This window comes from Mesorhizobium sp. BAC0120 (assembly GCF_033542235.1).
In the GTDB taxonomy this organism is placed as follows: domain Bacteria; phylum Pseudomonadota; class Alphaproteobacteria; order Rhizobiales; family Rhizobiaceae; genus JAWRCU01.
Window position 1 is genome coordinate 230,687 of record NZ_JAWRCU010000006.1, and the last position, 115,343, is coordinate 346,029.

General features: G+C 62.1%; 97 protein-coding genes and 9 pseudogenes (2 of these 106 running past the window's edge). 56 read left to right on the top strand and 50 right to left on the bottom strand.

From position 1 onward, the window contains the following. Positions 1-325, top strand: the end of a protein-coding gene (locus SAZ10_RS16370; protein WP_318610525.1) for an Ldh family oxidoreductase. It extends 779 nt beyond the left edge of the window; the window shows 325 of its 1,104 coding nt (coding positions 780-1,104); its start codon lies beyond the left edge, outside the window; the stop codon is at positions 323-325. Between the two features lie 145 nt (positions 326-470). On the opposite strand, the gene SAZ10_RS16375 is transcribed toward SAZ10_RS16370, so the two are convergent. The 5 genes from SAZ10_RS16375 to SAZ10_RS16395 all read right to left on the bottom strand — a co-directional run bounded on the left by SAZ10_RS16375 (position 471) and on the right by SAZ10_RS16395 (position 4,374). Next, positions 471-1,364, bottom strand: a complete 894-nt coding sequence (locus tag SAZ10_RS16375) for a helix-turn-helix transcriptional regulator (protein ID WP_318610385.1) — start codon at positions 1,362-1,364, stop codon at positions 471-473. 375 nt (positions 1,365-1,739) lie between these two features. Continuing rightward, complete coding sequence (locus SAZ10_RS16380; RefSeq protein WP_318610533.1) at positions 1,740-2,009, bottom strand: hypothetical protein; 270 nt, start codon at positions 2,007-2,009, stop codon at positions 1,740-1,742. Next, a complete protein-coding gene (locus tag SAZ10_RS16385) occupies positions 1,975-2,367 on the bottom strand; it encodes a LysR family transcriptional regulator (RefSeq protein ID WP_318610386.1) in 393 nt (130 codons plus the stop codon). Before SAZ10_RS16385 ends, SAZ10_RS16380 begins: the two co-directional genes overlap by 35 nt. A gap of 42 nt (positions 2,368-2,409) precedes the next feature. Continuing rightward, the gene (locus SAZ10_RS16390) at positions 2,410-3,012 is read right to left on the bottom strand and encodes an NAD(P)H-dependent oxidoreductase (protein ID WP_318610387.1); all 603 of its coding nucleotides are present in this window, start codon (positions 3,010-3,012) and stop codon (positions 2,410-2,412) included. A 15-nt stretch (positions 3,013-3,027) separates the two neighbouring features. Further along, positions 3,028-4,374, bottom strand: coding sequence for an MFS transporter (locus tag SAZ10_RS16395; protein WP_318610388.1), 1,347 nt, complete (start codon positions 4,372-4,374; stop codon positions 3,028-3,030). On the opposite strand from SAZ10_RS16395, the gene SAZ10_RS16400 reads away from it, so the two are divergent. The 6 genes and pseudogenes from SAZ10_RS16400 to SAZ10_RS16425 form a co-directional block, all read left to right on the top strand. Next, complete coding sequence (locus SAZ10_RS16400; protein ID WP_318610389.1) at positions 4,354-5,265, top strand: LysR substrate-binding domain-containing protein; 912 nt, start codon at positions 4,354-4,356, stop codon at positions 5,263-5,265. The genes SAZ10_RS16395 and SAZ10_RS16400 overlap by 21 nt on opposite strands. A gap of 70 nt (positions 5,266-5,335) precedes the next feature. Continuing rightward, positions 5,336-5,722: a hypothetical protein gene (locus SAZ10_RS16405; RefSeq protein WP_318610390.1), complete on the top strand. Its 387-nt coding sequence runs from the start codon at positions 5,336-5,338 to the stop codon at positions 5,720-5,722. Between the two features lie 16 nt (positions 5,723-5,738). Then, a complete protein-coding gene (locus SAZ10_RS16410; protein WP_318610391.1) occupies positions 5,739-6,197 on the top strand; it encodes a cupin domain-containing protein in 459 nt (152 codons plus the stop codon). A 669-nt stretch (positions 6,198-6,866) separates the two neighbouring features. Continuing rightward, a pseudogene (locus tag SAZ10_RS16415) lies at positions 6,867-6,965 on the top strand (1-acyl-sn-glycerol-3-phosphate acyltransferase); the annotation flags it as partial. Between the two features lie 116 nt (positions 6,966-7,081). After that, positions 7,082-7,138, top strand: a pseudogene (locus SAZ10_RS16420) (hypothetical protein); the annotation flags it as partial. 267 nt (positions 7,139-7,405) lie between these two features. Then, positions 7,406-7,543: pseudogene (locus SAZ10_RS16425) on the top strand (DUF3363 domain-containing protein); the annotation flags it as partial. Between the two features lie 25 nt (positions 7,544-7,568). Here the strand turns inward: SAZ10_RS16425 and SAZ10_RS16430 are convergent. The 3 genes from SAZ10_RS16430 to SAZ10_RS16440 all read right to left on the bottom strand — a co-directional run bounded on the left by SAZ10_RS16430 (position 7,569) and on the right by SAZ10_RS16440 (position 10,210). Further along, positions 7,569-8,003 carry a hypothetical protein gene (locus SAZ10_RS16430; protein WP_318610392.1) on the bottom strand — a complete coding sequence of 145 codons (435 nt, stop codon included), beginning with the start codon at positions 8,001-8,003 and terminating at the stop codon, positions 7,569-7,571. A gap of 56 nt (positions 8,004-8,059) precedes the next feature. Further along, the gene (locus SAZ10_RS16435; RefSeq protein ID WP_318610393.1) at positions 8,060-8,911 is read right to left on the bottom strand and encodes a formylglycine-generating enzyme family protein; all 852 of its coding nucleotides are present in this window, start codon (positions 8,909-8,911) and stop codon (positions 8,060-8,062) included. Between the two features lie 300 nt (positions 8,912-9,211). Continuing rightward, on the bottom strand, positions 9,212-10,210 hold the full coding sequence (locus SAZ10_RS16440; protein WP_318610394.1) for an AraC family transcriptional regulator: 999 nt from the start codon (positions 10,208-10,210) through the stop codon (positions 9,212-9,214). A gap of 272 nt (positions 10,211-10,482) precedes the next feature. Between SAZ10_RS16440 and SAZ10_RS16445 the strand changes: the two genes are divergently transcribed. The 6 genes from SAZ10_RS16445 (at position 10,483) to SAZ10_RS16470 (ending at position 21,210) form a co-directional block, all read left to right on the top strand. Continuing rightward, positions 10,483-11,382 (top strand): AraC family transcriptional regulator, encoded by a 900-nt coding sequence (locus SAZ10_RS16445; RefSeq protein ID WP_318610526.1) that lies wholly within the window; start codon positions 10,483-10,485, stop codon positions 11,380-11,382. Positions 11,383-11,498: 116 nt separating this feature from the next. Beyond that, positions 11,499-12,509, top strand: a complete 1,011-nt coding sequence (locus tag SAZ10_RS16450) for an AraC family transcriptional regulator (protein ID WP_318610395.1) — start codon at positions 11,499-11,501, stop codon at positions 12,507-12,509. Positions 12,510-12,891: 382 nt separating this feature from the next. Further along, a complete protein-coding gene (locus SAZ10_RS16455; protein WP_318610396.1) occupies positions 12,892-19,248 on the top strand; it encodes an autotransporter domain-containing protein in 6,357 nt (2,118 codons plus the stop codon). An 8-nt stretch (positions 19,249-19,256) separates the two neighbouring features. Next, positions 19,257-19,736, top strand: a complete 480-nt coding sequence (locus SAZ10_RS16460; RefSeq protein WP_318610397.1) for a hypothetical protein — start codon at positions 19,257-19,259, stop codon at positions 19,734-19,736. Positions 19,737-19,741: 5 nt separating this feature from the next. Then, entirely contained in the window at positions 19,742-20,569 is an 828-nt protein-coding gene (locus SAZ10_RS16465) for a SapC family protein (RefSeq protein WP_318610398.1), read from the top strand. Continuing rightward, entirely contained in the window at positions 20,569-21,210 is a 642-nt protein-coding gene (locus tag SAZ10_RS16470; RefSeq protein ID WP_318610399.1) for an invasion associated locus B family protein, read from the top strand. The genes SAZ10_RS16465 and SAZ10_RS16470 overlap by 1 nt, the downstream gene beginning before the upstream one ends. A gap of 53 nt (positions 21,211-21,263) precedes the next feature. Here the strand turns inward: SAZ10_RS16470 and SAZ10_RS16475 are convergent. Together SAZ10_RS16475 and SAZ10_RS16480 are read right to left on the bottom strand one after the other, a co-directional pair. Continuing rightward, positions 21,264-21,876, bottom strand: a pseudogene (locus tag SAZ10_RS16475) (IS630 family transposase); the annotation flags it as partial. Between the two features lie 294 nt (positions 21,877-22,170). Next, entirely contained in the window at positions 22,171-23,541 is a 1,371-nt protein-coding gene (locus SAZ10_RS16480) for an MFS transporter (protein WP_318610400.1), read from the bottom strand. A 91-nt stretch (positions 23,542-23,632) separates the two neighbouring features. Here SAZ10_RS16480 and SAZ10_RS16485 point away from each other — a divergent pair, with 91 nt between their 5' ends. The 4 genes and pseudogenes from SAZ10_RS16485 (at position 23,633) to SAZ10_RS16500 (ending at position 28,222) form a co-directional block, all read left to right on the top strand. Then, positions 23,633-24,529 carry a LysR family transcriptional regulator gene (locus SAZ10_RS16485; RefSeq protein WP_318610401.1) on the top strand — a complete coding sequence of 299 codons (897 nt, stop codon included), beginning with the start codon at positions 23,633-23,635 and terminating at the stop codon, positions 24,527-24,529. A 721-nt stretch (positions 24,530-25,250) separates the two neighbouring features. Then, positions 25,251-25,892, top strand: coding sequence for a 5-formyltetrahydrofolate cyclo-ligase (locus tag SAZ10_RS16490; protein WP_318610402.1), 642 nt, complete (start codon positions 25,251-25,253; stop codon positions 25,890-25,892). Between the two features lie 100 nt (positions 25,893-25,992). After that, positions 25,993-27,587, top strand: a pseudogene (gene ctaD, locus SAZ10_RS16495) (cytochrome c oxidase subunit I). An 11-nt stretch (positions 27,588-27,598) separates the two neighbouring features. Then, on the top strand, positions 27,599-28,222 hold the full coding sequence (locus tag SAZ10_RS16500; RefSeq protein ID WP_318610403.1) for a Tim44/TimA family putative adaptor protein: 624 nt from the start codon (positions 27,599-27,601) through the stop codon (positions 28,220-28,222). 1 nt (position 28,223) lies between these two features. Here SAZ10_RS16500 and SAZ10_RS16505 read toward each other — a convergent pair whose 3' ends face one another. Further along, positions 28,224-28,574 carry a DUF488 domain-containing protein gene (locus SAZ10_RS16505; RefSeq protein ID WP_318610405.1) on the bottom strand — a complete coding sequence of 117 codons (351 nt, stop codon included), beginning with the start codon at positions 28,572-28,574 and terminating at the stop codon, positions 28,224-28,226. A gap of 395 nt (positions 28,575-28,969) precedes the next feature. On the opposite strand from SAZ10_RS16505, the gene SAZ10_RS16510 reads away from it, so the two are divergent. After that, on the top strand, positions 28,970-29,857 hold the full coding sequence (locus SAZ10_RS16510; protein WP_318610406.1) for a sensor histidine kinase: 888 nt from the start codon (positions 28,970-28,972) through the stop codon (positions 29,855-29,857). 104 nt (positions 29,858-29,961) lie between these two features. On the opposite strand, the gene SAZ10_RS16515 is transcribed toward SAZ10_RS16510, so the two are convergent. After that, the gene (locus tag SAZ10_RS16515) at positions 29,962-30,810 is read right to left on the bottom strand and encodes a LysR family transcriptional regulator (protein ID WP_318610407.1); all 849 of its coding nucleotides are present in this window, start codon (positions 30,808-30,810) and stop codon (positions 29,962-29,964) included. 288 nt (positions 30,811-31,098) lie between these two features. On the opposite strand from SAZ10_RS16515, the gene SAZ10_RS16520 reads away from it, so the two are divergent. Further along, the gene (locus SAZ10_RS16520; protein WP_318610527.1) at positions 31,099-32,634 is read left to right on the top strand and encodes an FAD-dependent oxidoreductase; all 1,536 of its coding nucleotides are present in this window, start codon (positions 31,099-31,101) and stop codon (positions 32,632-32,634) included. 1,482 nt (positions 32,635-34,116) lie between these two features. Further along, positions 34,117-35,331 carry an IS256 family transposase gene (locus SAZ10_RS16530; protein WP_318610408.1) on the top strand — a complete coding sequence of 405 codons (1,215 nt, stop codon included), beginning with the start codon at positions 34,117-34,119 and terminating at the stop codon, positions 35,329-35,331. A gap of 173 nt (positions 35,332-35,504) precedes the next feature. Here SAZ10_RS16530 and SAZ10_RS16535 read toward each other — a convergent pair whose 3' ends face one another. Next, the gene (locus tag SAZ10_RS16535; RefSeq protein ID WP_318610409.1) at positions 35,505-36,089 is read right to left on the bottom strand and encodes an XRE family transcriptional regulator; all 585 of its coding nucleotides are present in this window, start codon (positions 36,087-36,089) and stop codon (positions 35,505-35,507) included. Positions 36,090-36,315: 226 nt separating this feature from the next. On the opposite strand from SAZ10_RS16535, the gene SAZ10_RS16540 reads away from it, so the two are divergent. From SAZ10_RS16540 to SAZ10_RS16550, 3 genes are read left to right on the top strand one after another with little or no spacing between them, the layout of a single operon-like run. After that, the gene (locus tag SAZ10_RS16540) at positions 36,316-36,540 is read left to right on the top strand and encodes a DUF378 domain-containing protein (RefSeq protein WP_318610410.1); all 225 of its coding nucleotides are present in this window, start codon (positions 36,316-36,318) and stop codon (positions 36,538-36,540) included. 46 nt (positions 36,541-36,586) lie between these two features. Next, positions 36,587-37,081 (top strand): TspO/MBR family protein, encoded by a 495-nt coding sequence (locus tag SAZ10_RS16545; RefSeq protein WP_318610411.1) that lies wholly within the window; start codon positions 36,587-36,589, stop codon positions 37,079-37,081. A 29-nt stretch (positions 37,082-37,110) separates the two neighbouring features. Then, positions 37,111-37,587, top strand: a complete 477-nt coding sequence (locus SAZ10_RS16550) for a hypothetical protein (RefSeq protein ID WP_412535236.1) — start codon at positions 37,111-37,113, stop codon at positions 37,585-37,587. Positions 37,588-37,916: 329 nt separating this feature from the next. Here the strand turns inward: SAZ10_RS16550 and SAZ10_RS16555 are convergent, their stop codons facing one another. The 5 genes from SAZ10_RS16555 to SAZ10_RS16570 all read right to left on the bottom strand — a co-directional run bounded on the left by SAZ10_RS16555 (position 37,917) and on the right by SAZ10_RS16570 (position 42,210). Then, positions 37,917-38,972 (bottom strand): BLUF domain-containing protein, encoded by a 1,056-nt coding sequence (locus SAZ10_RS16555; protein ID WP_318610413.1) that lies wholly within the window; start codon positions 38,970-38,972, stop codon positions 37,917-37,919. A 435-nt stretch (positions 38,973-39,407) separates the two neighbouring features. Next, the gene (locus SAZ10_RS33625; protein WP_412535231.1) at positions 39,408-39,791 is read right to left on the bottom strand and encodes a peptidoglycan-binding domain-containing protein; all 384 of its coding nucleotides are present in this window, start codon (positions 39,789-39,791) and stop codon (positions 39,408-39,410) included. Positions 39,792-39,829: 38 nt separating this feature from the next. Further along, positions 39,830-40,528 (bottom strand): hypothetical protein, encoded by a 699-nt coding sequence (locus tag SAZ10_RS16560; RefSeq protein WP_318610414.1) that lies wholly within the window; start codon positions 40,526-40,528, stop codon positions 39,830-39,832. 654 nt (positions 40,529-41,182) lie between these two features. Further along, the gene (locus tag SAZ10_RS16565; protein ID WP_318610415.1) at positions 41,183-41,797 is read right to left on the bottom strand and encodes a class I SAM-dependent methyltransferase; all 615 of its coding nucleotides are present in this window, start codon (positions 41,795-41,797) and stop codon (positions 41,183-41,185) included. Between the two features lie 191 nt (positions 41,798-41,988). Next, positions 41,989-42,210 carry a hypothetical protein gene (locus SAZ10_RS16570; RefSeq protein WP_318610416.1) on the bottom strand — a complete coding sequence of 74 codons (222 nt, stop codon included), beginning with the start codon at positions 42,208-42,210 and terminating at the stop codon, positions 41,989-41,991. A 181-nt stretch (positions 42,211-42,391) separates the two neighbouring features. On the opposite strand from SAZ10_RS16570, the pseudogene SAZ10_RS16575 reads away from it, so the two are divergent. Both SAZ10_RS16575 and SAZ10_RS16580 read left to right on the top strand, forming a co-directional pair. Further along, a pseudogene (locus SAZ10_RS16575) lies at positions 42,392-42,929 on the top strand (dihydrofolate reductase family protein). A 74-nt stretch (positions 42,930-43,003) separates the two neighbouring features. Further along, a complete protein-coding gene (locus SAZ10_RS16580) occupies positions 43,004-43,981 on the top strand; it encodes a Tim44 domain-containing protein (protein WP_318610417.1) in 978 nt (325 codons plus the stop codon). Positions 43,982-44,035: 54 nt separating this feature from the next. Here the strand turns inward: SAZ10_RS16580 and SAZ10_RS16585 are convergent, their stop codons facing one another. Next, entirely contained in the window at positions 44,036-44,815 is a 780-nt protein-coding gene (locus SAZ10_RS16585) for an IclR family transcriptional regulator (RefSeq protein WP_318610418.1), read from the bottom strand. A 147-nt stretch (positions 44,816-44,962) separates the two neighbouring features. Beyond that, positions 44,963-45,370, bottom strand: coding sequence for a rhodanese-like domain-containing protein (locus SAZ10_RS16590; RefSeq protein WP_318610419.1), 408 nt, complete (start codon positions 45,368-45,370; stop codon positions 44,963-44,965). Between the two features lie 150 nt (positions 45,371-45,520). Between SAZ10_RS16590 and SAZ10_RS16595 the strand changes: the two genes are divergently transcribed. From SAZ10_RS16595 to SAZ10_RS16650, 12 genes are all read left to right on the top strand, one after another. Further along, positions 45,521-46,678 (top strand): acyl-CoA dehydrogenase family protein, encoded by a 1,158-nt coding sequence (locus tag SAZ10_RS16595; RefSeq protein WP_318610420.1) that lies wholly within the window; start codon positions 45,521-45,523, stop codon positions 46,676-46,678. Further along, complete coding sequence (locus SAZ10_RS16600) at positions 46,675-47,457, top strand: enoyl-CoA hydratase-related protein (protein WP_318610421.1); 783 nt, start codon at positions 46,675-46,677, stop codon at positions 47,455-47,457. Before SAZ10_RS16595 ends, SAZ10_RS16600 begins: the two co-directional genes overlap by 4 nt. Before the next feature lie 2 nt (positions 47,458-47,459). Then, positions 47,460-48,602 (top strand): acyl-CoA dehydrogenase family protein, encoded by a 1,143-nt coding sequence (locus tag SAZ10_RS16605; protein WP_318610422.1) that lies wholly within the window; start codon positions 47,460-47,462, stop codon positions 48,600-48,602. Next, complete coding sequence (locus SAZ10_RS16610; protein ID WP_318610423.1) at positions 48,599-49,783, top strand: aminotransferase class I/II-fold pyridoxal phosphate-dependent enzyme; 1,185 nt, start codon at positions 48,599-48,601, stop codon at positions 49,781-49,783. The genes SAZ10_RS16605 and SAZ10_RS16610 overlap by 4 nt, the downstream gene beginning before the upstream one ends. Further along, entirely contained in the window at positions 49,780-51,168 is a 1,389-nt protein-coding gene (hydA, locus tag SAZ10_RS16615) for a dihydropyrimidinase (RefSeq protein WP_318610424.1), read from the top strand. Before SAZ10_RS16610 ends, hydA (SAZ10_RS16615) begins: the two co-directional genes overlap by 4 nt. After that, positions 51,165-52,397: a M20 family metallo-hydrolase gene (locus SAZ10_RS16620; protein ID WP_318610425.1), complete on the top strand. Its 1,233-nt coding sequence runs from the start codon at positions 51,165-51,167 to the stop codon at positions 52,395-52,397. The genes hydA (SAZ10_RS16615) and SAZ10_RS16620 overlap by 4 nt, the downstream gene beginning before the upstream one ends. A 157-nt stretch (positions 52,398-52,554) precedes the next feature. Continuing rightward, a complete protein-coding gene (locus tag SAZ10_RS16625; protein ID WP_318610426.1) occupies positions 52,555-54,246 on the top strand; it encodes a long-chain-fatty-acid--CoA ligase in 1,692 nt (563 codons plus the stop codon). Next, positions 54,243-54,728, top strand: a complete 486-nt coding sequence (locus SAZ10_RS16630) for a MaoC family dehydratase (protein WP_318610427.1) — start codon at positions 54,243-54,245, stop codon at positions 54,726-54,728. The genes SAZ10_RS16625 and SAZ10_RS16630 overlap by 4 nt, the downstream gene beginning before the upstream one ends. A gap of 34 nt (positions 54,729-54,762) precedes the next feature. Then, a complete protein-coding gene (locus tag SAZ10_RS16635; protein ID WP_318610428.1) occupies positions 54,763-55,773 on the top strand; it encodes an ABC transporter permease in 1,011 nt (336 codons plus the stop codon). Beyond that, positions 55,770-56,642 (top strand): ABC transporter permease, encoded by an 873-nt coding sequence (locus tag SAZ10_RS16640; RefSeq protein WP_412535232.1) that lies wholly within the window; start codon positions 55,770-55,772, stop codon positions 56,640-56,642. The genes SAZ10_RS16635 and SAZ10_RS16640 overlap by 4 nt, the downstream gene beginning before the upstream one ends. Beyond that, positions 56,639-57,610, top strand: a complete 972-nt coding sequence (locus tag SAZ10_RS16645) for an ABC transporter ATP-binding protein (protein ID WP_318610429.1) — start codon at positions 56,639-56,641, stop codon at positions 57,608-57,610. The genes SAZ10_RS16640 and SAZ10_RS16645 overlap by 4 nt, the downstream gene beginning before the upstream one ends. Next, a complete protein-coding gene (locus SAZ10_RS16650; protein WP_318610430.1) occupies positions 57,607-58,599 on the top strand; it encodes an ABC transporter ATP-binding protein in 993 nt (330 codons plus the stop codon). Before SAZ10_RS16645 ends, SAZ10_RS16650 begins: the two co-directional genes overlap by 4 nt. A 214-nt stretch (positions 58,600-58,813) precedes the next feature. Here SAZ10_RS16650 and SAZ10_RS16655 read toward each other — a convergent pair whose 3' ends face one another. The 5 genes from SAZ10_RS16655 to SAZ10_RS16675 all read right to left on the bottom strand — a co-directional run bounded on the left by SAZ10_RS16655 (position 58,814) and on the right by SAZ10_RS16675 (position 65,565). Continuing rightward, positions 58,814-60,409 (bottom strand): ABC transporter substrate-binding protein, encoded by a 1,596-nt coding sequence (locus tag SAZ10_RS16655; protein ID WP_318610431.1) that lies wholly within the window; start codon positions 60,407-60,409, stop codon positions 58,814-58,816. A gap of 252 nt (positions 60,410-60,661) precedes the next feature. Next, positions 60,662-61,600 carry a 3-keto-5-aminohexanoate cleavage protein gene (locus SAZ10_RS16660; RefSeq protein WP_318610432.1) on the bottom strand — a complete coding sequence of 313 codons (939 nt, stop codon included), beginning with the start codon at positions 61,598-61,600 and terminating at the stop codon, positions 60,662-60,664. Positions 61,601-61,603: 3 nt separating this feature from the next. Beyond that, positions 61,604-62,386 carry an SDR family oxidoreductase gene (locus SAZ10_RS16665; protein WP_318610433.1) on the bottom strand — a complete coding sequence of 261 codons (783 nt, stop codon included), beginning with the start codon at positions 62,384-62,386 and terminating at the stop codon, positions 61,604-61,606. After that, complete coding sequence (locus SAZ10_RS16670; protein WP_318610434.1) at positions 62,383-64,719, bottom strand: molybdopterin guanine dinucleotide-containing S/N-oxide reductase; 2,337 nt, start codon at positions 64,717-64,719, stop codon at positions 62,383-62,385. The genes SAZ10_RS16665 and SAZ10_RS16670 overlap by 4 nt, the downstream gene beginning before the upstream one ends. Positions 64,720-64,728: 9 nt before the next feature. Then, positions 64,729-65,565, bottom strand: a complete 837-nt coding sequence (locus SAZ10_RS16675) for a MaoC family dehydratase (protein ID WP_318610436.1) — start codon at positions 65,563-65,565, stop codon at positions 64,729-64,731. A gap of 200 nt (positions 65,566-65,765) precedes the next feature. Between SAZ10_RS16675 and SAZ10_RS16680 the strand changes: the two genes are divergently transcribed. From SAZ10_RS16680 to SAZ10_RS16690, 3 genes are read left to right on the top strand one after another with little or no spacing between them, the layout of a single operon-like run. Further along, positions 65,766-66,968, top strand: a complete 1,203-nt coding sequence (locus tag SAZ10_RS16680) for an acetyl-CoA C-acyltransferase (RefSeq protein WP_318610437.1) — start codon at positions 65,766-65,768, stop codon at positions 66,966-66,968. Positions 66,969-66,982: 14 nt separating this feature from the next. Beyond that, positions 66,983-69,004 carry a 3-hydroxyacyl-CoA dehydrogenase NAD-binding domain-containing protein gene (locus tag SAZ10_RS16685; protein ID WP_318610438.1) on the top strand — a complete coding sequence of 674 codons (2,022 nt, stop codon included), beginning with the start codon at positions 66,983-66,985 and terminating at the stop codon, positions 69,002-69,004. After that, positions 69,001-69,885 carry an MBL fold metallo-hydrolase gene (locus tag SAZ10_RS16690; RefSeq protein WP_318610439.1) on the top strand — a complete coding sequence of 295 codons (885 nt, stop codon included), beginning with the start codon at positions 69,001-69,003 and terminating at the stop codon, positions 69,883-69,885. The genes SAZ10_RS16685 and SAZ10_RS16690 overlap by 4 nt, the downstream gene beginning before the upstream one ends. A gap of 53 nt (positions 69,886-69,938) precedes the next feature. On the opposite strand, the gene SAZ10_RS16695 is transcribed toward SAZ10_RS16690, so the two are convergent. Continuing rightward, complete coding sequence (locus tag SAZ10_RS16695; RefSeq protein WP_318610440.1) at positions 69,939-70,280, bottom strand: hypothetical protein; 342 nt, start codon at positions 70,278-70,280, stop codon at positions 69,939-69,941. 330 nt (positions 70,281-70,610) lie between these two features. On the opposite strand from SAZ10_RS16695, the gene groES reads away from it, so the two are divergent. The 3 genes from groES (at position 70,611) to SAZ10_RS16710 (ending at position 72,907) form a co-directional block, all read left to right on the top strand. Further along, entirely contained in the window at positions 70,611-70,925 is a 315-nt protein-coding gene (groES, locus tag SAZ10_RS16700) for a co-chaperone GroES (protein WP_318610441.1), read from the top strand. A 58-nt stretch (positions 70,926-70,983) separates the two neighbouring features. Continuing rightward, positions 70,984-72,612, top strand: a complete 1,629-nt coding sequence (gene groL, locus SAZ10_RS16705) for a chaperonin GroEL (RefSeq protein WP_318610442.1) — start codon at positions 70,984-70,986, stop codon at positions 72,610-72,612. 70 nt (positions 72,613-72,682) lie between these two features. Further along, complete coding sequence (locus SAZ10_RS16710; RefSeq protein ID WP_318610443.1) at positions 72,683-72,907, top strand: hypothetical protein; 225 nt, start codon at positions 72,683-72,685, stop codon at positions 72,905-72,907. A gap of 66 nt (positions 72,908-72,973) precedes the next feature. On the opposite strand, the gene SAZ10_RS16715 is transcribed toward SAZ10_RS16710, so the two are convergent. Both SAZ10_RS16715 and SAZ10_RS16720 read right to left on the bottom strand, forming a co-directional pair. Next, entirely contained in the window at positions 72,974-73,213 is a 240-nt protein-coding gene (locus tag SAZ10_RS16715; protein WP_318610444.1) for a hypothetical protein, read from the bottom strand. Between the two features lie 178 nt (positions 73,214-73,391). After that, positions 73,392-73,601, bottom strand: a pseudogene (locus tag SAZ10_RS16720) (plasmid stabilization protein); the annotation flags it as partial. Positions 73,602-73,746: 145 nt separating this feature from the next. Between SAZ10_RS16720 and SAZ10_RS16725 the strand changes: the two are divergent. Continuing rightward, positions 73,747-74,691, top strand: coding sequence for a DUF6328 family protein (locus tag SAZ10_RS16725; RefSeq protein ID WP_318610445.1), 945 nt, complete (start codon positions 73,747-73,749; stop codon positions 74,689-74,691). Then, a complete protein-coding gene (locus SAZ10_RS16730; protein ID WP_318610446.1) occupies positions 74,675-75,208 on the top strand; it encodes an inorganic diphosphatase in 534 nt (177 codons plus the stop codon). The genes SAZ10_RS16725 and SAZ10_RS16730 overlap by 17 nt, the downstream gene beginning before the upstream one ends. Before the next feature lie 150 nt (positions 75,209-75,358). Here the strand turns inward: SAZ10_RS16730 and SAZ10_RS16735 are convergent, their stop codons facing one another. The 5 genes from SAZ10_RS16735 to SAZ10_RS16755 form a co-directional block, all read right to left on the bottom strand. Further along, entirely contained in the window at positions 75,359-76,438 is a 1,080-nt protein-coding gene (locus SAZ10_RS16735; RefSeq protein ID WP_318610448.1) for a flavodoxin family protein, read from the bottom strand. A gap of 291 nt (positions 76,439-76,729) precedes the next feature. Continuing rightward, on the bottom strand, positions 76,730-78,238 hold the full coding sequence (locus SAZ10_RS16740) for a mechanosensitive ion channel family protein (protein ID WP_318610449.1): 1,509 nt from the start codon (positions 78,236-78,238) through the stop codon (positions 76,730-76,732). Positions 78,239-78,309: 71 nt separating this feature from the next. After that, on the bottom strand, positions 78,310-79,176 hold the full coding sequence (locus SAZ10_RS16745; RefSeq protein ID WP_318610450.1) for an HlyD family secretion protein: 867 nt from the start codon (positions 79,174-79,176) through the stop codon (positions 78,310-78,312). Between the two features lie 100 nt (positions 79,177-79,276). Next, on the bottom strand, positions 79,277-81,616 hold the full coding sequence (locus SAZ10_RS16750; protein ID WP_318610451.1) for an ABC transporter permease: 2,340 nt from the start codon (positions 81,614-81,616) through the stop codon (positions 79,277-79,279). After that, on the bottom strand, positions 81,616-82,758 hold the full coding sequence (locus SAZ10_RS16755) for an HlyD family secretion protein (protein ID WP_318610452.1): 1,143 nt from the start codon (positions 82,756-82,758) through the stop codon (positions 81,616-81,618). The genes SAZ10_RS16750 and SAZ10_RS16755 overlap by 1 nt, the downstream gene beginning before the upstream one ends. 728 nt (positions 82,759-83,486) lie before the next feature. On the opposite strand from SAZ10_RS16755, the pseudogene SAZ10_RS16760 reads away from it, so the two are divergent. After that, a pseudogene (locus SAZ10_RS16760) lies at positions 83,487-83,651 on the top strand (hypothetical protein); the annotation flags it as partial. After that, a complete protein-coding gene (gene poxB / locus SAZ10_RS16765) occupies positions 83,632-85,365 on the top strand; it encodes a ubiquinone-dependent pyruvate dehydrogenase (RefSeq protein ID WP_318610453.1) in 1,734 nt (577 codons plus the stop codon). The pseudogene SAZ10_RS16760 and the gene poxB, both read left to right, overlap by 20 nt. 326 nt (positions 85,366-85,691) lie before the next feature. Here the strand turns inward: poxB and SAZ10_RS16770 are convergent, their stop codons facing one another. From SAZ10_RS16770 to SAZ10_RS16800, 7 genes are all read right to left on the bottom strand, one after another. Then, positions 85,692-86,081: a cupin domain-containing protein gene (locus tag SAZ10_RS16770; RefSeq protein WP_318610454.1), complete on the bottom strand. Its 390-nt coding sequence runs from the start codon at positions 86,079-86,081 to the stop codon at positions 85,692-85,694. Positions 86,082-86,147: 66 nt separating this feature from the next. Beyond that, complete coding sequence (locus tag SAZ10_RS16775; protein ID WP_318610455.1) at positions 86,148-86,900, bottom strand: SDR family oxidoreductase; 753 nt, start codon at positions 86,898-86,900, stop codon at positions 86,148-86,150. Positions 86,901-87,016: 116 nt separating this feature from the next. After that, positions 87,017-87,964: an alpha/beta hydrolase gene (locus tag SAZ10_RS16780; RefSeq protein ID WP_318610456.1), complete on the bottom strand. Its 948-nt coding sequence runs from the start codon at positions 87,962-87,964 to the stop codon at positions 87,017-87,019. A gap of 969 nt (positions 87,965-88,933) precedes the next feature. After that, positions 88,934-89,848: an ABC transporter permease gene (locus tag SAZ10_RS16785; RefSeq protein ID WP_318610457.1), complete on the bottom strand. Its 915-nt coding sequence runs from the start codon at positions 89,846-89,848 to the stop codon at positions 88,934-88,936. Continuing rightward, a complete protein-coding gene (locus SAZ10_RS16790; RefSeq protein ID WP_318610458.1) occupies positions 89,824-90,861 on the bottom strand; it encodes an ABC transporter permease in 1,038 nt (345 codons plus the stop codon). Before SAZ10_RS16790 ends, SAZ10_RS16785 begins: the two co-directional genes overlap by 25 nt. A gap of 86 nt (positions 90,862-90,947) precedes the next feature. Next, positions 90,948-92,501: an ABC transporter ATP-binding protein gene (locus tag SAZ10_RS16795; protein ID WP_318610459.1), complete on the bottom strand. Its 1,554-nt coding sequence runs from the start codon at positions 92,499-92,501 to the stop codon at positions 90,948-90,950. Positions 92,502-92,571: 70 nt separating this feature from the next. Continuing rightward, on the bottom strand, positions 92,572-93,708 hold the full coding sequence (locus SAZ10_RS16800; protein ID WP_318610460.1) for a BMP family ABC transporter substrate-binding protein: 1,137 nt from the start codon (positions 93,706-93,708) through the stop codon (positions 92,572-92,574). Positions 93,709-93,966: 258 nt separating this feature from the next. On the opposite strand from SAZ10_RS16800, the gene SAZ10_RS16805 reads away from it, so the two are divergent. Then, complete coding sequence (locus SAZ10_RS16805) at positions 93,967-94,881, top strand: IclR family transcriptional regulator (protein ID WP_318610461.1); 915 nt, start codon at positions 93,967-93,969, stop codon at positions 94,879-94,881. Positions 94,882-94,939: 58 nt separating this feature from the next. Here SAZ10_RS16805 and hydA (SAZ10_RS16810) read toward each other — a convergent pair whose 3' ends face one another. Beyond that, a complete protein-coding gene (gene hydA, locus SAZ10_RS16810) occupies positions 94,940-96,379 on the bottom strand; it encodes a dihydropyrimidinase (protein WP_412535233.1) in 1,440 nt (479 codons plus the stop codon). Positions 96,380-96,443: 64 nt separating this feature from the next. Between hydA (SAZ10_RS16810) and SAZ10_RS16815 the strand changes: the two genes are divergently transcribed. Genes SAZ10_RS16815 through SAZ10_RS16830 form a run of 4 tightly spaced genes read left to right on the top strand, consistent with a single transcriptional unit; the run spans position 96,444 to position 99,277 of the window. After that, positions 96,444-97,088, top strand: a complete 645-nt coding sequence (locus SAZ10_RS16815) for an isochorismatase family protein (protein WP_318610464.1) — start codon at positions 96,444-96,446, stop codon at positions 97,086-97,088. Beyond that, positions 97,085-97,441 (top strand): RidA family protein, encoded by a 357-nt coding sequence (locus tag SAZ10_RS16820; protein ID WP_412535234.1) that lies wholly within the window; start codon positions 97,085-97,087, stop codon positions 97,439-97,441. Before SAZ10_RS16815 ends, SAZ10_RS16820 begins: the two co-directional genes overlap by 4 nt. Positions 97,442-97,496: 55 nt before the next feature. After that, positions 97,497-98,729: a Zn-dependent hydrolase gene (locus tag SAZ10_RS16825; RefSeq protein WP_318610465.1), complete on the top strand. Its 1,233-nt coding sequence runs from the start codon at positions 97,497-97,499 to the stop codon at positions 98,727-98,729. A 5-nt stretch (positions 98,730-98,734) separates the two neighbouring features. After that, entirely contained in the window at positions 98,735-99,277 is a 543-nt protein-coding gene (locus SAZ10_RS16830; RefSeq protein ID WP_318610466.1) for a DUF4142 domain-containing protein, read from the top strand. A gap of 12 nt (positions 99,278-99,289) precedes the next feature. On the opposite strand, the gene metB is transcribed toward SAZ10_RS16830, so the two are convergent. From metB to SAZ10_RS16870, 8 genes and pseudogenes are all read right to left on the bottom strand, one after another. Continuing rightward, complete coding sequence (metB, locus tag SAZ10_RS16835; protein ID WP_318610467.1) at positions 99,290-100,471, bottom strand: cystathionine gamma-synthase; 1,182 nt, start codon at positions 100,469-100,471, stop codon at positions 99,290-99,292. 55 nt (positions 100,472-100,526) lie between these two features. Beyond that, positions 100,527-101,342 (bottom strand): annotated as a pseudogene (locus SAZ10_RS16840) (sulfite reductase); the annotation flags it as partial. A gap of 276 nt (positions 101,343-101,618) precedes the next feature. Further along, positions 101,619-102,317, bottom strand: coding sequence for an SDR family oxidoreductase (locus tag SAZ10_RS16845; protein WP_318610468.1), 699 nt, complete (start codon positions 102,315-102,317; stop codon positions 101,619-101,621). Continuing rightward, positions 102,307-103,722 carry a GH1 family beta-glucosidase gene (locus SAZ10_RS16850; protein ID WP_318610469.1) on the bottom strand — a complete coding sequence of 472 codons (1,416 nt, stop codon included), beginning with the start codon at positions 103,720-103,722 and terminating at the stop codon, positions 102,307-102,309. Before SAZ10_RS16850 ends, SAZ10_RS16845 begins: the two co-directional genes overlap by 11 nt. After that, positions 103,703-105,349: an amino acid ABC transporter permease gene (locus tag SAZ10_RS16855; RefSeq protein ID WP_318610470.1), complete on the bottom strand. Its 1,647-nt coding sequence runs from the start codon at positions 105,347-105,349 to the stop codon at positions 103,703-103,705. Before SAZ10_RS16855 ends, SAZ10_RS16850 begins: the two co-directional genes overlap by 20 nt. A 62-nt stretch (positions 105,350-105,411) precedes the next feature. Further along, entirely contained in the window at positions 105,412-106,158 is a 747-nt protein-coding gene (locus SAZ10_RS16860) for a transporter substrate-binding domain-containing protein (protein WP_318610471.1), read from the bottom strand. A gap of 17 nt (positions 106,159-106,175) precedes the next feature. Further along, positions 106,176-107,252, bottom strand: a complete 1,077-nt coding sequence (locus SAZ10_RS16865) for a LacI family DNA-binding transcriptional regulator (RefSeq protein WP_318610472.1) — start codon at positions 107,250-107,252, stop codon at positions 106,176-106,178. Between the two features lie 118 nt (positions 107,253-107,370). Then, entirely contained in the window at positions 107,371-110,424 is a 3,054-nt protein-coding gene (locus SAZ10_RS16870; RefSeq protein WP_318610473.1) for an aminotransferase class III-fold pyridoxal phosphate-dependent enzyme, read from the bottom strand. A gap of 146 nt (positions 110,425-110,570) precedes the next feature. Between SAZ10_RS16870 and SAZ10_RS16875 the strand changes: the two genes are divergently transcribed. Beyond that, complete coding sequence (locus SAZ10_RS16875) at positions 110,571-111,005, top strand: Lrp/AsnC family transcriptional regulator (protein WP_318610474.1); 435 nt, start codon at positions 110,571-110,573, stop codon at positions 111,003-111,005. Positions 111,006-111,106: 101 nt separating this feature from the next. On the opposite strand, the gene SAZ10_RS16880 is transcribed toward SAZ10_RS16875, so the two are convergent. Further along, positions 111,107-111,949, bottom strand: a complete 843-nt coding sequence (locus tag SAZ10_RS16880; RefSeq protein WP_318610475.1) for a LysR family transcriptional regulator — start codon at positions 111,947-111,949, stop codon at positions 111,107-111,109. Between the two features lie 110 nt (positions 111,950-112,059). Here SAZ10_RS16880 and SAZ10_RS16885 point away from each other — a divergent pair, with 110 nt between their 5' ends. The 3 genes from SAZ10_RS16885 to SAZ10_RS16895 form a co-directional block, all read left to right on the top strand. Continuing rightward, positions 112,060-112,686 carry a 5-formyltetrahydrofolate cyclo-ligase gene (locus tag SAZ10_RS16885; RefSeq protein ID WP_318610476.1) on the top strand — a complete coding sequence of 209 codons (627 nt, stop codon included), beginning with the start codon at positions 112,060-112,062 and terminating at the stop codon, positions 112,684-112,686. A 107-nt stretch (positions 112,687-112,793) separates the two neighbouring features. Beyond that, on the top strand, positions 112,794-114,386 hold the full coding sequence (ctaD, locus tag SAZ10_RS16890) for a cytochrome c oxidase subunit I (RefSeq protein WP_318610477.1): 1,593 nt from the start codon (positions 112,794-112,796) through the stop codon (positions 114,384-114,386). Positions 114,387-114,525: 139 nt separating this feature from the next. After that, positions 114,526-115,343: the 5' portion of a Glu/Leu/Phe/Val dehydrogenase gene (locus tag SAZ10_RS16895; RefSeq protein WP_318610531.1), read on the top strand. Its footprint extends 448 nt past the window's final position; the window shows 818 of its 1,266 coding nt (coding positions 1-818); its start codon is at positions 114,526-114,528; the stop codon falls past the right edge of the window.

Sequence of the window (115,343 nt, forward strand, 5' to 3'; positions counted from 1 at the left end):
CGGCCACAAGAGCACTGCGTTATCTCTCATGGTGGAAATACTTGCTTCCGCTCTGACATGCGGGCTGTTCTCGCACGAAGTGGACTTCTCCAAGCATCCGGGAGCGGAAACGCCGAATACAGGCCAGATGCTTCTGGTGATAGACCCCGAGCGCGGCGGCAATTCATTTGCGGCGCGGGTCTTGAGCTTGACTGAGAAGATCCGGGCTTCCGGCGATGTGCGTCTACCTTCGGATCACCGTTACGCAAGGCGTGCCGGAGCAGAAAAGAACGGTATTCCGATCGCGGCAGAGCGGCTGGCGGAACTACGCATGCTCGCGAGCTAGAGCAATCCAGGACAGCGCGTAGCGATTTTCCGTCCGGAATTGCATGAGAAATGGTTGGAGCGGGTCGGCGGTTCTATCAAAAGCTGAACCGCTCCAACGCACGTCGCCATCTCCAGATTCGCTTGTCGCGTTTCAGGCCATTCTTTTACGCATGTCTTTGTCCCGAACCGGTGCCTCTGTCGGGAGACATGCGTTGATCTGAATGAATATTTCTCGCGGAAAGCGGTTCCTGGCTGTCGATTATATGCGAGCAGAACATCAGGAACATCTGTGCCTGGCTGCTGATGCCCAGCTTTTCATAGATGTTCCTGCGATGGACCTTCGCCGTTCCCTCGGCAATGTCGAGGTTATGCGCAACCGAAAGTGTCGAATGTCCCCGCAAAAGCAGGCTGACGATGGTTTGCTCGCGTGGCGAGAGCTTGTCCTTTGCAAAAGTTGCGAATGCTTTGTCCAGCGTCGAGGCAGGCGGCTCGACATCCGACTGGCGTGCCTGCGACACGTGTGACTGCCAATGAGAACTCATCGTCTCCAGCACTACAGGCGCCACGACCTTGAGGTTCCCGAATTCTGCGTCGTCAAATGGGGAAACTCTCTTCGTTCTCATCAGCGAAAGGACTAGGTAGAGGTCTTCGGCCGGCCTGGCCATGTAGACGATCTCTTCCGCCAGAGATCCCTTTTCGTCGGAGACACAGGGATGGAAGTCGGCAGAATTGTAGAAGTCGCTCGAAAAATAATCGTCTGGCGCGAGTTCGGAAAGACGAAAGAGTCCCGGCTTCACGCCTGCGCAGCAGGCTGAATACACCGCATCGAGCAGGTAGGTTCCGGTTAGGAAATTCTCGATGACGCGAGGCGGCACGAATTCATCAAGGTTGCCGTAGAGCAAAAGAGGAGCCCTGTTCGGTATGAATATGGTGACCGTGTAAATCTCAAAGGGTGCTAGTTCCTGAAGCGCTTGAATCAGCTTACCTGGATATTCCTCAAGGCGAACTGTTGTGAACAACCGATTTGCGAAGTCGATCGCTTCCGCAGCTCCGATCATCAATATCTGCCCTACCTCCCGCCGCCCTCGCACCGCTCTCATCTGCTTCGTGGCTTGGAGCGCCACCCTTTGACAATGAAAGCTGGCTGCACACCTGTCTCGCTTATGCGCTCGTCCCCCAATATGCCAAAGTGGGCATACTGCCGCATCCGCGTCGTAGGTTAACGAAACCAAGGGGGAAGTAGGCTTGAACTTCCGCGGATCGAGCTGATCCATGATCTGTGTGCATCGCAGGTACCTGACGTGCCGGCATCGCCATATCGAGGACTTGCTGCAGGCGTTGGACTTCGCCGAGGAGATCGAGGAGATGTCTGACGCTGGTCTGTGCTCCCCTAGAGCCGACCAAGAAAAAGTGCCCGCCCGGCATCGACCGCGTCAGCCGGTGCGGAGCGCGAACCATGGGGTCGCGAAGGTTTCTCCATCGCCGTTGGACATTGCCGACAGCGCCTCTTTCGATAACCGGTTGTTGACCAGGCCTTTCACCGTGATGCTGGCGCGCTGGCGCCCGGCGAACGCCTGCCCGCGAGCTCGGACCTCGCAACCCGCTTCGGCGTCAATCTGCACACGGCGTGCGAGCGAAGTCGTCAATGTGGATGAACAGGCACGCCGATCATCTTCGGCCAGACCGGCTTCTGCATGAGCCATGTCGGTAGCAGTCTTCTCGACCTTGACCGTGCGTGCCGCGGGCGATGCGCAACCGGCCCCATTTGCCCATCGCTGCCATGCCTGCGGTCTTCACCGCATGGTCGAGTTGAACGACGCCGGAGGCGATCCGCTCGACGAAATGGCGTCCGGCCTCGGTCAAGCGGACGCCACGCGCATGGCGCTCGAACAGGAGGATGCCAACGTCTTCTTCCAGCGCCTTCACGCGGGCGCTGACGCTGGATTGCGCCGCGCCGAGCGCACTGGCGGCGTGACGGAAGTTGAGATATTCGGCGACGGCGAGCGTCTGGATCAGCGATGCGAGGGGATGCGCGATCCGAGCGCAGTCGGCACTCCCCATGGGCGATCATTCATTGGTGCTGATCGCCGCCGCCGCATTTTGCTATCCGGCGTCTGGAACGGACGTTGCGCCGTCATTGCGCGCAACGTGCAAAGCGCGTGCCCACCAGCTCAAATCTCGAAGCATGGACAAGGCGCTGGTATTCAGGAAATGGAAGTCCTCGATCTGCCGCTCGGCGTTCAAGACCGCGAGATATTGTTCCATCGCGATGTGAACCGCGTTGCGCAGCGGGGCGAGCTGGAGTTCGATGCAAATAAGGCGAAGTTGCTCGATTGCACGGGCGGCACCCACGCCCCCATAACCAAGGAACGCGGCGGGCTTCCGATTAAATTCCTGATAGGCATAATCCAGAGCGTTTTTCAGCACGGCCGGAATACTGCGGTTGTATTCGGCGGTGACGAAGATGAACCCGTCCATCTTCGCAATGCGCGCGGCCCAGCGCCGTGCCGCCTCGCATCGTGGCGGTGCATATGCAGGCGCAGTTTGCTCGTCGAAGAATGGCATCGGGAACGCGCGCAGGTCGAGCAGTTCCGCGCTTAGCTCGGGGTGGTTTTCGATCTGTTTCAGCAGCCATTGGGTGGGCTTGTCGGCAAAGCGATTTTCGCGGGTAGTGCTAATCACGATGCCGATGCGAATTTGCGACATGAAAGGTTCCTTCTTTTAGGCAGAGTTTTGGCCACGCTTGGCTCGAAATTGGCCAAGCAGCAGGACAAGCGCGACAGCAACCGCTGCGATGGACGTGCCCAAGAAAACGGTGCCGGCAACGCTGGCGGCGACGCTCGCGCTGACTGGAGCCACAAACTGCCCGATGAACAGGGCGCTCGCCACGCCACCGGAGAACCGTCCGTGCTTGCTGACAGGGGTGCTTGCGAGGACCAGCCCGTTCACGGTCGGCAACAACAAACCCGTGGACGCACCGGCAACCGCCATCCCAGCTAGAATGGCCCCGTAGTTGCCGCCCACGGCAAGGAGCTGACCTATCCCAATCAGGATAAACGCGACGGTGATGATCGACAGCGGCGTCATACGCCGGTGAATCCGGCTGTAGAGGGTTGCGGAAATACCGCCGCAAAGCGTGCAGAGCGATAGCGCGTAGCCAGTCAGTGCCGGATCGATGAAACCGTGGTGCGCCAGATGAAAAGGCAGTTGCACCGGAATGACGTAGAACAGGATCATTCCCACGAACGCGCTAGTATATGCCATCGTCACCTGCGCCCACTCGACACCCTCCGCTCCCGCCGGTTTGTCAGCCACAGGTTGCTTGTGGACTGCACGCGGCAAGAACAGCAGAAAGAGAGGCAATAGCGGCAAAGAAAGGAGATAAGTGGCGAATGGCAGTCGCCAGCTCGTTGCCGCAACCAATCCTCCGAGCATCAGGAACATCATCCCGCCGAACGAAGAAGCAGCTCCCTGCAATCCGACGACATGATGACGTTTATCGTCTTGATAGAGGCCACCCACCAGCGCCAGCGCGCCCGTGCTGATGCCTGCAATCGCCAATCCGAGCACGGCACGGCTGGCGAGAAGAACCGGAAGATTCAAAGCGTATAAACCGGCCGAACCGGCAAGTGCGAAAAGCGCGGCGCAAAACACAAGGACAGTCCGCGCGCCGATCCGGTCGACAATCGCACCGACCGGAGCGGCGGCGACAGCAATCACCAAGGCCGGCAACGTCAATCCTATCTGGGCTAAGAACTGGGCATTGGGCGTATCCGCGAACGTCTCGGCCATGCCTGGAAGGGATGGAGTAATGGCGGTCGCTGCCATGGCTGTGAGGCAGCTTGCGCCCAGCAGGGCTACGAGGGTTCCCGTGCCTTGTGGAGTTGATGTTGGCTTGCCGCTTCTATCAGCAGGAAAGTCTTCTGACGCCACGTGACCCTGTCCAACATGCGAATGGTCATTCATGGATATTTGTGTAAGATGGGAAACAATGACCCTGTAGGCGGCAAAACGTGGACTGACTGTCTCAATCTGTGGACAACGGTAATGAAGCTCAATGACCTCCATTTCTTCGTCCAAGTGGTGGATCACGGAGGTTTCGCGTCTGCGTCACGCAAGCTCGGCATCCCAAAATCGAGCATCAGCAAGCGGGTTGCGGCGCTTGAAGAAGACCTCGGCGTCCGGCTTATTCACCGCACGACCCGCCAGTTCGTGATTACGGATACGGGAGAGGATTTCTATCAGCACGCCAAGGCGGCGCTGATAGAAGCGGATGCTGCCGAGGAAGCGGTCAAACGCCGATTGGGCGAACCTCGTGGTCTTGTGCGGGTCACCGCTTCGGCGGCGACGGTGCAGATGGCTCTAGCCGATCTGGTGACAGAGTTGTCCAGAGTTCATCCAAAAATCCAGATCGGTCTTGTCACAACCAATCGCTATGTGGATTTGGTGCATGAGAACATTGATATCGCGATCCGCGCGCATCGCGAGACGCTGCCCGACTCCGAATATGTGCAGCGCCGCCTCGGCTTTTCGCCTAACTATCTTGTCGCCTCGCCTGACTATCTCGCAAAGCATGGTGCGCCAACAGAACCGGGACACCTCAAGGGCCATTTCGGAATCTTTGTCGAGAGCATACGCAACAATCTTCGATGGCAACTTAGAAATGCAAACGGCGTGTCAGTCGACGTCCTACCCTTTCCAAAACTGTTCTCGGATGATCCACATACGACACTGAAGGCATCCCTTGCCGGTGTAGCTATTGCCAATCTTCCAGATGGACTTGGTTGGCCCCACATCCAGACGGGTCAGCTTGTTCGTCTCCTGCCGGATTGGAGTGCCGGCGGGTCGATGACAACAATCCTGGTGCCGCATCGTCGCGGACAACTGCCGTCCGTTCGGGCGGTGGTCGAGTTCATCGCTGAACGCATGCCGGTGACGATGCGGTTTGTGCCCGCGTGAAAACGGATGGATGGCAGCGGCCACTTTCGGCACCGTGCGGGAGGAATTATCGCAAATCAGGCGTTTGCATATGGACGAATTGATGGGCGCGTCCATCGCACCGGAAGATGTCGGAGACATCGTCAACGGGCCGCAGCAAGCCTTTCCGCGTTTCGATGCGCATGAGGCGGCCATCCGCGCTTCACTGCACTCGCGCACCGGGCGCGACATGCGCACCGGCATGGTCGCCAGCCGGCGCCTGCGCTTTGCTGGGGCGCTCGCCCCCGTCCTTTCCGACCTATCGCCAGCTGAGGTCCGGAGGGTCGAGGCGCTGGCGCACCTGCTCTACTCGGCCTCCGCCTGGGAGGTTCTGAAGGATTATGGCGGTCTCACCGGAGCCCAAGCCGGAGAGGCCGCCTCTTGGGCGCTCAATACGATTCTGTCCGCGGTCGCTCCGGGTTCATTGCCGCGGACATAATATCAAGACAAGGAGAATGGCCGTGAGCATACACGTTACCACCATGCAACAAGGCGAGACGCGCTGGGTCGTCGGCGACCGCATACGCTTTCTGGGCGGTCTTGCGGGATCGAACCTCGAAGTTATCGAGGTGGAGATACCACCGGGTTCCGGCACACCGCCGCACAGCCACGCCTCGCCGGAACTCTTCTATGTGATCGACGGCGAGGTCATGATCCGGCACTTCGCTGCCGGCAAGCCGCCGACGGCAGTCTCGGCTGGAGCGGGAACTTCAGTGCGCATCGACGGCCACGCGCCGCACAACTACTCAAACGAGAGCGGCAAGCCTGCGCGCATGCTGGTGCTTATCGAGCCGTCGATGACCGCCTTCTTTCGGGAGATCGGAACGGCCGAGCCCCAGGCTACGCCGGATTTCGCCCGCGTCGGCGCGGCCATGCGGCGCCATGGCATCGAAGCCCTTCAAATGGCTTCCTGACGCACTGGCCGCTCTCACTTCCTTTTCAGTGGGAATAGAGCACAACTTCGCTAAGCAGCTACCCTAGGCTGCTCGAAAATGCGTCCCGCCGCCCCGGCGGGACGGCCTTTTCTGCAAGCCACGGCCGCGCGCCGGGAACACTGAGAGAGAGCTCGACCGGTTTGGGGCCGCAGTGCGACGTTCGCTGCGTCCAAGCCGAGGTCCGGAGTCGGCGCAAAAGCGGCCATTCAGTATGCTCAAAAGAAGGGTTGCGTTTGGATCGAACGCCGCGTTCCGGCAAGGGTTCAAGATAGCCGCCGTGCGCCTCCGGCAAGCACTCGGTTGCGCCATTTCCAGCCCTACGCGGACGCGAGTGCAAAGGCCGTATCGCTCGACTGATGCGGACTTTGCAACCGATCGAGGACCAAGTCATGACCCGCTGCGCGAAAGCGGCGAGAGCAAATAGTTAGCCGAGCTTGTGCTGCAGCATCTTCGGATCGACTAAGATATGCCGCCTAGCGGTGGGCTGTGCTCGGCTGGGCATTCCTGGCCGATTGCCTGGCCGTGGCTGTCCTCCCGCGCCTTGACTGGCGCTGGTCGGCGATCCGAGCGATGGCCCGGGTCACTCTGGCAGCTTGGGGTGTTCCGCTCTCGTTACGCGGCATTGACCGCATCCGAGCTCGCGGCTCGATGCTTGTGTTCAACCACTCCAGGTATGCCGATGTTCTCGTCCTGTCGGCGGTCCTTCCCGGCGAACCGGCGATTGTTGCCAAGCGCGAATTGGCCAGACAACGTCTTGCGAGCACGCTGCTCAGACGCGTCGGCATCCCCTTCGTCGAGCGCTATGACGTCTCGGGCAGACTGCCCGTGCCGAGGAGCTGGTTGCTCTTGCGCGACAGGGCCGCATGCTGGTCTTCTTTCCGGAAGGATCGTTTACCCGCAGATCCGGTCTCTCGGCATTCTATCTCGGCGGCTTCAAAATAGCCGCTGAAGCCGATCTCGCAGTGCTGCCCTGCGTCATCCGGGGCACACGCTCGATGCTGCGCAGCCATCAATGGTTTCCCAGATATGCACTGATCAGCGTAACGATCGAACAGCCGGTCACGCCTCCGGGCAAGCATTTCGCGTCCGTCGTCCGGCTGCGCGATGCAGTTAGTGGGACAATCCTGTCCGGGGAACCCGATCTCCACGAGCTGATAAAACCCACTCTACTGGCAAGGTCGCCGTGGGTCGAGCAGAGCCATGAATTCACTCTTGTCCCATGGCGGCCGGTTGTTGACCGCCAGCTCGGTCGCGAGGTCATGAGCGACGTCCAGGGCGGATCGGTCTCGTGGCGATTGGGCCGGCAGCGAGGGTTAGCAATTTGAGGCAAGGATTGGCGGCAACGGGCGATCAGTCGCCGTCAAGGAGCTCGATCTCCGCCAGCGTCAGGCAACCCCCGCTTCTCGCGAACCTGACGTGTTGCAGATAGAGATTGTTGTGCAGGATCCCGAACGGTCCGAACTCGCAGGACAGTCCGCGGCATTGCATTTTTCCGAGAATCTGCCGCTGGGGCGCGGCTTGGCGTGGATCGGCGGTCTCGGCCGCCGACAGACGGGCTTCTAGGTCAGTCACCGCTACCTGATCCGTCAGCTCGAGCCCGTCGTCGATGGAATGCCCGATGTGCAGCCGGACGGCGTGTGCGGGCAAGCGCCGGCCGAGCTGATTCAAGGTTTTCGCCTCGAAGTGGCGAGCGACATCCCGGCCGAGCCGCTCCGCGTCGTGATAGGCGCAGCCCGCCGCCGCGGCCGGCTCCGGCTGGAGGATGGAGAATCCGGCGAGCGCCAAGACGAGGCGGAGGTGCTTCATTGCGTCACCGCTATGAGCATTTCCGTTCGCGCCTTCTACCGAAGTGCATTGAGATCACGCACGACGCGAAAGCCTTTTATTCCACCTTCGCTATCGACACGGGCCTCGTCGCGGGCACCCGAGCGTATCTGGTTTGCCGACAGGTCCCATTGTCCGCCGCGCACGACACGCTTGGAACAGTCACCGTCCAGCCAGGGGGCACCGTCGGTCGGCGTATCTTCGGTATAGCGCTTGTTATAGCAGTCCATGGTCAGCTCGCGGACGTTCCCATGAACTTGGTAGAGCCCGAATGGATTCGGCTTGTAGAAGTCGATCGGCTTCGGACCTTCGCTGCGCTTGCCGCGCGGGCCGTCGCCATAGGGTATGGATGCGTCGTAGTTGGCGTCATGCTCGCTGACGGTCTTGCCGAACCAGAACGGCGTCGTGGTGCCAGCCCGCGTGAAATATTCACGTTCGGATTCGCTCGGCAGGCGATACGTCCGCCCGACCTTCTTCGAGAGCCAGGCCAGGTAGGCTTGCGCGTTTTCGAAGCTGATGCCCTGGGCCGGCAGGCGGCCGCGACCGAAGCCATGATCGTCGCCTCGCTTGCCATTGCATCCACCATTGGCAAGACAGGCATCCCATTCGTCGAAGGAAATGGAGAAGCGGCCGACGGCGAAAGGCTTGGCGATGGTCACGCGATGCAGCGGGTCCTCGCCCTCATAGCGGTCGATTTCATTGGCGGGCGTGCCCATCATGAACGTGCCGGCCGGCACGACGACCATTTCCGGGCAGTCGGCGCATTCCTTGAAGCTGTCTTTCGGCTTCAGCGTCGCCTCCACCTCGGCCGACAGCGGAGAGCCGCCCCATGGCGTGATCTGGCGGGGTGGGTCTTTTGGCGTCTCCACCAACTTTTCCGCCGGGGGCTTTTGATGCTTGTGGATTGGCTTTTTCTTGGCCGCAGAAAGCGTCGGCTGGATTGAGGCCACTGCGACGAGCGCTGTGAGGAGTCCTATTCTAAAGACGTGCTTCTTCATTCCGTGCTTTCCCCTTTGAAGCCCACTTCACGGCGCATCCGCCGTGTCATTCGTCTCGTGATCTGCGCGTTCGTCGAAGACGTTGCGCTGTCTCGCTAAAGTCCGCGCCCGATAGGGAGGGAAGGAAGGCGCATACGCACGCTCGAGTTTAACCTGTCGCCTCATTGAGCGTTAATTGTCCGAGGTTGCTTTCACGCGCGCATCGGACGGGGTCAGCCCGTAGCGCCGGCGGAAGGCATGATTAAAATACGAGATGTCGCCGAAGCCGGACTCAAACGCGATCGCACTGACGGTCTGGCCGGCGTGTCGATGATCGGTCAGCCGGCGATGAGCGAGTTCGAGCCTTTGTTCGAGAACGTAATCGGTAAAGGTCGTCGACTGCCCTTTGAACAGATCGCGAAGCGTCCGCGTCGACAGGCGGTGACGCTGGGCGACTGTCGCGGGAGACAAATCGCGGGCGGTGAGGTTTTGCTTGATGTCGTCGAGGATGGCGCGCAACTGCGCGGCGCGCACGCCGGGGCGGCCGTCCAGTTGTTTGATGTCCTGAATGCCTGCGAGCAGGACGCTGGCCAGATCGTGCATGTGGGTGACGACGGCCCAACGCAATTGGGGCGACGCCATCGCCTCGAAATCATCCATGACGCTCGCGTAGCGCGTCAGCAGCCCGAGTGCCGCATTATCATGCGGGATCGCGCGAGCCATCGCCGACTCGATATCGACCGACATGTCGCAGAGCATTTTTCGGCTGAAGCGGAAATTGTGGAGCTGCGACGCGGAATGTCCGCGAAACTCCCCGACTTCCGCATTGGACGCAAAGGCGGCTCCGCCATCGCTGATAGATGCCTCGCGACCGAATTGTCGGATGGAGCCGCTTCCCTGTTCCACCCACACGAGAACAATGTCCTCGTTGTCGATCAGCGAGACAGGGTGGCGGTTTACCGTCGGCGATAGCCGTCCGGACGCGATCGAGAACTCGGGGACGGCCCGTATCGCGAAGTCGAGCTCGAAAGGATGCCCCGGTACGGGGTCAATCTCCAGGCGCATCACGGCGCGGCCGTAGAGCTCCCGAAAGGCGTCGACGGAAGTCACACCGGAGGCCGACGAGCTTGCCAGGCTGGTTGTGGTAATCGGACTATTCAAAGCATCTCCTCCGAGAAGCGAAATGACCAATACAGGTCTCGGCACCTCTCGGGCCGTTTCGAAGAAATACGATTTTAGAGTTTCGGCTTCATCTCAATGAACATGCCAAGGGTGCGACGTCAAACTCGATTGAGCATTTTGCCCGACACCCCAAAACGTAGTTCCGGATAGCCCAAGACCGCCTGTGCCCATCCACATATATTTCGCGTCGGAAGGGCGGGTGCAGGACGGTGGCTGAAGAAAACGACGCTCGAATACTGAAATTTTCGACCAACGACATCGGCGAACGTGACAGGATTCCGATGTGGCGGGATCTCTTCGCGCGCTCCATCGTCAAGGTCGATCTGGAGCCATCCGATGACGAACCATTTCGCAGCGAGTCCGTTGTTCATGTCTTGCCGGACCTCACGATCCGATCATCTTCGGCGTCCGCAGCAACCGTTCGCCGAACGAGAGGGCTCGTCGCCGACGGTGACGACAACCTCGTACTCACCATCATGAAGAAGGGACGTATGACCGCGCAGCAGCGTGACCGGGAGGTCAACATCGCGGATGGTGGCGCCTATCTTTGGTCGAACGCCTCGACCGGCTACTCACGAAATTCCTCCATGGATTTGCTGACCATCGCCATCACGCGCCGCAGTCTGGAAGCAACCGTTGCCGATATCCACCGGAGCCTCATGCGGCCGATCCCCGCGCTGTCGGAACCGCTGAGGCTGCTGATCTCGTATGTGGGGATTCTCCAGAGCCAACCTGGCCGAATGCCCGCCGCGCTGCTCGCGTCAAGCTCGACGCATATCCACGATCTCGCGGCTCTTGCCCTGGGCGCGACGCGCGACGCATCGGAGGCGGCGGGCAAAGGAGGCTTGCGCGCGGCGCGATTGCTCGCCGTCAAGGCGGATGTCCTCGCGCATCTCCGCCGGCCGGAATTGAGCGCTGAAGCCGTCGCGGCGCGACACGGCATATCGCCCCGCTACGTCCGCGAGCTTTTCAGCGGCGAAGAAACGACATTCGGGGATTTCGTTCGCGAGCATCGTCTTCGGCGCGCTTATCACCTTCTCAGCAGTACGGTGACACTCAATCGAACCATCGGAGAAATTGCCGCTGAGTGCGGGTTTGGCGATCTGTCTCACTTCAACCACGGCTTCCGCCGCCGCTTCGGCGTGACCCCCGGCGGTGTACGGGCGGGTGTCGCCAAGTAGGGAATGAACCGCTACTGATGGCCGCGTTGCCGCACAGCCCAAGCCGGGCCGCCCCGTAGCCCAAGACGGTTATCGGGCGACGCTGTATCCTCGTGCCTCTCAAAGAAGGGATGCGTATGGAAGCTATGCCCGAGCGGGCCGGCATTTTGACGTTTTCGACTAACGAGCTTCCCGAGCGGGACCGAGTGCCCGTCTGGCGGGAGGTTTTCGGCCGCTCGATCTCAAAGCTCGACCTCGAACTTGTCAGCAACGACCCGCTCCTTTGCGAGTCCAGCATTCGCGCGCTTCCCGATGTGACGATCTGGTCGTCGCTGATATCCGGAGCGGTTACGGCCAAAAGGACATCGAGCCATCTGGCCGATGGCGACGACAACTTCGTTTTGAACATTATCCGGCGGGGCCGCCTGTCGGTGACACAGAGAGACCGCGAGGTCATTCCGGACGAGGGGGCGGCCTTTCTCTGGTCGAATGCAGAGAAAGGAACCTTGCGGCAGTTGGAGACGAGCGATTTCGTTTCCGTCGCGCTGTCCCGCCGTTTGCTGGAAGGAGTGGTGAGGAACGTCGATAATGTCTTCATGCGCCCCATTCCTGCTTCGACGGAAGCGTTGCGGCTGCTCCGCACCTATATCGATGTTCTGCTGGGCGCGAGCGCGCCGACATCGCCCGAACTGCTGGCGCTGAGCGCCGCCCATATGGGCGACCTGGCGGTCCTGGCGATCGGGGCGACGCGGGGCGAGGAGGAAGTCGCGCGAAACGGCGGCCTGCGCGCGGCGCGACTGCAAGCGGTGAAAAGCGACATTCTCGCCAATCTGACCCAAGCCGATCTGAACATCGAGCACGTTGCCGCCCGGCACCGAGTGTCGCCGCGCTATGTTCGCGACCTGTTCAACGCCGATGGGACCACATTTGGCGATTTCGTTCGCGAGCAGCGATTGCGCAAAGTTTATCGCCTGCTGTGCGATCCGATGGAGCGCCGCCGCTCAATCGGGGAGATCGCGCTGACGTGCGGGTTCGGTGACATCTCGCATTTCAACCATTCGTTCCGCCGAAGGTTCGGCGAAACACCTTCGGACGCTCGCGAGCGCGCGATCCGCAATCCCGCAAACCAATCTATCGAACTTTCATAATTGAATCGCAGTTCCGCGATTCGTCGCCTGACCGACTCGGCTTTCGACCAGCGCAAAAATGCAGCGGTTGAAGGTGTGAGGGCATGTTGCATGCTCGCAACATCTGTCACCTTTCGCCAATTGTACCGGACGGCCCAAAACAAGCCGCCGTCGAGCCCAAGCCCTGAAATGCCTGCGTCCCTATGCTGAGTCCTAGACCGGACTCTGGCGGATTGGGGTGATAATGCTGAAATATAATAAAGAAGAAAGCGCTTCGGCGAAGCGCTCGTTTGCTCGTAATTGCTTGATGTTGGAGCGTTCGCTCGCTCGTTCAGCTATTTCGAGCGCCGTCTATCAACCTAGGCTGGAGAGGTTTCGCACCGCGCTCCTTGGCGGGGCCGCATTGCTGGTTCTGCTGGGTTCGGAACAGCTGGCTCATGCCCAGACTGTTATCGACAACGCCACGGTCACGGTGCCGGGCGATCATGGGTCCCCTTGGAACGTTACCGGCACACTCGTCATTGGCGATACGGGCGCCGGAACGTTTGCGATCGGGGACGGAGTAACTCCCGGCGTCGTTGTCAGCGATACCGGCATCATCGGCCAGAACCTGGGTTCCCAAGGCCGCGTAACTATCGATGGCACCGGTTCGCGCTGGGATGTCTCAAGCGATTTTATTGTCGGCGGACTTGGGGTTGGAGACCTGACGGTCTTCCATGGCGGCGTGCTCGTGACTGGAACGTCGGCAGCCCATGCTGATGCCTATATCGGGAAGGGGGCGTCCTCAACGTCGACCTCAGCGTTCAGCTCGGCGACAGTCACCGGCGCTAATTCGAGTTGGACGACCTTCGGTTCATTGTACGTGGGCAATTACGCCAGCGGCGAACTGAACATCACGAATGGCGGATCGGTAACGGTCAGCGACAACCTTGTCCTTGGTAATCGTCCCTCAGCTTTTGGCGCCGTTATCGTCAGCGGGCCGGGATCCAACCTGTCGGTTGGGCAATCCTTATTTGTCGGGGGCGCGAGTGCTTCGGCGGGCCCAGGCGGCTTGGTCATTTCAGATGGTGCGACCGTCACAGTCGGCAATGGCGCGGGCATCGTGAATATCGGCATGGGGGGCAATTCGAACTCCGTACTCTTCATCGGCGACGCAGGAACGCCGATTCCGGGTTCGAGCGCGGCAGCACCCGGCACGCTCAATGCCGCCGAAGTCTTCATTGGTCAAAACAGTGAAGTTATCTTCAGCCATACGAGTTCAAGCTACACGTTCTCTCCCAAGTTTTCCGGGGTTGGCACGATTGGCCAGGTCAATGGCACGACCATCCTCACAGCGGACTCAAGCGCCTTCACCGGAGGCGCCATCGTCAATGGCGGTACGCTGATCATCGACGGTATGCTGGGCGGCACGGTGGATGTCGATACGGGCGCAGCGCTCGGCGGAAAGGGCTCCTTGACGGGCGCGGTATCCGTCTTGTCGGGCGGCAAGCTCCTGGGCACTCAGGGCCACACGTTGACGATGGGTTCGCTAGCGCTGGACGCCGGTTCAAGCATCAACGTCGCTCTCGGTTCGCCCGGCAACAGCGCCGGTCTCTTCAAAGTGAATGGTAACCTTGTGCTCGACGGCACACTCAACGTCAGCGATGCCGGGGGCTTCGGCGCCGGCGTCTATCGCGTCTTCGACTATGGCGGCACCCTGATGAACAACGGGCTCGCTGTCGGAACAATGCCGAACGGCATGGCCGGAAGCGTTCAGACGTCCGTCGCCAATCAGGTCAATTTCGTCGTCGGCGCCAGCACCGCTCAGTTCTGGAATGGCATGACGACGACGGCCGACGGGACGGTTCACGGCGGCAGCGGCACATGGATCGCCGGCAATACGAACTGGACGGACGCCAACGGCTCATTCGCCTCGCCCTGGAATGGGCAGCTTGCAATATTCCAGAACAATCCGGGCTCCGTGACGGTCGACAATTCGGCCGGCGCGATCTCGACAGCAGGAATGCAGTTCATAGGTCAAGGCTGGGTGGTCGATGGCAACCCGCTCACGCTGAACGGCTCAGGCGGCAGCACGACGATCCGCGTTGGCGACGGCTCGGCGGCGAGCGCGTCCGATTACGCTATCATCGATATGGTGCTGGCCGGCAACAGCCGACTGGTGAAGGATGATCTCGGTACGCTGATCCTCGGCTACAACAACACCTATACCGGTGGCACATGGATCAAGAACGGCACGCTCCAGATCGGCAATAACGGCACAGTCGGCTCGATCATGGGGGACGTGCAGAACGACGCCCGCCTGGTCTTTGCCAGATCGGACATTTTAACATTCGCCGGCAACATCAGCGGCAGCGGCTCGGTCGGCGTCGCTTCAGGAACGGTGCTGCTGACGTCCGATAACACTTATGCCGGTGGCACGACAATCGCGAACGGTGGCGCGCTCAGCCTCGGCAATAACGGCAGCAGTGGCTCGATCACTGGCAATGTCGTCAACGACGGCACCTTGTTCTTCAACCGCTCGAACGCTCTCCTTCTCGCCGGCGCGATCTCCGGAAACGGCAGCATTTTCCAAGTTGCCGCCGGCACGACGACCTTGGCCGGCGACAGCGGCGCTTTCTCCGGTTCGACTTTTGTCCAGGCGGGAGGACTGCGGGTCGACGGAAAACTCGGCGGTTCCCTGAGCGTTACTTCCGGTGGTTCGCTCGGCGGCATCGGCACCGTGGGCGATGTCAACATCAGCGGCACGCTGCTCGGCGTTCAGGGACATACGCTGACGATGAACTCGCTTGCGCTGGATGTCGGCTCCAAAATCAACGTCGCGCTCGGCGCCCCCGGCGGCGCCGGTCTCTTCAAAGTCAGTGGCAACCTTGTGCTCGACGGCACGCTCAATGTCACCGACGCGGGTGGCTTTGGTGGCGGTGTCTATCGCGTGTTCGACTATGGCGGCACGCTCACCGACAACGGCCTCAACATCGGAACCTTGCCGAACGGCACGAATGTGGCCGTGCAGACGACCGTCGCCAATCAGGTCAACCTGCTGGTGGATGCGGCGAACACGCGGTTCTGGAACGGAACGACGACCGTCCCCGACGGCACGATCCATGGGGGCAGCGGCACCTGGGTCGCCGGTTCGACCAACTGGACCAATCTGTACGGCACCCTCTCGACGTCCTGGGGCGGTCAGTTCGCCGTGTTCCAGAACAATCCGGACAAGGTCACCGTTGACGGCTCGGCCGGCGCGATCTCCACGACGGGGATGCAGTTCATCGGTCAGGGCTGGTCGGTCGAAGGCGACCCGATCACGCTCGCCGGACAGAACGGAGACACGTCGATCCGTGTCGGCGACGGCTCGGCCACCAGCGCGTCCGATCATGCCACGATCAATGCAGTCCTGACCGGCAACAGCCGCCTTGTGAAGGACGATCTCGGCACCCTAACCCTGACCGCCGACAATACTTATTCCGGCGGAACGTGGATCAGGAACGGTACGCTCCAGCTCGGCAATGGCGCCGTGAATGGCTCGATTTCGGGAGACGTGCAGAACGATGGTCGCCTCGTCATCGATCGCGTGCCGCTCAGCCAAACGCTGACCATGACCGGAAAGATCACCGGCAGCGGCTCGCTCGACGTGAGCACCGGTACATTGTTGCTGACCGCCGACAATACATATACGGGCGGCACGACCATCGCGCAGTCTGCTGAACTCGATCTCGGCAACGGCGGCACGAGCGGCTCCATCACCGGCAACGTTGTCAACAACGGCTATCTCACGTTCAAGCGCAGCGACGCCGTGACTTTCGGGGGCGCGATCTCCGGCAATGGTGATAACCAGATCCTTGGATCGGTGACGCTCACCGGTAACAGCGGCGCATTCTCGGGCACCACGACGGTCGGATTCGGCACGCTTCAGGTGAACGGGACGCTCGGCGGCGCGACTCAGGTATTCGCTAACGGCACGCTCGGCGGCACCGGCACCCTGACTGGACCGACCACGATCATGGGCGGCACGCTGCTGGGTGCTCAAGGACAGACTCTGACCACCGGCGCGCTCACGCTCAATGCCGGCTCCAACGTGAATGTCGCGCTCGGCACGCCCGGCAGCAGCGCTGGTCTCTTCAAAGTCAATGGCAACCTTGTGCTCGACGGCACGCTGAACGTCACCGATGCCGGTGGCTTCGGCATGGGCGTCTATCGCATTTTCGACTACACGGGGGCACTCACGGATAATGGCATGAACGTCGGCGTCACCCCGACCCTGCCGGCGGGCACGACCACCACGGTCCAGACGTCCGTGTCTCATCAGGTCAATCTCGTGGTCGACAACGGCAGCGGCCCGATCCCGACGATGCAGTTCTGGAATGGAACGACGACAACCGCGGACGGCACGATCCATGGCGGCAACGGCGTCTGGAGCGCCGGTCCTGCGACCAATTGGACCAACGCGGCCGGCTCTGCCGCTGCGGCCTGGGGCGGCAACTTCGCAGTCTTCCAAGGCAATACCGGCGCGGTGACGGTCGATGGCTCGGCTGGCGGCGTCTCCACGACCGGAATGCAGTTCATCGGTCAGAGCTGGACGGTTACGGGCGATGCGATCGCGCTGAAGGGCGCTGGCGGATCAACCGCGATCCGCGTCGGCGACGGCACGGCGGCGAGCGCCTCCGATACCGTCACGATCGGAGCGGTCCTGACGGGCAACAGCACTCTGGTGAAGGACGATCTCGGCACGCTGATCCTGACGGCGGACAATACCTATTCCGGCGGGACGACGATCAAGCACGGCACGCTCCAGATCGGCGATGGCAACGGCGGAACGACCGGCTCCATCTTGGGCACCGTCGTCAATGACGCTCTGCTGCGGTTCGCTCGCAGCGACGCCACGACTTTCGCGGGCGCGATTTCCGGAGCGGGGATCGTACAGGTCTTGACCGGGGCCGTGACGCTCACCGCCGACGACACCTATGCTGGCGGCACGAGCATCTCGAATGGAGCATCGCTGAGCGTCGGTAACGGCGGCACAGTGGGCTCGATCGGCAGCGGTGATGTGTTCGTCGGCGGCTCCCTCATCTTCAACCGGTCGAACGATTTAACCGTCGGCAGCAGGCTGGTCGGCACAGGCGCGCTGCGACAGATCGGTTCGGGCAAGACCGAACTGACCGGCGACAACTCTCTATTCACCGGCGCTACGTCGATCGAGAGCGGCACGCTGGCCGTCAACGGCAAGCTCGGCGGCACGCTCGACGTCTGGACGGGCGGCCGCCTGCAAGGCACCGGCACGGTCGGCAACACGGTGGTCTCAGGTGTGATCGCACCCGGCAATTCGATCGGCACGCTCAATGTCGGCAACATCGCCTTCAACGCCGGCTCGATTTACGAGGTGGAAGTCAACGCGGCAGGCCAGACTGATCTCATCAAGGCAAGCGGCACGGCCACGATCAACGGCGGGACGGTGCAGGTGCTGGCCGGATCGGGCAACTACGCGCCTGCCACCCAATACACCATCCTGACGGCCACCGGCGGGCGTACTGGCACCTTCACCGGCGGCGTCACCTCGAACTTGGCCTTCCTCGAGCCTTCGCTCAGCTATGACGCCAACAACATCTATCTGACAATGACGCGGAACGACATCAGCTTCCAGAATGTCGGCATCACCCCGAACCAGATCGCCACCGGCGGCGGTGTCGAAAGCCTTGGCCTCGGCAATGCGGTCTATGATGCAGTGCTGAACCTGTCGGCGCCGCAGGCGCAGTATGCCTTCGACCAGCTCTCCGGCGAGATCCAAGCCTCGGCGAAGACGGCGATGCTCGAGGACAGCCGTTTCGTGCGCAACGCCGTCAACGACCGCATCCGTGCGGCCTTCGACAGCGTGGGGGCTTCGAAGACCGGCGTCGTGACCTATATCGACGGCAAGCCGGTCGCGGTCGCGCCGAATGCCGATGGGCTGGCGCTCTGGGGTCAGGGCTTCGGCTCCTGGGGTCATACCGACGGCGACAACAATGCCGCCCGCCTCAACCGCTCGACCGGCGGCTTCTTCATCGGCGCCCACGCGCCGGCGTTCGACACCTGGCGCTTCGGCGCGGTCGCCGGCTTCAGCCGTACCGATTTCGACGTCAAGGATCGTCGTTCCTCCGGCTCGAGCGACAATTATCACGTCGGTCTCTATGGCGGCACGACCTGGGGCGAGCTCGCCTTCCGGTCGGGCGCCGCCTACACCTGGAGTGATGTGACCACCAGCCGCGGCGTGTCGTTCCCCGGCTTCGGGGATAGCCTGAAGGCCGACTACAACGCCGGCACAGCGCAGGTCTTCGGTGAGCTTGGCTACGGCATGAACATGGGTCCGGCCCGGTTCGAGCCCTTCGCCAACCTTGCCTATGTCAGCGTCCACATCGACAGCTTCACCGAAAAGGGCGGAGCGGCGGCGCTGACCAGCCAGGGCGAGACCTCCGATGCGACGTTCACGGCGCTCGGCCTGCGCGCCTCGACCACGTTCGATCTGAACGGTGCGGCCGTCACCGCCAAAGGCACCCTCGGCTGGCGCCATGCCTTCGGGGACGTGACGCCGCTGTCGACCATGCGCTTCGCGGCCGGTGGCGATGCCTTCTCCATCGGCGGGGTGCCGATCGCCCGCGATGCGGCCGTGCTCGAAGCCGGTCTTGACTTCAACCTGTCGCAGTCCGCCACCCTCGGCGTCACCTACGGCGGACAGTTCGGCTCGGGCATGTCGGACCAATCCGTCAAGGCGAACCTCAATGTGAAGTTCTGAGAGTGGAAATGGACGACCGGGCGATTTCCCTCATTCTGGGGAGCTTCAGGGAATTGATCCCGATGGCCGAACAGGCGGACGTTTTGTTCAACGCCCGCCTGCTCGACACCTGTCCGGATGTCTATCGGCTGTTTGCCGCGGACGTCGATCCGAAGGACAGGACGCTCGTTGGGACGCTCAGGCTCATATTCGGGCACATCAACCGCTTCGGCGCGATCCTGCCGACGGTGCGGGCGCTCGCCGGATCACACAAGGTCTTTCGGCTGATCGAGGTTTATTACCACGAGCTTGCCGAGGTGCTGATCTGGACGCTGCGGCGAAGCCTCGGCTTTCGCTTCACGACCGAGGTTGAACGGGCCTGGCATCAAGCGCTTCACGCGCCCGTCGCCGCCGGCCCGCCATTGACGCCGCGCCCGGATGCTGTTTCCGAGGAAGACGGAAGACCCACGATACAGATCCATCGCGTGCGCGCGGTGAACAGCAACTGAAGCCGTTGGCGCACAGCGCCATGACAGGACCCAAGGCGACCATGACAAAGAGAATACAAAACGAAACGGCGGCCGCGCCGCTCCCCCTCTTTTACAAGGACCCGGTGCTTCTTCGCTTTGAAGAACACGGCGACGTCGGGCTGATTTCGGCCGCGGATTTCAGCTTTGCCGCTGAAGCTGTGGCCATTCCACTTTGCGCCGGCGAGTTCACCGTGGCCATGCGCCATTATCCGATCGTGTTTGCCATGGGCGAGCAGGCCGCGCCGATCGCGTTGGTCGCCATCGAAGAGAAGCGCAATCTCTTTATTGAGCGCGACGGCACCTGGCGGCCGGGCAGCTACGTGCCCGCCTATGTCCGCCGCTATCCATTCATCGTGACGGAAATCCCTGGCCAGGGGCAGCAACTGCTTTCCGTCGATCGTGGATCTGATCGCTTCGTCGCAAAGGTTTCTGCCACCAGGGATGACGCGCAGCGTCTGTTCGACGCCGAGGGCAAGCCCACACCCACCGCGCAAAACGCGATGGCATTCTGCCATGCCTACCATCAGGACTACAGCAACACGGTCGCCTTCGGCCGGGCCCTGGTCGCCGCCAAGGTGCTCGAGCCCTACCACGCCGATTTCCGTCTGCCCGACGGCTCGCGGCGTCAACTCGATGGCTTCCTCGCCGTCAACGAGACGGCATTCCGGGCGCTTCCGGCCGACACCGTCACCGAATGGCACACAAGGGGCTGGCTAACCCTCGTGGCCCTTCATCTCGCTTCCATGCAGAGCTTTCAGGCTCTGCTCGAGCTCAACGCGCAGCGGGCAAACGAACGAAAGGCGCTCGCGTGATGCGCAGCAAGATCCGTTTCATTGGCTATTCGTGCCTCGCAGCCATCGCCATCGCCGGCGGCGTGACAACATGGCTGGTTTCGGAGGGAGGCGTCGCAACGCCGAGCCAAGCCGCTTCGGTCAACGAAAACCACGAGGACCCGGCTCCGCAGCGTCTCCAACTCGCGCCGGTACCGACCACAGGCGGCGGCTCGACGCTGCCGGGCGGCGCGTCTTCGCTCACCGAGACCTACAAGGATTGGCGTGTCGCGTGCGTCCAGCAGGGAACAGCGAAACGATGCGCCATGTCGCAGGTGCAGACGCAGCAAAACGGCCAGCGCGTCCTCGCCGTTGAGCTGAGCCCGCCGAGCGGCAACACCATCTCCGGCACGCTCGTCATGCCCTTCGGCCTGGCGCTCGATTCCGGGGTTGCTTTCCAGATCGACGACAACCCGGCGATGCAGCCAATCCGCTTCCGCACCTGCGTTCCCGGTGGATGCCTCGTCAACATCAGCTTCGACGCGCCGACGCTTGTGGCGTTGCGGGCCGGCGCGGCGCTCAAGGTCAAGGCCACGGCCGATGGGGGTGCATCCGCGCCGTTCTCCATTTCGCTCCAGGGCTTTGGCACAGCTCTCGACCGCGTGGCGGCGCTCGCCCGATGATGTCGCTGATCCAGATTTTGGTGGTCGGCGCGCCAAGGGCGCGGAGCGTGTCGACGGCTTCGTGCAATCGGCCCGTCGATGAGCCAGGGCGCGTCGACGCGGTCATGGCGCAGCGCAGCCACAAAGGTCATGGTTTTCCAGTGACCATTTGGTACCTTGGCCTTGATCCGCTGTCCGACCGGCGCCCAGCCCGGTAGCGAGGCCATGTTGGTCTTGATCCAAGTCTCGTCGATGAACACCAGGCGGGCGGGATCCTGATACTGAACCCACCGCGCACGCCGGCGCGCTATATCTGGACGATCGTGCTCAGCTGCAATCAGCGTCTTTTTTTGTGACTGAGCTTCTCGGCGTGCACGAACTCCCTTACCGAGCGGTAGTCGACCTTCAGGCCGCGCTCGCCAAGCTCGGCCACAAGGCCACGCAAGGTGACATCCTTCGTTCGGCAGCGCTCAAACAGCCAGTCGCGCCAAGCCCCCGATATCTTCTTCGGCTTGTAACCGCCGACCTGACGGGGGCCGCGCTGCCGGTCTCTTCCACCCGCTTCAACCATTCAATCGCTGCGCTGTAGCTGACGCCAAATCGGGCTGCGGTGGCACGCCGCGAAAGCCCTTCAATCTGGACCGCCGCAAAAACCCGCTCGCGCAAATCCATCGAATATCGAGCCATCGATGCTGGCCTCCTGCTCAGCATCGAGGTTGAATCAGATCGTTGCTGATTTGGGAATCCCACGACTCCTACAAATCTCATCCCGCTCTAAACGTACAGCCGGAAGCTAAGTTGCGCATAGCCGCTCTGCGCCGCTTTTTTGCCGCCGGAAGAAGGAGTTGGATTTCCTGCAAGCTGCCCGGCGACTTCCTTGCGCTCGCTTGTCGCTGGGACGTCCGTTTCGTCTGCGGAGCAGCTTTGCGCTTGATCCTCGGTAGCAAGTCTAAGATGCACTTCCCATCGCCCGCTTCCAGCTTAGACCAATGCCTCGTGCTGCGCTCGGCCGAGGCTGACGACGGCGGCGACGCCGGCGAAGGCCCCGGCCAGCACCAGCGCCATCTCCGGAGCCGAGGCGAGCGGGACGACCGCGAAGATGACCGCTATTACGATGGCGCCGAGTGTCTGGCCGGTCAGCCGCGCAGTGCCTTGCATGGCGCCGGCAGCGCCGCTGCGCGCCTTGGGCGCCGACAGCAGCAGGATGCGGTTGTTCGGGGTCTGGAACAGGCCGAAGCCGAGGCCGGCAATCGCGGTGCCGATAATGAAAGTCGCTCCGCGCGGATCGGCCGGCAGTAGGCCGACGCTGGCGAGGCCAATGGCCAGCAGGGCGCCACCCGCGGCGCAGAGCGAGGCCGTCTTCACCCGATTGGCCAACCGCCCGGAGATCGGCGCGATCACCGCCACCGCCGCTGGCCAGGGCATCATGTAGAGCCCCGCCTCCGTCGCTGTCATGCCGAGCCTGTGCTGGAGGTAGAAGGGCAAAGCGATCAGGCCCAGCATCTGGCCGGTGAAGCAGCAGACCGAGGCGATGACAGAGGCTCGGAACGCGGGTGTGACCAAGAGATCGATCGGCACCAGCGGCGCTGCGCTTCGGCGCTCGATCCGCAACAACGCCAAGAGGCAGACGACCGACGCAGCGATCAGCAGGCCACCCGACACCGGGGTCTGCGCGACGCGGTCGGCGCCGAGGAAGAACAGGACGAACATCAGGGTATTGGCAACCAGCGCCTTGCCATCAAGCCGGCGCGCCACGCCCTCCGCCCGGGCCAGAACGGCACCGGACGCCAGCACGACGATACCGAGCGGGATGTTGACGGCGAAGAGCCAGGGCCAAGATGTCACTGCGAGGATCGCGCCGGCTATGCCCGGTCCGGCGGCCGAGGCGATGGCGATTGTCATGGCGTTGACACCGATGATCGTGCCGAGGAGACGCTGCGGCACCGAGAACCGCAAGTTCATGATGCCCAACGCCATGATCGCGCCGCCACCGAGGCCTTGCACGAACCGCGCGGCCACCAGCATGGGCAGGGTGCTGGAGAAGGCACAGCCCGCCGAGGCCAGCGTGAAGAGCGCTACGCCCGCGAGAAAGACCCGCCGGGGCCCGACCATCTCGCCGATGACGCCACAGGGCAGCAGCGCCACCAGGACCGCGAGTTGGTAGCTCGAAACGACCCAGACAGTATCGCTCGGGCTGGCATTCAACGAGGCGGCAATCGAGGGCAGCGCGATGTTGGCTATGGCGCTGTCGAGCACCACGAGCACCAACGTCAGGAGGAGGACGGCTATGGCGACGTGACGGCGTGGCGTCGGCAGGCCGTCGGTAGGGAGCGTGAGAATCGACTGGGACATAAGAGCTTTCCTCTGTGACGCAGTCCTGATATGGCGCCGCTAAGAATTGCACCAGACGCAACGAACTCAACAGACCCTTGCGTAGAACGCCATGCGTGACATCGACCTGAACCTGCTCGCCGCCCTAGATGTCCTGCTCCAGGAACGTAGCGTGACCCGGGCCGCGCACAGGTTGCGGCTCAGCATTTCTGCAATGAGCCGCACCCTGTCGCGGCTGAGGGAGGCGCTCGGCGATCCCGTATTGGTGCCGGCCGGCCGCGCGATGGTGCTCACGCCTCACGCCGAGGCCATCGCGGATCAGGTGCGCACGCTTACAGCAGGGGCGCAGGCTGTGCTGCGGCCGCCGGTGCCGATTGATCCCCGGAACATGGAACGCGAGTTCACCATGCGAGCCAACGAGGCCTTTACGCAACTCTATGCCGCAAAGCTGAGCGCGGCAGTGTCGGCGGTGGCACCCGGCGTTCGGCTGCGCTTCTTGCCGAAGCCCGATAAGGATATCGGGCCGCTGCGGGACGGTACGGTCGATCTTGAGATTGGGGTGATCTCTGGCGATGGCGGTGAACTTCGCGCCCAGACTCTCTATCGCGATACCTATGTCGGTATCGCCCGGGCCGGCCATCCCCTCTTCGATGCGCCGGTCACGCCGGAACGGCTATGCGCCTGGGGCCATGTGGTGTTCGCTCGGCGGCGGGGTCGTTCGAGCCCGGCAGACGAGGCGCTGGCTGCCCGCGGGCTCTCGCGCCGGGTGAGTGTCATCGTTCCGGGCTTTCCGGCGGTGATCGCCGTGGTATCGGCCTCCGACTTCCTTGGTCTCGTCCCGCGCTCTGCCTGCCTCGCACTGCCTGGCTACAAGACAGCGCTCTTCGATCTGCCTATTGCAATGCCCGAGATCGTCGTGTCGCAGATCTGGCATCCGCGGATGGATGGCGACGCCGGCCACCGCTGGCTTCGCGCGATGGTGTTCGAGTCCTTCCGCAAGGGCCCCTGACCGACGGTGCTGGCCCTCAATTCGAGAATTGTGACCGTAGGGGAAAAGTCGTCAAGCGGTAGCGCAACATCAAGCCGATCACGACAGACGGACCTTGGCACTCAAGGCCATCCTGGCAGCCAACTGGACGAACGGCCATTTCGCGCGTTCGATGTAGTCATGAATGGCACATCGAAGACGACGGGCTCCCTTTCGTTTGTTAAGAACGCGGCTCCGCCAGAGGTCCTAGGAGCTCGGTCCCGCCTCTTTGGAAGCGCGCGTCTCCCTTCTTGCGAGGTCGTTCAACCGATCGACTTAACAGGTTCAGCAGCGCCGTATGCTATGGTTTCCATGCGGAAAAGCAATCCGCCTCAGTCATCGACTGTGGCCCGCGGGTTCGTTCGGACTTTCGTGCGCCTGCCGCGCCCGATCCTTTACGAACGGTTGGCTCAGGCTCCGGCTCATTGGCAATATGCTCCCTCGCCGCCAAACTCGGTGAACGCGTGCACCTGTGCGCCTATCCCCGGCATGTGCGCTCACATTCGTTTTCGTGACGTAGGGTGTCCACCTCTTTTCAGGAAGCTGCCGGGACGCACAAATTCCAGAAATACTCGCGCCCGATCGATATGCATTGGTCCTGCCGTAAGTGCAATATTTTTGCACTTATGCGGCATTTAATTCCGTTTGCGTTCTGCATTTAAGGCATGCAGCTTGGATATTGTCACGAGCCGTGACCTAGACTATGCAAGATGACGCGCAAGTCGAAATCATCCAATATCCTTACTCGCATGAACTGCCGCAGGAACACCGCATCGAATCCGCCCGCTCGAAGGCCTGGAACGATATCTCAAGGTGGAGGAAGGCGGAGCGCAAGCGACTGATCGACGAGCGGCTGGCGTTGACGCCAGAGGAGCGCCAGATTCGTTCAGGACGCATCGCCAGCCTTCTCGACTCCACGATTGGCAATTTTGCCGGCCGCATCGTCGGCTCTTACTGGCCGTTTCGTGGCGAGCCGGATCTGCGTAACTGGGGTATCATGATCATCGAGCGCGGTGGGCGGATCGCGTTGCCTGTCGTCGTTCAGAAGGGCTGGCCTCTCGAGTACCGGACCTGGTCGCCCGGCGATCCACTGGAACGCGGCTTCTGGAACATGCTCGTCCCAGCACGTGGTTCTGCCGTACAGCCGGATATCGTGATCGCACCCGTGGTCGGCTTCGACGATGCAAACTACCGCCTAGGTTACGGCGGCGGATTTTTCGACCGGACGCTGGCAACCATGACGCGAAAGCCGCTGTCCATCGGTGTGGGGTACGCCCAGAGCTGGATACCGACGGTTTACCCTCAGCACCACGACGTTCCCATGGATGTGATCGTTACGGACTGATTGGGCACACAGGCAAGGCCTGGCGCCATCACGACGGCGGCACCTCGAAGCACCGTCCCCGTTCCGACACCGGGTCTGTGGCAACAGAAAGGCAGGATGCATGTCGGACACCACGAGCACCGAGATGGATCACACACCGCGTTTTGTGACGCGCTGGCTGTTTTCAACCAATCACAAGGACATCGGGACGCTCTATCTCATGCTGTCGATGCTGGCGGGCATTCTCGGCACCGGCCTGTCCGTCGCCTTGCGCATGGAACTGCAGGAGCCCGGACTCCAGATCTTCTCGGATCCGAACCTCTACAATGTCGTGGTCAGCGCGCACGGTCTGGTGATGATCTTCTTCGTCATCATGCCGGCGCTGATCGGCGGCTTCGGCAACTGGTTCGTGCCGATCATGATCGGCACACCGGATATGGCCTTTCCCTCATGAACAACATCTCGTTCTGGCTTCTGGCCGCGTCGCTTTGCCTGTTCGTTCTGTCGATGTTCGTTCCGGGCGCCTCCGGATCGACCGGCCACAGCGGCGGCTGGACCCTCTATCCGCCCTATTCGACCGATGACCAGCCAGGCCCGGCCATGGATCTCGTTATCCTGTCGATCCATCTGTCGGGCGCATCCTCGATCCTCGGCGCCATCAACTTCATCACAACGATCCTCAATATGCGCGCGCCGGGCATGACGATGCACAAGATGCCGCTCTTCGCCTGGTCGATGCTGGTACCCGCCTTCATGCTTCTGCTGTCTCTGCCTGTGCTCGCGGGCGCGATCACGATGCTGCTAACGGACCGCAATTTCAGCACCACCTTCTTCGCGCCCACCGGCGGAGGAGACCCGATCCTGTACCAGCACCTGTTCTGGTTCTTTGGCCACCCGGAAGTCTACATCATGATCCTGCCGGGCTTCGGGATCATCAGCCACGTCATTTCGACCTTCTCGAAGAAGCCGATCTTCGGCTATCTGGGTATGGCCTATGCCATGGTGGCCATCAGCGTGATCGGTTTCGTGGTGTGGGCGCATCATATGTTCACGGTGGGCCTGTCGGTCGATACCCAACGCTATTTCGCCTTCGCCTCCATGGTCATCGCGGTACCGACCGGGGTGAAGGTCTTCTCCTGGCTGGCGACGATGTGGGGCGGCTCGATAAGCTTCAAGACGCCAATGCTTTGGGCGACCGGCTTCGTGCTGCTCTTCACCATCGGTGGCGTGACCGGCGTCATGATCGCCAATCCAGGCGTCGACCGCATGCTCCACGATACCTACTTCGTCGTGGCGCATTTTCATTACGTGCTGTCGCTCGGGGCCGCCTTCGCGATCTTCGCGGGCTTCTATTACTGGTTCCCGAAAATGACCGGCTACATGATGAGCGAGACGCTCGGCCGCATCCACTTCTGGCTGACCTTCGTCGGCGTCAATCTCGTCTTCTTCCCGCAGCACTTCCTGGGGCTCGCCGGCATGCCGCGCCGCGTCGCCGACTATCCCGACGCCTTCGCCGGCTGGAACTTCATGGCGTCGGCCGGCTCCTATGTCTCGGGCGCGGGACTGATCGTCTTCTTTTTCGCGGTGGCGGAGGCGTTTGCACGCAAGCGCGTCGCGGGAGCCAATCCGTGGGGTGAAGGAGCGACGACGCTCGAATGGACACTGTCCTCACCCCCGCCCTTCCATCAATTCAATTCCCTGCCTCGCATACGCTGAAGGGGGTCGTTGTGAACGAAGCCTCAGACGTCGCCAATAACGCGCCCGCAATCATTCTGTTTTGTTTATGGTGGGCGTTTCTCTGGGCTCTAGACATCCTGGCAACGCCGGACGCTGCGAGAAAGTCCAAGCACACAGCAGCAAAGTTTCCGAAAGGCAGAGCACCGACCGTTGCAGAGGAATCGAGCCTCGCACGGCTTTGCGAACTCGATCCGAAGTTTAGCGCGGAGTCCTTCCTGAGGGGTGCGCGGCGCGCGTACGAAGTTGTCCTTCATGCCTACGCGATCGATGATAGCAAGACGCTGCGACCGCTCCTCTCGACCGAGGTGCTCGCGGCCTTCGCTGTCGCCTGCTCCGAGCGGATAGAAAGGCAGGCAACGCTGGAATTATCCTTCATTGGGATCGATTCCGCCAAGATTGTGAACGCCGCGACGTCCGCTGACTCGATGGAGGTTACCGTGCTCTTCCGAGCACTGATCGTCAGCGCAGAACGCTCCGCCGCCGGCGACGTAATCAGCGGCGACCCAACTGCCGTTACGGCGACCGCGGACCTCTGGACATTTTCGCGATCCCTGTCGGCCGGACGCGGCGGATGGGTCCTCATCGCAACTGATGAAGGATCGCAACTGGAATAGGTCACCTGCCCTCTTCAAGGAACTCCTTCAACACGATGGCCTGGTTGTGAGCCTCGTCCTTGGCGCTGTAGAGAAGCGTGACGCGGCCGCGGCCGCCACTCTGACGCAAGATCGCTATCTGATCATTTCTCGCCCCCAACTCGGCGCGATAGCGGTGTCGAAACCCGATCCACTTCTTTGGATCGTGCCCAAACCACCGGCGCAGCTCGGCGCTCGGCGCGATCTCCTTTAGCCAGAGATCGACGTGGGCTTCATCTTTCTTCAGGCCACGAGGCCAGAGGCGGTCGACGAGGACCCGCAGGCCGTCGTCCTCCGCTGACGGTTCATAGACGCGCTTCAAACGGAGCATCATGAGGGTCTCACTGATCGGGCGTCGAGATCAAGGAAAGCCGAATAGCCGCGAACCGTGTTCAGCTCGGAAATTGCGGACATGACTGTCTGCCTTGCGTCAACCGTGAATCGCCTCCTGGCTCCGGATTTGATCCACAGGACTGACGATAGCAGAAGTATTGGATCTGACGATTGGCATGACAAATGAATTTATCTGGTCATTGAGCGCAATTTTCTTGCACCGCTCTCCTTCGCTGCACTTTATTGGCAAAGACAGCAGAAATATTGCTCAGAACCTTCATTTATATTCAATTGCTTTGCATCGAACAATCTTGCAGCGTGTCATGCGTGGATCATGGTCGGGCTGATGGTCGGTTATTGGATAGATGCCGGCCGTCCGTGACGTGGGTGTTGCTCATGACCTTCAGGCCGGATTTTTCCAATCATCGTCCTCAAGATAGCCAGCCAGGCCACGAGTGGGTCTCCTGCTCAAATGCGGACAATTCCGGCTGCACGGATAGCGAGGAACGACGTGATTGGACGGATTTCGATAGCGCCACCGAAAACCTTCTCCAATTAAGCCAGCAGGCGCGGACCATACGAAGACTGGCGGCCCTAGGCGAAATGGCCGGCGGAATCGCGCACGATTTCAGGAACTTGTTGGCGGCGATCGAATCCGGCTTGAGACTGGCCGAAAGAAATGCCGACGAGCCGGAGCAGGTTCGAGCCTATTTCGCGGCCATGCGTGACGGTATTCACCGGGGATTCGAATTGACCTCGCAGCTGCTGGCCTTTGCAAAGCATCGGAAGCTCGATGCGCATTTTGGCGACGTCAACGAATTCCTCAAGACATTTGAACCTTTGCTCAGATATGGGGCGGGACCAGACATCAACGTCAGGTTTCGATTGGCAAGCGATATTCCGACCTGCCTCGTCGACCCGGCACTATTCGATGCAGCGATCCTCAACCTGGTTGCTAACGCCCGGGACGCAATGCCAGCCGGCGGCGTCATTGAAATCGCGACGGAGCGGTTTGTACAGCAAACGACGACGTCTGATCCCCCTGGATCGCGGACTTATGTCCGCATCCGGGTAAAAGACTGGGGCTGCGGTATAGCACCTGACGTGCTGGAAAGGGTGTTCGACCCGTTCTTCACCACGAAGGGGGAGAAAGGCACCGGAATAGGATTGCCACAGGTGCATGCATTCGCTGAGATGTTTTGCGGCTATGTCCAGATCGCGAGCGAACAAGGAATTGGAACGACCGTCGATCTATTTCTTCCATCGGCCGAACTCGATCTATGAATCTCACCATAGGCGGTTATCGGCGATCATCGCTCGCCTGTATTCCGCCTTCGTCGAGATGCCCAACAATACCAGCCGATCTCGAGGCAACGGACGGCTGCGTCCTATTCGATCCCCCCGTTTGAAATGGCGTGGAGCCCGGCCAAGGCCGGACCTGTCACTGTTTCATCCGCATTCGCCGACTGGACCGCGTAGACCGGATACGAGAACTGCGGCATTTCGGGGACGAGTTGGAGTCGTCCGGCCACGATATGAGGCTGCACCGCACTCATCCTGAAGTAGCCGGCCCCGCCCGCTGAGAGGACGTAGCTGAGCGCGAGCGGACCGAGATCCATGAAAAGGTCCGGCCTAAGGTCCGGCAGATTCATACCATGATGCAGCGTGAACTCCGGTCCCCAATCCATGTACACATATTCGGCGCCATCTTGGAGCCGCGCCTCAGGATTGGTCGTAACAAGGACGAGTTTTTCCTCGAGCAGTAGATCGATTTTCAGCCCTGGTCGATGTTGGGGCGCGTACATGATCGCCACATCAACCATCCCCGATGCGACTTGGCTGATCAAGTCCTGCGGCACGTCGACGTGCACGCGAAGTGCGATGTCCGGAAGCGACCGACGCATCCATTTGACCCAATCCAGCAAAAGTGGCTGCCAAAGACTGACTTCGCTGCCAACGCTCAGAACAGCGCGACGACCAGGAGGCATGGCAACCTGATGAAGCGTGCGCTGCCACAGCTGGACGAACATCGGAGCATGACGCAGGAACTGTTCGCCGGCTGGAGTGAGCGAAGCTCCACCTTTGTGCCGAATGAAAAGCTGCCGTCCCAGTTGTTGCTCGAGAGTTCGAATTCGCGCGCTCACGGTCGTCTGAGCGACATTCAGCCGGTCCGATGCTCGAACAAAACTTCCGGTCGAAACGACCTCAATGAAGGTACGCGCCAGTTCGATGTCCATCGACTTATGACATAAGTTTTGTTCTTAAATGTCAATCAAGTTCATTTTTTAAATAGATGAGAAAAAAGACAGATCGCTGGGTATATATGCCTAAACTTGCATCCAACAAGAAACTTGCGCTCAATCGCCGATTAAATTCGTTTGTATAACGTATCGAGGAGCCGCACTGTAGATAATCGGACGCGGACAGTCATGAGCGCCACCGCCTTCCCCGTGGTGGCAGAGGCGAAGGGGCCCTACTGTTCAGACGTTGAAATGGTCATTTTTGGATCGCCAGGGATGAAGACAATGGCTGCCGATGACACCAAACACGACTTGCCCGATCTGCTCCAGGGTATAGCGCTTGCCGACCTTCCCGACGGCGGCAAGTTACTCGGCCACTGCGGCGGCGATCAGGTATTGGTCGTGCGACGTGGTACCGAAATTTTTGCGGTCGATGCGCACTGCACGCACTACGGCGGGCCACTCGCAGATGGCCTGGTGGTCAACAACACCGTCCGCTGCCCATGGCATCATGCATGCTTCGACCTGCGCACCGGCGAAGCTTTGCGCGCACCCGCATTCAGAGGACTGGCACGGTGGTGGGTGGAGCAGCGAGACGGCAGGGTTTTTGTCGTCGGAAAGCGCAAACGAATGGAACCAGCACCGGGCGGCAAGGCTTCCGGAGCGGACTCCGAGAAAATTGTCATTGTCGGCGGAGGCGCGGCCGGCTTTGCTGCCGCCGACAAGTTGCGACGCGAAGGATATCAAGGCAGCCTCACCCTGCTTAGCAACGACGAAGCGCCTCCCATTGATCGGCCTAACCTCTCCAAGGATTACCTTGCTGGAAAAGCGCCCGAGGACTGGATTCCCCTTCGAAGCCATGATTTCTACTCAAGGAACGGTATCGACCTGCGTCTTGCCACGGACGTCCTGGGCATCGAGGCCGCCGCTCGACAGGTCGTACTGGCGGACGGAAACCGAATTCCTTACGATCGGCTATTGCTCGCGACCGGCGCCGAACCCGTCCATCCAACCATCCCCGGTTCCAACCAGCCACATGTTCTGACCCTGCGTTCACTCGCGGATTGCCGGGCGATCATCGAACGCGCCCGCAGCGCGCGCCGAGCCGTCGTGCTGGGCGCCAGTTTCCTCGGCCTGGAAGTTGCCGCGGCCCTGCGCGCACGCAATGTCGAGGTAAATGTGGTAGCACCCGACAAGCGGCCCCTGGGGCGTGTCCTGGGTGCGCAAATGGGCGACTTTATCCGTGCCCTCCATGAAGAACATGGTGTCGCATTCCATCTCGAGGATACCGTTGCTGGTATTGACAAAACCAGCGTAGTCCTTGCCAGCGGCGGCATATTGGCGGCCGATTTCGTTGTAGCAGGAATCGGCGTGCGTCCGCGGACCGAGCTCGCCGAGCGCGCTGGACTTGCCGTAGACCGTGGCGTGGTCGTGGATGCCTTTCTCGAAACGACCGTGCCAGGAATCTTCGCGGCAGGCGACATCGCACGCTGGCCAGATCCTCGCAGCGATGAAAGCATCCGTGTCGAGCATTGGGTCAGCGCCGAAATGCAGGGTTCAGCCGCTGCGGTCAATATGCTCGGCCGTCGCGAGCAATTCGTCACTGTCCCGTTCTTCTGGACTCAGCACTACGATGTTCCCATCAACTATGTTGGTCATGCTCGGCAATGGGACGAGATCGTGATCGACGGCGAAATCAACGCCAGAGATTGCCTGGTGCGCTTTAAGTGCAAAGGACGCGTGCTGGCGATCGCCTCTATCTTCCGAGACACCGAAAACCTTGAGGCCGAACTGCAAATGGAGCGCGAGAGCGCGAAGTAGCCAAGGAGATCTTTGTATCGCGTCCCCTTTTCCGAAACTCATGCTTATCGAAAGGGTCCTATATATGTACTGGTCACCAGACGAAGGCAAAGGTACCGACAGAACTCCTGTATCCGCGGAACGCCACGCAAGAAGTGTCGTATTTGTCGGTGACATCGCCAAAGATCCGTTGAACAGAATCCCAACTTCTGTCGAAATCTTCGAGGACGGCGGCAGATGGTATTGCTGGGTCCGGCGCGGACGTCAAACTACCCGCCCACTGGGGCCCTACACGAAATTGCAAGCTGAGCAGGTGCAGGATTCCCGAAGGTCGCTTCTGGCCCAGAGAGGGACCGCTGACGTCGTGTTCGATAAACCGGCCTTTCAACCGACACGGCCCACCGACCAGCTTACGATTGCTCGACCTTCCTCTGTCACGTTCGCCACGGTCTTGAAGTCTATGTTCCTGCGACTGATCAACTTCTGGCGCTCTTTGCACGACTGAGCGCCATCATCGCTACGCGAAGGACTGGTCCATAGCTTACAATGTTTCTCTTCGCTCGCGACAGCGATGGTCCACAGTTCTCCCTGTTAGCTCAATACCCGGCCAAGTGTCTCGATGCGCCCGCTTGAGGTCTATTGATACAACGTGCCCTCCGCCTGTGGGGCGCCGATGACGGGGATCAGAATACAATAAATGAGCTACGCTGGTGAGGCCGCCCTCGCAAGGTCGTTGATCTTCCAAAATTGATCTGAGCCAATGCCCTCTGCTGTTTGAGAATTCTCCTATTGAGGCCTGGGTGACAGACGGGCCAGCGATCGGGTCGCTGTTCAACACACGCACAACACTGCGATGCGTGAGGAAGCCTGCCGAAGAGGGCGTGGCGAGGACCCCTGTCCTCCTGGAGGTCAACCTCCGCGGCTTGCTCGTCCGCGAGTACTTCGGCCTGAGACATGGCAAAGAACCGGAGATCCGGGAGGGTTGAACACCTTGCGGACAGCAAAGTTTAGACTACCATCGGGAGGCTTCGAAGGCCATGTTGATACCAAGCCACCGAGGAGGACAGATGCCCCAAAAACGGCGTACCCCGGGGCGGTCCGAGGACCCTGCTGTCCTTGAGGAGCAGCTGCAAGAAGGTTTGGAGGACACTTTTCCGGCCAGCGATCCTGTCTCGGTGACATCAACCCTAATCAGCGGCAGCGGAAAGCCTCGGGAGAAAAGCGAGCAAGGGAAGGAGCACGAACAGGCGGCGAGGTTGAGCCGTCCAGCGCGGCGGCGGCGAAGCTCGCCCGGATGAGCCGGCGTTGGGACAAACCAGTACCATTAGCCCGCGGCATAATCCCGAACCTCGTCTGCGCGGTTCTACGTAGCCGGCCATCGGATATTGTTCTGAAGGTTCTGCAAAAAGCTCTGGAGAAAGAACAGGCTCCGCTCTGAAGGCAGGGCGGTCATGGCACGGTGCTGAAGTTGCGATTCACCGATCCCGTGGAAGGGGTGGTGCCATGACCAAGCAAGAGCATAGGTTGGGTGGTTCGGAGTTGAAAGCGCTGCTGCTGTCGGCCACGGATGGGTTTCGGCAGGTTCTGCAGACGGTGGTGCAGGAAGTTCTGGAAGCCGAGATGACGGAGGCACTCGGGGCCGAGAAGGGCGAGCGAACGGCAACGCGGCTGAGCTACCGGTCCGGTTACTACGAGCGCAAGCTTGTGACGCGGGTCGGCGTGCTGGAGCTGCGGGTGCCGCAGGATCGGTCAGGTCGGTTCTCGACGGAGCTGTTCGAGCGCTATCAACGCTCGGAGAAGGCGTTGGTGTCGGCGCTGGTGGAGATGTACGTGCAAGGGGTGTCGACCCGCAAGGTGAAGGCGATCACCGAGGAGCTGTGCGGGCATTCGTTCTCGGCCTCGACGGTGAGCGCGGCGACGGCGCGGCTGGACGGGGCGCTGGCGGCCTTCTTCACGCGACGGCTTGCGGAGCCCTACCCATACCTGATCCTGGATGCGCGCTATGAGCGGGTGCGCGACGACGGTGTGATCGCCAGCCAGGCGGTGCTGGTGGCGATCGGGGTCGATTGGGAGGGCCGGCGGCAGATGCTGGGTGTCGAGCTGGCCAACCGCGAGAGCCGCTCGAGCTGGCGCGAGTTCGTCGTCGGCTTGCGCGACCGCGGGCTCGCCGGCGTCGAGTTCGTTGTCTCCGACGATCACCCGGGGCTGATAGCGGCCATCCGCGAAGTGCTGCCCGAGGCGGTCTGGCAGCGCTGTTACGTGCACTTCCTCAGAAACGCCCTCGACTATGTGCCGCGCAAGGTCGACGACGACTGCCTGATGGAGCTCAGATGGTTCTACGACCGCCGTGACCTTACCGAGGTCAAGCGCGACCTGGCGCAATGGATCGGCAAGTGGCAGGCCAAATACCCCAAGCTGGTGGACTGGGTGGACGGCAACATCGAGGAGACGCTGAGCTTCTATCGGCTGCCGCTGCCCCACCACAAGCACATGACGTCGTCCAACATGCTGGAGCGGCTGAACCAGGAGATCGAGCGGCGCACCCTGGTGGTTCGCATCTTCCCCAACGCGGCGAGCTGCCTGCGGCTGGTGCGGGCGCTGGCGGTGGAGATCCACGAGACCTGGCTGGAGGCGACCCGCTACCTCAACATGGACTCTCTACGTGAGCACAAGGTGAGCACAAGAAGGAGAGCCTTCCTTCGAGCATTGGCCGCCTGATGCGGCCCGGCTTCCGTCGCGCCGCGACACGGGGCTGGGCGGCGGATGCGCCTACGTCACCGTCAGTCCGTTTTGCTGAACTTGACGCACACAACTCCGTCGACTGGAGAAACGGCATAATCGGACCGAGCTCAACGCCCACGATTCAAGCTAGCTGTCGTTCGCCTCCGGCCCTATGACGTCGTTACAACGAGGACCGTACAGGCTCCCCTGCCCTCGCGGCGATAGCGGTGCGGAACGCTTGAGTCGAAATAGATTGCGTCCCCGACCTTCAGCGTGGTTTCCTTGCCGTTTACATCGACCGCTAGCCGGCCGCTCAGGATGTAAATGAACTCCGCGCAGCCGTGCTGATGCTCCTCCGAAGGGCGTGAGCCAGCCGGGAATTCGGCATAGAACGCCTCCATTCGGCGATCTGTGGCAGGGTAGTCCAGGCTTTCGAACAGATAGGCGGGCGGGTCCTGCCCAGGTGGAGTCGGAAGCCTGACACGCTCTTCCTTGCGCGTCACCGCAATCACAGGCTGTTCGCTGTCGGCGGTGAAGAAGTGGTCGAGCCCCACGCCGAAGACCATCGCGATCCTGAGCAGGGTCGGGAGCGTGGGAAACATGTGCCCGCGCTCGAACTTCGACAGCATGGCCGGGGACAGGCCGGTGTGGCCTGCCAGCTGAACGAGCCCCAATTTCTTCCTCAAGCGAAGCGCCTTGATGCGAGGGCCGATCGCATAACGCTGAAGCTCGTTCTTAAGCGCGTCAGACAGCACGTCGAGAACTCCTTTTCATTCTAAGAGAAAGCTCTACTGGATTTTTCGTGTGAAGAAAATTCCTTTAAGTGTCACGAAAATTTGACTGGAGAGAAAGCTACTTCTCTCCAGATGACATTCCGTGTCCCGGCAACCCTTTCATTGGGACGAGTGACGTTGCCCGTCGGTACGGGGAAGAACCGGCGAAGCCGCATAATGGATAAATTCCCCAACGCTGGAGTAGACAATGAAATCCATCAACACTCTGACCCTTATTCTCGTCATCGTAGGCGGGCTGAACTGGGGGTTGGTCGGCCTGTTCAGTTTCGATCTCGTGGCCGCGATCTTTGGAGCTGGCTCGGCGCCAGCCAGACTAGTTTATATTCTGGTGGGGTTCTCGGCAGCCTGGCAGATCATCCCGCTACTGTCCTCGCTGGGCTCTAGCGAATTCGCGGCAGACCGCAACGGATAGCTGTTCGAGGGAACTGCTGCACGCGCAGGCGCCTCCGTTTCGAAACATGGACAAATCCTCCTTGCTGACGCTGATGGTTTTCGGAACTGCGAGCTTTGGCGCAGCGGCAACTGGTGTGATCTTTCGGCCTGGCGACTGGTACAAGCGGCTCGACAAGCCGCCATGGCAGCCGCCGGACTGGCTGTTCGCGCCCGTCTGGACGGCGCTCTACCTGATGATCGCCCTTTCCGGCTGGCTCGTATGGCGCGACTCGGGTCTCGCGGGCGCAGCGGTGCCCCTCGGCATCTATGCGCTGCAGCTTCTGCTCAATGCCGCCTGGACCCCGATCTTCTTCGGGCTTCAGCGGCCGGGGTTGGCGCTGGTTGAGATAGTGTTGCTTTGGGCGTCGATCCTTGCGACCATTGCCCTCTTTCATCCGCAGAGCGCGACCGCGGCCTGGCTACTGGTCCCCTACTTGGCCTGGGTAAGCTTTGCGTCAGCGCTCAACTTCTCGATCTGGTGGCGCAACCGCCTGTCGGTGGCCGCCAGGGGCACCCCGTGAAGCCCCGTTGGATCGAGGTGAATGACCGGATGCAACAGGGGTACAGCTATGCCCTGGTTGTACCGGCCGGGAGCAACTTTCATGCGGACTTCCGGCCCGATCTGACGCCGGCAGAGATGCTCGCACTCGGAGTGTTCGGCGGTAAGTACATGACCGATTGCCGCGACGAATTCCCCAAAAGTTGGTTTGCCAACGCTCGCCTGTCGCCCCGGCGAAAAGATCCGTCACTCAACTATTTCGGGGTAGACGCCAGCCAGTCGCTCAGTGTCTGGCGGGCCAAGGGCTGGTTACATCCAGACGATCCGCGTGGCTGGTTCCAGTGGTACTGCCGGTACTACCAGGGCCGTAGAATACCGGAGGAGGACGATCGACAGATTGGCCGCTGGAAGGCCGTCCGCCGCCATGTCGCCCAGTTGCACCGCGCCTGCGCGGCCGGCAACCTATCGTGTCGCCCGCGCCAGCGCCAAGCCTTGCTCCACTGGGCGTATGACAGCCGCTTGATTTGACAAGAGGTGCTTCAACCCTGCAATTTTTTCGGCCAAGCAAAGCTTGGCGTCGTGTTCAAAGCGCAAATGCAGAACCGCACCCCGACGGCATCCATGCCGAAGCGGCGTCCCTCCGGCCAGTGCTGAGTTTGCGCAGCATGCAGTGCTCCACGCCAGAACCGGCGAACCTCACATGTCGGGACTGCTGACCATATCCATGATGAGAGCGCGACGGATCGTCTGTGTGGCCCTGGCACGCTGGCGACCGATACGAGCAACCGTCGACATATGATGGAGAAACCTCGCGCACCTCAATCTCGCCGAAAATCGACCTTGGCAAAGTCGAATGGCTAATCCCGTTCATTTGAGCGACGAAGCCCTGTGATCTGCTGGTAGAGTTTATCGACGTGGAGGGATTGCACGAGCTTTAGTCCGAATATTTCAAGGGCTTCCGACTGCCCCTTGAGGGTGTGTGCCCCGAGGGACTGAAACCCCCATGATCTACGCGCTCGATCTGTGACAGATGCGGTGGCAATCACCGGCACTTTTAGTACGCGAGTCAATGACTCAAGACGTGATGCTAAATTCACGGTATTTCCGAGAATCGTGAAATCCCGTTTCAACGCAGAGCCGATATTGCCTTCGTAGACCATCCCGTTGGCGAGCCCGACGCCACCATAAAGAAGATGATGTGGACTGGTGCCGGACGCGCGGCTTCGCCGACGATTCATTTCTTCGATGAGATCAGTGGCCGCTGCCACTGCCGCATCCGCTCTTCGCTGGGGAAAATAGGCAAGAACCCCATCCCCGAGCAGTTTGTTCACCTGGCCACCATTTCGATCGACCGACTGGGTGCAGGCATCAATATGACTGTTCACCAAATCAATAAGATCGACCGGCTTCAAACGTTCCGCGAAGTACGAGAAACCGACAATATCGCTAAAGAGAACGGTGGCCCGAAGCCGCCGCGGTTTAATGAGGGTCGGATTTATTCCTCGCTCGAGGAAGCGAAGGATACTCGGCTGCGTATACTGCGAGATCATGTGATTGGATTCGAGAAGCGCAATTAAAGCTTGACGGAAGGCCATAGGAAGAACTTCCGTTTCTTCGTTCAGGTTAAAAATCTGCATGTGCCAATCTGGGAACATGCGGGCGCCGACGCCATTTACTGAATTCAGGCAAAGCACGTTCTGATGCCTGTTATCCTGCAGAATCCGCTCGTTGTAGAGCTTGTCGATGACGGCGCCCTTCCCTTCAAGTTCTTGAAAAAACATATCGCCCAGACAAACTAGAATGCCGGTGACTCCATGTTCTCGATTGTATCGGGTTGCGGATAGATGAATGGCGTCAATGTCACGCTTGGTGAGGGGGCGGGCAAACCGGCTAATGTAGGATAGGCGTTTCATCAGTGGCAGTTGGCCTTGCCGACCATGCGAACAGCAATCGCTGATTTCGGTATTGTCAATGCACTCGTGAACTCGGCGGCCCCCCCTGCCGAGCCGTGATGTAATGCCTGCCATTCGTGCGGGTGAGGCGCAACTGTGCAACTAAACTTCGCCCAAAGGCTTCCGACGTCGCCTTCCGGCAGAGGCGGGACTACGTTTCGTTCAGGAGGATCCCAGCAACGTCTGAACTCGGGCCTAACTTCGTCCTGGTCAAGCACGCGAAGTCGTGGACGTATGGCAGCTGTTGCGCTCTGAGAGCGGCCGGGCCGACGTGCTCGTGTGTGTTGCGGTCGGTCTCGGCCGCTCGACCCGCAAGTACGAGACCAATGCACGTGCCATCACTGAGAGCCAAACGTCCTTGGCTGCACGCATCAAGCACTTGTCTAGGGCGCAGCCTCAGCTAAAGCTACTATAGAGCGCGCTAAAATAGCGGTCTACAATCCCGGACCAGGAAAGAGGCCCTGGCGCAGCGGGTTTGGGAGGAAGATAACTGTATTTCGAAGCTGATATTCCAATCTGTGAAACAAAGCTATTAATATGTATATTCTCCAATTCTTTAATCGAACGACCCGCCGGATCCACACGACCGTCCACTATGCCTGTGTGTCTCGTCTGGAATTCTCTTATTGCAGCTTTGGTTTTCGGCCCTGCGGTTCCGTCCACGACAATTCCAACCCCGCCTGCACAGTATCGCCAATCACACAGCAAAAATTGGACATATTTGACATCTCTGGAGTGATTGAGCCCGCCCTCACCTACTGAACCCCGCAAGCAAGACATTGTAACCCTCCTATACAACTCGCAAAAATGAAGAGCTGCTACGCGGCGCTTGGTGCAGGTATCTGACCTGGAAACCTCATCCCACGGCCGCCTTTCAAACCCACGGCCAACGCGATTGCGACAGCCAACAAAATCAAAGCAAACAAAAATGCTTTATTGTCGGCGCTCGGCTCCCTGACTTCTTGCTTTTTCTTCACAAATAGACAAACTTTGTACCAAATATTTCCCGGAGCCGCTACCCTCCAAGTCAATCTGATCTCAACCTCAACTGCACCTACCTGTCTGTTAAACACAAACTCTTTGTTTGGGGCTATCTCATAGTCTAACCCCGGCACAAATACCGCGCCGACTTCATGCAGGAAAGAACCTACTTCGACTACCTTTTGACCGCAATCTCTTTGGCCATTATGTGTATCTGGCTTTATTTCATAGAATTCATTAACCTGGAGACCAGGGCGTCGACTGGCGATATCAGGAACGGAAAACGGTTTGCTTAGTCGATCTTGATTTAGTGGCACCCCAGAAAAAGTTTGCAGCCATGTCTTAAACGCCTGCTGGCTTTGGTTGCGACCATTCGAGTCGTTTCCTGGATCTTTAAAAACACTTATTGCGCCGAGTTCTGCGGGGCTTGCCTCAAAATGGGATTCAATAAACTGTTCTATTTCCTTTTCTACCTGCTGACGCTCCTTTTCATCCGGAACCAGTTTCTCCGGAGGCGGACAATTTGTGTCTCCCATTTTGTTTCTCCACGTAAATCGCCCCGGGCCACCAAGAATAACCTACAGCTGAACATTACACAGATCGGCCTCGCAAGCAAAGCTGTGTTCGATTATTTGACGTCTGCCCACTTCCGATCCCTAGAAGACGATGGCCTGCACATCCTCTTTCGGTCAGCGGACAAAGGAAGCCGCCGCTTCTGGGACGGCGACGAGAGCTACGAAGCAACACGGCAGCCAACGGGACCAGCTGCGAATGTGGAGAACATTTGAAACGGTCACCCGCTACCGTTCATCGTGCGGAACGCTCGTATCGCTCCGGCAACTCGAACCCGCACACCGGCGGCGCCATTTATAGGGGACCAGTGAGGCGACCGGTTTCAGCAAGCTGTCCGGGATCCCAATCTAATTAGACTACTCCGCTGCATTCCTTGCTACCCCAATCTCCTTTATAAGCGCGCGCAATTCGGCTGGAGGTGCCAAACAGAAATTTCGAAAAGCGCCCAGGAACTCCAGCCAGCCATTTTCCAAAGGCAAATCAGCAGTTCAGGTGATCGGCGCTAGCCCTAAACTCGGCATTTTGTGTCGCGCCATGTTGCAAATTGCTCCCTTGATTTTCCAAGGGGTTCCCAAGGGCATCCGCCGGCGTGCGATCCCTGGCACTATGGACGCTAGTCAGACCCTCGGCAGCAAATTGGGCTCCGCCTGGTCCAGGAACCCGGGACGCGTCCAGATCGCGATATGGTTTCGCACCGCCTGGGATATGTTCGAAGTCTGGACGAGCATGAGGCCGCTTGCATCTGCAGCCGCCGCGATCTCATCGAACTGCTCCAGAAACCCGCGCCAAAGAAACCATTTCCCGGCACGCTCGACCAGATGTCGAACCAGGGCATCAAGCGGGGCGGCTTCCATTACGCGCTTCAGCTTATGATGCACGGCGAGATACAAGACTATGTCGTAGTGCCGCCGATATTCCGAACCGAATGCCTTCGACAGGGCGCGCGGACCACCGATCAGATCCACATATTCGAACCGGGAGTCTATCGGCCATTCCGCGAAAACCTCTGTGGCGGTCTTCAATCCCTCCTCATAGACATCGCAGCCATGCACCAGCGAAGCGCCTGCCATGGCGAACTGAAAGGCCACCATTCCACGATTGCAGCCGATATCGAGGATGCTGGCGCCTCTGGCCCTGTGGAGCAGATCGCCCGCACCATCGAGGCGATCGTTAAAGTAGCCGGCGGTGCGGCTTGTGAGGGTGGCTCGGCGCCTGCGCAGTGTTCTGAACATCACATTCCCCCCTTGCGAAAACAGTCGGCGATAGACGCGCCGCAGTTGGGTAGAACGGCAACTGAAAGCCAAGGTCCAGGGATCAGCCAGGGGAGCCTTCGGCCCCGGGCGGCTTCGACGCAGTTCCAGGCGCCGCAAAAGCACGCTCAGGCTTTCAGAGCGGGCGGTGCTTAAACCGGCGCAACTTGCCCTTATTTGCAATCTTTCAGCAGCTTCAACGCCTTCTCGGCATTGGCCTGGGAATCGTAAGCTTTTGTTCCGGCGTCGATCTTTTTCTTGCCGTCTGGTTTCATGGAAACCACGGAGCATTTCTTCGTTGTGGCGTCCTTCGCAACCCAATACTGGGTGGCGGCAAATGCCGGCATGCTAACAAACGTCACAACCGAAACTGCAACCAGAACCTTGCGAAACATGGTGTTCTCCCACAATTGAGCAGCGCGAAACCGAGCCGCCGGCCAGCGGTATCTTGGTTTAGCCGCAGAGGGCAATTTACAAATCCGTAAACCGCGAACAGCGGCGGCCCCCGCCCGCCGGCCGACGTTCAAGCCCACTGTTGCGAACATCCCGGATGCGGCAAAAAGGGGCGAGGAGAAGATCCCGTTTGGCGAAGCTCGCCTATTGTTGAATCAGTCGCTGGACGGCTATGTCGACCACACAGCCTCTTGCGCCCGACCCTGCGCTTTTTCGTCACTTCATCGACGAGGTGCGCGGCTTGGCCGGCAGTGTATACGGTCGCCGTATGTACGAGGTGATGCCGTACTGGGACGAAGACCGTTCCGCGTGGGACGAGGCACAACGAGACTACGCGGCGGCGCGGCGGAGCCAACCGAAGTGGGTCGTGTCGCGCTCGTTGAAGTCGGTTGGCCCGAATGCCACTCTTGTCGACGGCAATCTGGAGATAGCCATACGCCGGCCGAACGCTCAGCTCGACGTGGAGATCGTGGTTTCCGGACCAGAGTTGGCGGGAGGTCTGACCGACCTGGGCCTCGTCGACGAGTATCGATTGTACCTCCATACCATTGTGCTCGGCCGCGGCAACCCGTTCTTCGCCGGGCCCCGGCCCTCACTGCGCCTCGTGTCGAGTGATCGTATCGGCGAGAAGGTGATCAGGTCGACATGCGTTCCGGCATAGTCACGGAAATCCTGAAACCTTGGCAATTTATCCCTATATGAGCGCCGACACAGTTCTATCCGAGGAATTCGCCGATGGCCCGCAGCACCCGCATTGCCACCCTCCTTGCAGGCCTGGTCCTGGCATTCTCAGTGGTGGCCATGGATCATGCCGACGCGCGCCGAGGCGGCAGCTTCGGGAGCCGCGGCATGCGCACGTTCCAGTCGGCGCCGCCGACCAGAACCGCCCCGCAGCCCACGGCGCCGGTGGAGCGCTCGATGACGCCGAACACATATCAAAACAACCCGGCCCGCCAGACGCAGGTGCCGGCGCAAAGGGGACCGGGCTTCATGAACGGATTCGGGCGCTCGCTGCTCGGCGGCCTGATGCTCGGCGGCCTGATCGGGCTTCTGTTCGGCCACGGATTTGGCGGCCTGGCCGGCATGTTCGGGCTGATCCTGCAGGTTCTCTTGATCGGCGGCGTGGTCATGTTGCTGCTGCGGGCGTTTCGATCGATGCAGACGACCGCTCCGGCGATGGCAAGAAGTTCCGCCAATGGCTTCGCTAATCAAGGGGCACCACCTCGCTATGCAGAGGGCGCCAGGGATTTTGGACTGCGTCGGGAAGGTCCTTCGTCGCAGAGCGCGCCTGAACCACTCGATGCCGATGATATCCAGCTGACGCAGGACGACCTCGATACGTTCGAGCGCAGGCTGGCCGAAGTTCAGGAAGCCTTCGGGCAAGAAGATCATGCCGCGCTGCGCCGGCTGGCGACACCGGAAATGGTGTCCTACCTGTCGGAAGAACTCGCCGACAACGCGAAGAACGGCGTCAAGAACGACGTCTCGGACATCAGACTGCTGCAGGCGGACATTGCGGAGGCCTGGCGCGAAGGCGATCGCGACTACGCCACTGCGGCCATGCTCTACTCGTCACGCGACGTGACGCGCGAGCGGACGAGCGGCAGAGTTGTCGCGGGTGACGATCGGCCCACTGAAACCACCGAAATGTGGACCTTTACGCGACAGGACCGTGGGGAATGGAAGCTCTCTGCAATCCAGCAAGTCGCTTGAAGCGTGGAGGACGGCAAGCAAGCTCGGCGGTGACGACCAAGTCGATGCCGCCCTTCATGGGCCGCGCTTGGTGAGCCGCTTGGCGTCAGAAGCGGTATGCCCCAAGGCACGCGAGAAATTCGCTGCCTCGGCGCGGACAATCTCCTTGGCGTGCTCGAACTTCTGGCCGTGTGCCCGGATGGTCGGGACGGTAACGCCGATGACGGCATGAACCGAGCCGTCGACGCCGATGACCGGTGCGGCTGCGCCGCTGATACCCTCGGCGAATTCGTCAAAGGCTACGGCCACGCCCGCCTTGACCGCCTTGGCGATCTCGGCGTCCAGCGCGGCGCGCGTCGTAATGGTCGTTTTGGTGAATGACGCCAGCGGGAACTTGAGCCTGTTTAGCTTCTCGTCGGTGCCGACCATGAGGTAAGCCTTGCCGAACGAAGAACAATGTATGGGCGAGCGGCTGCCGAGCGGCGAGAATGCCTGCACCGGCTGGAAGGAGTCCGATTTATCGATGATCACCACTTGCTGATCATCGACAATCGAAAGAACAGCGGTTTCGTGCGTCTCCCTCCCGATCGCTTCAAGATAGGGGCGAGCCCAGGAGCGGATGTCGAGCCGCTGAAAGGCGCGCACGCCGATCTCCCAGAGCTTCGTGGTGATCATGTAGCGGCCATTGGGCTCGTCTTGCTGGACGAAGCCGTGCTGGCTCATGGTCTCGAGCATCCGGTAGGTGGTGCTTTTGTTCATGTGCAGCTCGCGGGACAAATCCGCAAGCCGCACCGGCGCATCATAGGTGGAGAGGAGCTCCAGCACTTTCAGCGCCTTTTCAACCGTTCCCGACACGTGGTGCTATCCTTCTCCCGGACCTGAGAATAATTTGTCGCGCCGAGGGCATGAGACGCAGACAAATTCACTTGTTCGTGCCGCAGTTTCAAGGCCATGCTTCCAAGTCAGGTACACCGGCACCTGAACGGTTGCTTGCGTCTTCGGTCAGGCGCGCGATTCAACCTTCTCGACTTCGCCGCCGGCATTGCGCCATGCGGTGAACCCGCCGGAAATGTGGGCGACCGGAGCCAGGCCCATTTCCTGGGCGGTGCGTGTCGCCAGGGCGGATCGCCAGCCGGATGCGCAATAGAAGACGAAGGTCTTGTCTTCCTGAAAAATCGGCTTGGCATAAGGGCTCTCGGGATCGATCCAGAATTCGAGCATGCCGCGCGTGCAATGAAAGGCACCCGGAATCTTGCCTTCCCGAGCGAGTTCGCGCGGGTCGCGCAGATCCACGAACACGACGTCCTCGCGGCCCTTGAGGGCGATGGCTTCCTCGGGCGTCACCTTGCGCACCGCGGCATTGGCTTCCTCGAGCATCGCCCTGTAGCCCTTGGTGATCTTCGACGGCATTCCGTTCTCCTTGTTGATCCGTATCGCGCCAGGCCAGCTGGTCAACGGTCTTCTTGACAGGCTTCTCGAATTTATGAAACATGAGTTCATATAATAAAACGCACCGGTGGCACAACCAGGTTCGATCATACCGGCAGCAGAGGGCGCCCAATGTCACTTTCCCTAAGCGAAGAGCAGCGCATGGTTGCCGAAGGCGTGCGCGCCTTCGTCGAAGCCGAGCTCCAGCCCCATGAGGCGCTGGTCGAGAAGCTCGACAATGTGCCCGACGAGCTTTTCCGGGAGATCCAGAAGAAGGCGATCGCGGCCGGATATTATGCGATCAACATGCCGCTGGAGCATGGCGGCGGCGGTCTCGGTCAATCGCTGCGCTGCGTCGCCGAGATCGAGTTCGGCCGCACAAGCCGCGCGCTGCACGTGATCTGCAACAGGCCGGCGCCGATCCTCAAGGCCTGCGTCGGCGACCAGATCGAGACCTATCTCAAGCCGGTCATCACGGGCGAGCGGTGGGAGTGCTTTGCACTGACGGAGCCGGGAGCGGGATCGGACGCGCGCCAGATCGCGACCCGCGCCGTCAAGAATGGCGACGACTATGTCGTCAACGGCGAAAAGATGTTCATCACGATGGCGATGCGCGCCGACTTCATCATCCTTTTCGCCGTGACCGGTGTCGACGAGACGCCGAAAGGGCCGCAGAAGCGGATCACCGCATTTCTGGTCGACAAGGATACGCCGGGCATCACCGTCTCGCCGATCGATGTGGTCGGCAACCGCGGCATGAAGTCCTGTATGATTTCGTTCCAGGATGTGCGCGTGCCTGCCCGCAACATCCTGGGCGAGGAAGGCGGCGGTTTTGCCATCGCGAAGAACTGGATCTTTTCGGGCCGCGTCATGCTTGCCGCGAACTGCATCGGCGTGGCCGAGCGGGCGATGGGCATCGCTGCGCGATACGCCAATACCCGCGTCGCCTTCGGACACAAGATCGGGCATTTCCAGGGCACTTCCTTCAAGCTCGCCGACATGGCGATGGAGATCCATGCGAGCAGGCTGATGGTGCTTGACGCCGCCGCCAAGATGGAGGCCGGCGTCATCACCCAGCGCGAGGCTTCGCAGGTCAACCTTTATGGCTCCGAGATGGCCGGCCGCGTCACCGACAATGCTCTGCAGATCCTCGGCGGTCTGGGCGTGACGAAGGAAATGCCGCTGGAGCGGTTCTGGCGCGACGTGCGCGTCGAGCGCATCTGGGAGGGTACCTCCGAGATCCATCGCGATATCATCGCCCGGGACGTGCTCCGGGAGTTCCCGGCATGAGCGGGCAGTCGAGGATCAAAGTTGAGGTCAGGGGCCCGGTCCTGGAGATCACCTTCGATCATCCGCCGGCGCACGCCTTCAATCAGCAGGCCTCCCGAGATCTCGACGCCGCGCTGACCCGGCTCAATGATGACCCGGAACTGCGCGTCGCCATCGTCACGGCAACCGGAGAGCGCATCTTCTCGGCCGGCTGGGACCTCAAATCCGTTGCCGCCGGAGAAAACGGCGAGGATTTCGGCCCGCACGGCTTCATGAGCCTCAACCGGCACGACCTGCTCAAGCCGGTTATCGTGGCGGTCAACGGTCTGGCAGTGGGCGGGGGTTTCGAGTTCGCGCTGAACGCGACGCTCGTGCTCGCCGTGCCGCATGCGGAGTTCGGCCTGCCCGAGTTGCAGCGGGGCTTTATCCCTGAGGCAGGCGGCCTGTGGCGCGCACATCGCCGTCTGCCGGTCAACGTCGCCTCGGAGCTCCTGCTGACCGGCCGACGGCTCACCGCCGAGGAAGGCAAGCAATACGGCTTCGTCAATCGCATCGTAGAGTCGGACCAGTTGATGCCGGTGGCGCGTGAGATGGCCAGCCAGATCGTTTCCGCGGCGCCGCTCGCCGTGCAGGCCCTGCTGGAAGTGACGCGCGAGGTCGAGATGCTCTCCGACCGTCAGGCTTTTGAAAAGCTCTATTCCGGCCTGCCCGCGCGTGACCGGATGCGCGCTTCCGACGATTTTCACGAAGGGCCGCGGGCATTCGCCGAGAAGCGACCCCCGCGCTGGACAGGAAAGTAGCTATGGATTTCGAACTCAATGACCAGCAGCGCCTCATGCGCGACAGCTTGCGAGCCTTCCTGACCAAGGAATGCCCCATCGAGTATGTACGCGCCTGCGACGAGGAAGAGCGCTTCCCCTTCGAACTCTACGAGAAGCTGGCGGCGGCCGGCTGGCTCGGCCTGCCCATCCCCGAGGAATATGGCGGGATGGGCGGCAGCTGCACCGACCTTGCCATCTTCCTGGAAGAGTTCGCGATGCATTTCGAGGCTGGCGCGAACATCTTCTACACCACCATCGTAATCGCCACCGACGCGCTCACCCATTTCGGCACGGAGGCGCAGAAGCGCGATCTCCTGCCGCGTCTTGCCAAGGGAGAAATCCGTTTCGCCTTCTCGCTGTCGGAACCCAATTCCGGTTCCGACGCCGCCTCGCTGCGCACGCGCGCGGTGCTCGAGGGGGACCAGTGGGTGATCAATGGCCAGAAGATGTTCTGCTCCTGCGCGCAGGAAGCCGATTACATCCTGTTGATGGCGCGCTCGGACGCCGATGCCCCCAAGCACAAGGGCATCACGATGTTCCTGCTCGATCCCAAGACCCCCGGCGTCGAGATCCGCAAGCTGAAGAAGCTCGGATTGAAGCCGATGGACCTCAACGAGATCTTCCTCACCGACGTGCGCCTGCCCAAGGATGCCATCATCGGCACGGCGAACGCGGGCTGGACCAACGCGCTCAAGACGCTCGACTACGAGCGCTGCTGCCTGTCGGCCGTGAACGTCGGAGCAGCCAAGAGCTGCCTCGACAAGGTCCTCGCCTACACCGGCGAGCGCGAGCAGTTCGGCCAGAAGATCAACAGCTTTCAGCTCACGCGCGCCAAGCTCGCCGACATGGACATGGAGATCGAAGCAGCACGCCTCCTGCTCTATCGAAGCGCCAACCTGGTCGACCGCGGCATTCCGAACAACAAGGAAAGCGCGATGGCGAACCTGTTCTCCTCGGAAACCTATGTCCGCGCCGCGCTGAACGGGATGCGGATGATGGGCGGCTGGGGCTACCTGATGGAATATGACATGCAGCGCCATTTCCGCGATTCCAAGCTCGCCGAGATCGGTGGCGGCACATCGGAGATTCTTCGCATCATCATCTCGCGGGAACTGACGAAATGAGCGCAGGCGCCGGGGATCGCATCGGGACGCGCGCGGTTCACTCCGGCTTCGAGCCGGCCGAGAATCTCGGCGCCGTCACGCCGCCCATCTATCAGAGCGCGACGTTCCTCTCGGCCGATACGGCCGAGCTCGAGGCGATCAACGAAGGCAAGAAGCGCGGCTTCGTCTATTCTCGTGTGCGCAATCCCACGGTCCTTGCCGCCGAGCAGCGCCTTGCGGCGTTGGAGGAGGCGGAGTCTGCGGTGCTCTTCGCTTCCGGCATGGCAGCCGTTGCGGGCGCGCTCGCTCCGTTGCTGTCGGCGGGTGACGAGCTGGTCGCCCTTCCCGACATCTATGGCGGCTCGATCCGCTACTTCAACGAGATGCTGCCCAGGCAAGGTGTCACTGTGCACTGGGCCGCCTCGCCCGCGCCCCAAGACGTCGCTGCCTGCATTACCGAAAAGACCAAAGTCGTTTACGCCGAGACGCCGACCAACCCGCTGGTGCGGGTGGTCGACCTCGCCGCGCTGTCAGCGCTCGCGCGCGAGGCGGGCGCGCTGTTGGTCGTCGATGGAACGCTGGGCGGACCGATGAACCAGCGTCCACTCGAGCTCGGCGCGGATCTGGTCATCCACAGCGCGACGAAATACCTGAACGGCCACGGGGACGTGCTCGCGGGCGCGGTGGCCGGATCGCGAAAGCTCACCCGTTCGATCCGCACGCTGCAACAGGCAAGCGGCGCAGTCATCGATCCGAATGCCGCGTGGCTGCTGATGCGCGGGATGGCCACCTATCCATTGCGGATGGCGCAGCACAATCTCGGCGGGATCGAGGTGGCGCGGTTTCTGGCAGCGCATCCGAAGGTCACGAAGGTGCACTATCCAGGCCTGCCGGAGCACCCCGATCACGAGTTGGCCAGGCAGCAGATGAGCGGCTTCGGCGGCCTGCTGTCCTTCGAACTCGCCGACGCGGCTCATGCCCGTCACGTCGTCGACGCCACGCGCCTGTTCGGCATCGGCCCGTCGATCGGCGGGGTCGAAAGCCTGATCAGCCAGCCGGGCAACACCTCGCACCATTCCGTCACCGCAGAGCGCCGTCGGGAGATGGGGATATCCGACGGGCTGGTGCGGGTCTCGGTGGGCATCGAGACGATCGAAGACCTGATCGCCGACCTTGCCCAGGCGCTGGAGGGCTGCAGATGAACGACCTTGTCATAGCCAACGGCACCATCGTGCTCCCCGAGGGCCCGCAGCGAGCGGACGTTCTGGTCAGGGGCGAAACGATCGTGGACGTCATCGAACCAGGAACGGGCCATGCCGATCAGGTCGTCGACGCGACGGGGAAGATCGTGCTTCCCGGCGGCGTCGATCCACATGTGCACCTCATGGTCGGGTTCATGGGCCAGCGCAGCGTCTACGACTTCGAAACCGGAGGCATCGCGGCACTGCGCGGCGGCACCACCACCATTGTCGATTTCGCGCTGCAACGGCGCGGCGGCTCCATGCTTGCGGGCTTCAAGCATCGCCGCAAGCAGGCTGATCCTGTGGTTACCCTGGACTACGGCCTGCACTTGATCGCCACGGACGTGAACCGTGAATCGCTGAAGGAACTCGCCCAACTGCGCGCTGAGGGTGTCGCCTCGCTCAAGGTTTACACCGTCTACGAGGAGGACGGACTGAAGCTCGAGGACGGCGCGCTCCATGCCCTCATGCAGCAAGCCGCGAAAGACGGACTGATGCTGGTCCTGCATGCGGAGAATGCCGGCATCGTCGAGCGGCTGCGCGCCGAGGCGGTGGCGGCCGGCCACACCCATCCGCGCTGGCACGCCCTCACCCGCCCACCGGTGACGGAGGTCGAGGCGGTCTCGCGCGCAATCTGCTTCTCGGAGGATACCGGCTGCGGGGTCCATGTCCTGCATCTGGTCGCCGGCAAAGCAATAGGACTGATCGAGGCCGCCCGGCGGAGAGGAATGCCCGTCACAGCGGAGACCTGCACGCATTTTCTGGCGCTGACCGACGAGGCGCTGGAGCGCGAAGATGGCCACAACTACATCATGAGCCCGCCGCTGCGCGATGCCGAGAACCAGTTCCAGCTTTGGCAGGGGCTGCGCGAAGGCGTGCTGTCGGCGGTGACATCCGACGAGGTGTCATATTCCGCGGCGGCCAAGGCGCTCGGCCTGCCTTCTTTCGCCACCGTCGCCAATGGCTGCACCGGGGTCGAAGCGCGCCTGCCCGTGCTCTACACGCTGGGCGTGGCTGAAGGCCGGATCAGTCTGGAGCGCTTCACGGAAGTCTTTTCGACATGGCCGGCGCAGATCTTCGGGCTGGGCGACCGAAAAGGGCGGATAGCGAAGGGCTATGACGCGGACCTTGTCGTTATCGACCCGGAGACGCGGCGCACGATGAGCCCCGCATCCGACTATGGCGACATCGGCTACAATGTCTATTCAGGCCTTGAGTTGACCGGATGGGCCGAAACCACGGTCTATCGCGGCAAAGTCACCGTCAAGGACGGCGTCTTCCTTGGCGAGAAGGGACAGGGGCGTTTCCTTGCTCGCGGCGCCGCCGAGCGGCCGGCACTCGCATGAACGAGGCCGCCGCACTCAGGGCTGATTTCGATGCGCTGGCCGAGATCGGCCGGCGGCCGGAAGGCGGCTGGGCACGGCCGGCCTTCAGCCCGGCCGACTGCGCGGCGCATGACTGGTTTCTCGAACGCGCGCGCTTGGCAGGGCTTTCGGCCCGCTACGACGCATTCGGCAATGCCGTCGCGCGCCTGGGGGCGGACAACCGTCCGGCGATCGTGCTTGGCTCCCATCTCGATACGGTCGTCGGGGGTGGCGCTTTCGATGGTGCCCTCGGCGTGCTCGCCGGCCTCGACGTGGCGCGACGTCTGGTGGCCTCCGGCGATGTGGATACTCCGGTGGAGGTTGTTGCCTTTCGCGACGAGGAGGGACGGTTCGGTCCCTTTACCGGCAGCCGTGCATTTACCGGAACGCTCCCACTCGGCACAATCGACAAGCTCCGCGACGCCGATGGAGTCAGTCTTGTCGAGGCGATGCGGATGGCTGGTTTCGACCCGGCTGCCGCGGCAGAGGCGGCACGGGATCCCGCCGGCATCTCCGCCTATCTCGAACTCCACATCGAACAAGGACCGGTTCTCGAAGAGCAAGGACTGCCGCTCGGGATTGTCACGGCGATCGCCGGGCAGGAACGGCTTGCGGTCCGCTTCGTCGGCCGAAGCGACCACGCCGGAACTGCACCGATGAACCTGCGCCGCGATGCCTTCGCCGCCACCGCGCGATTTGCCGACCGGTTTCGCGACCTCGTGCTGGCGGACGAAAGCAAGACCCTGCGCGGCACAGTCGGGATCGTCAATCTCCTGCCCAATCAGGGTAACGTCGTGCCTGGCGAAGTGCGGCTGGGGCTGGAAATCCGGGACATTGACCAAGCGGCCGTGGAACGCACTGCTCGGGCGACGGAGAAGCTCGCCGTCGAAGTGGCCGAGCAGTTCGGATGCGAGCTCAAATGTCGCTCGATCCATAAGGACGCTCCCGTTCCGATGGACACTGGGTTGCGTGGCGCACTCGAAGCGTCGGCCAGAGAACTGGGTGCCGCTTCGATGGCGCTCCCGTCGGGCGCCAATCACGATGCGGGCGTGATGGGCCGCTTCGTGCCGAGCGCCATGCTGTTCGTACCGTCGCGCGACGGGCGCAGCCATTGCCCAGAGGAGCACACGGACTGGCAGCCGATCGCGCTAGCGACAGACGTGCTGGAGGCGACCGTACGCCGACTGGCCGCCACCTCTCGAGCCGCCTGAGGGAGCCGCCGCGCATGCGTTTCCAGATTGCTGGGGGCAGCCAGAAACTGAGGGACGGCGACGCGCTCGTTTCATCTTGTTTCAAACTGGAAAACTTTGTTTCATGCTTTGCCGGCGCCAGAACCCGGACGTCGGATATCACCAACTTGGCAAGGCAATGACGCGGAACGAAGCTGCCACCTTCCATACGGGTCTCGAATCGCCGTTCTGGCCAGTAGGGTTCGCTCCGCATCTGCCGTTTCCCGCCGGCAATGCCGCGGAGAATCTCATCCGCTCGGCAACACGCCACCCCGATCGTCCATCGATGCATTATTATGGACGGACATACGACTACGCAGAACTGCTCGACGGCGTGACAGCCCTTGCAGGCTATCTTCAGCAACGGTGCGGCGTGAGGCGGGGCGACCGGGTCCTGCTCGACATGCAGAACTCACCGCAATTCGTTATCGCCTTCCATGCGATCATGCGGGCCGACGCAGTGGTCGTGCCGGCCAATCCGATGAATCTCGCAGCCGAGATCGATTATCTGGCCTCCGACAGCGGCGCCAGGGTCGCACTGATCGGCGACGAACTGATCGACCAGTTCAGGGAGCTGGTGCCGGCGAGGTTCGACCATGTGATCGTCGCCCGCTATGCAGATGCTGCGCCCGATCCCTCAGTCGATCCGCTGCCCGAAGTGATGCGCCGCCCGCGGGCTGCCCTGCTCCCGGACCGCTTCGTGAATTTCAGCCAGGCTCTTGCGGCGGGCTGCAACCCGGGTCCGGTCAGGGCTGCCTCTGACGACATTGCCGTCATGCCCTACAGCTCAGGCACAACCGGCAGGCCGAAGGCATGTATGCACCTGCATTCGGCCGTAACGTTCACGGCAGCGGCCCAGGCGAAATGGTACGGCATCGACGAAACCAGCGTCATGACCTCCTTCATGCCGATGTTCCATGTCGCCGGCATGCAGGCCTCGATGAGCGCGGCGCTCTACGCCGGCGCGGCCCTCGTGATCATGACCCGCTGGAATCGCGATCTCATCCCGGATCTCTTTACCCGGCATCGCGTCACCTGGTGGAGCGCCGCTCCGACCATGATCGTGGATGTGCTGGCCAGCGACCGCTTCTCCGACGAGACCTTCGCGCATCTGAAGGTTCTCACAGGCGGCGGCGCCTCGATGCCCGCAGCAGTCGCGGAGCGGTTGCTCGACCGCTACGGCCTGCGCTTCTGCGAGGGCTACGGCCTCACTGAAACCATATCGGCGACGCATATCAACCCCGTCGACGCGCCGAAGCCGCAATGCCTGGGCCTGCCGATCTTCGACACGACCAGCCTGGTGGTTGACCCCGAAACGATGAGGGAGCTACCGCTTGGCGAGGTCGGCGAAATTCTGGTCGCAGGGCCGCAGGTGATGGCGGGCTACTGGCAACGTCCGGAGGCAAGCGCCGAGGCCCTGGTCGATCTCGGCGGCAGGACGTTCCTGCGCACCGGTGACCTCGGTTACGTCGACGACGAGGGCTATTACTTCATCGTCGACCGCTTGAAGCGCATGATCAATGTCTCCGGCTATAAGGTTTGGCCGGCGGAATGCGAGATGCTGCTCTATCGCCACCCCGGCGTGCATGAATGCTGCGTAATCTCCGCGCCGGATCCGTATCGCGGCGAAACCGTGAAGGCGCTCATTTCCCTGAAGCCGGAGTACCGCGGCAAAGTGTCGGATCGCGACGTCGCCGACTTCGCCCGTACTGTCATGTCCGCGTACAAGGTGCCGCGAATTGTGGAATTCGTCGACAGCCTGCCTCGCTCGGCCAGCAACAAGATCGACTGGCGCCGGTTGCAGGAAGTGGAATGGAGCAAGCCTCAATGACCGCGCAGATCTGGTTCGAGGATTTCACGCCCGGCACCGTGCTCACTTCGCCTTCTCGGACGATCACGCTTGCGGATATCGACCGCTATGCGGAACTGACGGGCGAGCGCCATCCGGTCCACATGGACGAGGAATTCGCCAGGGCGGCCGGCTTCCGCGGCCGGATCGCCCATGGCCTCTTCGGGCTCGCCTTGATCGAGGGACTGAAGGCGGAACTCGGCTGCTTCGAACGCAGCGTCACCGCCTCGCTGGGATGGGACAACATCCGTTTCCACGCGCCGCTTGAGCCTGGCGACGAGGTGCATCTGAGGCTTGAACTCGTCGACCGCAGGATGACGTCCAAGCCGGGGCGCGGCATAGCGACCGAGCGGGGCGTGCTGGTCAAGTCGGATGGCAGCGACGTCACCAGCGGCGATCACAAGATCTTCCTGCTCTGTCGGCCGTCAGGCCAAGAGTTGGGCTCGGCAACGGGCCTGCCATGAGCAGTCGCGGGCCGTCTTGCGATCGGTCGCGTCGATGAGCAGGATCCTGTGGCGGCTCCTCGGCTCGGTTCCGACGCTCTTCGGGGTGGTTGTCGCGACCTTCCTGCTCACCAGAGTGCTGCCAGGTGACCCGGCGGTGTTCTTCGCCTCCAATCCCTCCATGACTGCCGAAGACATCGAACGGGTCCGCCAGTCGCTCGGATTGGACAAGTCGCTGCCCGAGCAGTTCCTGATCTATCTCAACGCCTTGCTGCACGGCGATTTGGGCATGTCGATCTCGACGGGGCTGCCGGTGTCGACCGAACTGATGAACCGCCTCCCCGCCTCGGGCGAGCTCACCATCTTCGCGTTCGTGCTGGCGATTGCCGTTGCTATTCCACTCGGCGTACTGGCTGCCCTGCGTCCGGGCTCCGTTATCGACCATGCCTGCCGGCTGATCGCGACGCTCGGCGTGTCGATGCCGACTTTCGTGACCGGCCTGCTGCTGATCTACCTGTTCTACTATCTGCTGGGCGTCGCCCCCGAGCCGATCGGCCGGCTGGATCCGTTCCTTGTCGATCCGCCGCAGGTCACCCGGCTGATCACAGTCGATGCACTGCTCGCTGGCGATCTCGAGACTTTCTGGGCGGCATTGCGGCAGATCATTCTGCCTGGCGTGACGATGGCGCTGTTCGCGCTGGCGCCGCTGGCGCGCATGACGCGCGCCTCCATGCTGGGAGCGCTGTCGAGCGAGTTCGTGCGGACGGCGCGCGCCAACGGCCTGTCGCGCAGCAAGGTGGTCTTCACCTACGCGTTCCGGAACGCGATGCTGCCGCTGGTGACGACGCTTGCCATGACCTTTTCCTACATGCTCGGCGCCAACGTGCTGGTCGAACGCGTCTTCGCCTGGCCTGGGGTCGGCGCCTTCGCGCTCGACAGCCTGATCTCGCTCGACTATGCGCCGCTGCAGGGCTTCATGCTCCTGATGGCCGGCATTTTCATCCTGGTCAACCTCGTCGCGGATCTCACCATCGCCGCGATCGATCCTCGCGCGGGGCTGAAATGATGTCCGGCACCCTTTCGCTTCTGTTTCGCGAGCGGCTGCGTGTGATGCGCTACACGCTCTCCGAGAACCCGGTGAACATGCTGGCTTTCGTGTTGTTCGGCCTGCTGGCTCTGGCCGCGCTGTTCGGGCCGATGCTGGCGCCGCACGACCCGCTTGCCACCAATGCCCAGGACGCGCTTCAGGCGCCTTCCGCCCAGTACTGGTTTGGCACGGATCAGCTCGGCCGCGACGTTTTCTCACGCGTGCTGGTGGCGACGCGGCTAGATCTGCTGATCGCGCTGGGAGCCGTCTTGATCTCCTGCGTGGTCGGTTCAGTGATTGGCGCGATCCTGGGCTATTTCGGCGGCATGCTCGACGCAACGGCCAGCCGGGTGGTCGACGTGCTGATGGCGTTTCCCCTGTTCGTTCTCGCCATGGCGCTGGTCGCTGCGCTCGGCAATACGGTGATGAACGTGATCTATGCCACGGCGATCATAAACCTGCCCTTCTACATCCGGCTGGCGCGCGCTGAAGTGAACGTGCGCCGCAACCTCGGCTATGTCGAAGCGGCTCGCGTCGGCGGGTCCGGCCATACCCGGATCCTCATGGTGTTCCTGCTGCCGAACATTCTTTCGCCGGTGGTGATCCAGGCATCGGTCAATCTCGGCTGGGCGGTGCTCAACGCGGCGGGCCTTTCCTTCCTCGGGCTTGGCGTGCGTCCGCCGACCCCGGAATGGGGCATCATGGTAGCCGAGGGGGCGCGCTTCATCACGTCGGGCGAATGGTGGATCGCGCTCTTCCCCGGCTTGGCTCTCATGGTCGCGGTGTTCGCCTTCAACCTGCTCGGAGATGCGCTGCGCGACATTCTTGATCCGAGGCTGCGGACATGAGCGCCGAAGCGTTGCTGTCTGTGCGGAGCCTTTCCGTCAATTTCCGCACGCGCAGCGGGACGGTGGCGGTGCTGGACCGCGTGACCTTCGATGTCGCGCCGGGCGAGATCGTGGGCATCGTAGGCGAATCCGGTTCGGGCAAGTCCGTCACCGCTTTCGCCGTGATGGGCATTCTCGACGCGGCCGCGCAGATCACATCGGGCGAGATCCTGTTCGAGGGCCGCAACGTCCTCGCCATGGGCGCGCGCGAGCGCGACGCCTGGCGCGGCAGCGAAGCTTCCATCATCTTCCAGAACCCGCGCACCGCATTGAACCCCATCCGCACGGCCGGAGAGCAGATCGGCGATGTGCTCGCCCGCCATGTCCCCGACACCGCGACTGTCATTCGCGCCAAGGTACTTGACGCTTTGAGGCAGGTGCGCATCCCGGACCCCGAGAAACGCGCCAAGTCCTATCCTTTCGAGCTGTCGGGCGGCCTGTGCCAGCGTATCGGCATCGCGATGGCGCTCTCCTGCTCGCCAAAGCTTCTGATCGCAGATGAACCGACCACCGGGCTGGACGTCACCACCCAGGCCGTGATCATGGATCTGATCCGTGATCTGGCGCATGAGCGGAACCTGGGTACCGTGCTCATCACCCATGATCTCGCTCTGGCGTCGGAATATTGCGACCGGATAGTAGTGATGCATGCAGGCCATGTCGTCGAAGCAGCTCCGGTCGCCGAGCTTTTCGCGCATCCACGGCACCCGTATACGACGAGGCTGCTGCGAAGCGTGCCATCGATTGCGGACGATATTTCGCAGCTGCAGGCGATCTCCGGCTCGCTGCCGGATCTCAGACGCAGCGACCTGCCGCCCTGCCGCTTCGCTGAGCGTTGCGACCGACGCATCCCGGCCTGCGACGCGGCTGGCCTCATGCTCGAGGCTGCAGGGCCTTCCCACACCGTAGCATGCCGCAATCCGCTATGACCGAGACCCCGATCATCGAGGTTGAAAATCTCGAAAAGCACTTCGTCGTCGCCCGGGAGGGGCTGCTACGCCGTCGCAAGGAGCAGAGGCTGCACGCGGTCGACGATGTGAGCTTCGAAATCTATCCGGGCGAGGCCGTAGGTCTGGTCGGGGAATCGGGATGCGGGAAGTCGACGCTCTCGCGTGTCCTGTCGCGCCTGGTCGATCCGACCGCCGGCCGGATCCGGATGAACGGCCGCGACGTGACCGACCTCAAGACTTCCGCCTTCACCAGGTCGCCGCTGCGGCGTGAGATCCAGATGGTTTTCCAGGATCCCACCGAGAGCCTCAATCCGCGCTTCACGGCCTTCGACCTGATCGCCGATCCCCTGCGCCAGCTCATGCCGCCGTCCAGCCGCGCCTCCCTGCAGACCAAGGTCGAGGCCGCTGCCGACAACGTGAACCTGCCGAGGTCGCTGCTCACGCGATTTCCCCACCAACTCTCGGGTGGCCAGAAGGCGCGCGTCGGTATTGCCCGTGCCATGGTGGTCGAGCCGAGGCTGCTGGTGCTCGACGAACCCACGTCGGCGCTGGACGTGTCGGTGCAGGCGACGGTGCTGCAATTGCTTGACCGCCTGCGGCGGGAATCGAACGTGGCCCTGCTGTTCGTCAGCCATGACCTCAACGTCGTGCGGCTGCTGTGCCGGCGCATCATCGTCATGTATCTCGGGCAGATCGTCGAGAGCGGGACGACCGAGCAGCTCTTCGATAACCCGCGTCATCCCTATACGCGGGCGCTGCTGTCCTCCATTCCGACCCTGCGACAGGACAGGAAACGCGAACGGATCAAGCTCGTCGGCGATCCCCAGAGCCCAATCAATCCGTCGCCGACAATGTGTCGCCTCTACGGCCGGTGCCCGAGGCAGCAAGAACGCTGCCGCCACGAGGCGCCGCCGCTGGTCGCTGATGCCGATGGGCGCAAGCTACGCTGCCACTTCCCGGAGAGCTGAACGGCTCGAGCGACGTGCGTTCAAGTTGGACCGCCACGCCGCTCTGTCTCTCTGTATACGCATCGGATTTGTCGGCAGACTGCTCCTTTTTGGCCGGTGCGCCGAGCTGCCGGTCGCAGCCGAAAAACAAAAAACCCCGGCATGATTTCATGGCGGGGTTTTCTTCTGTCGGGCAACCGGCAATGCCGTGCCCATTATTGGCCGGCAGCCTGCCTCAGGCGCGTGAAAGCGTCTTCAATTCGAGCTGACGGTGGAATGCGTAGCTGTACCCTTCCACGTCCTTCTGCATTCCGGTGTCGAGCGCCGGATGCCAGAGCAGGATGATCGGGATGTCCTGCTTGACCAGCGTAATCATCCGCTTGATGTCGGCGTCGTAGGTTGCGCTGTCTGTTTCGTAGCGGGTCTTTTCGACGAGCTTGGCGAATTCGGGGTTCTTGTAGGAGCCGAAATTCCACCGGGTATCGCCATAATAGAAGATACGGAAGAAATAATCCGGGTCGGCGAGATAGGAGGTCGACCCTTCGAAGTAGAAGGGAACCTTCTTTTCCTGCAGCAGCGTGCCGAGCTGGCCTGCCGGTACCTTCTGGATCTCGATCTTGATGCCGATCTTGCCGAGCGACTCCTGCAGGAGCAAGGCGATAGGTTCGGCGATGGTGGCAACCGACAGCTCGTAGGAGAATGTGGTCGAGAAGCCGTCGGCGAGGCCCGCCTCCGTCAGCAGCGCCTTGGCCTTTTCGATATCGGTCGAATAGCCCAGCGGCTGCGGGAATTTCGTGGTGGATGGCTCTCCGGGCTGGCCGCCGAACAGCGGCTGGCCCCGACCGAAAAGAGCCGCCTTGAACATGTTGTCATACGGCAGGGCATAAGCGATCGCCTGACGCACGCGCACGTCGTTGAACGGAGCGATGTCGCCATTCATACCGATGAACTGGAAACTCGATGTCGGGACGCCGATCACCTTCACGTCGGGGTTCTTCAGCAGCGCCACGACGTCCTTCGGTGGGATGTCCTGCACGATGTCGGCGTCCTTGCGTACCAGTGACGCGATGCGCGATTCCGCCGCCGGCACGGTCTGCCAGAGCACGCGCTTGATCTTCGGAAGGGCACCGCCCTTCCACTCGTCGAAGCGCGCGAAGATGATGCGTTCGCCCATGGCCGCCTTCTCGATCTTGAAGGCGCCGCCGCCGGCTGCGTTGTTCTTCAGCCACTCCATGGCGAAGGGATCGCTTTCGGTCGCGTGCTGCTTGGCCAGCTTGGAGTTGACGATGATCGGATAGGTCAAGGCCAGGTTGGGCAGCGCAAAGCGGTCGGGCTGCGGAAGGTCGACGCGTATCGTGTGCGCATCGACCACCACGAACTGGTTCGGGTCGGTCATCGAACCGGTCTGGAACTGCGCCTTGCCGACAGGGCTCGCCACCACTCGGTCAAGCGACCACTTCACGTCCTCGGCCGTGACCGGCGAGCCGTCGTGGAAGACGGCGTCCTTGCGCAGGTGGAACGTAATGGACTTCTTGTTTTCCGCTACCTCGTAGCTTTCGGCCAACTCGCCCTGGATATCGAAATAGTCGTAGTAGGGCGTACCGTCCTCGCGCGGCTTGTAGGCGAAGGTCACCAGGCGGTCATAGACGTTCCAGGTCACCTGGATCGAGTTACGGTTGACCCCTATGGAGATAGTATCGAAAGAATTCGCGGCGCCTTCGCTCAGCACGCGCAGGCTGTCGGCGCGCGATTGCGCTATCGCCCATTTGGCGGGCAGCGTGGTGGAGGCCGTCAGGGCGGCCATGCTGGCAAGAAAATCACGTCGGTTCATGTTGGTCCTGTTCCTTCTGGGGTTCGTGTCTTCCACCGGACTGCCCGTTCAGGTGTCTGCGCACCGCGCGAAGTTAGGGATTTGTCTTGCCGGGATCGCGGAAAAACGATCCAAATTTGAGCCCGCTGCGACAATTCCCGACTGCTCCCGCTATGGCTGCGGGAACAGAACCTCGCCTTCTTCTCGACGGGAAGATGTTCCTTTCATGTCCGGGTGGGTCGCCGCCGGAATCCGACGGCGAACTTTCGTGGCTCAGATGTTGGTCTGAGCGGCGCCCTTGAGGCCGAGCGCGGCGCGCGCTTCGTCCGGGGTGGCGACTTCCCTGCTTAGGCCTTCGATGATGTTGCGGATCATACGCACCTGATCGGCGTTGGAGGTGGCGAGCTTGCCGGGGCCGGCATAGAGGCTGTCCTCCAGGCCCACGCGCACGTTGCCGCCCATGGTGGCGGCCATTGTCGCCATGTTCATCTGGTGCCGACCGCCGGCCAGCACCGACCACTGGTAGCTCTCCGCCCCGAACAGGCGATCCGCCGTTTGCTTCATGAACATCAGGTTTTCCGGGCCGGGGCCGATGCCCCCCAGCGTGCCGACGATCAGCTGCACGAACATCGGCAGCTTCACCAGCCCGCGATCCACCATATGCGCCAGGTTGTAGAGATGACCGACATCGTAGCACTCGAACTCGAACCGGGTGCCCTTCTCGCCCAGCCGGGTGAGGATGGTCTCGATATCGGCGAAGGTGTTGCGGAAGATGGCGCCGCGACTGGCCTCGAGATAGTCCTCTTCCCAGTCCTCCTTCCACTGGCCCTTGTACTTCTCCTTCATCGTGTAGGTACCGAAGTTCATCGAGCCCATATTGCAGGAGGTCAGCTCCGGGGAGGCCGCCAGCGGCGCGGCTAGGCGGTCTTCGATCGCCATGAAGGTCGAGCCGCCGGTGGTCATGTTCAGGACGGCATCGCAACGGCTGCGGATGGAGCGCAGGATGTGCATCCAGATGTCCAGATCGGCTGTCGGGCGGTGGGTTTCGGGATCACGCGCATGGAGATGCAGGATCGCGGCGCCGGCCTGCGCCGCCTCGACTGCCTGGGTGATGATCGCATCAGGCGTGACCGGCAGGTAAGGCGACATGGTGGGCGTGTGCGTCGCGCCCGTGATTGCGCAGGTGATGATCGCCTTGTTCGGCTTGGCCATGACTTACTCCGTGTATTCGAGGCCGCCGCAGATGCTCATCACCTGCCCGGAAATCGGCCGCCCGCTCGGGGCGCAGAGGAACATCACCAGGCCGGCGATCTCTTCCGGCTCGACCATGGTCTTCATCGACACGGCGCGCAGCGCGATCGCCTCCATCTCCTCGTAGGAGATGCCGCGGGTCGCGGCGCGATCGGTGAAGACGCGGCGGATGCGGTCGCCGGCGACGACGCCTGGCGCGATAGCGTTTACGCGGATCTGGTCGGGCCCGAGCTCGACCGACAGCGCGCGGGCGAGCGAGATCACGGCCGCCTTGGACGCCGCATAGGGAGAGCGCAGCGGAAAAGCATATTTGCCGGCGACCGAGGCCATGCAGACGATCGACCCGCCCTTCGCTGCCTTCAGGTGAGGGATGGCGGCCCGGGCCATGAAGAACTGACCGTTGACATTTACCTCGAAGCAACGCGTCCAGTCCGCGGTGCTGATGTCCTGCACGGCCGCCGCGGGACCGGCGATCCCGGCATTGTTCACCAGTATGTCGAGCCCGCCCATGGCTTCGGTGGCCCGCGCCACGAAGTCGTTGCAGGCGGCGGGGTCGGCGACATCGCAGACCATGGTGCCGAGGCCAGGCAGCGCAGCCGCCGCTTCCGCCAGCGGACGCTCGGCGATATCGCATATCCAGACTTTTGCCCCGGCGGCGTGCATCGCCGACGCGATCTTCAGGCCGATCCCGCTCGCGCCGGCGGTGATGATGGCCTTCTGGCGGCTCCAGAAATCGGGATCTGTCATTTCAACTCCGTAATGGTGTTCTTGGCCGGACCGCCGGGCAGGATCCGCGGCGGCTGAAATGCGGTGGTGTCCGCAGGCCGATCTGCGAAGCGCTCGGCCTCGATCAAAGTGGTGTGTGCGATCGGCGCCTGCGCCAGCTTGGAAGTGGGGCGGTCGAGCGTCAGCACGTTGGGATTGCCGTGCAGGTCGAGTGCTCCGTCTTCGCCTGGCTCGGCCGGGTCGTACCAGGCGCCCGTCGCAAGCTGCACGGTGCCCCGCGAAACGTCCGGGGAGATGACCGCTCCGGCCAGGCAGGCGCCGCGGTCATTGAAGAGCCGCACGACATCCCCGCTCCGGATACTGCGAGCTGCCGCGTCCGCGGGATGAAATGCAGCGGGCTCGCGCCCTGCGACCTTGGCTTCGCGGCTCACCGCGCCGTTGTCCAGCTGACTGTGCAGTCGGGTCCTCGGCTGATTGGAGACAAGGTGCAGCGGATAGCGAGCCGCGTCGGCGGCGCCTAGCCATTCATCGGGCTCCATCCAGACGGGATGCCCGGGGCAGTCATCGTAGCCGAAGCCTGCTATGGTTTCGGAGAATATCTCAATGAGGCCGGAAGGCGTGCGCAGCGGAGCGCCCTCGGGATCGGCACGGAATTCCTCCAGCAGGCTTTTCGGCGGCGCATCGTTTTCGAAGCGAAACTCGCCGGCTTCCCAGAACGTCTCGAAGTCCGGCAGGTTGTGGCCGTAATCGGCTGCCGTTCGGCACGAGGCATCATAGAGATGGCGCACCCACGCCATCTCGTCGCGGCCCTCGGTGAAGGCATCGCGCAGGCCGAGATGGCCCGCGATATCGCTCAGTATTTCGTAGTCGTTGCGGGCCTGGCCCGCCGGCTCGACGACCCTGCGCATTGCGAAAAGATGCGGCTCCGATTTTGCGATGCCGAGATCGTTGCGTTCCACGGTCGTGGTGCAGGGAAGCACGATGTCGGCGTGTCGGGCGGTCGCATTCCACCACGGCTCCTGAACGATCACGACTTCCGGCTTCCGCCACGCGCGGACCAGCTTGTTCAGATCCTGCTGATGGTGGAACGGGTTACCGCCGGCCCACCAGACCAGTTTGATGTCGGGATAGCTGTAGCGCTTTCCGTCATAGTCGAAGGGTTCGCCCGGATTGAGCAGCATGTCGGCGAGGCGCGCGACGGGAATGAAGTCGGGGACGGGATTGCTGAACTGCGGCAAGGCAGGCCACGAGAAGGGAAGCTCGATGTTGCCCACGCGATTGGCGCCGGAATAGCCGAAACCGAAGCCTCCGCCGGGCAGCCCGATCTGGCCAAGCATGGCGGCGAGCGTGATGGCCATCCAGAGAGGCTGCTCGCCGTGACTGGCGCGCTGGAGCGACCAGGCGACGGAGATCATAGTCCGATTGGCGGCCATGCGGCGCGCCAGCGAGCGGATTGCTCCGGCCTCGATGCCGCAGATCGCTGACGCCCAGTCGGCGTCCTTCGGCTGGCCGTCTGCCTCGCCCAGGAGATAGGGCAGGAACCTGTCGAAACCTGTCGTGTAGCGTTGCAGGAAAGCGCGGTCGCTCAGCCCCTCTGTTTCAAGCGTATGAGCAAGGCCCAGCATCAGCGCAGTATCGGTGTTGGGGCGCAGCGCGACCCACTGCGCGTCCAGCTCCGGCTCCATGTCGCTGCAAAGCGGACTGACGTTGACGAATGCGGTGCCCGACCTGCGGCATTCGCGCAGCCAGTCCGGCACCCTGTGCCTGCTCACCCCGCCGGCGCTGACCTGGGCGTTCTTGACCGGCAGACCGCCGAAGGCAACGAAGAGACGGGTATGATCGCGGATCAACTCCCATGGCGTATGGCGTTCGCCCATGCCGTGGTGGCTGCCGATCAGATGCGGCAGCAGCACTTCGGCGGCGGCGTGGCTGTGCGTATTGACCGACCGGGTGTAGCCGCCGGCCACGTTGAGGAAGCGATGGAGCTGGCTTTGCGCATGGTGAAAGCGGCCGGCGCTGGCCCAGCCGTAGGAGCCGCCGAAGATCGCGCGGTTGCCGTGATCGCGCCTGACGCGTTCGAGCTCGCGCGCGGCCAGTCCGGTCGCGGTCTCCCAATCGACCGGCACGAACGGTTCGGCGCCGCGGCGGTCACGCGATGCCGCGCCTTCAGCGAGGAAACCGGCCCGCACCATGGGTTGTGGAATCCGGACCGTATCGTCCAACGTTCCCGGAATCGATCGCCCGATCGGTGAAGGCGACTGGTCTTCTGGATGCGGCATCATCGCGACCAGCCGGCCGTCTCGCACTTCAGGCCGGTAGGCTCCCCAGTGAGTCAGCGTGACGCGATTGGCCATGAGCGAACCTCAGGAGCGGATGTCGGCGCGCCCGCCATCGAGCAGCGGGGAGCTGCGCTCCCGAGTCCTGCCCGAGAAGGCGACGCCCGTGTCGGTTCTCCAGAAGGAGAAGAGGATGGTTTCGCCGGGATAGAGCGGGCCGCTGAAGCGGGCCGCAATCCTTGAAAGGCGTCCGGGATCGCCGGCGCAGAAGCGCTGCAGCACGGTCAGGCAGGCGATGCCGAATGTCGCGGCCCCATGCAGGATGGGGCGCTCAAAGCCGGCAGCGCGGGCCACGTCGGGAATTGCGTGCAAAGGGTTGCGGTCCCCGAGCAGCCGAAACAACAGCGCCTGGTCCCGGCGCGTGGATACCTCGACTATCTCGTCCGCTTCGCGCTCAGGCAGGCTTTCAAATTCCAGCTGTTCGCCGGCGGAGCCACCGAAGCCGCCGCCGCCGCGCACGAACAGGCTCGAGCGGAAGGTGAGCACGCGGCGGCCCGCCTGGAACAGACCGCTTTCCTGCAGGATGATCCCCGCTTTCCCTTCGCCCTTGTCGGTCAGGCCGATTATCTTGTCCTGCACCTTGACCGAACCGGAGGCGGCCATGGGTATGTCGAAGTGCACATCCAGTCCGCCATGGACGACCTTTGCGAGATCGACGCCGGCGCCCGCCATCCAGGAATCGTCAAAGGCGAGGATCTGCCCGAAAGTCGGGACGACGCGCTGGCCGTCTTCGTGAACAAGGCTGAGGTCGTCGGATAGGCCGGCGCCGAGCGACAGTGCGTAGAGCAGCGTGTCGCGGTCGCTATAGTCCAGATGCCGCGCGGGAAACTCGCGGCCGAGAAGGCGAGCAGGATCGAGCGTCACAGGCTGTGTCCAAACGTTGCTTTTGATCAGACAAGGATGGCACGGCGATTTGAATATTGCAACAGCGTGTCAATTGTTGAAACGCCATCACGATCGGGTTATGCGAGATAGCCTCGGGGCGCGGTCAAGGGCGCCGGCCGAAGGGTCGGCGGCGAGCGCATCTGACAATCTCGCCGGAGTCGGCCGAAGGAGTAGAAGCTGTGCGTGAAGCTGTAATCGTCGCCCTGGCAAGGACACCGATCGGCAAAGCCTATCGCGGCGCATTCAATGACACCACAGCGCAGGCGCTGGCGGCTCATGCGGTATCCAATGCCGTGACGCGCGCCGGCGTAGCCCCACAGGAAGTTGGCGACGTCGTGCTCGGGGCGGCATTGCAGCAGGGCTCGAGCGGCTTCAACATCGCCCGGCAGGCGGCGTTGCGGGCAGGATTTCCTACTTCCGTGGCGGGGATGACCGTCGACCGGCAGTGCGCTTCGGGACTGATGGCCGTGGCACTCGCGGCCCACAGCATCACCTCGGAAGGCATGGACGTCGCAATAGGCGGGGGCGTGGAATCCATTTCCCTGGTGCAGACTGTCCACGCGAACGCATATCGCGCTCAGGATCCCGACCTCGTGGCGCGCCACCCGGCACTCTACATGTCGATGCTGGAAACGGCCGAGATCGTAGCGGCGCGCTATGGTATAAGCCGAGAAGCCCAGGATGCCTTCGCATTCCAATCGCAGCAGCGGGTGGCCGCAGCGCAGGAGTCCGGCCATTTCGACGCCGAGATCGTGCCGATGACCACCGTCAGGATCGTCACCGACAAGGCGACAGGCGAAAGCCATGCCGAGACGGTTACCCTGACGCGCGACGAATGCAACCGGCCAAGCACGACCTTGTCGGACCTGGAGGCGCTTGCGCCCGTTTTCCGCGGCGGCCAGCAGATCGCCGAAGGGCGCTGCGTAACCGCCGGCAATGCGAGCCAGCTTTCGGATGGGGCGGCGGCGCTGGTGCTGATGGAGGCCCGGTCGGCGGAACGACGGGGACTGCAACCACTCGGCGCGTTCCGCGGCGTGGCGGTCGCCGGTTGCGACCCCGACGAAATGGGCATCGGTCCGGTCTTTGCCGTTCCCCGGCTGCTGGCTCGGAACGGGCTGTCCGTCGATGACATCGGCATCTGGGAACTGAACGAGGCGTTCGCCAGTCAGGCGGTTTATTGCCGCGACCTTCTGGGGATTCCGGACGAGCGGCTGAACGTCAACGGCGGGGCGATCGCCATGGGGCATCCATACGGCATGTCGGGCGCCCGCATGGCGGGTCATCTGCTGGTCGAGGGCAAACGCCGCGGCGCCCGCTACGGCGTAGTCACCATGTGCGTCGGCGGCGGCATGGGTGCAGCCGGGCTTTTCGAGATCTTCTGAGGGGGATCGACATAATGTCTTCGGAAACGCGGATCAACGCGGTGACCACATTGGCACACTCCGGCAAGGTCGCGGTGATCGCCGTTGACGCGCCGCCGGTCAATGCGCTCTCGGCTGCGGTACGCCAGGGCATCGCCGCAGGGCTTGCGATAGCCGCAGACGATGCCGCGGTCGCAGCGGTCGTGCTGATCTGCGCGGGGAAAGGTTTCTTCGCCGGCGCAGACATCAGCGAGTTCGGAAAGCCCATGGCTGAGCCAGACCTGCCGACGCTCGCCGACACGATCGAAAGATTTGCAAAGCCTGTCGTCGCGGCAATCCACGGCACCGCACTGGGTGGTGGGTTCGAGCTCGCCATGGCGTGCCACGCGCGTGTCGCAACCTCCTCGGCGCGGATGGGCCTGCCCGAGGTGAAGCTCGGCTTGATCCCCGGCTGCGGCGGCTGCCAGCGGCTGACGCGGCTTGCGGGCGCCAAGGCGGCGCTCGAGATGATCACGTCAGGCAATCCCATATCGGCTGGCGAGGCTCATTCGATGGGCATCGTGGACAGTGTCGGCGGGGTTGGCGTCCTGCGGGAGGTTGCGGTCGCGCATGCCGAGGCGCTTGCCGGCAAGCCGCCGCGCCGCACACGCGACCTCGATGCCCGCATCAAAGAGGCGCGCGCCGATCCCGCCCTCTTCAAGCGCTTTCGCGCCGGCAATGCACGGCGCTTGCGCCGCCAGGACGCGCCCGACCAGGCGATCCTGTCGATCGAGGCCGGGCTTACCCTCCCCTTCGACGCCGCAGTCAGAGCGGACACGGAGGCTTTCGACCGGCTTGAAAACGGTCCTCAGTCGGCCGCGATGCGCCACCTGTTCATTGCCGAACGCGAGGTCCGAAAGGTTCCGGGCCTGCCGCCCGACCTCGAAGCCCGCAACATTTCCAGGGTCGGCGTGGTTGGAGCCGGCACCATGGGCGGCGGCATCGCCATGGCGATGGCAAATGCCGGCATTCCCGTGTTGCTCACAGATGCAAGGCAGGAAGCCTTGCATCGAGGCCTCGCCACGATCCGGACCAACTATGAACGCAGCCTCAAGAGCGGCCGCCTGAGCGAGACGGAGCTGGAAGCAAGGATGGAGCTGATCGTCGGCGTCGACGACATCGAGGCGCTGTCAGATTGCGACCTGATCATCGAGGCCGCTTTCGAGGATATGGAGGTCAAGAAGGCGATTTTTTCCCGGCTTGACGGTGTGGCGCGGGCGGATGCCATTCTTGCCACCAATACCTCCTTCCTGAACGTCGACGAAATAGCAGCGGTAACCTCCCGGCCCGCGCAGGTCCTCGGGCTGCACTTCTTTTCCCCCGCAAATGTGATGCGGCTGCTTGAGATCGTGCGTGGAGCGCGCACCGGCGCCGACGTCCTGGCGACTGCGATGGCGCTGGCGCGCCGCATCGGCAAGACGGGCGTCGTGGTCGGAGTCTGCCACGGCTTCGTCGGCAACAGAATGCTGGCCCGCCGCCAGCGGGCAGCCAACCAGCTTATCCTCGAAGGCGCGCTGCCCTGGGACGTCGACCGGGTGCTGTACGATTTCGGCATGCCAATGGGTCCCTTCGCCATGGCCGATCTCGCAGGACTGGACCTTGGCTGGACGCCCGAACGCTCGACCGGTTCGACGATGGACGAGCTGCTTTGCGAGGCTGGGCGCTTTGGCCAGAAGAGTGGCGCCGGCTATTACGACTATGACGCGAGTCACAAGCCAAAGCCTGCGCCGATCGTCGAAGAAATGCTGGCCGGGCTCTCGGTCCGCGCCGGCGTGGAACGACGACCGGTTTCGGATGCCGAGATACTCGATCGCTGCCTGTCCCCTATGATCGAGGAAGGTCGCAAGATCATCGCCGAAGGGATTGCGCTGCGAAGCTCCGACGTCGACGTTGTCTGGGTGCATGGCTATGGCTGGCCGGCCTGGACCGGGGGCCCGATGTATTGGGCTGAGCATGGTGCGCTCGCCCCATCGGCAACACCGTCCGCGGAGCGGCCAACATCGAGGAAGCAACAATGACTGAAGAGTGGCCACTGGTGAAGGCCTTCTTCGATCACCGTACGTCCTCGATCCAGTATGTCGTTGCGGATCCGGCGACGCGGAAATGTGCCATCATCGATCCGGTTTTGGATTTCGACGAGAAATCGGGAGCGACGGCTACGAGCAGTGCCGACGCCATACTCGACTACCTGCGCGAGGAGGGGCTCGAGGTCGAGTGGATCCTCGACACACACCCGCATGCCGACCATTTTTCCGCTGCCTTCTACCTGAAGCAGAAGACGGGCGCACCGACCGCGATCGGCTCCAGGATCGTCGAGGTGCAGGAGCTCTGGAAGGGCTATTATAATTGGCCGGATTTCCGTTGCGACGGCTCGCAGTGGGATCGGCTTTTCGCCGAAGGCGACAGCTTCGTCATCGGCTCGATCCCGGCCAGGGTGCTCTTTTCGCCGGGACACACGCTTGCCTCGATCACCTATGTGATCGGTGACGCCGCCTTCGTCCATGACACGCTTTTCATGCCAGACAGCGGCACGGCGCGGGCGGATTTCCCCGGCGGCAGCGCCAGCCGCCTTTGGCGTTCGATCCAGGAAATATTAAGGCTGCCTGATCAGACGCGCCTCTTCACCGGCCACGACTATCAGCCGGGAGGCCGCGAACCGCTCTGGGAATCGACGGTCGCGGAGCAGCGCGCAAACAACATCCATATCTCGCGATGCCGCAGCGAGGCTGATTTCGTGGCGATGCGCGAGGCGCGCGACAAGACCCTGCCGATGCCGCGGCTCATCCTGCATGCCCTGCAGGTGAACATCAACGGCGGCCGCCTGCCGGAACCGGAAGCCAATGGCCGGCGATACCTGAAGTTTCCCATCGACGCCCTGGACGGCGCGGCCTGGAGCTGAGCCGACGCCGGGCGGCGCGGATAGTCCCCTGCTGACCGTTGTACCCATCAGTTTCACGCGACCACGCGGTCGAACATGTGTTGGTGATCGGTGGTCGGAAGTGATGGTGCGGCCGCTCCATCGAGCTGGCGCAGCGCATCCATGATCTGATCGAAGGACACTGGCTCCTCGACACCAGGTGGATGACGGAAGGCGGGCATCGATTCGACCGCGCAGGCATCGGATGCCCAGGACGACAGGATCGCCCGCTTTTCCTGGAGATCGAGCGTAAGGTCGTTCAGCACGTCATCGGGATGCTTGAAGTGCTGCGCCGGCGAGAGCAGCCGGTCGAGCGAGAAATCAGATGTTTCGGATGCGAGCGAGGGGATGATCGTCGAGAAGTTCTGGCGCTCCATCGAATTCCTCCGTTTCCAAAAAACTCCTTTGTTCGGGGTCTGGTTTTCCGTCTGCCCGATGCGTCGCCGGGCACGAGGATGATCTTGTTCGACCCCGCGGGAAATTCAAGCCTGGAAACTCGGCTTCGATCAAATTAACCCTATGTTTTCACGTCGTTAGCAGTCACCGATAGCGAGTGCCAAAAAATTTTGCGCGACCTCTTGAAAGCCGAAAAGCTCAAACTTAACTCGCCATGCGCGCGAGGTTTGTAGAAGCTCGCGTGCCACGTTCCGGGACCCTTCCGGAGCGGAGGAACCTCTCACAATCTGTTTGTCCGTGAGGAGAACGATATGACGTTCCGTCCATTGCACGACCGTATCCTGGTCCGCCGTATCGAGGCGGAGGAAAAGACGGCCGGCGGCATCATCATCCCTGACACTGCGAAGGAGAAGCCACAGGAGGGCGAAGTCATCGCCGCTGGTCCTGGCGCCCGCGACGAGAGCGGCAAGCTGGTCGCGCTCGACGTGAAGGTCGGCGACCGCATTCTGTTCGGCAAATGGTCCGGCACCGAGATCAAGCTCAACGGCGAGGACCTGCTGATCATGAAGGAAAGCGACGTGATGGGCGTGATCGAAGAAACAGCGAAGCTCAAGAAGGCGGCCTGATCGGCCCGCAAACCAAGCTCAAACAGTCAACGAAAGCTGCCTATTGAAGGAGTGATCCATGGCTGCCAAGGAAGTCAAATTCCATTCCGACGCGCGTGAGCGGATGCTGCGCGGGGTCGATATCCTCGCCAATGCGGTGAAGGTCACACTCGGGCCCAAGGGCCGCAATGTCGTCATCGACAAATCATTCGGCGCGCCGCGCATCACCAAGGACGGCGTTACCGTCGCCAAGGAAATCGAGCTCGAAGACAAGTTCGAGAACATGGGCGCACAGATGGTGCGCGAGGTTGCCTCCAAAACCAATGACTTGGCCGGCGACGGCACCACGACCGCGACGGTTCTTGCCCAAGCAATCGTCAGGGAGGGCGCCAAAGCCGTTGCATCGGGCATGAACCCGATGGACATCAAGCGCGGCATCGACAAGGCGGTCGAGGCTGTGGTTGCAGAGCTCAAGGCCAACGCGCGAAAGGTCACCAAAAACGACGAGATCGCGCAGGTCGGCACTATTTCGGCCAATGGCGATGCGGAGATCGGCCGCTTCCTTGCCGAGGCGATGCAGAAGGTCGGCAATGAGGGCGTGATCACCGTCGAGGAGGCCAAGACCGCCGAGACCGAGCTCGAGGTGGTCGAAGGCATGCAGTTCGACCGCGGCTATCTCTCCCCATACTTCATCACCAATCAGGAAAAGATGCGCGTCGAGCTGGACGAGCCCTACGTGCTCATCCACGAGAAGAAGCTCGCCAATCTTCAGGCGCTGCTTCCGGTTCTGGAAGCCGTGGTGCAATCCGGCAAGCCGCTGCTCATCATCGCCGAGGACGTCGAGGGCGAGGCGCTCGCCACGCTTGTCGTCAACAAGCTGCGCGGCGGCCTGAAGGTTGCGGCCGTCAAGGCTCCTGGCTTTGGTGATCGTCGCAAGGCGATGCTCGAGGATATCGCCATACTCACCGGTGGCACGGCCATCAGCGAGGATCTCGGCATCAAGCTTGAGAACGTGACGCTCAACATGCTCGGGCGGGCCAAGAAGGCGGTGATCGAGAAGGAGAACACGACGATCGTCGACGGCGCCGGCAAGAAGGCCGAGATCCAGGGCCGCGTCGCCCAGATCAAGCAGCAGATCGAGGAGACCACCTCGGACTACGACCGCGAGAAGCTGCAGGAGCGTCTTGCGAAGCTCGCAGGCGGCGTCGCGGTGATCCGCGTCGGCGGCTCGACGGAGGTCGAGGTCAAGGAGAAGAAGGACCGCGTCGACGATGCGCTGCACGCCACGCGGGCGGCGGTGGAGGAAGGTATCCTCCCCGGCGGAGGCGTGGCGCTTCTGAGGGCGGTAAAGGCCCTCGATAATGTCATCACCGCCAATGCCGACCAGAAATACGGTGTCGACATCATACGACGGGCCATCGAGGCGCCCGCCCGGCAGATCGCCGAGAATGCCGGCGCGGAAGGCTCGATCATCGTCGGCAAGCTGCGCGAGAAGAGCGATTTCGCCTATGGCTGGAACGCCCAGACCAACGAATTCGGCGACCTCTACAGGCAGGGCGTCATCGATCCGGCCAAGGTCGTGCGCACCGCGCTTCAGGACGCCGCATCCGTTGCCGGCCTGCTGGTGACCACCGAGGCCATGGTGGCCGAGAAGCCCAAGAAGGAAGCCGCGCCTCTACCGCCCGCCGGCGCCGGCATGGACTTCTAAAGCATCATAAAGGCTGCCTGCTCCCCCTTGCCGGGAGCGGGCAGCCGGTTTGGACCACTTGGAGCGTGCCATGAACATGATGACGACCGCCGGAGCTGTTCCGTCTCCGACACATCCGGCAAGAGACTTTCTGGCTTACGAAACCGAATGCAGGAGCGCGCTGAGGCCGCTGCTGACGGGCTTGCTCGACATGGCTGAATCCGCAGGCTGGAATCGGCGAACGGCTGCATCGGTGCTGATGTTTCTCGCCGCGCAGCAGGTCTCGGCGACGGCCCATGCTTCGACCGCTGCCTGACGCAGAAGGAACTTTACGCCCCAAGAGACCGCTTCTATTTCGTCAGTAGGTGGCGGCGCAGAAGTTCTAGCCATGCAGCAGCACGACGGTGCGGCCGTTCGGGTTCGGCGGTTTCACGTCGAGATAGGCCATTTGGAACTCCTGGCCCTGCGAAGAGAACGTGAAGCGCATTACCGGGTAAGCGTAATCGAACCCCTGCAATTCCGGTCCATAAGCCGGCTCGTCCTCGGCGGCCGCAATCCGTGGACTGAGGCTCACGGCGGCGATCAATGACGCAAGACCGAACAAGGCGGCTAAACGGATCATCGGGCGATCCTGCAGACTGAACCCCAGGAGCCTCTGACTAACCCAGCAGCTCGGCGCCATCGAGAAGGTGAACGATGAGCGCTCGGTCCTGTGGCTGCCAGCCTCAAGCGGATCGTTCTGGGGAATGGCGGCCGGGCATCCGGCCGCCTTTCGGTTGCTAGTGATGCGTGTGCGAGGCGTGACCACCTTTGCGGGAGGAGGCATGCGACTCCTTGTGACCGCGACCGGAGCCCGACTTCTTGCCTCCGCCGGACTCTTTGTTCACCGTCGCCCAAGCCCGCCGCTCAGCCTCTTTGTCGGAGACACCGCGCTTCTCATAGCCTTCCTCGATGTGCTCCGCCTTGCGCTTTTGCTTGTCGGTATATTTGTCCTTGTCGCCTTGTGGCATCGCAAATTCTCCTTGGGATGATTGTGGTCAACGGTCTGCGCCTGCAACGGGTTCCGACAAGGGAGCAGCACGACCGCCCCTCCCTGCGCCGGCTAAGGAACCTGCGCCCCGATTTCGCATTCAAATCCCAGAAGCGGTCATCGTCATGAAATTCGAGAAGACGCTGCACGTTGCGCTGGACGAACTGCGCATGCAGATGCTGGGGACGCAGGTCCTCTTCGGATTCCAGTTGCAAGGTGCCTTTCAGGAGCGGTTCGCATCGGCATCAGAAGAGGTGAGGTTTCTTTCATGCTTGGGGCTTTGCTGCATCGTGGCCACCTTGGCCCTCCTGATTGCTGCGCCTTCCCAACATCGCCTGGTCGAACGGGGTCTCCCAACCCACCGGATCTTCCGGGCTGCAGGCTGGTTCGCCAACCTTGCCCTGCTGCCATTCGGGATCGCGCTCGCCTGCGATTTCTTCGTGGTGATCGAGCCCTATGGCGGCTCGGGAATGGCCGCGGCGGCGTCTGTTGCAGCGGCCGTGCTGGCGCTGTCTCTATGGTATGGCGTCGGGATCGGACTGAGGAGATTTGTTCCTGTCTCGGAGCGAGAGGGTAAGCCGTTGCCAGACAATATGCAGATCGATCTGCACGAGCGCATAGACCAGATGCTGACAGAGGCGCGCGTTGTATTACCAGGCGCACAGGCGCTGCTCGGGTTCCAGTTCGCCGTCACGATGACCAGCACTTTTTCCGAGCTTTCCAAGATCGACCGTACGGTCCACTTCGTATCACTCTGCGCTATTGCTCTGGCAATCATGCTACTCCTGACGCCAGCCACCGTACATCGGTTGTCCTTTGCCGGTCGTGACGCGCTCCGCTTTCACACGATTGGATCGCTGCTGGTGACGGCGGCGCTCGCCCCGATCCTCATCGGCATCGCGACCGATTTCTATGTCGCGACCGTGGCAATATTTCACGATCGGATGCTTGCGGCCGTAGGTGCGGCGGTGGTTGGAATAGCCCTCGCTGCGCTCTGGTACGCCGTTCCGCTCTGGCTGCGGCGCACGCAGATGTCGACAAGGAAACCGACGGATGCCCAACTATCTTAGTCTCCCCACCACCACGAAAGGGCTGATCAGGGTCGTGGTCGAGACCCCGCGCGGGGCAGCAGCCAAATTTGCTTACGAACCGGAGACCCAGACGTTCGGCTATAAGCGGCCGTTGCCCGTGGGGATGATTTATCCCTATGACTGGGGCTTCGTCCCTTCAACGCTTGGGGATGATGGCGACCCTCTAGACGGACTTGTTATTCATCAGGCGGCGACCGCTCCGGGGATCGTCATTAAGTGCGATCTGCTGGGTGCGTTGTGCGTCAAGCAAAAAGACCAGGACGGCATAGTCGTCCGCAACGACCGCTATGTCTTCTCTCCGCACAAAGAGGACGCAGCTGACGAGCAGGTTGCGGCCGCCGGCGTACCGGATCGGCTTCGTAGGGAAATCGAGCAGTTCTTCTTGTCATCGGTCGTCGGAACCGGAAAGACCATAAAATTCAAAGGATGGCATGACACGCGTGAAGCGCTCGACTCGATCAAAGCGGGTATGAAGGCTTTTGCCGCACGTCGCTAGAGCATGATCCCGAAAAGTTGCAGATTTTTCGGGTAAGATCATGCTGCAAAAACAAAGAGCTAGACCAGGATGAATGACTCCGCTCCAATTCATCCTGCTCTAGCGGGGCATTGCGGCAGCCGACTTCGTCAGCGGAAAAAGAAAAATCAGCTATTTCTGCCGAGGGTCTTCGCGCGAAGCGCCAATAACTTTGAACCGCCCTGCCCTTTGCTCCATCACGCCTTCTGCCAGGGCCAAAGCGGCATTGCGCACTTCTTGCTGAACGTCATTGTCGCGATCGAGCTCATCGTGGCTGCTGGCGTAGGGCTTCCAGTAACCGATGTAGCGATCGAGTTCGGCGTGCGGTCCCGCAGGCACCAGCTTCATAAAGCGCAGCCAGTCGGCCAGTGATCGACGAACGTTCTCGGCGCCCTCGACATCACCGTGCACCACGACCGAGAACAGCCGGCCGGCGAGATGGCGAGGATAGTCCCAGCCGTCCATTTCGATCTGCTTGGCCCTCCTGGCGTCCTTGCCTTGCGTCAGAGTCGGATCAGGGTTGCCCCCATCGGCGCAAACCAGCCGATCCATCATCAGCTTGACCGGCGAACTCGCTTGATACCAGTTGACCGGCGAGATGATCATAATGCCATGCGCTTCGACCCATCGAGGATAGATGTCATTCATCCAGTCCTGAACCTGTCCGAGTGAGTGGTTCGGATAACAAGAGCACGGCCAATGGCAGAGCGGAGCCGCCGTCGAAAAGCACGCCTTGCAGGGGTGTATGTTCCGTCCATATTCCGAGGCGAGTCTCGAAAGGTCGAGGATCGTTGCCTTCACAGGCGTTTGCTCGGCCACAGCGCTGCGAGCGATCTCGGTGAGCCGGTAACTCTTCGACATCTCGCCGGGACAGGTATGCTCACTCCGAGATGATCCATTGATGATGAGGATGCGCAACGGACCCGATCGGTCCTCGTACCTCGACTGCGCGGCCGCGATTGCGGCGCGGGCCTCAAGCCAGTCGATCGAAAGGTCATAATTCGGATCGGCGAAACCCGGACCCGCCTTCTTTGTCAAAGGGCTCTTTCTGGAATGCCGGTAACTATCCCACGCCACAGCAGCAATGCGTTCGATATCTTCGCGTACCTTATCGAAAGCGGGGTCGCAAAATTGTTGGCGGTAGCGAGACTTGAATTCCGTCTCGTCAAGCCTGGGACTTGGCATTCCTTCTCGAGGCATCGGCGCGGCCATGACTATTCTCATTGTGCGTGGCATCACCCAGGACACCGCAGGGACAGTTGGCCGGTGAACGACTGAGTTGTTCGACAAGTTCCAAAAGAAGGATTCTGGCTTCAGAACAGGCCTTGATCATAGGGAGGAAGCCTTTCTTAAGGGGCCATAAGGCGAATTACTCTGCTGGACATGACAAGCTCGAAAGCCGTTAGTTTGGCCCACCGCATTGTTCCGTGGAACGTTTCTTCAGTCGTGGGCGAGTGAATTTGCCGCGCCCAGTGGCCCTTGCGAGCGAACCAATCCGGGAAGTCAAAGGTTGAACAAATGCCGGATCCGCGCCCCGAGCGGTAGTATCGTCGCGGCAGCAGCGCCGTCGCTGTGCCCAAGCCGAAGCAGCTCGGATGCGTTCCGCTTGGCGAGAAGCGACGCCAGCTCATCTGCAATCGCGGGACGGTCGCGCATCAAGGGAGCTAACCCTTCCTGCGTGATTTCAAACACGACAACGAAGGTCAGAGCCCGGATCGTCCCTGACTCGCCAGCGCCTGTCAGAAGACCGCCTTCGCCGAAGAAGTCCCCGGGAGCCAAGCGCCCCAACTCCGTTTCGTGCACTCCGTCGCGCCGAATTATCGCCGCGACCCCGCTGCGCACAATCATGAGCGACTTCAATACCGCGCCCTGCTCGGCCAGGATCTCGCCCTTGCGGAAGGTCCGACGAACCATTGTCGATGCCAGCGCTTCCTTTTCGTCCTCGGTCAATGAGGCGAACAGCGCGATGGCGTCGAGGAGCCGCCAGGCCGTGCTGTGATGCCCAAACATCGGCTCATCGGTTTGCGGTGCAGCGTCTGCAATGGCGGCGCCCTCCGGAGACGAAAGAACCAATCCGGCTGCCTTGGCATGACGATAGATCAGGTCGAGGATCTCGCTTTTCGCCTTTGAAGCCATCGCAAGGTCGGCAACCCTGAAGCTCAGCTCCAGCTCGACCGCGCTTCCGTCGAGGGAGAGCACTTCAACGGCGGGGTCGGGTTTGGTGAGTATAGAGTTGCTGCTCATGAGAACGGAGCGCATCACCTCGGCCATGGCAGACGGCGCCGTGGTCGGCCGGAACCGGACCGTGAGCGTCACGCCGTGGCTTCGCTCGGGGCTGCTGAGATTGGTCAGCCGCGCCTTCGCAAGATCGCTGTTAGGGACGATCACCAGATCGTTCGCACCCGTCAGAAGATGTGTCGCCCGCCAGTTCGTCTCGACGACCCTGCCTTCGATGCCGCTGCTCAGCACAAGCCAGTCGCCGATCCTGTAAGGCCTGGCCAGGTTCAGCGCGACGCCCGAAAAGACATCGCTCAAGGTGCTCTGCAGCGCAAGGCCGAGGACAATGGCAACCGCGCCGGACGTAGCGATCAAGGTCCCGACCGGCGCATTGAAGACATAGGCGACGACCGAGAGGATCGCCCCGACATAGATCACGCCAACAACGAGATCCTGAAGAAGCTGCGTCTCGCGGGGTTGCCGTTCGAAGGTCAGGAAGACGCGGACGACGCTGATCAGCGACCACGCGGCGTTGGTCCACCATATGATCTTGGCGATCCCGATGAATACGCGCTGCAGCGTTGACGCGTTCGCAGGGCCGGATTCGTAGGGAATGATGCCGTGATAGAGCAGCAGGATGGTAAGCGCCAAAAAGAACGCCAACTGGCCGATCAGACGACGCGTCGGGTGACCACGCAGGAGAACACGCGTCACCAGGGCTCCGACGGCCGCAAGCAACCCGGTCTGGACGATCGGATCAGCTATGACGCCTGGAATGTCACTGTAGTTCGACATCTTGCTGACTGCATGCTTGCGGTCTCTCTTGACGCCGCCACCGGCGATCCCGCGCGAAGCACTCGGGAGGCTTAAGGATGAGCGGCGAGCCAGACAGTCATCCCGGGCTCCAGTCCGTCCACATCGCCGTTTGGATCGAGGCGGAGCCGGAAAGAGTTGAGATCGTGGTCGCCGACGGCGCGGGCCGCACGCCAGGTGGCAAATTCGCCTAACGGGCGCAGTTCCGTCACGCGAGCCTCGATCTGGCGCCCGTCCTGCACCGTCACCGCTACCGTTCTACCCAGCGTAATGTCGTGCAGGTCGTCCTCGCGTATCGTGAAGGCGAACCAGGCCTGGCCATCCGCCTCCATTGTCATCACCGGCTTTCCGGGCCCAATGATCTCACCAGGTTCCGCAACGCGGATGCCGATTGTACCGTCCGTCGGTGCCGCCAGCTTGGTCTTGTCCAACTGGGCCTGGAGTTCCGCGACCGTCGCTTCTGCGAGCGTTACCTGAGCGTCGGCCAGAGCGCGCTCCTCGGAGGTTGGACCCGCCTTTGCCTCCGCGACCTGCGCCTGCTTGAGATCGAGATCGGCCTTCGACTTGGCAAGCGCGGCTGTATTCTCGTCGAGCGTTTGTTTGCTCGCGAAGCTCTTGCCGGCAAGGGCAGCTGCGCGGTCATACTGCTGCTGGGCGAGCAAAAGATTGGCTTTGGCCGTCTGGACCGCCCGCGCGGCGATTGCGACCTCTTCCGCACGGACGCCGGAGTAGACCCTATCCCGCTCCGCCTTGGCGCTCGCCGCGGCGGCCTTCGCTTCGCCGAGGGCCGCTGTCAGTTCGGGGTTGTCGAGAACGGCGAGGAGATCACCCTTGTGGACATGCTGGCCCGGCGTGACCGCGATTGTAGCAAGTCGCCCAGTCGTGTCGGGCGCAATGCGGATCTCGGTCTGTCGAACCATGCCAGGAATCGGCACCTTGCCTTGCTCTTGTGTCGATGCCTGGGAAACTATGCCAGCTAGGCATGCGGCAACTACCACGATTGCAAAGCCAGGTCCCGGTCTAGCGCGCATCGGAAACCCTTCTGCCCGAAGCTATCCAGGCGGCAACGATCGTCAGGACTGCGTAGACGCCTGTCAGGATCCACAAGCGGATCCAGTCCTTCGAAACATCCGCCAAGGTCGCTCCCATCTGGTTGATCCGCACGAGCCCGTCGATCGCGAAGGTGCTCGGAAGGACAATGCTGGCGGTCCGCATGATCTGCGGGATCGCTTCCAGCGGCCATGCGACGCCAACGAGAAAGAAGATTGGAAGGCTGATGCCAATGAAGATCAGCACCGCGGTTTCGCGCCGCCTGAACCAGCTGCCGACGAACTGGCCGAGCAAGCTGACCGAGAGGATGAAGGGAATGGTCAGGACGATCAGGTCGAGCAGATGATCGTTTGCAGAGAAACCGTAGACCCTTGGGAGGACGACGAGAAAAAGCGCAAAGCCCGGCAGTGCCAGCACCAGATGCGCGAGGCTCTGGCCGATCACCGCCGACACCGCACCACGACGCCAACGAGAGCTCGGACCGCCCTGCTCATAAGCCGCCCCACCCAGCGTTGCCGAGCCCATCAGCAGCGTCTGCTGCAGGATCAGCAGAAAGGCGGCAGGAACGACATAGCTGCCATAGCCGCCCGTTGGATTGAACAATGGCTGGTTCAGGATCTCCACGGGCGAGCTGTTCGCGAGAGCCGCCCGGTAGAGGCTGCCGTCCGGGCGCGCGCTGCGCGCCGCGAGATCGGTATTCACCGCGCCCACACCTTCCTGGATACCCTGCAGGGTCCGGTTGTAGAGCAGGAAATATGCCGAATCGACATAGGCAGGCAGCCTGGCCTGGTCACCCTTCAGGATGTCGCGCTCGGTTCCTGCCGGAATGCTCAGGATGCCGAACACCTCACGTCGTGCGAGTGCCGCCTGAGCCTCGGCCAATGTCGTAGGTCGAAGCGCCACTTTGACGGCCTCGTCGGCGTTGACCGCCTGAATGATCGAGCGACTGACGTCCGAGGAATCGTCATCCACGATCGCTATTGGAATGTCCTTGATCAGCTGGCCGAGATAAGGCTGCGGATAGAACACTCCATAGATGATCGGTGCCATAATCATGAGGCCGAAGGCACTGCGGTCGCGGAGAACGCGGCCATATTCGTCGGCGAATGCCTGCACAATACCGATCTTGCCCGGCCTCACCTGTTCGGGCACGTCGACCGGCCTTGCCGGTATATGACGGGCAACAGAGCGCAGCCTCAGCCAGGCCAAGCCGAAATAGGCGACTGCCAATCCGCCGAGCATCATGAAAGGCTCTGCGGAATCTGCTGCCGGCACGCCACGGGCTGCCTGATCGAACAGGATCTGGACGTACCAGCGCAGCGGCAGGATCGCACCCCAGGCGCGCGCGAACAGGTTCATCGCCAAAACCGGAAATCCGACGCCCGCAAAGCCGAACGCCGGCGAACAGATGATGCCGGTCAGACTGAGGCCGAAGGCCAGATTCCCTGTGAGAAGCTGCAGGAGCGCGCCCAGCGCCAAATAGGCAATGATCAGCAGGCAAGCAGCCGCCCCGACCAGTACAGGGGCGCCTCGGAACGGTATCTCGAAAAAGCCGTGAATGATCCCGAGCCCGACAGCCATCATCACGGCAAAGATGCCGAAGTAAGGCGCCAGCTTGCCGACGAGCGCGATGAGCGGTCTTTCTCCAGCTGTCGCCAGCCATTCCCGCATGTTGCGCGACCCGAACTCGGAGCCGACCGCATAGCCGCCCGAAATAGCAATAACGATATGGAGAACCGTGGGAAGGATCGCGCGCAACAGAAACTGGGCGTAGTTCAGCGCCGGATTAGTAAGCACATATTGTTCGACGACAAGCGGACCAGGCGTGAAGGCGGCGCTGTGTGGCCCGGCCGGCATGTCGGCGACGGCCGCCGATACGGCTGACTGAAGGGAACTGGAGGCGACGTTGCCGGGCGTGAAGAACTGCTTGTTGAAGAAAATCACGAGCTGTGGCCGGCGCCCCGCGGTGATGTCGCGCTCGAGATTCTCTGGAATATACACCGCAGCGATCGCCTCGCCGGAGCGAACAGCGTGCATGGCGCCATTGAGGTCGGAGGAACGTCTCGCCACAGTAACGCCCGGCGCCGAGCTGATCGCCTGCACGAATGTCTCGGACATCTTCGAGCGGTCTTGATCGACCACATCGACCCGGAGATCGCGGATGACCGCATTGCTGAATGTGGCGGCAAGGATCGCAAACGCGATCAACGGGATGCCGAGGACCAGCAGCAGCGCAACCTTGTCGCGCCAGATCCAGATCACCTCGCGGACCGCTACGTCGACAATGCCGAAACGGCGCGGGCCGGGCATCAACGTGCCCCGTTCCAGTCCGCGTAAGCGCTCATGCCCGGCCTGAGATTGGGTATCTTGTCGACCGGATAGGCTCGCACCTCGAAAGTCCTGAGATCGAAGTCGCCGGTCGCGCGCGTTGCGCGCCAACCGGCATACTCGCCGCGCGTGGCGATGGTCCGCACCTCGACAGGTATCTGCAAGTCGCCGAGTGCAGGGATTCTGACCCTGAACCGATCCCCCACCTTCAGACCCTTGACCAGATCCTCGCGGAGATCGAAGCGCAGCCAGACGTCGCCGAGGTCCACCAGCGAGAGCAACGGCACTCCGGGCGACACATATTCTCCAAGCTCTGCGCCGACCTGATAGACCTGCCCCGCGATCGGGGCCTTGACGGTCATCTCGTTGACTTGCGCCTGCAGGGTCGTGATGGCTGCTTCCGCCTTGGCAACAGCGGCTTGCGCCACGCCGCGTTCCTCGACGGTGTAGCCCGCGACAGCTTCCTGATAGGCGGACTTTGCTTGCTGCCGGGTTCGCGTCGCGACGTCCAGCGATGCCGTCGCCTCATCGAGCTTTGCGACCGATTCATACCCACCCTGGGTGATCTGCTTGATCCGATCGTAAGTCTGTTGCGCAAGCGTGACATTGGCATCGGCGGCTGCGACCGCAGCCTTGCGCTCTTCGATCACCTCCGCGCGCGTGCCCACTTCAATGCGCGCCAGATCGGCTTGCGCGACAGCCCTCGCCGCCTCGGCCTCGCGAAGCTTCGTCAGCAGTTCGGGGTTATCGATCGCCACGAGCAGTTGCCCGGCCGTGACATTGTCGCTGCGCTCCACCGGCCGTTGCCCGACCCTGCCCTCGATGCGCGCCGCAATATCCACGCGGGTCGCATCGGCCTCGCCTTGCACCAGCAGAGGTTGCGGCAGGACGAGATACCACAGCGACAAACCGACGATCGCCAGTACGCTGAGCGCAACGACGATCGCTGCCATTTTTGAGGTCCTGGGCGGCTCGGCCGCGGCGAACTGAGCTTGAGCGGGTGCACGAAGATCGGGCTGCGGCAGTTCCGGTCTGAAACTTTCGAGCCGTGCCTCTGCGCCAATTTCCGCCTGCCGGCCGGCGAAATCCGAAACGAGCTGGCCACTTTCCGGAGCCGATCTCATTGCGGAAACTTCGGCGGGTTCTGTCGGTTGAGCGGCGGTCCTCGTCGCTGGCGCGTGTTCTTCGGCTAAGCCGCCGGCCGTTTGGACCCTATCCGCACTAGGTTCCACCGGAACAGCTCTCTCCGGCGGTAACGACCCATCGGTTGAATCCGACACCCTGCTCAGCGAGTCACGCGACGGCTCAGGCATTGTGGGCCTCCGGTCGATTGGTCAGCTGACGGAACCCTTTGGATCATGGATAATACTTCAATGCCTTGGACAAAGCGATCACGCGTTTGACACTTCGTGCATGATCGTCGGGGGCGCGGCCTTCGCTTGTGCTCCTGCCCTGGGCGCTTGGGATGCCACTCCAAGGCCCCACGGCGCTCCGCCTCGAACGGCTGCATCCTGGCTTTGGTACTCAAGAACCGCTTGGCCGTCCGCCGAAGCGCATCCGGCAACCCCGCATGTGCGGGACGCTGAAAGTATCGACCATTATTTAACGACATCTAATCACTGAGCGATCGTGTATTAACTGGTTAAAATTCAGTAATTATTCACTGAGCTATTGCTGGTCGACTGATAGTAGGTATAGTAAGTATCCAATACTATTGTGCAATTGCTCAATCTACAAAGCAGTGATGATATGATTTCATTTGATTGTATCGGATCGATTAGCTCGGCATGGTCGGGTCTGCGGTCGCGCAGGCCGGTAAGAAGGGCTTCGACCCAACGGAAACGTCGACCATCTTTACTGGGCGAAGCCGTCGCTAGTGGGCGACTACAGGTCGCTGGACCCGAGCAACAGTTTCAATATCGGGCGTACGTCAAGCTCGCCCATTGGGAACGATCGCAGCGGTCAACGAGAGGCTGAACAAGTATCGGAGATCAGAGATGTCCAGAACTGTTGCTGATCAGTTTGTTGCAACTCTGGCCGTGGCTGGAGTGAAACGGATTTACGGGGTTGTGGGCGACAGCCTTAACGGCATCACGGACGCACTCCGGCGCCAAAACGAAATCGATTGGGTTCACGTTCGACACGAGGAGACGGGGGCCTTCGCAGCTGGTGCTGAAGCCCATCTAACGGGGTCGCTCGCAGTCTGTGCAGGGAGCTGCGGTCCCGGCAACCTCCATCTCATCAATGGGCTGTTCGACTGCCACCGGTCGCGTGTTCCGGTTCTTGCGATCGCCGCCCACATTCCATCGCCGGAGATCGGTTCCGGCTATTTCCAGGAAACGCACCCACAAGACCTTTTCCGCGAGTGCAGTCATTACTGCGAGCTGGTCTCGGATGCGAACCAGATGCCGCGCGTGCTCGAAGTCGCGATTCGCGAAGCGGTCGGCCGGCGTGGCGTATCGGTCGTGGTCGTACCGGGCGATGTTGCACTGCGCGAAGCAGCGGATGTTTCAGTCCCAACGGTCAGTGGTCTGCTACCACCGAGGCCGGTCGTGACACCCGACAAAGCGGACCTTGAGAAGCTCGCGGCATTGCTGAACGCCGAAGGCCGTGTGACACTGCTATGCGGTTCCGGCTGTGCCAGCGCGCGTGCTGAGCTCTTGGCGCTCGGCGAACGCCTTCAGGCGCCGATGGTGCATGCTCTGCGCGCCAAGGAGCATGTCGAGTGGGACAATCCCTACGATGTCGGCATGACTGGACTGATCGGGTTTTCATCCGGCTATTTCGCGATGCTCGATTGCGACACGCTACTTATGCTTGGCACGGATTTTCCCTATCGACAGTTCTATCCCAAGGGCAACGGCGTCAAGATCGCACAGGTCGATCTGCGGCCGGAGAATATCGGGCGACGCGCTGCCGTCGATCTAGGCATTGTCGGTGACGTCAAGGCGACGCTCGATGCGTTGCTACCGCTGTTGACGCAAAGACGTGACAACAGACACCTGATTCAGGCGCAGCAGCATTACGCCAAGGCTCGCCGAGACCTCGACGGACTGGCAGCCGAGACCTCTGGCACCCTGATCCATCCGCAGCAGGTAGCGAAGGCGTTGAGTGATCGTGCGACCGAGGATGCGATCTTCACCTGCGACGTTGGGCTGCCGACGGTGTGGGGAGCACGCTATCTGGCGATGAACGGCATGCGACGCCTCGTCGGCTCCTACTGGCACGGCTCGATGGCTAACGCGATGGCGCAGGCGATAGGCGCACAAAAGGCGTTTCCCGGGCGACAGGTGATCTCGCTGTCGGGAGATGGCGGCTTCACTATGCTGATGGGCGATTTCCTGAGCCTGACGCAGCTCGGCCTGCCGGTGAAGGTCTGCGTTTTCAACAACAGCGCGCTCGGCTTTATCGAGCTCGAGCAGAAGTCGACCGGATTCCTGGACTTCGGCACAGCGTTCAAGAACCCGAACTTTGCGGCGATGGCCGAGGCGGTCGGCATCCGCGGCATCCGGCTCGAACGCCCGGGCGAGGTTGATGACGGCATTGCCGACGCGCTGGCGCATGACGGACCGGTACTGATCGACGCGGTGGTGAACCGCCAGGAGCTGGCCATGCCACCAGCGGTGACGTTCGAGATGGCGAAGGGCTTCACGCTCTTCATGGTGCAGGCGGTCATGAATGGCCGCGGCGACGAACTGATCGATCTCGCCCGAACGAATATTTGGCGCTAGGCGCGGGAGGCCGCCAACTCTATTGTTGTCGCGCATCCAATTCGCCTTCACCGTCTCGTTCCATATCATATTCCCGTCGTTCACGATCGAGCGTCCGGATATCGCCACTCCCGAGGAGCATCGTGGCTCTCGGCACACCGGGCCAAGTAAGCCGCGGAACTGCCGAGCCTAAGCAGCAAAGAAAGGAGGACGAAACCGTCGTCCCCTCGGCGCGGGCGAGAGATGATCGGCCAGCTCGCGGTAGGGGAGCAGAACCCTAGCCGGCGAAAACACGGGCGGTGTCGTACGAAGCAGCGATCCCTTTCTGTACTTGGGTTGCGCAACAATCACTGTGCGGGCACGAGCGCGGGGGCGCCCTTGTCCTTGATCAAGAACACCAGGAATTTCGCAGGCTGCGTGCTGCTCGCGTTCCGGTCGACGATGTGAACATCGTCAGGGCCTTCATAGAAGGTCTGTCCTGGTGTCAGTGTCACCTGTTGTCCACCCTTCAGCTGCATCACGACGGAGCCCTCCAGCACGTAAACAAACGCATGTGCATTGTGTCGGTGGATAGCGCTCGACCCGCCAGGCGCATGCTCGACTGTGATCATCAGAGCTTCCCTGCCGGGATTCTCCGGAAGATCCTTAGACATGAGTGACGTGACTTTAGGCTCCTGAGCCACTGCCGTGCCGGTCATGAGGCATAGCAGAACCAACGCAACGAGTTTGATCGTCATTAGTCGCCTCCTCCGTTCGTTGCCCGGGACCAGCTCGGACAGACTGCGCGTATCTCCGATGCGGGATCAGGCCGCCGCCCGTGAGCGGCGGAGCCATTCGTCGAAACCGATGCGGCCGAGGCGCGCCTCGCCCAACGGTACGAGCGAGTACTCCTCGATCCGGCCGCCGAAGTATCGGGCCTCGGGATCGCTCACGACCTCGCGCGGGTCGCCAACCGCCTTCAGATAACGGGCGACGATTTCGCTGAATGGCGCTCTTTCCGGGCCGGCGATCTCTAGGATGCCGTTTCGCGGCACCGCGAGCGCCACATCGGCAACGATCGCAGCAACGTCGTCCGCCGCAATGGGCTGGAACAGGCCGGGCGAAATCCTGACTATGTTTCCATCCGCAGCTGAAGCGGCGATGCCGCTGAGGAATTCCAGGAACTGGGTCGAGCGGATGATGGTGTAGGGGATGCCGGAAGCCTCGATCAGTTTCTCCTGGGCAACTTTGGCACGGAAATAGCCATTGTCTGTCCGGTCGATTGCGACGATGGATAGAGCGACATGGTGTCGAACGCCCGCTTCAGCCTCCGCCGTGAGAAGGTTGCGGCCCGAGGTCTCGAAGAATTCCAGCACCACCTTGTCTTCAAATGACGGCGAATTGGCGAGGTCGATCACCACCTGCGCGCCCGCCATGGCCTCATTGAGTCCCTCGCCGGTGATGCTGTTGACGCCGGTATTAGGCGAGGCGGCGACGACCTCGTGGCCGCCCTCGCGCAGAATGGCGACGGTCTTCGAGCCGATCAGGCCGGTGCCGCCGATGACGACGATCTTCATTGTTTATCCTCCCTTCGACAATGGTCGTAGGTTCGCCGGCTGCTGCGCTTCCGGCGTCAGCGGACATGCCGCTCCGGATTCCGGGCGGCTGGTTGTTGCTCTGGTGGGCCTCGCGGTCAGTCCGCGAAGACCTCACGCAAATATTCTGACGCCTGACCGACGGCGCCACGCACCGGGGGCGTGCTCGCGATCGGGTTGAGCAGCATGAAGTCGTGGATCGTGCCATTGTAGCGGACCGACCTGACCGGAACGCCGGCTGCTGCGAGCTTGCGGCCATAGGCCTCGCCCTCGTCGCGCAGAACGTCGTTCTCATCGACCAAGAGCAGCGTCTGGGGCAGGCCCTTGAGCTGCTCCGAACTGGCGTTGATCGGAGAGACGTGAATGTCGGTGCGCTTGGAAACGTCGGGCAGATACTGGTCCCAGAACCATTCCATTCCCTGCTTGGTCAGCCATGGGCCTTCGGCAAACTCCTTGTAGGAGCCTGTCGACATGGACGCGTCAGTGACGGGGTAGAAGAGAAGCTGGGCCTTGACCTCAGGCCCATTGCGCTCCTTGGCGAGGAGCGCGACCACGGCCGTCATGTTGCCGCCGACACTGTCGCCCGCAATCGCGATGCGGCTGGCATCCGCGCCGAATTCGTCGGGATGCTCGGCCACATACTTGAGCACGGCATAGCTTTCCTCGACCGCGACGGGATATCGGCTCTCGGGCGAGCGATCATAGTCGACGAACACCACGACGGCGTCTGCTCCAATGGTCAACTCGCGGACCAGCCGGTCATGCGTCTCGCGGTCGCCCAGCACCCAGCCGCCGCCGTGGGTGTAGACTACCGCGGGCAACGGACCTTTGGCGCTCTCCGGCCGATAGATCCGGATGTCAGTGCGACCCTTGGGGCCGACGTCGAGAACACGGTCCTCGCTGCGCGCAGGTGCGAGCTTTACCGATACCGACTTCTGCGCGCCGGCGAGCACGTTGCGAGCGGCCTCAGGCGAGAGCGTGTAGATGGGCGTTGCGTCGGCAAGGCTGTCGATGAAGGCTTGTGTGGCAGGCTCGAGCTGACTCATGAGGTTCCTCCATTCGTCCTCAGCCCTTCGCGAAGCCCCCTACAATCGATTTTGCAAGTGGTGCAGGAATGCACCATTGAGCGACCCGATCATGTGGTTTGTTCGGTGCGGCGCACGCGGAATATCGGGCACAGCCGCGCTATCAGGCCCGGCTATCATTTCGCGGCGTGTAAGAACACTTGGCATGCGCTCCTCCAGGCCGAGGGCTGCCTGGTGAACGGAACCATAGCATGTCGCGCCAACATGCGGTGATCACGTTTGCTCAGGCGGATATCCGTGCTTCCCGGAGCAGGCTGCCCGGCGCGCTTCCGCTCCCATGCCGGCATGGGCCATCGTCGCCGGATGGGCGACGAGGCTTCCTGGGCGGCTCGAGCACGGCGAATTGAGCTGGAGCGGGCGCACGAAGATCCGGCTGCGGTAGTTCCGGTCGGAGATTTTCGAGCCGTGCTTCGGCGCCAATTTCCGCCTGCCGGCAGCCGAAATCCGAAACGAGCTGGCCACTTTCTGGAGCCGATCTCATTGCGGAAACTTCGGCGGGTTCTGGCGGTTGAGCGGCGGTACTCGTCGCCGGCGCGTGTTCTTCGGCTAAGCCGCCGGCCGTTTGGACCCTATCCGCACTAGGTTCCACCGGAACAGCTCTCTCCGGCGGTAACGACCCATCGGTTGAATCCGACACCCTGCTCAGCGAGTCACGCGACGGCTCAGGCATTGTGGGCCTCCGGTCGATTGGTCAGCTGACGGAACCCTTTGGATCATGGATAATACTTCAACGCCTTGGACAAAGCGATCACGCCGTTGACACTTCGTGATCGGTGGCGTGCAGGGGCGGCGCGAACGCCAAAATCTAACGTCACCCGTGTGGCTGTGTCGACCTAAAAGCTGGAGGCGAAAATCCGGCATCTTCGACGCACGTGCGTTGCCACATGCCCCGGCCCTCGCCCGACTTGCTTGAAGATCCAATCTTCGGGCCTACGCGTTAGAACTCGGCACGCTCACCAAGCCTTTGAAGACAGATCGCGCGCCAGCAGCGGCCAGAGCCAGGACGGTCAATACATACGGCAGCGTCAGAAGCAGCTCGCTCGGTAGCCCGAAGCCCTGCAGGCGGTCCGTGAGGGCCCCGGCAAATCCAAAGAAAAGGGCGACAAGGAACACCGGCAGCGGCCGGTGCCGCCCGAAGATGACTGCCGCGAAGGCGATGATGCCGCGCCCTGCAGTCATGTTGTCCGTGAACATTGCCAGCAACCCGAGCGCAAGCTGCGAACCAGCCATCGCACAGCAGAAGCCGGTGATTGCCACCGCGATGTAGCGCATGAGGCGCACGTTGATGCCCGCCGCCTCCGCCGCTTCCGGCCGCTCTCCGGCCGCGCGCAGCGACAGCCCGAAGGGCGTCAGATGCAGCACGAACACGAACACCGGCAGCAGCAGCCAGGAAAGATACGTAAGCGCGGTATGATTGCTGAACAAAGGCCCCAGCACTGGAACGCCGTGAACGAGCGGGATCCGGATGGGGTCGAGTTGTACAGTCGAAAAAATGCCGCCGCCCTGCCCAAGCATTGAGTTGAGCATGAAGACGGTACCTCCCTGGGCGAGCAGGATCAGCCCAAGCGCGGAGATGATCTGGTCCGCTCCCAGATCAATTACGACCCAGCCCCAGACAAAGCTGAGCGCGATGCAAATACACCCGCTCAGAAGAATGCCAATCCAGACGTTTCCGGTAAGCGTCCCGAACAGGACACTGAAAAAGGCGCCAAACAGCATCAGGCCTTCGAGGGTGAAATTGAACACCCCGGCCTGGTGACTCACCAAGCCGCCCATCGCTGCCCAAATCAGCGGCGTGGCCGCGACGAAGGTCGAGGCGATCAACGAGAGGGTGAAGATTTCCATCGCGCTCTCCGCAGCTGCGAGGCCAGCCGGCTTAGCAAGAAACGCAGCCGGTGGGCCGATACGAAAAGGATGATTGAGCCCTGAAGTATCCAGATGATGCTTTTGGAGAGGCCGAGTGCCCGCTCGACCTCGGCCCCGCCGGCCTTGAGCACGCCGAGGAACAGCCCTGCCGGGATGCAGCCGGCCAGGCTTCCGTTGGCCAGCAGGGCGACAAGGAATCCGTCAAAACCGAACCCAGGATCGAACTGGGAAACGAAGCGCTGGTTGATGCCGATACTCTCGGACGCGCCGATCAGACCTCCCAGGAAGCCGCTGATGCAAAACGCAAGCACAAGGCGTTGCCCCGTTGGTACGCCCGAGTAGTGGGCAAAGCGCGGATTCGCCCCCGTCATTCGGACCTCATATCCGAGGCGCGAGCGCGCGCTGAGGTATGACAAGAGGAGAGATGCCCCGATCGAGGCGAAGAGCATCACGGACACATTCCCGACCGGAAAGATCGAGGGTAGCACTGCGCTCGGCATCACTTTCACCGACATCAGGAAAGCGGCTGACGTTGGATCGCGGAAGAACTGCCGTACGAGAAAATCGGCGACGCCGATGGCCACGTACCAGAGCATCAGCGAGGTCACGATTTCGCTTGCCCCGAGATAACGTCTGAGGATTGCCGGTATGAACGCCCACAGCGCCCCGGCCACTCCGCCTCCCAAGATTGCAGCCACGGGATGAAGGCCCCACGGCAACGTTATGCTGAAGCCGATCAGGCTGCCCACGAAACCGCCGACATAGATTTGGCCCGAGAGTCCGGCGTTGAACAAACCCGCCTTGAAGCCGATCGAGACCGCCAGCCCCGCCAGGATCAACGGGGTCGCCCAGCGCAATGTCGAGGATACGCCGAACAGGCTGCCGAGCGCCCCGCGCAGCAGCGCCGCATAGACATTTAGCGGGTTCACCTCGATGCTGAGCAGCAACAGCGAAGTTATCAAAAGACCCGCCACGGTGGCGATGAGCGGCATCTGCAAAGCATTCCACAAAAGCGCGAGGCTGCGGTTTCCCCCTCGGCTCCGACCGTGGAGCCTATCCTTCACATCGGACTGGAACGTCACGCAACACCCCCCGCTCCAGGAGCCGCTACGCCGCCAGCCGGCTTGATGCCGGCCATCAGCAGGCCAAGTGTCTCGGATGTGAGGCCCTGGGGAAGAACCTCAGCCATGACGCTTCCACGATACATAACCACGATCCTGTCGGAGAGGCGCAGAACCTCGTCCAGGTCGGACGACACGAGCAGGACGGCAGCTTTATCCCTTCGTCGCAACAGCTGCTCGTAGATGAATTCCGCAGCGCCTATGTCGACGCCGCGCGTGGGATGCGCTGCCACAATGATTTCGGGATCGCCGGTCAATTCTCGTGCAACGATCGCCTTCTGCATGTTGCCGCCGGAAAGGCTTCCAGCATCCGCGCGAATATCACCAGGTCTGACGTCGAACTCCTGGACGAGCTTCCTCGCATGATCACGCGCGGCATCCTGATCGATCCAAATGCCGCGGGCCACGGGTGCCGACCTGTGAACACCCATGATGAGGTTGTCCATCAGCGGCGCTGTCGTCGCTAACCCTGTCGAGATTCGGTTTTCTGGAATGTGCGCGACACCAAGTGAACGCATCGCTGCAGGGCTCGAAGCCTTGGTGACGTCGACGCCCTTTAGCCGCACAGTCCCCGAATTCGGGAGGCGCAGCCCCGTGACGATCTCAACGAGCTCGGACTGGCCGTTTCCCTCGACGCCTGCAACGCCGAGCACCTCACCCGCCCGCAACGTCATCGAGACGTCGTGAAGGCTTGAGCCACCAACTCCATCGGCGGAGCAGGTCACATGATCCAGCTCCAGGAGCTTATTACCAAGATCAGGGCGGTGCTCTTTTCGTTCGGCATGGATTTCGTGCCCTACCATCGCGACAGCGAGCGCATTCGGACTTGTCTTCGATATCTCGGTTTCCAGGACGATCCGGCCGGCCCGCATTACGGTCACGCGGTCGGCGATCGCCATGACCTCCTGCAGCTTGTGTGTAATGAAGATGATGGTTTTGCCATTGTCGCGGAGCGTGCGCAGGTTTTCCATCAGCGAGCGCGCCTCTTGAGGCGTAAGCACCGCAGTAGGCTCGTCCAGGATCAGCACATCGGGGTTGCGGTAGAGCGCCTTAAGTATCTCCGTGCGCTGTTGGACGCCGACCCTGCAGTCGGCAATGCGTCGCCGGGGATCGACAGTGAGGCCGTATCTATCGCCCAGTTCCCTGACCAACTGTTCCGCGTGGCGTTTGCGGAAAACCCCGCCTCGCTGCGGCGGATTCGAGAGGACGACGTTTTCGGTCACGGTCAGCGACTCGATCAGCGAAAAATGCTGGTGCACCATCCCGATACCATGCCTCATGGCTATTTCGGGATTGCCCAGCAGGACCTCCTCACCTCGTAAAAGGATCCGTCCTTCCTCGGGTAGATGCAGGCCGGCGAGGGTCTTCATCAGGGTCGACTTGCCCGCCCCGTTCTCGCCGACGATCGCATGGATCTCGCTAGGCTGAACGGCAAGATCGATCGCCTGGTTGGCGATGAAACTGCCGAACTTCTTCGTGACGCCGATGAGTTGGATGATCGGTGTGGGCACGGGTCAGCCTGCAAACGAACTGAATTCGAGGAGAAGGCCCGGCGAGTTAACGCCGGGTCTTGCCCAAGGGCTATAGTTCCGGCGTGCCGGACACCTTGATGGCCCCACTCAGGACCTGCGAGCGCAGGTTCGCGATGGTGTCCACGATCACCTTCGGCAAGCTCGCGCCGAGCTTGTGGTCGCCGTCACCGAAGGAGCAGATATCGAGAGCGCCATCCGCCAGCCCTACATAGTGATGACCGGGCTTGAAGGTGTTGGTTCGTACCTCCTTCATCACGCCCAGGACCCACTGATCGAGAAAGACCAGTGCAGAGGCGATACAGGTTTCCGGATATTGTTGGCACTGATCGTTATCCAGTCCAAGGCCGAGATAGCCACTCCTCGCAGCCGCGCCAAGCACGCCATGCTGACTCTTGCCGCCGCTGGTGCCGATGATGCCAGCGCCTCTTTCCTTGAGCACCCCAGCAAGCTGAGCGGCCTTGACGGGATCCTCGAACGGTGAATTGCCTCCGATCACATTGTGGATCACGGAGCCTTTGGCATTGGTCATCTTGAAGCCCTGCTGGTAGCCGGCAAGATAACCATGCTGCTCGCTGTTCTCGACCGCCAGCACGACGCCCAGCACATCGCTGTCGACGCCAAGCAGCTTTTGTGTCGAAACCAGACCGGCAAGCGCGCCGGTGAGGAATGTTCCCTCCTGGCTTGCATGCCAGACGGATTTCAGGTTGGGCACGCCTTCCGGAACGATGCCGACGAGATTTGCGAAATAGGTTTTTGGAAACTGCCGTGCGGCGCGCTCCAGTGGATCGGCCATGGGCGGAAACAGTCCGATGATGAGGTCCGGCTCTTCAGCCGCCGATGCCTCGATCGCCCCCTGATATTCGCCCTGGAGAGCTTCCACCACGCGGACATTGTAGTTGAACTCTTCGGCGCCGCGGTTCAAGCCGCGTATCATCGCATCCACCGGGCCGAGATCGCCAGCCCTTTGGATCGTGATCATGACCGCATTCAGCTTCTCGCCATCGGCAGCCGCTCGCGCGCTCGCAATACCGCCTTCGCTCAGCGAAGTCGGGTTCTCTACCGCACCCAGAAATGCATATGCGGCGGCGGACGACATGCCGAGCCTCATCGCGTTTGCCATCAACTGGCGCCGCGTGAGTGCCCCCTCATTGAACTGCTTTTCGAGATCCAACCACTTGTCAAACATTGTCTGTTCCCCATTCAGAATAGGTTTCCCGACGCGCCCTCTCGAATGCCGAGAATTTGACGCGCGCAGGCTTGCGTTCTATTTATAGAACGATGGTCGCAATATAGGACGTTACATGATCCAAGATTACCGTCAAGCGCGATCTTGCGCTGCGCAAGTGCTCTGGATTGCGAAATGCCGGATGCGGCTGCCACTGTTGCCGGAAATTCGCCAACAGTTCACAAGCCCTGGCTGCAGAACCGCGGAAGAGGAATGAGAATGCCTAGGAAGCGCAGTTCCGAGATAGATCAGCCGAAGGCGTCGCCTCCGCAGCTCGCCGGAGACGCGAAGCTTCAGTACCAAGGCGACCACTGGATGCTGTCTGCCGGCGGCCAGTTCGTCTCCGAGCGTCACGCCCCCGGCATTGTGCCGGCCCTCGAGAACGGCATTGCCATCGTGGCCTATCTCAATCGCAAGGCTCCAAGGGCGGCGGGGCTAGCCGAGATCTCGTCCACGTTGGGGATTTCCAAAAGTCATTGTCACTCGCTGCTGAAGACGCTGACGCATTTCGACTGGCTGAGTTTCGATGAGGAGTCGAAGACATATCATCTTCAAGCGGGCATCCTCAGCGATGCATCGTCTCTGCTGAGCTCTCCGATCATCAATGTGATAAGGCCGTTCCTGACTACATTGGTGGAGCGGCTTGAATTGCCGTGTGTGCTTTCGGAGCCGCTTTCCGATGATACCTTCGTCGTCATCGATAGGATCAATGCCCATCACATCATGGAAGTGTCGTTTCCGGTGGGTCATCGCTTCTCGCGAAACGCAGCTGCCCAAATGCGCGCTTATCTCGCCTGGCAGAACCCGGAGCGCATCGACCGCTGGATGCAGGACTGGAACCCGGTCGCCTATACGGACTCGACAGTTCTCGACGCAATGTCGCTGAGGGCCGAGATCGGCGCCACGCGGCGGCGGGGCTACGCCCGCTCGGTCGGCGAGTTCACCGAGGGGCTGATGGCACTCGCTCTTCCAATCTTCGACCGGTCTGGCCGGGTGGCGTATATCTTCAATGTCTCGTCGCTGGTGAACACGCTGCTGCCGCGCGAAGAGCAAGTCGCGCAAGAGATGCAGCGAACAGCCGGACAGATACATCGAGCCATTGCGGCACGGGTTCCGCCGGACTTTCCCTCGTAAATGCGCGCTGACGCGGGGCAGTAAAGCGCCTGCCCCGCTTTGGCAAAACAGCCAGGCGTCACAACGCCCCGCGGTCATAAGGCCGGCGCCTGACGAATTTTCCGCCTCCGGCAACACCTACGAACTGCCGGTTTTCGACGATCACCTCTCCCCGCCGAAGCACCGTGATCGGCAGCCCCCGCACCTCCCTGCCTTCGTGGAGGGTATAGTCCGCCTTGTGGTGCAGATCCGCCTGGCGAATCATGGTCGAGACGTCAGGATCCCAGAGAACGAGGTCAGCGTCGCTGCCGACGGCTATCGTGCCCTTTTGCGGGAACAGCCCGAACAGCCGGGCTGGGCTGGTGGCGACGATCTCCACGAAGCGATTGATGCTGAAGTGGCCCGAATTCACCCCCTGATAGACCATCGTGAGACGTTCCTCGATTCCCGGCGCGCCGTTGGGGATCTTCGAAAAGTCATCCCGCCCGAGATGCTTGTGCTCGGCATAGGACCAGCTCGCATGGTCTGACGAGACCGCCTGCAACGTCCCATTGCCAAGCGCACGCCAAAGTACCTGCTGGTCTTCCTTGCTGCGTGCCGGCGGCGTGAATACCCACTTTGCCCCTTCGAAACCTTCTCGCGCCAGGTCTTCCTTGGTCGTGTAGAGATAATGTGTGCAGGTCTCAGCCGTCACGTCGACCCCGCGCCGGCGCCCCGCCAGCACTTCTTCAAGCGAATCCTCGCAAGTCAGGTGGACGATATAGATCGGGGCCCCGGCGATTTCTGCCAGAGCAATCGCCCTGGCAGTGGCTTCGCTTTCCACTCGCGGCGGACGACTGAGCGCGTGGTACTTGGGTGCCGTATTGCCCGCCTTCAGGTTTTCCTCGACGAGGAAGTCGGCCGCGTCGCCATTCTCGGCGTGCACCATGACGAGCGCCCCAGATTTGCGTGCTTGCGCCAGAGTGCGCACGAGCGTCCGATCGTCAACCATCTGCGCGCCCTTATAGGCCATGAACAGCTTGAAGCTTGTAATGCCCTGCCGCGGCAGAGCCAGTAGCTCCTCCTCCACGCCCGAGTTGAAATCCACCACTATGATGTGGAAGCCGTAGTCGATCACCGCCTTCCCTTCCGCCTTGGCGTGCCACCCCGCCAATGCGTCATGCAGTGTCTGACCGCGCTGCTGCTGGCAGAAGTCGACGATGGTGGTGGTCCCCCCGCATGCCGCCGCGATCGTCCCGGAAAGGAAATCGTCGGCCGTGTTGAAGCCGGCGCCAGGCGCATCGAGATGCGTGTGGACGTCGATGCCGCCCGGCAGGACGTATTTGCCTGACGCGTCTATTCGGCTCGCGGCCTGCAATTGACCGCCGATCTGAGCGATCTTCCCGTCCTTTATTCCCAGATCGGCCCGCGATGTACTCGCCGCCGTCACCAACAAACCGTTCTCGATAACCAGATCCAGCACGAGCCGCTTCCTTTCAGAGGTTGTCCATGGGCTGCCAGCCGCGCTGCTTGACAGCATCCGAATCTAGCCTAGTTTGTCCTGTATCAAGAAATCAATCCTTTATACAGGACGGAGTGGGTAGATGTACGAGCAAGTCCGAGAGCTCTATGAGCGAAGCGGCTTTGGAGGGCGTGTCGGTTTCGGGGAGCGACCAGCCATCGTGGTCATAGACCTTGCGCGGTCGTGGCTCGATGACAGCTCCCCGCAGGGCTCGTCACGGCTGGAGCCGGTGCTCTTCCACACGATCAAGTTGCTCGAGGCTGCCAGGACCAACGGCCATCCTGTGTTCTTCACAACCATGGCCTTCGCGGCGGGGGAAGTGTCCGGCCCCTACGGACAGAAAATGATCCATCTCAGCAGACGTGGATCGCTGGATGCCGGATCGGAAATGGTCGCATTGGACCCGCGATTGGGCAGGCGGCCCGACGAGCCGCTTCTGGTGAAGCCGAGGGCCTCGGCCTTTTGGGGTACGCCCTTCGACAGCTACTTGGTCGGACGAGGCGTCGACACACTCATCATCACTGGCTGCAGCACGAGCGGCTGCGTTCGAGCTACCGCAGAAGGTGCGCACAATCTGAATCTGCGAACGATCGTCGTCAGGGAAGCCGTTGGCGACCGCTCCCCGCTCGCCCATGAAGTGAACCTGACCGACATAGACCTTCGCTACGCCGATGTCGTCGGCATCGAGGAAACCCTGTCCTATCTGAACGAAGGAGCGACGCGGTGAACGGTGACATTGTCCGTCGCGAACAAAATCAACGGATGAGCCTCGCCGTCGAGGCTGGCGGTTTTGTGTTCCTTGCTGGCCTGACAGCTGTCGAGACGCGCGGCGGTTCGGTCACGGAACAGGCGCGGGAAATCCTCCGCAGGATCGATCATCACCTCGCCAAGGCGGGCACAAGCAAGGCGGGCCTTGTTTCCGCGCAGGTGTGGTTGACCGACATCGCTACTTTCGACGAGTTCAATGGGGTCTGGGACAACTGGGTAGCCGATGCCGGCAAGCCAGTGAGGGCCTGTGTCGAAGCACGCTTGGCCGACCCCGCATTGAACGTGGAGATCATGGTGACGGCATTTCTCTGACGCCCGTCCCGAACGCGACCCGCTTCAATCTCCAATCATCAGGGCAGGACAACAGATGCCAGAAATAAATGCCGAAAGGTTGCTGTCGGACCTCAGGCGCTTCGCTCAATTCGGCGCGTACAAGACCGGGGTACATCGGCCGACTTTTTCGAAGGATGACATGGACAGCCGCCGCTGGCTCGCACAGCAATACGAAGCCATAGGCCTTCAGGCGCATATCGATGGGGTAGGCAATGTGTTCGGCACGCCGCGCTCGCAGCGGCCATCGCTGCTGATCGGCTCCCACGCCGAGTCGCAAAACTATGCCGGTTGGCTCGATGGAGCGCTTGGCGTCATCTATGGCCTCGAGATTGCCCGGACGTTCGCGGAAACACCGGATTGCGGGACTCTTCCCATTGCGCCGGTGGCTTGGGCGGACGAGGAAAGCCACTACATCACGCTGCTCGGAAGTCGATCTTTCGTCGGCGATATCGAAGAAGCCGATCTCGACCGCGCCGTGAATGCCTATCACGGACAGCCCCTCCGGGACGCGCTTAGGGAAGCGGGGCTTTCAGGCGTTCCACGGACATTGGTCGAGCCTGATCGCTATGTCGGTTACCTTGAGGCCCATATCGAGCAAGGAGATTCACTCGAGGCTTCAGGAAAGCGGATCGGGATTGTAACGAGCATTGTCGCTATCTGGCAGTATCGTATCGTTTTCCATGGCATCCAAAACCATGCGGGTACGACCCGCATGATCATACGGAAAGACGCTGGCCTGGCTACGGCGCTGCTGGCAACCTCCCTAGCTGCGCGATTTCCTCGGATTGCGGGCTCGCGCTCGGTCTGGACGACGGGCCGCATCACTTTGGAACCGGGGGCTCCCAGCATCATTCCTGGCAAAGCAGAGATGTTGTTCCAGTTCCGGGATTCGGAGATACCGGTGCTCGAGCGTCTCGATGCGGCCCTAAGGGAATTGGTTGAAGAGACCGCCGCAAAGACCGGCTGCCGCGCCGAGATCGAGCGGACAGCGACCGGAAAGCCATGGCATATGGACCCAGCATTCCAGGAAGCGATTGAAGCTGCCGCCGAGCGCCATGCACCCGGCGCCCACGTCAGAATGCCGAGCGGCGCCAGTCACGACGCCCAGGTCGTAGCGCGCAAGCTGAGGGCGGCCATGCTCTTCGTCCCCAGCATTGGCGGCATCAGTCACCACTGGACCGAGAATACGGACGACGCCGACCTGGTGCTTGGATGCCAGGTGCTGGCCGATGCGGCCGAGGCGATCCTGCGCAGCGAACCTGGATAAACGACGTGAAGCACTCGATCGCTCGGATTGCTCATCATCGTGGCAAAGGGGCGCTGCGCGCAATCATTGGACTGCTTGTTGCTGCCGGAGTTTCAGGGGTCACGCCCGCTTATTCCCAAAGCAGCTCTGATCGCGCCTTCCTGGAATGGGCAATTCAGATCGAAATTCAACAGCAGGGTATGGGGAGGATTGCACAAAGGCGGGCGAAGATCCCGGGGGTGCGAGAGCTAGGCACCTATCTCCTCGAACGGCACAGTGAGGCGGAGTCCAGGCTGAGACAGGTTGCAGGCCGGTTGGGGGTTGCCCTTTCGAACACGCTGTCGGCGACGCATCTCAGGGTCCAAAGGCGCTTTACATCGATTCCGAGCGCAAACTTCGACGCAGGCTTCATCCGACACGAAATAGGCGACTACCGCTATTTCATAGCCCATTTCGAGGCAGCAGCCGCTTCTCGCAATGCCTCAATTCGGCAGTACGCAACGAACGAATTGGTGAGTCTCAAGCAGGATCAGACCAGGATTTTGACCCTGGCGCATCAGGCGTCGTGAATTTCCAAGGCCTTAGCCGTCGTTTTTTTCTCGCGTGTCTGGTCCGGCAGCGGCAAGGCCACGCTCCAGATCGACGAGGAGATCGGCCTCGGCCTCGAGACCGACCGAGAGGCGCAGCAGGCCGTCGGCGATGCCGGCCGCCCGGCGCGCTTCCGCTCCCATGCCGGCATGGGTCATCGTCGCCGGATGGGCGACGAGGCTTTCGACGCCGCCCAGCGACTCGGCCAGAGTGAATACCTGCACGGCCTCGACAAAGCGGCGCACAGCTTTCAAGCCGCCGGCGAGCTCGAAGCTCAGCATGGCGCCAAAACCGTCCTGCTGGGTGCGAGCCAGCGCATGGCCGGGGTGCGTCACGAGCCCGGGATAATGCACCGCGCTCACTGCCGAGCTCCTCTCCAGGAAGGAAGCGATCGCGGCAGCGTTCGCCTGCTGCCGCTCGATGCGCGGGAACAGCGTGCGCAAACCGCGCAGGGTGAGATAGGCATCGAAGGGCGAGCCCGTCACGCCGGTGATGTTGGCCCATGCGCGAAGTTGTTCCGCGTCGGCGGCGGCTGCGCAGACGACCGCGCCGCCCACGACGTCGGAATGGCCGTTCAGATATTTCGTCGTGGAGTGAATCACGAAATCCGCGCCGAGCTCGATCGGCCGCTGCAGCGCCGGCGACAGAAAGGTATTGTCGACGGCAATCTTGGCGCCGGCTTTCCTCGCCTGCTGCGCAAGGGCGCGGATGTCGACGACGCGCATCAACGGGTTGGACGGCGTCTCGATCAGCAAAAGCGACGGCTTGTGCGCGAAAGCCGATGCCAGCGCGGCCGCATCGGATTGGTCGACGAGCAGCAGATCGAAATGTCCCCTGTCGCGTCGCGCGGAAAGCAGCCGGTAGGTGCCGCCATAGCAATCATGCGGCGCGACGACCAGGTCGTCACGGCCGGCAAGCGAGAGGACAAGATCGACGGCGGCCATGCCGGAAGACGTAATCACCGCGCCCTCGCCGCCCTCGAGCTTCGCCAGCGTGTCGGCGAGAACGTCCCGGGTGGGGTTGGCGGTGCGGCTATATTCGTAGCCGCGATGCTTCTCGAAGCCGGCAAAGGCAAAGGTGCTCGTGAGGTAGAGCGGCGGCGTCACCGCTCCGTAGCCCGGGTCCGAAGCGATGCCGTTCGCTGCCGCAACGGTCTTGGGATCGCGCTTTCTCATCTCGAATTTTTCCGCTTTCGCGTAACCCCGGCTGTCTACTTGCCCTGCCGTCGGTTCAGTCGTTGAAATGCCGCCCTTCGCTGACCTCGGCAGCATATCCGGCACGGATGGCGAAGTCACCGAACCGTTCCCCGGGCGACCGTTCCCGTGCGAACTGTCCGATCACCTTGGCGATCAGTTCGAGAATGGCCTTCTCGCCGACATTCTCGAGAACCATCTTGTTCAGACGTTGGCCGTGGAAGCCGCCGCCGAGATAGAGGTTGTATTTTCCGGGTGCGCGGCCGGTCAGCCCGATCTCGGCGATGTAGGGCCGAGCGCAGCCGTTCGGGCAGCCGGTCATGCGGATGGTGATCGCTTCCTCGGAGAGACCGTGCTCGGCAAGGATGGTCTCTATTTTCCCGACCAGAGCCGGCAGGTAGCGCTCGCTTTCGGCCATGGCCAAGCCGCAAGTCGGCAGAGCCACACAGGCCATGGAGTTGAGCCTGAGCCCACTGCCCTCGTTCAGGCTGTCGAGCCGGTATTCCTTCAAGAGCCTTTCGGTCTCCGGCCTGTCAGCGGGCTCGATGTCAGCAATTATGAGATTCTGGTTGGGCGTTACACGGAACATGCCCTTGTGGTTGCGAGCTATGGCGCGCAGACCATCGAGCATGGCGAGATCGAGAAAATTGCTGACCCGGCCGTTTTCGACGAACAGCGTGAAGTGCTCGCGTCCGTCCTCGCCCCGCTGCCAACCGATGACGTCGCCATTGGAGGTGAAGTCATACGGCCTGGCGGCCGCCAACGCAAAACCCAGGCGGCTCTCGATCTCGGCTTTGATGAAGTCGAGGCCCTTGTCGTCGATGGTGTATTTGAAGCGGGCATGGCCGCGGTCGGAGGCGACTTTTGGCTGCTGTGTTCGATGCAGACCAATGAATGATATTGCTAGGTTAGAACAAAAAATTTGTACTCAACGAGGCAAGAAACAGCCATTCTCGCCCTATGCCGAAACGCGACTTGCATGTTTTGTCCCGGCTGGTTTTTTGGGAGAACTTTCCGGCAGCGGCCCGTCAAAATTCTGCGAAAAAATCGGATCCCTCGTGAAAGAAGTATCTGGAGCAGCGCGGAAGCTACTACCCCAGCGACGACCTTCACCCCCCGCACATGTCTTTCACCAGGCGATCGGCCGGCCGTCAAAGGCGACAAACGCACCGCTGCTTTCCAGGCCGGTCGTGGCGATGATCGAGCGAATTCCCTCGGCGCTCAGCCGGGTCGGCACCACGGCCTCCGGTCCGCCCATGTCGGTCTTGACCCAGCCGGGGTGCAGCGCCAGTACCGTGATGCCCGCCGGCTTCAGGTCGCGGGCAAGCTGCACCGTGGCCATGTTGAGCGCCGACTTGGAGCAGCGATAGGCATAGTCATCGTCATTGTCGTCGAGCAGGCCTTCCGCCATCGAGCCGGCGCGGCTGCTGATATTGGCAATGACGGGTCTGGCCGCCAGCCGAAGGTTCGCGCGCAGGGCCTTTGCCATGAGGAGCGGGGCCAGCGTGTTGGCGCTGAGGACGTCGAGAAACGATTCCGGCGCCAACGCCTCCAATCCGGGCGCCTGGCTGCGGACGGCGGCGTTGTTGACCAGCACGTCGAGGGGGCGGCCGGCCAACCGCGCGGCAAGGGCAAGGATCGACGCAGGATCGGTCACGTTGAGCGGCTGGAACTCTATACGCTGATCAAAGCCACCGGCCGGGAAAGCGCGGCCGCACGCAATGACCTGCCAGCCGGCTTCCGCGTATTGACGGGCGAGTTCATGGCCGAGGCCGCGTCCCGCGCCGGTGATCAGGACCGCGCCTGCCTGCCCGCGTTCAGTGGCCAAGTCCGGCTCTCCGCGCCGGCGCGAGCCTTTCCTGCCGTGCGATCCTGGCATAGATTTCGCCGGAATATTTGATACGCCGTTCCTGTGTTGCGTAGTCGACATGCGTGATGCCGAAGGGCGAGGTATAGCCATGCGCCCATTCGAAATTGTCCATCAGCGTCCAGGCGAAGTAGCCTTTCACTGGCACGCCCTCGGCCACGGCCTTTGCCACCTGTTCTAGATGCTCGACATAATATGCGGCGCGCAAGTCGTCCCAGACGCGCCCGTCGGCGCCGACCCGTTCGGGTCGCGTAGCAACGCCGTTCTCGGAAATGTAGATCGCCTTCGGCGCGTAGCCATCATTGACGTAGCTCAAGATGTCGTACATCGAGCGGGGCCAGATTTCATAGCCCACCGCGGAATAGAGTCCTTCCGGCTGCACGCGCCGATAGTTGATCGGGGCCAGTTCCGTGCCGGCCGCGATCACCGAACGGCGGTAGATGTTGACCCCGAGATAGTCTACCGGCGCGGCGATCAGGCTGTTGTCGTCGGCATGGATCGGCGGCAGCAGATCACCGAAGAGCTCGAGCATGTCCTGCGGGTAGGCGCCCTTGAAGACGGCGTCCAGGAACCAGCGGTTCTGCGCTCCGTCGAAGCGCCCTGCCGCGGCGATATCGTGCGGGTCGTCGCTTGCCGGTTCAGCGACGTTGAGGTCGAAGACGATGCCGACGGAGGCGTCAGGTACCTCGGCCCGGATGGCCGGCACCGCCTTGCCGTGGCCGAGCAAGGCGTGGTGGCTGGCGGCGACGCCGCCCTTCGCCCCGTCGCGCAAGCCCGGCGCGTCCTCGCCCGAGGCATGGCCGGACCAGCAGAAGGTCCAGGGCTCGTTGAGCGTGGTCCATTTCTTGACCCGGTCGCCGAAGCTGCGCGCGGCAAGCGCGGCGTATTCCGCCAGCGCGTCGGCGGTGTCGCGGTTGTACCAACCGCCGTGCTCCTGCAGCGCCTGCGGCAGATCCCAATGGTAGAGCGTGACATAAGGCTCGATGCCGGCTTCCAGCAGGCCGTCGATCAGCCGGTCATAGAAGGCGATACCCTTGGCGTTTGGCACGCCGCGCCCCTCGGGGAGGAGGCGGGTCCAGGCAAGTGAAAAGCGATAAGCGCCTAGCCCCAGCGACTTGAGCAAGGCGATGTCGTCGCCCAGGCGATGATAGCTGTCACAGGCAACGTCGCCGCTGGATCCGTCGATGATCACGCCCGGCACCTTGCAGAAGCGGTCCCAGATGCTCTCGCCCTTGCCGTCGGCGGCCGGCGCGCCCTCGATCTGATAGGACGCAGTGGCCGCGCCGAAGACGAAGCCTTCCGGCATGACAAGGGAGGCGGCTCGCGCCTCGAGGTCTCGGCGCGATTTATCTATGCTTGATGTCATATTTTCTCTCGACGGTACTAACCAGGCTAGCCGCCGCAAGCGTCAGCAGGATGTAGAAGATGGCGGCGGAGTTGTATGGGGCGAACGGCAGGAAGCTTGCCGACTGGAATTCCCGCATGCGCTGGGTGATGTCGCGGATCGAGAGGATCGACAACAGCGAAGTGTCCTTCAGGATGGCGATCAGCTCGTTCCCCAGCGGCGGGATGATGATGCGGAAGGCCTGCGGCAGGATAACCAATCGCGCCGTCTGCCAGCCATTGAGGCCTAGGCTGCGCGCCGCTTCGAGCTGGCCGCGCGGGATGGCGTTGATGCCGGAGCGGAAGATCTCGGCAAGGTAGGCGGAATAGGCCAGCGCCATGGCGGCGATGCCGCGCGCCAGGTTTGGCGGGTCGAAGACGCCTTGCGTGGCGTCCTTGAGCGCGCCCGCCAAGGGCAGGCCGACATAGAGCACGATGACCAGCATCGGGATGCCGCGAATGGTGTCGACGATGAACTCCGAGCCTATCGAGAGCGGATGCCGGCGATGGATGTGCCCGCCGAACGTCAGCAGGCCAAGCGCGATGGCAAGCACCGCGAACGTGATGCCGGATGCCTTGTCGCGGTCGCTGAGCGTCTGCGTTTGCCAGAGCACCGGCAGGTCGGCGGGTGCGGAGGCGGACGGAAGCAGCGCCGCGCTGACATCATTCTTGGCCAGTGCGGCGAGCGCTTCGGGCGCGCCCTTGAAGGTGCGCAGCGGCACCTCGTCCTCCGGACCGGACGGAAACTGGCCGAAGCGCACGGCGCCGATCAGGCCGGAAGACGTGCCGGAGATCACGGCGACCTTGCCCTGCAGGCTGCCGGCTAGCGTGTAGGCCTGGCGCGGCTGCATCAGGAACCATCCCGCCGCGCAGGCCAGCAACACGGTGATGACGATGAAGGAGAGGTCGGCTCGCTTGCTGTATTCGAGCTTGAGCAGGCCGACCCAGACAATACCGAGCAGCGCTGCCAGCATATAGGCCGCGATCGCCGCGCGGATGGTGGTGGCCACGCCGGCCGCGAAGGTCATCGGCGCCAGGAACAGGATGAAGACCAACCCGGCACCGTTGATCAGGCCGAGGGTGGTGCGTCCGGCGCGCCGCGTGGCCTCGCCATTGCCTTGCCGGCCGCCGACGAGGAACAGGGCGAGGGCGACGACCGTCACGGCGAGGTAGATCCACAACAGTGTCGAGACGTGGCCGTGCACCAACGCCTCGGCCTCGCCGGTCAACTGGCGAGGCGTCACGCCCTGCACGACCAGCTTGGAAGTGAAGGGATCGACGGCATTGGCAACGACCGAGGACGCGTAAGCATAGACAAGGCATGTGGTCGCGGAGGCCAAGGCGGCGACGAAGTTGAGCGCGGCGCACAACAGCGCAAGGCGCGGTTTCGGCGCCTTGGCGCGACTGAAAACGACAACGCCGACGCCGGCGGCGAAGGCGATGGCCAGCAGGGCGAAGCCGGGCACGAATGCGGACGAGCCGTGCTCGACGCCGAGGATGGCGCGCAGCGAACGTCGGTAATCGGCCGACGAGGCAAAGAGATAGACGATAAACGGCAGGGCGGCGGCAATGATGAGATTGCTGGGCCGAACGCGCATCAGGAGCTGCATCGATGACCGCCCTCCACAAAACAGGTCCCGGCGCGGCGGCGCACCGGGACCGTGGACTGCGATTACTTCACGCCCCAGTACTTGCTGATCAGCGCGTCTAGCGTGCCATCCTTCTTGATGGCCTCGATGCCTTCGTTGAAGGCCGCGACGTTCTCGTCGCCCTTGCGGAAGACGAGGCCCAGCGGATCGGACTGGAGATTGCGGATCGGCACTACCAGTTCGCCCGCGAATTCCTTCTCGTATGCTGCGGCGTTGGCGCCGTTGATGACGACACCGTCGACATCCTTGTTCTTGAGAGCGATGACGGACGCACTGAAGCTGTCATAGGCTGCGACATTGTCCTTTCCGACGATGTCTTCGGCGACCTGCGCGTCCGTGGTGTTGGCCTGGGCCGAGAGCTTCTTGCCCTTAGATTTGAAGTCGTCGACGCTCGAGCCTTCGTCCTCGACACGCATCAGGATCGCCTGGCTGTTGACGATGTAGGGTTCGGAAAAATCCATTGCCTTCTTGCGCTCGTCGGTGATGGAGACGCCGGAGGCGACGAAGTCGAAATTGCCCTGGTCAAGCGCGGCGAAGATGCCGTCCCAGCCGGTGGTGACGAACTCGGCCTTGCAGTTGATCTTGGCGCAAACCGCGTTGACCACGTCAACGTCGAAGCCGACGATCTGCCCGGTTGCGGTGTCGATGCTCTCCATGGGTGGCGAGGTGGTGTCGGACCCGACCTTCAGCAGCTTGCCGCCAAGATCCGCGGCATGCACGGTTCCGGACGCCAGCAAAGCCAGCGACAGGCCAAACAGAACTCTCTTCATGCTGTTTCCTCCATTTTTCAAGGGTCGGGGCGGTCCAGTCGGCCGCCGAGATTGTCGGCTTGCCGCGCGATCAATTGCGGGCGGAAGACCTCGGTGAGTTGCGCGGCATCGTCGCCGGCCATCAGCCGCAGCAGGAATTCGCCCAGTCGGCGGCCGAGCACTTCGATCGGCTGATAGAGCGTGGTGACGGGCGGGCTGAAATAGGCGCTGACGTTGATGTCGTCATAGGCAATCACGTCGACGTCCTCGCCGACCCGCAGGCCAAGCGCGCCGAGCGCCGACAGCACGCCGAGGGTGGTGGATTCATTGACGCAGACCAACGCCGTGGGCGGCTGGGGCAGACCTTGCAGCGCCAGCGTGCTGTCGCGGCCGAAGCGCGTGGAAAGATCACCGCCGGCGATCAGATCGAGCGGTGGTTCGAGCCCTGCCTCGCGGAAGGCCCGGACAAAGCCATCGATCCTGTCGAGCGCGTAGGAGAAGCGCCGGTCGGCGTTGATCAGCGCGATACGGCAGTGGCCGCCGGCAATCAGTCGTGCGGTAGCCGCATGGGCTGCCCATTCGTTGTCGACGTCGACATGAGCATAGACGAGCGGCTTTCTGCAACGGCCGAGCGAGACGAATGGGAAACCCGATTCCGTGAGCATGGCAACGCGCGCGTCGTCGGCCAGGACGCCGGAGAAGATCAGCCCGTCGGAGAGCTTCTGGTCGGCGACGCGGCGGGCAATCGCGCAGGCGTCGTCGAAAGAGCGGTAGCCATGAACCGAGAGCTGGTAGTCGCTTCCGTCGAGCGCCTGGCTTATGCCACTCAGAATCTGCGTGTATTCGACGCCGTCCCACTCGTAGCCGGCCGCCGAGGTAAGTGGCATCAGCACCGCTGCCTGATAGGTCTTGCCGGTGCGCAGCGCCATGCCGCGCGCATTCGCCTGGTAACCGAGGTCTTTCGCCGCGGCGAGGATGGCCTCGCGAGTCTGCTCGGTCACCACCGGCGAGCCGCGCAGCGCCTTGGAAATCGTGCCGATCGAAAAGCCGGTATGTGCCGCCAGCGTCTTGATCGTCGGCGAAAGCTGGCTCGCTGCGGTTTTGCCCTCAGCCATCGCGCGTTCCCTCTCCTCTTAGAGTGGAATGTACCGGCCAATAAAAACGATTTCAACCGAAATAAAAACGTTTTTATTATTGGACAAACCGACAGCTGGCTCGTCTGGGGTAGGCTCGCTACTCCTTTCCGGCCAGCACCGCTTCGAAAGTGTCTTCGAGGACCGACAGCAAGTGGTCGGCGTTGGCTCGGGTAAAGATCATCGGCGGACGCATCTTGAGGACATTGTCATAAGGGCCTTCGGTGCCCATCAGCACACCGCGCGTCCGGGCGCCGTCGCATATCTTCTTGGCCAATGCGGTTGCCGGTTCCTTCGTGCGGCGATCAGCGACCAGCTCGATGCCGAGGAACAGCCCCATCCCGCGCACGTCGCCGATGGCCTCGTAGCGCTCCTGTATGTCGCGGAAACGCCGGATCAGATGGTGGCCGACGTCGAGCGCGTTGCGGCGCAGGTCGCCCTGTTCAATCACATCCAGCACCGCCAGTCCCGCCGCGCAGGACACCGGATTGCCGCCAAAAGTGTTGAAATATTCCATGCCGTTGTCGAACGAGGCGGCAACCTCGCGCGTCGTCACCAGCGCAGCCATAGGATGCCCATTGCCGATCGGCTTGCCCATGGTGACGATGTCGGGCACGACGTCCTGCGTCTCGAACGCCCACCAATGGCTGCCGACACGGCCGAAGCCCACTTGCACCTCGTCGGCCACGCATAGGCCGCCGGCTCCGCGCACCATGGCATAAACCTCGTTGAGGTAGCCTTCCGGCAGGAAGACTTGTCCGGCGACACTGGGAATCGATTCGGCCATGAACAGCGCCGGGGCGCGACCCTGCGCGCGCATGGCGTCGATCTGTTCGGCGACGCTTGCAGCGAAGCGTTTGGCATGTTCCTCGACGGGCCAATCCTTTGGGGCGCGATAGCTATCGGGAATGACCGCCTCGAAGACGTGCGGCTTGCGCCCCTTGCCGCCCGTGCGCTTGTATTTATAGGGACTGAGGTCGATCAACTCCTGGGTCGTGCCATGATAGGCCCAGTCGAGGACTAAGGCGTCCTCGCGGCCGGTGTGGGTGCGCGCCAGGCGCAGCATCAGGCTGTTGGCCTCGCTACCCGAACAGGCGAAAGAGGCGACGCACAGCTCAGGCGGCAAGGTCGCCGTTAGCCGCTCGGCATAGGCGACGATGTTGTCGTGCAGATAGCGCGTATTGGTGTTGAGCCTGGAGGCCTGGCTGGCGATGGCCTCTACGACATGGGGATGCGCGTGGCCGAGATGGCAGACATTGTTGAAGCAGTCGAGATAGGCGCGGCCGCGGTCGTCGATGAGCCAGACGCCGTCGCCGCGTACGAATTTGATCGGTTCGGAGTAGGAGATCGACAGGTTGGGCAGCAATGTCGCCTTGCGCGCCGCAACGATCTCCGCCCGGCTGCGGCCGGTCTGCACGAAGGTTTCGGGCGGGATGCAGGCCAGTGCCGCCGCGTCGGGGAACAGCTCGCGCCAAACGTCCAGGTAGCGCGTCTCGCCGACACCCAGTATCGCGCGCGCCGACAGGCCAGTATCCGTTGAAATCTGCAGATGCAGATGCGGTGCCCAGCCGCCGTTTTCCAGGTATCCCCCCATTTCGCCGACAAGCGCGCCGGCGGCGAGCTTCTGGCCGGGCTCCAGCCGCGCGATCGCTTCATGGGCGAGATGCCCCCAGAGCGTGACGAAGGGCGGGCAGCCTTCGGGCTCGTGCAGCAGCGCCACCAGGCCGCCGTAGCCGAGCGTCTCGTGCTCGATCTCGACGCTCCTCACCGTGGCGGCGAGCGGCGTGTGGACCTTCGTGCCAGCCGGCATGAAAAGGTCGAGGCCGAGGTGGCGGTCGCGCCGCCCGCCCTCGAGGAAACGCGATCTGAACATATCGCCAGAATAGACGGTGCGCGCCTCGCCCCATGGCCCGATGCCAAGCGCAACGCCGGTTCGAGCCGCATGCGCGTCCCACCAGGCGGAAGCTTTTTCAGGGTCCGCAGCCGCCGACGCCACAGTCATAGGATGGGCGGCGTCGCCATAGGGCACCAGCTCCTTGGTCAGCGTTGCCGGATGCGGATGCACGATGGGCGCCAGGCTCCTGGCGTTGCGGCCGATCCATTCCGCTACGGCGCTCGCGCCGGCCACCGCGTCGAAGCCGCAAGCATGGCGCAGGATCGCCGTGGCAAAGCGCGGGTTCATCGCATCCAGGCGCCGCAGCATGCGCCAGGCCGGCGCCTCGCTGATGGCCAGATAGGGGTTGTCGCCGACGCGGCTGCTGCGCGCCGCGGAAAGGGTCACGCTGATCACCAGCCGCGCCACGATAAGGTCGAACAGCAGGTCCAGCTCTTCCTCGCGCAAGGGATACTGGGCGTGGAAACCGGCCGTGATATCGGCCGCGGCGCCGATGGGATCCTCATGATCGAGGATCGCATATGCGCAGGCCACCGCCAGTTCGGCGACCAGCACCGTGTGCAGCGCGTCGCCGAAGTCGATCATCCCGGCGACGCGATCGGGGCCGTCGGGATCGACCAGCACGTTCCAGTCGTTGGCGTCGTTGTGGATCACCTGGGCCCGCAGGGCGGGCAGCCGGGGCTCCACCTCGGCGTCGAAGCGGTCGAGGAAGCGGGCCAGCAATGCCCGGTCGCCGGCATCGGCGACGTGAACGAGCCGCGCGCGGGCTTCGCCGGCGCGCCGCGCGTCCCAATCCAACTGGCGCAGTGCGCCCGGATGGATGAAGCCCTGCAGGGCGCTGTCCATGCGGCCGAGCATCTGGCCAAGGGAATTGAGCACGGCCGGCGTGCGTGCGCTCTCGGCCAGGGGGCGGCCCGGAAGCCAGGACACCATGCGCAGCGAATGACGGTCGCCGGACTCCGCGACGGCTGTCGCCAGCGCGGTTCCCGATGCCGCCTTGCGCAGGCGTGGCAGCGCGAGATCCGGGGCGACGGCCGCCAGATGGTCGAGCAACGCGGCCTGGAAAGCGCTTTCCAAGGCGGGCTCGCTGGCGTTGATGATCTTGAAGGTCCAGGTTTCGGTGCCGGAAACCAGCCGGAAATTCTGGTCGCGTTCGCTGTCAAGAGGGCTGAGTTCGCCCTGCAGGCCGAAATGTTCCCTGGCGAGCCGAGCGGCTTGGTCGAGCGGGAAAGCGGGCGCGGGATGGTGGATATCTGTCATCGGGTCTGCCGAGGCTGCTGGCGGGTTGGGAAAATTGGTGGATAGTTTTGCACGGCCATGCAAATCAGACATCCGGCAAAGCGCCGGCCCGGCCGGCAGTCTGACGAGATCAACCGGCGTATTGCCGGCGCGGCAAGGAGCCAGGGGTGAAGCAGCCGGATGTGAAGGATCAGGAAATTCTCGCCATCCTGTCGAAGGAGGCGCGCATACCGCTGAAGGCGTTGGCCGCCCGCGTCGGCCTTTCGCGCAGTGCTGCCAGCGAGCGGGTGGCTCAGTTGGAGCGCGCCGGCGTGATCCGCGGCTACCGGGCCGATATCGGCCAGTTGGACAGGGACGTCATTCGCGCCTTTCTGCTCGTCACGCTGGCACGCACACCCTCGATGAGCATCCTAGACAAGCTTGCCGGCTACGCGGAGGTGCGACGCGTGTCGTCGATCAGCGGCCAGCTCGATCTGGTCGTCGAAGTCGAGGTGCCGTCAATCGACCGACTGAACAATTTGCGTGACAATATCGCCAGCGGCGAGGCCGTTCAGGATCTCACCACGCTGATTGTGCTGCGCAGGGACATAGACCGAGTCTAGTAGGCAGCTACAAGTTGAGGATCACCCTTTTTGGAGAGAACTTTCCCGTAGCGACGTCAAAATTCTGCAAAAATGCAGGTTCGGATGCCTCGTGAAAGGCTTTAATGAGCGACCGCCTTGAGGCCGCGCAGTGCATCCTGCACGGCGGCCCTCGATGCCCCGGATTCCGGATAGACGGCGTAGGCCGGATAGGTGAACTCCGGGGCCCCGGCGACCAGTTCCAACTCGCCAGCCTCGATATGCGGCTTCACGGCGCCCCTGCGGAAGAAGCCCATGCCGCCCGCACGCAGGATGTAATTCAAGCCCAATGGGCCGAGACCGACAAACAGCCCGGGCTCGCCGAATGCCGCCGGTCCAAAGCCGCGGGGAGCCGCGAACTGCGGTCCCCAATCGACGTGGACATAGTCCGGATTCTCGGCCTCCCCGTCCTTTGCGGTTTTGCGGACCAGGACGAGCTGCTCTTCCTCGATCAGTTCCACCCTGAATCCAGGCAGGAGCTGGGGTGCATAGAGGACCGCGACGTCCAGCACCCCGGTCCTCAGTTGCTCGAGCAGCTGGTCGGGCACGCCGACATGCGCATGGATCGCGATCTTCGGCTGCTCTTTCTTCATCCAGACGAGCCAGTCGAGCAGCAGCGGGTTCCAAAGGCTGAGCTCACCGCCCAGCGCCACGACGCTGGAGCGTCCCGGCGGGATCGTCAGCTGCTGGCGAGCGCGCTCCCAGATCTGGACGAAGGATTGGGCAAAGCGCTCGAACTCGCGTCCTGCCGCCGTCAACGTCGCGCCGTTGCGGTTTCGTACGAAGAGCTGGCGGCCGAGCTCCTCCTCGAGTGTGCGGATGCGAGCGCTCACGGTCGTCTGTGTCACGTGGAGGCGGTCGGCCGCCTTCAGAAAACTGCCGGTATGGACGATCTCGAGAAAGGTTCGAGCCCGGTCGATATCCATGGCGCGTCACTCTTCAGTGCAATATTTTTGCACCGATATAGCATCTAATTCCGTTTGCCTTCTTCTTTCGCAACGCGCACGCTGCATTTGTGATCAGTCGGATTCCCACAATGCCAAGCGAAAACGCGGAATACGCATCGCCACCCTGCTTCATGCACGAACTGGAGCCGGGCTATCGCTCGGATGCGTGGACTGACGTCTCGAGATGGCGGAAGGCGGAGCGCAAGCGACTGATCGATGAGCGCCTGGCGCTGCCTGCGGAGGACCGGGAATTCCGGTCCGGCCGCATCGCCGACAAGCTCGACACGGCCGTCGGCAAGGTCAGCGGACGCATCGTCGGCACATATTGGCCGTTCCGTGGCGAGCCTGACCTGCGCAACTGGGGCATCAAGGTCATCGAGCGCGGCGGACGCATCGCACTGCCGGTCGTCATCCAGAAGGGGTTGCCTCTCGAATACAGGATCTGGGCGCCAGGCGATCCGCTCGAACGAGGCGTCTGGAATATTCTAGTTCCCGCCTGCGGACCCGCAGTGCAGCCCGACATCGTGATTGCGCCGGTCGTCGGCGCCGATGACGAGAATTATCGCCTGGGTTACGGCGGCGGCTTCTTCGATCGCACGCTTGCCGCAATGTCGAGAGCGCCTATAAAGATCGGCGTCGGCTACGCTGAGAGCAGGATACCAACGATTTATCCCCAGCCGCACGATGTCCCCATGGACATGATCGTCACGGACTGATCGCAAAGACACAGGCAAGGCCTGGTTCCCCACCACGACGACGGGCCAGAGGACGCCGTCCTGTTTCGAGACCGCCGAGCCTGCCAGGCTAAGAAGGGCAGGAAGCGATGTCGGACGCAACAGCCGCAGAAGGTCCCAGGCCGGACTTCGTGACGCGCTGGCTGTTTTCAACCAATCACAAGGACATCGGGACGCTCTATCTCATCCTGTCGATGCTGGCGGGCATTCTCGGCACCGGCCTGTCCGTCGCCTTGCGCATGGAACTGCAGGAGCCCGGGCTCCAGATCTTCACCGATCCGAACCTCTACAATGTCGTGGTCAGCGCGCACGGTCTGGTGATGATCTTCTTCGTCATCATGCCGGCGCTGATCGGCGGCTTCGGCAACTGGTTCGTGCCGATCATGATCGGCGCCCCGGACATGGCGTTCCCGCGCATGAACAACATCTCGTTCTGGCTTCTGGCCACGTCGCTCTGCCTGTTCATCCTGTCGCTGTTCATTCCGGGCGCCTCCGGATCGACCGGCCATAGCGGCGGCTGGACGCTCTATCCGCCCTATTCGACCGATGGCCAGCCGGGTCCAGCGGTCGACCTCGTCATTCTGTCGCTACATCTGGCGGGCGCATCCTCGATCCTCGGCGCCATCAACTTCATCACAACGATCCTCAATATGCGCGCGCCGGGCATGACGATGCACAAGATGCCGCTCTTCGCCTGGTCGATGCTGGTGACTGCTTTCTTACTGCTGATGGCTCTGCCGGTGCTCGCCGGCGGGATCACGATGCTTTTGACCGACCGCAACTTTGGCACGACCTTCTTTTCACCCGCCGGCGGCGGGGACCCGCTCCTCTTCCAGCACCTGTTCTGGTTCTTTGGCCATCCGGAAGTCTACATCATGATCCTGCCGGGCTTCGGGATCATCAGCCACGTCATCTCGACCTTCTCGAAGAAGCCGATCTTCGGCTATCTGGGCATGGCCTATGCCATGGTGGCGATCGGCGTGATCGGCTTCGTAGTGTGGGCGCATCATATGTACACGGTGGGCCTGTCGGTCGATTCCCAGCGCTTTTTCGCGTTCACCTCCATGGTCATCGCTGTGCCGACCGGAATAAAGGTCTTCTCGTGGCTGGCGACGATGTGGGGCGGCTCGATCACCTTCAGGACGCCAATGCTTTGGGCGACCGGCTTCGTGCTGCTCTTCACCATCGGTGGCATGACCGGTGTCATCGTTGCCAATCCAGGCGTCGACCGCATGATGCAAGACACCTACTTCGTCGTGGCGCATTTTCACTACGTGTTGTCGCTCGGGGCCGCCTTCGCGATCTTCGCGGGCTTCTACTACTGGTTCCCGAAGATGACCGGCTACATGATGAGCGAGACGCTCGGGCGGATCCACTTCTGGCTGACTTTCATCGGCGTCAACCTCGTCTTCTTCCCGCAGCACTTCCTTGGGCTCGCCGGCATGCCGCGCCGCGTCGCCGACTATCCCGACGCCTTCGCCGGCTGGAACTTCGTCTCGTCCATCGGCTCCTATATTTCGGCCGCCGGCCTCGTCGTTTTCTTTTTCGCGGTGGCGGAGGCGTTTGCGCGCAGGCGCGTTGCCGGAGCCAATCCATGGGGCGAAGGAGCGACGACGCTCGAATGGACGCTCCCCTCGCCCCCGCCCTTCCATCAATTCAATTCCCTGCCTCGCATACGTTGACAGCAGGTCGAGACGAACGAGGTGCCGACTGAAAAGGCACCTCGCCTAAAGATAGGTCAGCAACACTGTCTTTGGTTGCGATGACCCTGCCTGCGCTATATGCAGATGCCTCATAACAATCCAACTCTCAGGAGCCATGATGCCCGAAGACAGTCTTCTTGATCACGCGCTCGTCCGCCTGGACGAGGCAGCCGCCCATGTCAGCATCGACCCGGATGTGATCGAGAAACTGAAATACGCGCGAGAAACCACCAAGGCGCGTCTCATGATCCGCATGGATGATGGATCGCGAAAATCCTTCCTCGCCTGGCGCTGCCGCTACGACGACACGCGCGGCCCGACCAAGGGCGGTATCCGCTTCCATCCGGATTCCACGATCGACGAAGTGGAGACCCTGGCCTTCTGGATGACCTTCAAATGCGCAGTGATGAACTTGCCCTATGGCGGCGGCAAGGGCGCCGTGCAGGTCGATCCGCGCAAGCTTTCCAAGGCCGAACTGGAGCGGCTGTCGCGGGCCTACATCCAGGCGTTTGCCCGGATCATCGGGCCGGATCGCGATATTCCCGCGCCTGACGTCTACACCAATTCGATGATCATGGGCTGGATGGCCGATGAATATGCCCAGATCGTCGGCCAGGCCGAGCCTGCTGTCATCACCGGCAAGCCGATCGCGCTGGGCGGCTCGCTCGGGCGTGGCGACGCGACCGCGCGCGGCGGCTATTATCTGGTCCGCCATCTGGCTGAGGAGCTTGGCCTCAGCAGGACGCTGCGGGTAGCCGTGCAAGGTTTCGGCAATGCGGGACAGCATATCGCGAGCTTGCTCGCGGCGGACGGTCACAAGATCGTCGCCGTTTCGGACTCGGCAGGCGCAGTCAAGTCGGATGCCGGCCTCAATATCGAGATGCTGCTCGATGCGAAGTCCAAGGGCCGATCCGTGGAGACCACCGTCGGCCAGGA

Bases quoted from the DNA above. Each gene is read 5' to 3' on its own strand.
- SAZ10_RS16375 (WP_318610385.1), bottom strand. From the start codon at position 1,364: ATGATCGGAGCTGCGGAAGCGATCGACTTCGCAAATCGGTTGTTCACA.
- SAZ10_RS16380 (WP_318610533.1), bottom strand. From the start codon at position 2,009: ATGGCTCATGCAGAAGCCGGTCTGGCCGAAGATGATCGGCGTGCCTGT.
- SAZ10_RS16385 (WP_318610386.1), bottom strand. From the start codon at position 2,367: ATGGGGAGTGCCGACTGCGCTCGGATCGCGCATCCCCTCGCATCGCTG.
- SAZ10_RS16390 (WP_318610387.1), bottom strand. From the start codon at position 3,012: ATGTCGCAAATTCGCATCGGCATCGTGATTAGCACTACCCGCGAAAAT.
- SAZ10_RS16400 (WP_318610389.1), top strand. From the start codon at position 4,354: ATGAAGCTCAATGACCTCCATTTCTTCGTCCAAGTGGTGGATCACGGA.
- SAZ10_RS16395 (WP_318610388.1), bottom strand. From the start codon at position 4,374: ATGGAGGTCATTGAGCTTCATTACCGTTGTCCACAGATTGAGACAGTC.
- SAZ10_RS16405 (WP_318610390.1), top strand. From the start codon at position 5,336: ATGGACGAATTGATGGGCGCGTCCATCGCACCGGAAGATGTCGGAGAC.
- SAZ10_RS16410 (WP_318610391.1), top strand. From the start codon at position 5,739: ATGGCCGTGAGCATACACGTTACCACCATGCAACAAGGCGAGACGCGC.
- SAZ10_RS16445 (WP_318610526.1), top strand. From the start codon at position 10,483: ATGTGGCGGGATCTCTTCGCGCGCTCCATCGTCAAGGTCGATCTGGAG.
- SAZ10_RS16450 (WP_318610395.1), top strand. From the start codon at position 11,499: ATGGAAGCTATGCCCGAGCGGGCCGGCATTTTGACGTTTTCGACTAAC.
- SAZ10_RS16460 (WP_318610397.1), top strand. From the start codon at position 19,257: ATGGACGACCGGGCGATTTCCCTCATTCTGGGGAGCTTCAGGGAATTG.
- SAZ10_RS16470 (WP_318610399.1), top strand. From the start codon at position 20,569: ATGCGCAGCAAGATCCGTTTCATTGGCTATTCGTGCCTCGCAGCCATC.
- SAZ10_RS16480 (WP_318610400.1), bottom strand. From the start codon at position 23,541: ATGTCCCAGTCGATTCTCACGCTCCCTACCGACGGCCTGCCGACGCCA.
- SAZ10_RS16485 (WP_318610401.1), top strand. From the start codon at position 23,633: ATGCGTGACATCGACCTGAACCTGCTCGCCGCCCTAGATGTCCTGCTC.
- SAZ10_RS16490 (WP_318610402.1), top strand. From the start codon at position 25,251: ATGCAAGATGACGCGCAAGTCGAAATCATCCAATATCCTTACTCGCAT.
- SAZ10_RS16505 (WP_318610405.1), bottom strand. From the start codon at position 28,574: ATGATGCTCCGTTTGAAGCGCGTCTATGAACCGTCAGCGGAGGACGAC.
- SAZ10_RS16510 (WP_318610406.1), top strand. From the start codon at position 28,970: ATGACCTTCAGGCCGGATTTTTCCAATCATCGTCCTCAAGATAGCCAG.
- SAZ10_RS16515 (WP_318610407.1), bottom strand. From the start codon at position 30,810: ATGGACATCGAACTGGCGCGTACCTTCATTGAGGTCGTTTCGACCGGA.
- SAZ10_RS16520 (WP_318610527.1), top strand. From the start codon at position 31,099: ATGGCTGCCGATGACACCAAACACGACTTGCCCGATCTGCTCCAGGGT.
- SAZ10_RS16530 (WP_318610408.1), top strand. From the start codon at position 34,117: ATGACCAAGCAAGAGCATAGGTTGGGTGGTTCGGAGTTGAAAGCGCTG.
- SAZ10_RS16540 (WP_318610410.1), top strand. From the start codon at position 36,316: ATGAAATCCATCAACACTCTGACCCTTATTCTCGTCATCGTAGGCGGG.
- SAZ10_RS16545 (WP_318610411.1), top strand. From the start codon at position 36,587: ATGGACAAATCCTCCTTGCTGACGCTGATGGTTTTCGGAACTGCGAGC.
- SAZ10_RS16550 (WP_412535236.1), top strand. From the start codon at position 37,111: ATGCAACAGGGGTACAGCTATGCCCTGGTTGTACCGGCCGGGAGCAAC.
- SAZ10_RS16555 (WP_318610413.1), bottom strand. From the start codon at position 38,972: ATGAAACGCCTATCCTACATTAGCCGGTTTGCCCGCCCCCTCACCAAG.
- SAZ10_RS33625 (WP_412535231.1), bottom strand. From the start codon at position 39,791: ATGTCTTGCTTGCGGGGTTCAGTAGGTGAGGGCGGGCTCAATCACTCC.
- SAZ10_RS16560 (WP_318610414.1), bottom strand. From the start codon at position 40,528: ATGGGAGACACAAATTGTCCGCCTCCGGAGAAACTGGTTCCGGATGAA.
- SAZ10_RS16565 (WP_318610415.1), bottom strand. From the start codon at position 41,797: ATGTTCAGAACACTGCGCAGGCGCCGAGCCACCCTCACAAGCCGCACC.
- SAZ10_RS16570 (WP_318610416.1), bottom strand. From the start codon at position 42,210: ATGTTTCGCAAGGTTCTGGTTGCAGTTTCGGTTGTGACGTTTGTTAGC.
- SAZ10_RS16580 (WP_318610417.1), top strand. From the start codon at position 43,004: ATGGCCCGCAGCACCCGCATTGCCACCCTCCTTGCAGGCCTGGTCCTG.
- SAZ10_RS16590 (WP_318610419.1), bottom strand. From the start codon at position 45,370: ATGCCGTCGAAGATCACCAAGGGCTACAGGGCGATGCTCGAGGAAGCC.
- SAZ10_RS16595 (WP_318610420.1), top strand. From the start codon at position 45,521: ATGTCACTTTCCCTAAGCGAAGAGCAGCGCATGGTTGCCGAAGGCGTG.
- SAZ10_RS16600 (WP_318610421.1), top strand. From the start codon at position 46,675: ATGAGCGGGCAGTCGAGGATCAAAGTTGAGGTCAGGGGCCCGGTCCTG.
- SAZ10_RS16605 (WP_318610422.1), top strand. From the start codon at position 47,460: ATGGATTTCGAACTCAATGACCAGCAGCGCCTCATGCGCGACAGCTTG.
- SAZ10_RS16610 (WP_318610423.1), top strand. From the start codon at position 48,599: ATGAGCGCAGGCGCCGGGGATCGCATCGGGACGCGCGCGGTTCACTCC.
- hydA (WP_318610424.1), top strand. From the start codon at position 49,780: ATGAACGACCTTGTCATAGCCAACGGCACCATCGTGCTCCCCGAGGGC.
- SAZ10_RS16620 (WP_318610425.1), top strand. From the start codon at position 51,165: ATGAACGAGGCCGCCGCACTCAGGGCTGATTTCGATGCGCTGGCCGAG.
- SAZ10_RS16625 (WP_318610426.1), top strand. From the start codon at position 52,555: ATGACGCGGAACGAAGCTGCCACCTTCCATACGGGTCTCGAATCGCCG.
- SAZ10_RS16630 (WP_318610427.1), top strand. From the start codon at position 54,243: ATGACCGCGCAGATCTGGTTCGAGGATTTCACGCCCGGCACCGTGCTC.
- SAZ10_RS16635 (WP_318610428.1), top strand. From the start codon at position 54,763: ATGAGCAGGATCCTGTGGCGGCTCCTCGGCTCGGTTCCGACGCTCTTC.
- SAZ10_RS16640 (WP_412535232.1), top strand. From the start codon at position 55,770: ATGATGTCCGGCACCCTTTCGCTTCTGTTTCGCGAGCGGCTGCGTGTG.
- SAZ10_RS16645 (WP_318610429.1), top strand. From the start codon at position 56,639: ATGAGCGCCGAAGCGTTGCTGTCTGTGCGGAGCCTTTCCGTCAATTTC.
- SAZ10_RS16650 (WP_318610430.1), top strand. From the start codon at position 57,607: ATGACCGAGACCCCGATCATCGAGGTTGAAAATCTCGAAAAGCACTTC.
- SAZ10_RS16655 (WP_318610431.1), bottom strand. From the start codon at position 60,409: ATGAACCGACGTGATTTTCTTGCCAGCATGGCCGCCCTGACGGCCTCC.
- SAZ10_RS16660 (WP_318610432.1), bottom strand. From the start codon at position 61,600: ATGGCCAAGCCGAACAAGGCGATCATCACCTGCGCAATCACGGGCGCG.
- SAZ10_RS16665 (WP_318610433.1), bottom strand. From the start codon at position 62,386: ATGACAGATCCCGATTTCTGGAGCCGCCAGAAGGCCATCATCACCGCC.
- SAZ10_RS16670 (WP_318610434.1), bottom strand. From the start codon at position 64,719: ATGGCCAATCGCGTCACGCTGACTCACTGGGGAGCCTACCGGCCTGAA.
- SAZ10_RS16685 (WP_318610438.1), top strand. From the start codon at position 66,983: ATGTCTTCGGAAACGCGGATCAACGCGGTGACCACATTGGCACACTCC.
- SAZ10_RS16690 (WP_318610439.1), top strand. From the start codon at position 69,001: ATGACTGAAGAGTGGCCACTGGTGAAGGCCTTCTTCGATCACCGTACG.
- SAZ10_RS16695 (WP_318610440.1), bottom strand. From the start codon at position 70,280: ATGGAGCGCCAGAACTTCTCGACGATCATCCCCTCGCTCGCATCCGAA.
- groES (WP_318610441.1), top strand. From the start codon at position 70,611: ATGACGTTCCGTCCATTGCACGACCGTATCCTGGTCCGCCGTATCGAG.
- groL (WP_318610442.1), top strand. From the start codon at position 70,984: ATGGCTGCCAAGGAAGTCAAATTCCATTCCGACGCGCGTGAGCGGATG.
- SAZ10_RS16710 (WP_318610443.1), top strand. From the start codon at position 72,683: ATGAACATGATGACGACCGCCGGAGCTGTTCCGTCTCCGACACATCCG.
- SAZ10_RS16715 (WP_318610444.1), bottom strand. From the start codon at position 73,213: ATGATCCGTTTAGCCGCCTTGTTCGGTCTTGCGTCATTGATCGCCGCC.
- SAZ10_RS16725 (WP_318610445.1), top strand. From the start codon at position 73,747: ATGAAATTCGAGAAGACGCTGCACGTTGCGCTGGACGAACTGCGCATG.
- SAZ10_RS16730 (WP_318610446.1), top strand. From the start codon at position 74,675: ATGCCCAACTATCTTAGTCTCCCCACCACCACGAAAGGGCTGATCAGG.
- SAZ10_RS16735 (WP_318610448.1), bottom strand. From the start codon at position 76,438: ATGGCCGCGCCGATGCCTCGAGAAGGAATGCCAAGTCCCAGGCTTGAC.
- SAZ10_RS16740 (WP_318610449.1), bottom strand. From the start codon at position 78,238: ATGTCGAACTACAGTGACATTCCAGGCGTCATAGCTGATCCGATCGTC.
- SAZ10_RS16745 (WP_318610450.1), bottom strand. From the start codon at position 79,176: ATGGTTCGACAGACCGAGATCCGCATTGCGCCCGACACGACTGGGCGA.
- SAZ10_RS16750 (WP_318610451.1), bottom strand. From the start codon at position 81,616: ATGCCCGGCCCGCGCCGTTTCGGCATTGTCGACGTAGCGGTCCGCGAG.
- SAZ10_RS16755 (WP_318610452.1), bottom strand. From the start codon at position 82,758: ATGAGATCGGCTCCGGAAAGTGGCCAGCTCGTTTCGGATTTCGCCGGC.
- poxB (WP_318610453.1), top strand. From the start codon at position 83,632: ATGTCCAGAACTGTTGCTGATCAGTTTGTTGCAACTCTGGCCGTGGCT.
- SAZ10_RS16770 (WP_318610454.1), bottom strand. From the start codon at position 86,081: ATGACGATCAAACTCGTTGCGTTGGTTCTGCTATGCCTCATGACCGGC.
- SAZ10_RS16775 (WP_318610455.1), bottom strand. From the start codon at position 86,900: ATGAAGATCGTCGTCATCGGCGGCACCGGCCTGATCGGCTCGAAGACC.
- SAZ10_RS16780 (WP_318610456.1), bottom strand. From the start codon at position 87,964: ATGAGTCAGCTCGAGCCTGCCACACAAGCCTTCATCGACAGCCTTGCC.
- SAZ10_RS16785 (WP_318610457.1), bottom strand. From the start codon at position 89,848: ATGGAAATCTTCACCCTCTCGTTGATCGCCTCGACCTTCGTCGCGGCC.
- SAZ10_RS16790 (WP_318610458.1), bottom strand. From the start codon at position 90,861: ATGCCGCTCATCGCCACCGTGGCGGGTCTTTTGATAACTTCGCTGTTG.
- SAZ10_RS16800 (WP_318610460.1), bottom strand. From the start codon at position 93,708: ATGTTTGACAAGTGGTTGGATCTCGAAAAGCAGTTCAATGAGGGGGCA.
- SAZ10_RS16805 (WP_318610461.1), top strand. From the start codon at position 93,967: ATGCCTAGGAAGCGCAGTTCCGAGATAGATCAGCCGAAGGCGTCGCCT.
- hydA (WP_412535233.1), bottom strand. From the start codon at position 96,379: ATGCTGTCAAGCAGCGCGGCTGGCAGCCCATGGACAACCTCTGAAAGG.
- SAZ10_RS16815 (WP_318610464.1), top strand. From the start codon at position 96,444: ATGTACGAGCAAGTCCGAGAGCTCTATGAGCGAAGCGGCTTTGGAGGG.
- SAZ10_RS16825 (WP_318610465.1), top strand. From the start codon at position 97,497: ATGCCAGAAATAAATGCCGAAAGGTTGCTGTCGGACCTCAGGCGCTTC.
- metB (WP_318610467.1), bottom strand. From the start codon at position 100,471: ATGAGAAAGCGCGATCCCAAGACCGTTGCGGCAGCGAACGGCATCGCT.
- SAZ10_RS16850 (WP_318610469.1), bottom strand. From the start codon at position 103,722: ATGACATCAAGCATAGATAAATCGCGCCGAGACCTCGAGGCGCGAGCC.
- SAZ10_RS16855 (WP_318610470.1), bottom strand. From the start codon at position 105,349: ATGCAGCTCCTGATGCGCGTTCGGCCCAGCAATCTCATCATTGCCGCC.
- SAZ10_RS16860 (WP_318610471.1), bottom strand. From the start codon at position 106,158: ATGAAGAGAGTTCTGTTTGGCCTGTCGCTGGCTTTGCTGGCGTCCGGA.
- SAZ10_RS16865 (WP_318610472.1), bottom strand. From the start codon at position 107,252: ATGGCTGAGGGCAAAACCGCAGCGAGCCAGCTTTCGCCGACGATCAAG.
- SAZ10_RS16870 (WP_318610473.1), bottom strand. From the start codon at position 110,424: ATGACAGATATCCACCATCCCGCGCCCGCTTTCCCGCTCGACCAAGCC.
- SAZ10_RS16880 (WP_318610475.1), bottom strand. From the start codon at position 111,949: ATGGATATCGACCGGGCTCGAACCTTTCTCGAGATCGTCCATACCGGC.
- SAZ10_RS16885 (WP_318610476.1), top strand. From the start codon at position 112,060: ATGCCAAGCGAAAACGCGGAATACGCATCGCCACCCTGCTTCATGCAC.
- ctaD (WP_318610477.1), top strand. From the start codon at position 112,794: ATGTCGGACGCAACAGCCGCAGAAGGTCCCAGGCCGGACTTCGTGACG.